Raw genomic sequence first — 114,552 nt, forward strand, 5'->3', positions numbered from 1 at the left:
CTGAAGGAGGCCTTGATCCACCATCCGGAGAAAGTCGCCATCCCCGCCAAGCTGGCCGAGATCTACGCCAAACGCCAGGACCGCGCGGCGCTGGAAGGTGCGGCGCGGCAAGTACACGCACTCACCGACGGCGCAGGACCGGATTGGGAGCGGGTGCAGGAGCTGGGGCGCGGCATCGACGCGGACAATCCGCTCTACCAAGCCGGCACGCCACTGCCCGACGTCCCGGCCTCGATCCCACCGGCGGTGGTGCCGGCCGCTGCCGCTGCCGCGTTGCCCGAAATCCCCGCCGTACCCACTGCCGAGGCGACGCAGACGGCTGCGGCCGACTCCGTACTGCCGTCGATCGACCTGGATCTGGACCTTGCAAGCCCCACGCACACGGCCGCAGACGCGGCGCACGCTGCATCGGCCAACGCCTTCACCGCGGCAGCCGTCAGCGCCGCACAGCTGGCGCTGGAAATACCGGCAGAGCCCGATAGCGGCATTGGCGGCCTGACCTTGCCCGCTGCGCTGGAAGAGACCACGCCGCCCGCGGCGCACCCACCCGAAACCATGGGCGAGCCGCTGGAGTTCCCGACCGAAGGCCTCGCGCTGGCAGATTCCGGTCCCATGCCGCTGTCGCCCAAGGAAATCGCCCCGACCGAGCCGGCACCGCTCGAGTTCGATCTCGGTGGGCTTTCCCTGGATCTGGACAAACCTTCTGCGGCTGCCTCTGCGCCCGTTGCAACGGATCTGCCTTCGCTGCCCGAACTGCCATCCGAGGCAGCCGCAGACAGCCCACTGCCCGAGGATCCGCTGTCCACCAAACTGGCACTTGCCGAGGAATTCAAGACCATCGGCGACAGTGAGGGCGCGCGCGCGCTGATCGAAGAGGTGCTCGCGGAAGCATCCGGCGAGACCAAGATCAAAGCCGAGCGCCTGCTGAAAACGCTGGGCTGAACCCCATGGACAAAGCCCGGACGCGGCCAAGGCCTCGTCCGGGCTTTGCCTTTTGACGACCCACCGTTCTGCAAGGACTCCATGCGCATCGCCCTTGGCGTGAGCTACGAAGGCCAGCCCTGGCGTGGCTGGCAAAGCCAACCCTCACGCCAGACCGTGCAGGATGCCCTGGAAGCCGCCCTGCAACGCTTCGCCACCGTGCCCATCAGTACCGTCTGCGCCGGACGCACGGATGCGGGCGTCCACGGACTGATGCAAGTCGTGCACTTTGATACCGACATCGACCGACCGGAGTTCTCCTGGGTACGCGGCCCCAACCGCTTTCTGCCGCCAGGCATCGCGGTGCAATGGGCGAGACGCGTGCCCGATGCGTTTCACTCGCGCGCCTGCGCCACGGCCAGGCGCTATGCCTACGTGCTGCTGCAATCGCCAGTGCGCCCCAGCATCGAGGCCGGGCGCGTCGGCTGGGTGTTTCAGGCCCTCGATGAGACCGCGATGCGCGAGGCTGCGGCGCATCTGGTCGGCGAGCACGACTTCACCTCGTTTCGCGCTGCCGAATGCCAGGCCAGAAGCCCCGTCAAGCATCTCGCGCAAATCACCATCACCCGCCGTGGCGCCTTTGAGCCGGCGCCCACGGGCAGCGAGGGCTGCCCCACCGGCTACTGGCGTTTCGCGTTTGAAGGCAATGCCTTCCTGCACCACATGATCCGCAACATCATGGGCTGCCTCATCGCGGTCGGACAGGGAACCAGGCCCAGCGACTGGATGCGCGAAGTGCTCCAAGCCCGCTCGCGCAGCAAGGCGGCGCCCACCTTCATGGCCGACGGCCTGTATTTCCTCGGGCCGCGTTACGACCCGGCCTGGGGCCTGCCGGACCGCACCGCCGCGTACGACTGGCTGCCGTAGTGCCCCCGTAGCCACGGCCTTGAGCCCATGTGCCGCCTGACTACGCTCAGGTACGGTTTTTGGGCGGGTACCATCGAGCAATGGCACCCCCAAGCTCCCACCAGCGCACCCGCATCAAGGTCTGCGGCCTCACGCGCGAGCAGGATGTGGACGCGGCCGTGGCCAGCGGCGCGGACGCGATCGGCTTCGTGCTCTACCCGAAAAGCCGGCGCCATGTCAGCCCCGAGCGCGCCGCGGAACTGGCCAGGCGCCTGCCACCGTTCGTTACACCCGTCCTGCTGTTTGTCAATGCAAAAACTACGGATGTGATAGCTGCTTGCGCAAGTGTGGCGGGAGCTATCGCCCAATTTCATGGGGATGAATCACCCGAAGACTGCTGGCGCGCGAGCGACAAAGGCGCCATCCCCTTCATCCGCGCCGCGCGGATTCCACTGGGTGCGGCGGGGGCGCGGTTTGACCTCGTAGAATATGCCCACGATTACTCTCACGCCCGCGCCATTCTGCTCGACGCCCATGTCGACGGCTACGGCGGGGGCGGCAAGACATTCCATTGGTCACTGCTGCCACCAAACGTCAATGCTCACCTCGTTTTGTCTGGTGGACTCACACCTGCAAACGTGGGCGATGGCATCAAGGAGGTACGGCCGCGTTGCACGACGCTGGCCGTTGATGTGAGCTCCGGCGTGGAGCTGGATGCGGCGGACGGCAGCACCGTTCACGGCATCAAGGACGCCGGCAAGATCGAACGCTTCATGGTCGCCGTGCGCGCGGCCGATGCAGTCCACACCCCTTTGATGAAACCATGATCGACTACCACCAACCCGACAGCCGCGGCCATTTCGGCCCCTATGGCGGCACCTTCGCCAGCGAGACGCTGACGCACGCGATTGCCGAACTGCGCGACGCCTACGCCCGCTACCAGCATGACCCGGAGTTCATCGCCGAATTCAGGAGCGAGCTGGCGCACTACGTCGGCCGTCCCTCCCCGGTCTACCACGCGTCGCGCATGAGCCGCGAACTGGGCGGCGCGCAGATTTACCTCAAGCGCGAAGACCTCAACCACACCGGCGCGCACAAGATCAACAACGTGATCGGCCAGGCCATGCTGGCGCGGCGCATGGGCAAGCCGCGCGTCATCGCCGAGACCGGCGCCGGCCAGCACGGCGTGGCCACGGCGACGATCTGCGCGCGCTACGGCCTCGAATGCGTGGTCTACATGGGCGCCGAGGACGTGAAGCGCCAAAGCCCCAACGTCTACCGCATGAAGCTCCTGGGCGCCACCGTGGTGCCGGTGGAGAGCGGCAGCCGCACGCTCAAGGACGCGCTCAACGAGGCCATGCGTGACTGGGTGGCCAACGTGGACAACACCTTCTACATCATCGGCACCGTCGCCGGCCCGCACCCCTACCCGATGATGGTGCGCGATTTTCAAAGCGTGATCGGCAACGAATGTCTCACGCAAATGCCCGAATTGCTGGGCAAGGAGCGCCAGCCCGACGTCGTCATTGCCTGCGTCGGCGGCGGCAGCAACGCCATGGGCATTTTTTACCCCTACATCCCGAACGAGAACGTCAAGCTCATCGGCGTCGAAGCCGCGGGCCTGGGCCTCGACAGTGGCAAGCACTCGGCGAGTCTTGAGCGCGGCAGCCCCGGCGTGCTGCACGGCAACCGAACCTACATCCTGCAGGACGAGAACGGCCAGATCACCGAGACGCACTCGATCAGCGCGGGCCTGGACTACCCCGGCGTTGGTCCCGAGCATGCCTGGCTGCAAGAAATCCACCGCGCCGAATACGTCGGCATCACCGACGACGAGGCGCTCGCCGCCTTTCACCATCTGTGCCGCACCGAAGGCATCATCCCGGCGCTCGAATCCAGCCACGCCGTGGCCTACGCGATGAAGCTCGCGCCCACGCTGCGCGCCGATCAATCCATCCTGGTGAATCTCTCGGGCCGCGGCGACAAGGACATCGGCACCGTCGCCGACCTCTCGGGCGTGGTGGTGCATGACCAGCCCAGCCAGGGCGGGCATACGGTGAAGGGAGGCAAGGCATGAGCCGCATCACCACCACCTTCGAGGCGCTCAAGGCCAAAAGCCGCAAGGCGCTGATCCCCTACGTCACGGCCGGCTTTCCGTTTGCCGACATCACGCCCGCGCTGATGCACGGCATGGTCGAGGCCGGTGCCGACGTGATCGAGCTGGGCGTGCCGTTTTCCGACCCCATGGCCGATGGCCCGGTGATCCAGAAGGCCGGTGAAAAGGCCATACAACTGGGCATCGGTCTGACCGAAGTGCTGGAGATGGTGCACGGCTTTCGCCAGCGCAACCAGACCACCCCGGTCGTGCTCATGGGCTACGCCAATCCGATCGAGCGCTACGAACAGCGCCACGGCAGCGGCAGTTTTGCGCGCGATGCACAGGCGGTCGGCGTGGATGGCATGCTGGTGGTCGACTACCCGCCCGAGGAATGCGAGCAATTCGCCGCCGACCTGCGCGCGCACGGCATCGATCTGATCTTCCTGCTGGCCCCGACCTCGACGAGCGAACGCATGCAGCAGGTGGCACGCGTGGCCAGCGGCTATGTCTACTACGTCTCGCTCAAGGGCGTGACCGGCTCGGGCGCGCTCGACACCACCGCCGTCGAGGCCATGCTACCGCGCATCCGCGAACACGTGAAGATCCCCGTCGGCGTGGGTTTTGGCATCCGGGATGCCGAGACCGCCAAAGCCATCGGCCGCGTCGCCGATGCGGTGGTGATCGGCAGCCGCATCATCACGCTGATCGAAGAGCAGCCGCACGAGCGCGTCGTCGGCGTCACCATTGACTTCCTGCGCCAGATCCGCAAGGCGCTGGACAGCTGAAAGGAGCCACCCCATGTCCTGGCTGGAAAAACTTCTCCCGTCCAAGATTCACCAGACCGACCCGGCTGAGCGCCGCCAGATGCCCGAAGGGCTCTGGGTCAAGTGCCCGAGCTGCGACACGGTGCTCTACAAGACCGATCTGGAGCACAACCAGAACGTCTGCCCGCACTGCGGCCACCACCACCGCATAGCCGCACGCGCGCGGCTCAATGCGTTTCTGGACGGCGAAGGCCGCTACGAAATCGGGCAGGAGGTCATTCCGGTCGACGCGCTCAAGTTCAAGGACAGCCGCAAATACCCCGAACGCCTGAAGGAAGCGCTGGAGAACACCGGCGAGACCGATGCGTTGGTGGTCATGGGTGGTGCCGTCAAAAGCATCAGCGTGGTCGCCGCAGCGTTTGAATTCGACTTCATGGGCGGCTCGATGGGCTCGGTCGTCGGCGAGCGCTTCGCGCGCGGCGTGGAGAACGCCATCGAGCAAAAGGTACCCTTCATCTGCTTTACCGCCACCGGCGGCGCACGCATGCAGGAAGGCCTGCTTTCCCTGATGCAGATGGCCAAGACCAACGCCGCGCTGACGCGCCTGGCCAAGAAGGGCCTGCCCTACATCAGCGTGCTGACTGATCCGACCATGGGCGGCGTCTCGGCCGGTTTTGCGTTCGTGGGCGACATCGTGATCGCCGAACCTGGCGCGCTGATCGGCTTTGCCGGCCCGCGCGTCATTGAATCGACAGTGCGCGTCACCCTGCCCGAGGGCTTTCAGCGCGCCGAATTCCTCCAGACCAAGGGTGCGGTGGACATGATCGTAGACCGGCGCGAGTTGCGCGACACCGTGGCCAAGAGTCTCGCCATGCTGCAGCGCTTGCCAGCGGATGCGATTGCTTGATTTTTAATAGCGTTCAGCGCTTGTCCAACAAGCGCTGCAATGCTATTTGGCAACAAAATCAAAACAACGCACCACGCTGCAGATTGCCCAGCACGATCAGACATACCTGCAGCAGTACCAGCACGATCAGGGGCGAAAGATCCACGCCCCCCATCGTCGGCAGCAGGCGTCGCACCGGCGCCAGCAAGGGCTCGGCCAGCAGTGCCAACAGGCCGGTAATCGGTGAGCGGCTTGGCACCCAGGAGAGCACCGCGTGCAGGATGATCAGCAGCATCAGCCCCCAGACCGCCACTCGCACCGTACCGAACACCACCAGCCAGGGCAGCAGGGCAAAGCCGCTGCCCAGCAACAGCATCAGCGCCAGGTACTGCGCCAGTTGCGCCAGCACGGCACCCACCAGGCAGGCCGTATCCCAGCCGCCGATCGCAGGCACCAGCTTGCGCAGCGGCAGCACCAGCCAATCGCTGAACACGAACAGCATCTGCCCTACGGGGTTGCCGAAGGGCGCACGCCGGCGCTGCATGTACAGACGCAACAGGCAGGCACCGGTGATCAGGCCACCCGCGACATCCAGCAGAAAAGAAGCAATTTCGTAGAGCATGCAGGCATTCGTTTGAGAATGTGTGCGCGATGATCCCAGATTTTCACGAGCGTCTGCCGGAATCTGGGATCATCGCGCCCACCATGATGACCGATCTGCCACTGTTTCCGCTCGCCACCGTGCTCTTCCCCGGGGGCTTGCTGACGCTGCAGGTCTTCGAGGTGCGCTACCTGGACATGATCGGCGCCTGCCAGGCAAGCGAGCGCCCGTTTGGTGTCGTCGCCCTGGCCAGCGGTCACGAAGTGCGTCAGGCGGGCGCCGCGCCGGAGCAGCTGTGCGACGTCGGCACGCTGGCAACGATAGAGCACTGCGAGCGCCCCCGACCGGGGCTGATGCTGCTGAGTTGCCGTGGCGTGCAGCGCTTTCGCCTGCACCAGCCGCACTGCCTGCCGCACGGCCTATGGCAGGCCGATGCCGAATTGCTGACCGACGACGCCCGCATCGCCATTCCGGCAGACCTGCAGCACACCAGCGATCGCCTGCGGCAGGTGTTGCACGAGATCCGCCAGCGCCACCCCGGCGTTGCCCAGCCCACCGAGGCACAGCTGGCCGATTGCGGCTGGGTGGCCAACCGCTGGTGCGAATTGATACCCGCCCGGCTCAGCACCAAGCAGCAGCTGATGTCACTGCAAAGCCCGCTGCTGCGGCTGGAGCTGGTGACCGATCTGCTGGACAGCCCGCGGCCTGAATCGGGCAACTCTTAAAATGCCGGGTTTCCCACGCGACGGCATGCATCCATGCACGCTCTTGCGTGCGGCCCGCAAGCAACCGCGCCACCCGCCATGTCCACTGATTCGACTTCCCCGCCCTCTGCCATCGACGAAAACCAGCTGATTGCCGAGCGCCGCGAAAAACTCAAGCTCTTGCGCGAGCGCCAGGCGCAGGGCCAGGGCGTTGCCTTTCCCAACGATTTCAAGCCTGCAGACCACGCCAGCGCGCTGCAACAGCGCTATGCCGCCGAGCAGCCCGAAGTGCTGCAGACGCAGTCGGTACAGGTCAGCATCGCGGGGCGCATGATGCTCAAGCGGGTGATGGGCAAGGCCAGCTTCGCCACGCTGCAGGACGGATCGCTGGGCGAAACCGGCGGGCGCATCCAGATCTACATCACCCGCGACGCGATTGGCGAGGATGCCTACGCCGACTTCAAGCGCTGGGACCTGGGCGACATCGTCGGCGCCGAAGGCAGCCTGATGAAAACCAAGACCGGAGAGCTTTCGGTCAAGGTCACGCAGATCCGCCTGCTCACCAAGAGCCTGCGGCCCATGCCCGACAAGTTCCACGGCATGCAAGACCAGGAGACCAAGTACCGCCAGCGCTATGTCGATCTGATGATGGACGACAGCGCCCGCCGGCGTTTCGTCGCGCGCAGTCAGGCAGTGGCCTCCATTCGCAGCTTCATGGTGGAGCACGACTTTCTCGAAGTCGAAACGCCGATGCTGCACCCGATTCCGGGCGGCGCCAATGCCAAGCCCTTCATCACGCATCACAACGCGCTGGACCAGGACATGTACCTGCGCATCGCGCCCGAGCTGTATCTGAAGCGCCTGATCGTCGGCGGCTTCGAGCGCGTGTTCGAGATCAACCGCAACTTCAGAAACGAGGGCATCAGCGTACGCCACAACCCCGAGTTCACGATGATGGAGTTCTATGCCGCCTACTGGAACTACCGCGATCTGATGGACTACACCGAGCAGCTGGTGCGTGACGCGGCGACCAAGGCCGTGGGCACGCTCACTCTGAACTACGGCGGGCGCGCGGTCGATCTGGCGCAGCCCTTCGCCCGCATGACGATACGCGAAGCCATCCTGGCGCACACCGATGCGGGTGCGCAGGTGGACGATGTCGCTTGGCTGATTGCAGCGCTCAGGAAGCTCGGCCTCAAGGAAGACAAAGACCACCTCGCGCGACGCAGCCTCGCCAGCCTGCAGGTGCTCTATTTCGAGGAGGCGGTGGAAGACAAGCTCTGGCAGCCGACCTTCATCATGGAACACCCGACGGAGATTTCCCCGCTGGCGCGCGCCAACGACGAGCGCCCCGAGGTGACCGAGCGCTTCGAGCTCTACATCACCGGGCGCGAAATGGCCAATGGCTTCTCCGAGCTCAACGACGCCGAAGACCAGGCAGCGCGCTTTGCCGCGCAGGTGGCGGCCAAGGATGCCGGCGATGACGAGGCCATGTACTTCGACCAGGACTTCGTGCGCGCGCTGGAATACGGCATGCCTCCCACCGGTGGCTGCGGCATCGGCATCGACCGCCTGATGATGCTGCTCACCGACAGCGCCAGCATCCGCGACATCATCCTGTTCCCCGCGCTGCGCCGCGAGCAGTAACGTGCTGTTGCGCCTGAAGGCCTGGCTGCCGCCCTGGATGCACGACTGGCTGGACGTCATCGTTCCGGCCCTGCAGATCCTGCTGATCGTGGCGGTGGCACTCGTGCTGCACCACCTACTGCGCCGCCTGATCTTTCGCGCCAGCGACCACTACCAGTTCCCGCATGAGCTGGTCAAACCGATCAACGCCATCGTGCGCCTGCTGGTTCTGGGCGGCGCCACGCTGCTGGTGCTGGAGCGCCTGGGCGTCTCGGCCGGCGTGCTCTGGTCGGCGTTCACCGGGTTCGCCGCGGTGGGCGCGGTCGCGTTCTTTGCCGCCTGGAGCGTGCTTTCCAACATCTTCTGCGCCTTTCTGATCTTCATGGTCGGTCCGTTTCGCGTCGGCGACCACATCGAATTGCTCGACACCAACACCGAAAAGCCCGGGCCCACCGGCCAGGTGACGGACATCAACCTGCTCTACACCACCCTGATCGATTCCAGCGACCCGGGGCAGCGGCGCCAGCTGCAAATCCCCAACGCGCTGATCTTCCAGCGCGTGCTGCGCCGCTGGCGCGCCGACGAGCCGGCACCGCCGCCGGCCCCTTTACCAGAAAATTCGCCCTGAAAATCCTTGCCTGACTCAGGTTTTCCCCGTTGCCAAATGCCACCAAACGGCTACGCTTGACCCTCTCGCAGGCGCTTACCGGCGCCGCAGAGGTTTTTCATTCCTATCCATTTGAAAAGAGACTGTATGAAATTTCGCTTGCATACCCTGGTCGCCACGCTCGGCTTGGCCGGCGCCTCGCTGCTGTTGCCCGCGCACGCACAGATCAAGATCGCGATGGTGATTCCCGCCACCGGGCCGCTCACCCAGTACGGTGACATGATCAAGGAAGGTGTGCTGACGGCCGTCGAAATGGTCAACGCCGCAGGCGGCATCAAGGGCCAGAAGGTCGAAACCGTGGTCGTCGACGATGCCTGCGAGCCCAAGCAAGGCCCGGTGGCCGCCAACCGCGTGGTCAACGACAAGATCCACTATGTCGTCGGTCCGGTCTGCTCTGGCGCCGCCATCGCCGCCGCGCCCATCTACAACAACGAAGGCGTGGTCGTCGTCACCCCCTCGGCCACCTCGCCGACGCTGACCGACGGCAAGAATTTCCACTACATCTTCCGCACCATCGGACGCGATGACCAGCAAGGTCCGTCGGCGGCCAAGTTCATCATCGAGAAGATCAAGCCCAAGAAGGTCGCGGTGCTGCACGACAAGCAGTCCTATGGTCAGGGCATCGCCTCCAACGTGCGCGACGACCTGAAGAAGGCAGGCGTGGACGTGGCGCTGTTTGAAGGCATCAACGCCGGCGACAGCGACTACTCCGCCGTCATCACCAAGCTCAAGAGCGCGGGCGTCGATTTCGTCTACTACGGCGGCTACCACCCGCTGCTGCGCCAGGCGGGCGAGCAGGGCCTGAAGGTCAAGTTCATGGGCCCTGAAGGCGTGGGCAACCCCGAGATCAACGCCATCGCCGGCCCGGCCGTCGAAGGCATGCTGCTGACGCTGCCTGCCGACTTTGCCTCCAACCCCAAGAACGCCGCCGTCGTCAAGGCCTTCAAGGACAAGAAGCGCGATCCGTCGGGCGCCTTCCAGCTCACCTCCTACGCTGCCGCCGAAGTGATCATGGAGAGCATCAAGGCCGTGGGCGACAACGCCAAGGCAGTCGCCGACCACATGCACAAGACCACCTTCCAGACCCCGCTGGGCGCCACCAGCTGGGATGCCAAGGGCGACCTGAAGGCCTTCGAGTTCCAGGTCTTCGAGTGGCACAAGGACGGTTCCAAGACCCTCGTCAAGTAAGCCTCTGACCAGGCTGGACGCCGCCTCCGCACCGCGTCGGGGGCGGCGTTGTCGTATCCGCTTCTGACCGAGGATTTCGCATGTCGGATTTCCTGCCCCAGCTGCTGCAGCAGCTCTTCAACGGCCTCTCGCTTGGCGCCATCTACGCGCTGATCGCGATCGGCTACACGATGGTGTACGGCATCATCGGCATGATCAACTTCGCCCACGGCGAGATCTACATGATCGGCGCCTACGTCGGTCTGGTCACGCTCTCGGCCATCGGCGTGCAAAGCGGATTCCCGGTTTGGCTGGTGATCACGCTGATGCTGATCGTCGCGGTGCTGGTCACGGCGGTGTACGGCTACGTGGTCGAGCAGCTCGCCTACAAGCCGCTGCGCGACAGCCCGCGCCTGGTGCCGCTGATCTCTGCCATCGGCATGTCGATCTTTTTGCAGAACTGGATGGCCCTGGGCCAGGGCGCGCGCGACATGGCGGTGCCGGCGCTGATCCCTGGCGCGATGCGCTTTGGCGGCGAGGGTGGCGGCTTCGAGATCTTCATCCCCTACGCTCGCGTGCTGGTGATTGCCGTCACGGTGGTGCTGATGGTGCTGCTCACGCTCTACATCCGCCATTCGCGCATGGGACGCGCCAGCCGCGCCTGCTCGCAGGACATGCACATGGCCAACCTGCTGGGCATAGACACCAACCGGGTGATTTCCTTCACTTTCATCCTCGGCGCAATGCTGGCGGCCGTCGGCGGCATCCTGATCGCGCTCGCCGTGGGCAAGCTCAACCCCTTCATCGGCTTCATCGCCGGCATCAAGGCCTTTACCGCCGCGGTGCTGGGCGGCATCGGCTCCATCCCCGGCGCCATGCTGGGCGGCGTAATTCTGGGCATTGCCGAGACGCTGGCTGCTGCCTACATCTCGTCGGAATACAAGGACATCGTCGCCTTCGCGCTGCTGGTGCTGATCCTCATGTTCCGCCCCACCGGCTTGCTGGGCAAACCGGAAGTGGAGAAAGTTTGATGGCAGCGACGACTCCCTTCGATCTGCGCGCCGCATTGCGCGGCGCGATCTCCGCCACGGTGCTGGCAGCCATCGTGCTGCTGCCATCGTTCACGCTGCATCTGGAGCGAGCGGGTGCCCGCACCACCATCAGCCCGCACTGGTCGACCTTGGCCTGGGGCTGCCTGGCGGTGTTTCTGGTGCAGCTGCTCAAGCCGCTGCTGGCACCACGCCTGCCTGCGGTCAAGCTGCCCAGCCTGCCCAGTTTCGCGCCGGGTCAGCACCGGCTGCTGATGCTGGCGGTGCTCGTCGCCGCCGTCGTCTGGCCCTTCTTTGGCGGACGCAACTCCGTGGACATTGCCACGCTCACGTTGATCTACGTGATGCTGGGCCTGGGCCTGAACATCGTCGTCGGCTTTGCCGGGCTGCTCGATCTGGGTTTCGTCGGCTTTTACGCTGTCGGCGCCTACACCTTCGCCATGCTCTACCACTGGGCCGGCTGGAGCTTCTGGGAGGCGCTTCCGCTCACGGGGGCCATGTCCGCGCTGTTCGGCTTTGTGCTCGGTTTTCCGGTGCTGCGCCTGCGTGGTGACTACCTTGCGATCGTCACGCTCGGATTTGGCGAAATCATTCGCCTGCTGCTGGTGAATCTGGTCGGCTTCACCGGCGGGCCCGATGGCATCGCCGGCCTGCCCAAGCCCACCATGTTCGGCCTGCCGATGACGCGCAACCCCGCCACCGAGGGCGGCACGACCTTCCATGCCTTCTTCAACATCGAATTCAGCACCATGCACATGGTGGTGTTCCTCTATCTGATGGCGCTGCTGCTGGCCTGCATTACGCTGTACATCAGCAACCGCTTGATCCGCATGCCCATAGGCCGGTCGTGGGAGGCGCTGCGCGAGGACGAGATCGCCTGCCGCTCGCTCGGCCTGAACCCGATGAAGATCAAGCTCTCGGCCTTCACGCTGGGCGCGATGTTCGCAGGTTTTGGCGGTGCGTTCTTCGCCGCGCGCCAGGGCATCGTGAACCCCGAGTCCTTCACCTTCATCGAATCGGCGCTGATCCTCGCCATCGTCGTGCTCGGCGGCATGGGCTCGCAGCTCGGCGTGATCGTCGCCGCCATCGTGCTCACCGTGCTGCCCGAGCTGGCGCGCGAGTTCTCGCAGTACCGCATGCTGATCTTCGGCTTGGTGATGATCGTGATGATGGTCTGGCGCCCGCAAGGATTGCTGCCGATGAAGCGCCATCAGGCGGAGGTGCCGCAATGAGCGCGCCATTGCTCGCCGTCAAAGACCTCAGCATGCGTTTTGGCGGCCTGCTGGCGGTCGATGGCATTGCCTTTGACGTCGCGCCGCAGGAAGTGTTTGCCATCATCGGCCCCAACGGCGCGGGCAAGACCACGGTGTTCAACTGCATCAGCGGCTTCTACAAACCGACGACGGGCGCCATCGCGCTCGCGGGCAAAAGCATTGCCGGACACAGCAGCCACCACGTGGCCAATGAAGGCGTGGTGCGCACCTTCCAGAACGTGCGTCTGTTCAAGACCATGACGGTGCTGGAAAACCTGCTGGTGGCGCAGCACCGTCACCACCAACCGCCGCCGCTGTCGGGCCTGTTCAACACCCGGCGCTACCGCGAGAGCGAGCAGCTCAAGATCTCCAACGCGCTCAAGTGGCTGGACGTGATGGAGCTGCGCCAGTACGCCAATCGCGAGGCCGGCAATCTGGCCTACGGCCACCAGCGACGGCTGGAGATCGCGCGCTGCATGATCACCGAGCCACGCCTGTTGATGCTCGACGAGCCCGCAGCCGGCCTGAACCCGCAGGAAAAGAAAGAACTGCAGCAGCTCATAGACCGGCTGCGGCGCGAGTACGGCGTGACGGTGCTGCTGATTGAACACGACATGGGACTGGTGATGGGCGTTTCCGAGCGCATTCTGGTAATGGAATACGGGCGCCCGATCGCCCTGGGCGTACCCGAGGCGATCCGCAACGATGAACGGGTCATCAAGGCCTATCTGGGAGAAGCCTGATGGTGGCATCCACCCCCATGCTCGCGGTCGAGAAGCTCTCCACCCACTACGGCGCCATCTGCGCCGTCAACGAAGTCAGCCTGCACGTCAACCAAGGCGAAATCGTCTCGCTGATCGGCGCCAACGGCGCCGGCAAGACCTCGCTCCTGATGACGATCTGCGGCACGCCGCGCGCCAGCGGCGGCAAGGTGCTGCTGGAAGGCGAAGACATCACTCAGCTGCCGACGCACGAGATCATGCGCAAGGGGCTGGCCGTCTCGCCCGAGGGGCGGCGCGTGTTCCCGCAACTGACGGTGGTCGAGAACCTCAAGATGGGCGGGTTCTTCCTTGACAAGGCCGAAATCGACAAAGGCGTGGCCCACGTTTTCGAGCTGTTTCCGCGCTTGAAGGACCGCGCCGACCAGCGCGCCGGCACCATGAGCGGCGGCGAGCAGCAAATGCTGGCCATCGGCCGCGCCCTGATGAGCGAGCCGCACCTGCTGCTGCTCGATGAGCCCACGCTGGGCCTGGCGCCGCTCATCATCGCGCAGATCTTCGAAATCATCGAAACCGTGCGCGCCGATGGCGTGACGGTATTCCTCGTCGAGCAAAACGCCAACCGCGCGCTCTCCATCGCCGACCGGGGCTACGTGCTGGAAAACGGGCGCCTGGTGATGGAAGACACCGGCAAGAATCTGTTGGCCAACCCGGACATCCGCAAGGCTTATCTGGGCGGTTGACAAGGAGCGTACCGATGAGCCTGGGCATGCGCGCTCTTTCGTGGTACCTGCGCCGCACACGCAAGCCCCTGTGGGCTGATGCCGAGCGCTTTCGCGCTCACGCCCATGGCCCCAAGGCCGACCCCCAGCCGCCACGTGCGCTGCATCAGCGCCACTCCGTGCATGAGCGCAGCATCCTGGGGTTTCGCCACTACAGCGTCACCCCGCGCCATGGAACTGACCAGGCCGTCGTGCTGTACCTGCACGGTGGCGGCTATGTGAACGAAATGGTACCCCAGCACTGGCAGTTGGTCTCACGCATGGCCGACGCGGGCCTGCGCGTGGAGGTGCCGCTTTACGGCTTGGCACCGCAGCATCACTTTGCCGAAGCCTATGCCATGCTGACCACGCTGTACGCCGAACTGCTGGAGCGCCCTGGCACACAGGTGTTGCTGGCCGGTGATTCGGCCGGTGGTGGCCTGGCATTGGGTTTTGCCCAGACCCTGGCCGCCCAAGGTCTTCGCAGCCCACACGGACTGACGCTGCTGTCCCCCTGGCTGGACATCAGCTGCACCAACCCCGCCATTGACGCGCTGGAACCTCTGGACCCCTGGCTGGCCAAGCCAGGAGCCATCCTCGCGGGCCAGCTCTGGTCCAAAGGCACAGACCTCCTCGACCCACGCCTGAGTCCGCTGCACGGCCCGTTGCACGCGCTGCCGCCCATGGATATTTACATCGGCACACACGACATCCTCTACCCCGACGTGCTGTTGCTGCAGCAGCGCGTGCACGGCCTGGGTTCCGATGTTGCCGAGCGCCTCCACGTCACCGTCTGTCCTGGTGCCTGTCATGTCTATCCCCTGCTTCCGGTGAGCGAGGGCAAACACGCTGCACGCCAGTTGGTCGAACGCATGACCGGTTCACTGCAAACCCGCACACCTCAATCGGCGACCATCGGAGCGTGAGCGACACCGCCTGATCCGCGACTGGTTTTTGCGCACCCGCAGCAACATGGAGCGGACATGAGAGCGGCCGAGGCAACCCTAACAACGAAGGCGGCGCAACCCCTCAATCCCCCAGGCACACGCCAATGTCACGCGCCATCTTCACCAGCTCATGCGCAGGGCTGACCAGGCGCTGGATATTGGCCACATCGGCGATCGGCACGCTCGCCAGGCGCGCGCCGCGCAGCGTCACCATGCGGCCGAACTTGCGCTGCAGCACGAGTTGCGCCGCGCGATGGCCAAAGCGGGTCGCGAGGATGCGATCAAACGGCGTGGGCTCGCCGCCGCGCTGCACGTGGCCGAGCACCGTCGTGCGCACCTCGCTCTTGAGGTGGGGCTGCAACTGCAAGCGCAGCACGTGGCCGACGCCGCCCAGGCGCACCGGGTCGGGGCTGCCTTCCACCCGCTCGTGCACCGTCATGCTGGCACCCTGCGCCTTCGCGCCCTCGCCCATGCAGATGATGGTGTAGCGCTGGCGCTGCTCGCGCTGGCGGCAGTGGCGCACGATGGTGTCCACGCTGTAATCGATCTCGGGCAGCAGGATGACGTCGGCCGCGCCGGCAATGCCCGATTCCAGCGCCAGCCAGCCGGCGCGCCGCCCCATGGTCTCGACGATCATCACACGGTGGTGACTGCTGGCGGTGCTCTCGATGCGGCGCAGCGCCTCGGTGGCAGTGGCCACCGCCGTGTCAAAGCCGAAGCTGTGCTCGCAGTGCGCGATGTCGTTGTCTATGGTCTTGGGCACGCCCACGCAGTGCACGCCGGTGGCTTCGGTCAGGCCATGCGCCAGGCTCATGGTGCCATCGCCGCCGATGACGACGATCACGTCCAGCGCCAGCACCGTCAGGTTGCGTGCTACCCGCGCCAGCGTGGTTTGGTTCTTGAGCGGGTTGGCACTGTTGCTGGTGCCCAGAATCGTGCCGCCAATGTGCAGGATGCCCGAGACTTCGCGCCAGTCGAGCGCTCGCACGCGCGGGGTCTCGCCCATCAGACCATCGAAGCCATCCTGTATGCCGATGACCTCGCACTGGCCGTGGTGGATGAGCGACTTCGTGACGGCGCGGATCACCGCGTTGAGGCCCGGGCAATCGCCGCCACCGGTGAGGATGCCGACGCGCAAACTCAAGGCAGCAGCTCCAGCGCATGCACATAGGCCGGGTGCAGCATCAGCTCGTCCCAGGGCAGCGGCGGGGTTTGCGGCAGCAAGGCCTGGCGGCGCGCGTCACTCGCCGCGTCGGGCTGCCAGCGGCCCAGCACCCTGGCGTTGGCAAGACCATTCAAGAGCTCGTCAATCGCCGCGCCGTCGCCCAGGCTCTGGTTGCACAGCAGCACCAGATCACAGCCCGCATTCAACGCCTCAACGGCGGCGTCGGTGTAGCTGAGCAGCGCGCCATCGATGCGGCGCGCGCCCTCCATGCTCAGGTCATCACTGAAGATGGCGCCGCCAAAGCCCAGGCGATCGCGCAGGATGCCCTGCAGCCATTGGCTGGAAAAACCCGCCGGGCGGCGATCCACGCGCGGGTAGATGACGTGCGCGGGCATCACGCTCGCAAGCGCCGTGGAAAGCCACTGATACGGCGCGGCGTCATCCTGCAGGATGGCGGACAGGCTGCGTTTGTCGATCGGCACCTCGGTATGCGAATCGGCGGCGACGAAACCGTGCCCCGGAAAGTGCTTGCCGCAGTTGGCCATGCCCGCTTGCAACAGCCCGTGCATCAGCGCGCGCGCCAGCGCTGCGACCACGCGCGGGTCACGGTGAAACGCCCGATCTCCAATCACCGTGCTCTCGCCCCAGTCCAAATCCAGCACCGGCGTGAACGACAGATCGACGCCGCAGGCGCGCAGCTCTGCCGCCAGCACGTAGCCGGTGGCCGTGGCCGCGTCGAGTGCGCGCATCGCGCCGCTGCCCTCGCCCGCCTTGCCATCGTTCATCCACAGCTCGCCCAGCGCGCGCATGGGCGGCAGGTGGGTGAAGCCGTCGCTCTTGAAGCGCTGCACGCGCCCGCCTTCGTGATCGACGCAGATCAGCAGATCACCGCGCAGCGCCTTGATCTCGGCCACGAGCTGTACGAGCTGGGCACGGTTTTCCCAATTGCGGGCAAACAGGATCAGACCGCCGACCAGCGGATGCCTGAGGCGGCGGCGGTCTGCCGCAGTGAGTTGCGCGCCTGCAATGTCGATGATCAGGGGCGAGTGCTGGTCCATGTATCAATTCCTTGTTTGATAGCTGCTAGCGCTTTATGGAAAAGCGCTGGAGGCCGATTTGACCTGTATATTTTTGGTTCACAAAGGGTTTTCCCCCTCCCCCTCTGGGGGAGGGTTGGGGTGGGGGCTTGCGGCGCCAGAAGACACCACTGCTCGCGCGCACGCCCCCATCCCTACCCTCCCCCAGAAGGGGAAGGAGTTCGAGGCATGTGCCCGATCAGGGGATCTTGTTCACATTTTTCCACCACACAAAAGCTCGCTGCGTAGTCGCTCTCATCGCTCAGGCTCAGGTGGCAGCTGAGCGCGCGCGCGGCAAACCACTCTGCCAATTCGCCATGCAGGCGCACGGTGGGCTGGCCGCTGGCGAGTTTGGCAATCTCGCACGCGCGCCAGGTCATGGGCCAGATCATGCCCAGGCCTATGGCCTTGGAAAACGCCTCCTTGGCGGAAAAGCGCGTGGCGAGGTAGCGCACGCCACGGTCGGGCCAGCGCGCGCTGCGCGCCTGCCAGGTGGCGAGCTCCGCGTCGCACAGAATCTTTTGCGCAAAGCGCTCGCCGTGGCGCGCAAGGCTCGCACGAATGCGGCGCACGTCGCAGATATCGGTGCCTATGCCGTAGATCATGGCTCGCGCTGCGCCATGCCTTCGTCCAGGCAGGCCAGATAGGCCTGCGTCGTGCGCGCATAGCCCTGCTCCAGCGCATCGGCGATGAAGGCGTGACCGATGGAGACCTCCAGCAAGCCCGGCACGCGCGCGACGAAGGCCGCCAGGTTGGCGAGGTTCAGATCGTGCCCGGCATTGATGCCCAGGTCCGCATCCAGCGCCGCTTGCGCCGCAGCGGCAAAGCGCTGGAGCTGCGCGTCTTGCCGATCAGTGCCCCAGGCAGCGGCGTAGGGTTCGGTGTAGAGCTCGACCCGGTCGGCCCCGACGGCGCGCGCCCCAGCCATCTGTTCGGGCTCGGCATCCATGAACAGGCTCACGCGCACGCCCAGGGCGCGGCATTCGGCGATCAGGGGCGCGAGCTGCTGCGCATCGTGCGGAAAGCGCCAGCCGTGGTCACTGGTGAACTGGCCCACGCTGTCGGGCACGAAGGTGGCCTGGCTCGGGCGCACGGCACGGATGAAGGCCATCAGGTTGTGCGTGGGGTTGCCCTCGATGTTGAACTCGCGCCCCGGCCAGGCGACGAGCAGCTCGGCCAGATCGCTCACGTCGTGCGCACGAATGTGGCGCTCGTCGGGGCGCGGGTGTACCGTGATGCCATGCGCGCCCGCCTCCAGACACAGGCGCGCGGCGCGCAGCACACTCGGAATGCCGAGGTGGCGCGTGTTGCGCACCAGCGCCACCTTGTTGACGTTGACCGAAAGCAGGGTACGGACTGGAACAGAAGTCATAGCGATTGCAGATCCATCAAAAGCTGGCGCGTGCGCAGCGGCGCGCCGCAATGGTATTGCAGCAGCGCGCGCAGTTGGGCTTTGAGCTCGGCGGCAACCGGGGCGCAGGCGCGCAGCGCTGCGACATAGATCTCATCGCCATCCAGGGCTTTCTGCAATGCCAGCCAATCGCGCCCGGCCAGCGCCACTCGGTCCTCGGGCGAGGCCCTGCGCAGGCCATCGGCCACGAGCACGTAGGCGGCATCCGGCGACAAGGGCATCAGTGAGGCCGTTTCAGCGTCCAGCGCGGGCAGCAGTCCGATGTGACGCAGCAGCAACAGCTCGAACGCCCGCAGCACCGGCTCCAGCGTGTCGCCATGCTCGCCACCGCCGAGCACGCGCACCACGCCCGCATACAGGTCAAACAGCGTCGGGTGCGGATCGTCGCGTGCCAGCAGCCGCATCAAAAGCTCATTGAGATAGAGGCCGGAGAGCAGCGCATCGCCCACCGGCATGACATGGCCGCCCACCCATTCCGCGCCCTTGAGGGCATGCACCTCACCCTCACCGCCGCCCACGCTCCAGGACAGGCGCAAGGGCTGCAAGGGCAGCAGCACCGGGCGGAAGTTCGAAGTCGGTTTCTTGGCTCCCTTGGCCAGCAGCACCACCCGGCCATGGCCGCGGGTGAAGACCTCCAGAATCAGGCTGGATTCACTGAAAGGGTAGTTGTGCAGAATGAAGGCCGGTTCATCGGCAATGCGGCGGACAGCCATGACGGCGTTCGATGCGGACAGTCAGACCGCCTCACTCATAGCCGAATGAGCGCACGCGCGCCTCGTCATCGGCCCAGCCGGATCGCACCTTGACCCAGATTTCAAGAAACACCTTGGCTTGCATCAGGCGCTCCAGCTCCTGACGTGCCTCGGAGCCGATGCGCTTGAGCAATTCGCCCTTGTCACCAATCACCATGGCCTTGTGGCTGTCGCGCTCAACGATGATGGTCGCGGCAATGCGCACGAAGCGCCCATGCTTGGGGCTGGGCTCTTCCTGGATTTGCTCGATGACGACCGTGGAGGTGTAGGGCAGCTCATCACCGGTGAGCCGAAACAGCTTTTCACGCACCGTTTCGCTGGCGAGGAACCGCTCGCTGCGGTCGGTCAGCTCATCCTCTTCGTGCCACCAGTCCTGCTCGGGCAGGTAGTTCTCCACGATGGTCAGCAGCCGCTCGATGTCTGCCGGCTTCTTGGCCGTCATCGGCACGAACTCGGCAAACGCGTGGCGCTCCTGCATGTCGCGCAGCCAGGGAGCGATCTCCGCACGGCGGTGCACGGTATCGAGTTTGTTGGCCACCAGCAGGGTGGGAATGCTCTCCTTGAGCAGGCTCAGCACCTTGGCATCCTGGAGCGTGAAACGCCCTGCTTCCACCACGAAAAGCACCACATCCACATCGCTGATGGCACCCATCACCGCCTTGTTGAGCGATTTGTTCAGCGCCGAGCCGTGGCGGGTCTGAAAGCCCGGGGTATCGACGAACACGAACTGCGCCGCGCCACGCGTGCGGATGCCCAGGATGCGGTGGCGCGTGGTCTGCGCCTTGCGGCTGGTGATGGAAATCTTCTGGCCCACCAGCGCATTCATGAGCGTGGACTTGCCGACATTGGGCTTGCCGACGATCGCAATCAGTCCGCAGCGCCGCTGCGCGGCGTCCGCAGCCTCAGGCAAGGTAGATTCAGGATCGGTCATCGGTACGTTTCCAGACGTTGCAACATGGCTCGGGCCGCCATCTGCTCGGCAGCGCGGCGTGAAGAGCCTTGTCCATTTTCAACCAGCTGTCGCTCCACCACCTCGCAGCGCACTTCAAAAGTCTGCTCATGCGCCTCGCCGCTCGTGCGCACGACCTCATAACGCGGCAACTGCATACGCCTGCCCTGCAGCCATTCCTGCAGCGCGGTCTTGGCATCCTTGGCCGCGGTCTGCAGGCGCGCATTCAGCTGCACGCCTTCAAACAGGTGCTCCACCAGCTGCCGCGCGGCATCGTAGCCGGCATCAAGGAAAACTGCGCCTATCAGCGCTTCGACCGCATCGGCCAGGATGGAAGGGCGCTCGCGCCCGCCCGAACGCGCCTCCCCTTCGCCCAAGCGGATCACCGAGGGCAGGCGCAAGTCCAGCGCTATGCGGTGCAGCGAATCCTGGCGCACCAGCAGCGCCCGCACGCGCGAGAGCTCGCCCTCTGGCAGATCCTGCATGTGCGTGAACAGAAGGTTGGAGACCGCCAGCTCCAGCACCGCATCGCCGAGAAACTCCAGGCGCTCGTAGTGCTCGGCGCCAAAGCTGCGGTGCGTCACGGCCTGCTGCAGCAGGCGTTGATTGGAAAAACGATGCTGCAGCCGCTGCTGCAGCGCAGCCATCGACGATGTATCCACTAATCGACAGAGTCCTGGAAGCGGTAGACCAGATAGGCCGGCCCGAACAGGGCAATCTCGCGCTCGTATTTGTAAGACACGACCACCTTGTCGTTGCGCTTGGTGATTTCAAGATCCTTGCCGCTGATGGACGTGATGTCATCGATGGTTGCGGCACGGTCGAAATCCGCGCGCACGCCGGCGACGGTGGTCTGTTCGCGCGCTGCCTTGGTTGCGGCTTTCTTGATGGCCTGGTACTCGATCAGGATAGGCACCGATTGACCACCAATCGCAAATATCGCGACAGCAAAAACACCGATGAAAACAAGCCCGAAAAACGACATGCCCCGTTGCCGGGACCGTAGTGCATTGCGCCGTGCCGCCATAGTTGCTCCCTTTGTCAATCGAATGAACCAATGCGCTTGAGGTTACCGAAATTCATCCAGACAAAAAAGGCCTTGCCGACGATGTTCTGTTCGGGCACGAACCCCCAGTAGCGCGAATCGAGCGAATTATCGCGGTTGTCACCCATCATGAAATAGTGGCCCGCCGGCACCTTGCACACCACGCCCTCGATGCTGTAGGTGCAGTGGTCGCGGTATCGGAATTCGCTCGCCCCCTGCACAAAGGCGGGCACATCCTTGTTCAGGATGATGTCGTGCGTGTGCAGGCCCAGTTGCTCCTGTCGCCGGGCAAAGTAGCGCATCGCATCCGCATCGAAGAATTCGGGCAAGTCCTTCAGCGGCACTTCCTTGCCGTTGATGGTCAGGCGCTTGTTCAGATAAGCCACTTCGTCACCCGGCACTCCCACCACCCGCTTGATGTAGTCCAGACTCGGCTGCGGCGGGTAGCGAAACACCATCACGTCGCCGCGCTGTGGTGCATTGCCCTGCGTCAGGCGCGTGTTGAACACCGGTAGGCGCAGACCGTAGGTGTATTTGTTGACCAGAATCAGGTCGCCCACCATCAAGGTCGGAATCATGGAGCCCGACGGGATCTTGAACGGCTCGAACAGAAACGAGCGCAGCAGGAACACCGCGCAAATCACCGGGAACAGCCCTGCCGTCCAGTCCAGCCACCAGGGCTGCGCCAGCAGGCGACCCTCGGCCTCTCTGGCGTTGTCATCATCCGTTTTCGCAATACCCATGCGCTCCAGCTCACTGCGACGCTGCGCCGCCGCCTGCTGCACCGCCTGCGCCGCACGCCTGCGCTGGGGCAGGAAATAAAACCGCTCGGCCAGCCAATACAGCCCCGTCACCAGGGTCGCGAGCATGAGCAGCAAGGCGAAATTGCCTTCGATCGCGCCAAAGTACCACGCACCCAGGTAGGCGACAAAGGCCGCGAGCACAACGGCTGTGATGGCTTGCATAAACATCAATCCTCTACTTGCAAGATGGCCAGGAACGCCTCTTGCGGCACCTCGACGGTGCCAATCTGCTTCATGCGTTTCTTGCCGGCCTTCTGCTTTTCCAGCAGCTTGCGCTTGCGCGTGATGTCGCCGCCATAGCACTTGGCCAGCACGTTCTTGCGCAGCGCCTTCACCGTCTCGCGCGCGATGATGTTGGCGCCGATCGCCGCCTGGATCGCCACATCAAACATCTGGCGACTGATGATCTCGCGCATCTTCGCGACCACCGCGCGGCCACGGTATTGGGCCTGGCTGCGGTGCACGATGATGGAGAGCGCATCCACTTTCTCGCCGTTGAGAAGGATGTCCACCTTGACGACGTCGGACGCGCGGTACTCCTTGAAGCTGTAGTCCATCGAGGCATAGCCGCGCGAGATGGATTTGAGCTTGTCAAAGAAGTCGAGCACGATCTCGCCCAGCGGCAGCTCGTAGGTGAGCATCACCTGGCGGCCGTGGTACTGCATGTTCATCTGCACGCCGCGCTTCTGGTTGGCCAGCGTCATCACCGGGCCGACGTAGTCCTGCGGCATGTACAGATGCACGGTGACGATGGGTTCCCGCACCTCCTCGATGTGGCCCGGCTCGGGCATCTTGGAAGGGTTTTCCACGTGAATCAGCTCACCGTCGCCCTTGAGCACCTCATACACCACGCTCGGCGCGGTGGTGATCAGGTCCTGATCGAACTCGCGCTCCAGGCGCTCCTGCACGATCTCCATGTGCAGCAGGCCGAGAAAACCGCAGCGAAAGCCGAAACCCAGCGCTTGGCTGACCTCGGGCTCGAAATGCAGCGAGGCGTCGTTGAGCTGCAGCTTTTCCAGCGCATCGCGCAACTGGTCGTACTGGTTGGCCTCGGTCGGGTACAGCCCGGCAAACACCTGCGGCTGGATTTCCTTGAAGCCGGGCAGCGCCTGCACCGCGGGCCCGGCGTTGTTGGGCAGCTTTTTCTCCAGCGTGATGGTGTCGCCCACCTTGGCTGCCTTGAGCTCCTTGATGCCGCAGATCACGTATCCCACTTCACCGGCACGCAATTGTTCGCGCGGCAGATTGGCCGGCGTGAAGACGCCAATCTGATTGATCTCGTAGGCCGAACCAGTTGCCATCAGCTTGATGCGCTCACCTTTTTTCAGCATGCCATCCACCATGCGCACCAGCATCACCACGCCGACGTAGCTGTCGAACCATGAGTCGATGATCATCGCGCGCGGCGGGCCATCGGCATCGCCCCTGGGCGGCGGCACCTTGGCTACCACGGCCTCCAGAATCTCGTCTATGCCCGTGCCGGTCTTGGCCGAGCAGGGAATCGCATTGGTCGCGTCGATGCCGATCACGTCCTCGATTTCGGCCTTGGCGGTGTCGGGGTCAGCCTGCGGCAGATCCATCTTGTTGAGCACCGGCAGCACTTCCACGCCCAGGTCGAGCGCGGTGTAGCAGTTGGCCACCGTCTGCGCCTCGACGCCCTGGCTCGCATCGACCACCAGCAGCGCACCCTCGCAGGCCGAAAGCGAACGGCTCACCTCATAGGAAAAGTCCACATGCCCGGGCGTGTCGATCAGGTTCAGGTTGTAGATCTGGCCGTCCTGCGCCTTGTATTGCAGCGCGGCGGTCTGCGCCTTGATGGTGATGCCGCGCTCTTTCTCGATCTCCATCGAATCGAGCACCTGCGCCTGCATCTCGCGCTCCTGCAAACCACCGCAGCGCTGGATGATGCGGTCGGCCAGCGTCGACTTGCCGTGGTCGATGTGCGCAATGATCGAAAAATTCCTGATGTGTTTCATCCGACAACCGTATTCATGCGGTTCAGCCTTGCGCCCGACCCATGAAAAAGGGCGCGTCAGCGATGCGACGCGCCCCGGATCAACTCGCTTGCAAGCGTAGGGGAGCCATTGTAGCGACGCGCTGGCGACCGATGGCCGCCATCCAGGTCGATTTTACCGGGCAGAACACTCAACGTTCCGGGCGAATCAGGGTGTATTGCGCCCAATCGCCGCGGCGGAACATCACGCTCAGCGGCTTCTTCCCGTCGGCCTTGGCAAGCAGTCCTTCAAACTCGCTGACCGAGCCGATATCGGTATTGGACAGCGCAAAGATCACGTCGCCGGCCTTCAGGCCCGCACGTGCCGCAGGGCCATCCGAGCTCACAACCTTGACGCCGCCCTTGATGCGCAACTCCTTGGCTTCATCCGCTGGCAACGCATGCACCACTAGACCCCAGCGCTGTGCCATCTTGGACGGCTTGTCGGCGTGCGACTGGCTGTCATCGTCTTTGGCAGCCACTTTCTCGTTCGGCTGCACCTCGGCAATCGTGATGGACAGGTCGCGCGAACTGCCACGGTGCCATACCGTGACCGTGGTCTTGGTGCCAGGCTTGGTGTTGCCGACCATGCGCGGAAGGTCGGAGAATTTCTCAACCGCCTTGCCGTCGTATTGCGTGATCACGTCACCGGCCTCGATACCGGCCTTCTGCGCGGGCGAGCCCACTTCCACCCCGCGCACCAAGGCACCCTGCGGCTTGGCAAGGCCCATGGAGTCGGCAATGTCTTTGGTCACCGGCTCGATCTGCACCCCGATGCGACCGCGGCTGACCCGTCCGGATGTGCGCAACTGGTCGCTCACGCGCATCGCCTCATCGACGGGAATGGCGAACGAGATCCCCATGAAACCACCCGAACGCGAATAAATCTGGCTGTTGATGCCTACCACCTCGCCGCGCATGTTGATCAGAGGCCCTCCGGAATTGCCGGGATTGATCGCGACATCGGTCTGGATGAACGGCAGGTAGTCGCCCGTGTCACGCTGCTTGGCGCTGACGATGCCGGCAGTGACGGTGTTGTCGAGACCGAACGGCGAGCCAATGGCCATGACCCATTCGCCCACCTTCAGCCGCGAAACGTCGCCGATCTTGACGGCAGGCAGGCCCGTGGCATCGATCTTCACCACGGCGATGTCGGAGCGCTTGTCGGCGCCGATGATCTTCGCCTTGAACTCGCGCTTGTCGGTCAGCGTCACCATCACCTCATCGGCGCCATCGACGACATGGGCGTTGGTCATCACATAGCCGTCCGCGGTCAGGATGAAGCCTGAGCCCACGCCGCGCGGCTGCTCCTGCGGTGAGCCGCCGGGGCGCTGGCCACGCCGGCGCGGCATGTTGGGGACGGGGATGCCGAAACGCCGGAAGAATTCCAGCATGTCCTCATCCGGTCCGTCAGCAGCGTTGTCGGGATCGACCTTCTCCAGCGTGCGGATGTTCACCACCGAAGGGCCGACCAGATCCACCAGCTCGGTGAAATCGGGCAGCCCGCGCACCACGGGGGCCGATTGCGCCTGCGCCTGCGTGGGCACCAGCACCGTTGCTGCTGCGGCCGCGAGCGCAAGTGCGCCCGCCAACGCCACCGACAGTACGCCATCCTTCGCCTTCATGCACCACTTCATTGCCATCCTCGCTCTCTCCGATATTCAATAACAAGAGCCGCCCCTCCAGGGCGGCCCTTGTGCAGCCTCGATGCGCCCGGCACGCTCAGCGTCGGGATTGGCCCTGCAAGCCGACATTGCGCAAAAAAGGCTCGCGCTGCTGCACGCTCATGCCGCCGTAGCGCCCCGATTGACGCATCAGCTCATCGAGCTGCGGATCACGGATCACGCCCTGCGGGTTCACCACCAACCGCACCGGGGTCGTCGCCGTGCCCGATGGCACCACGTTGCTTGCCAATTGCATGCCTGCCACCGATGGCGTACCCAGATTGGAATACGCCGTCCAGCCCAGCGCGACGGCCGCCGTCAGCGACGCGAAACCCGCTGCGAGCTTCCAGTGCCGCACCGAGCCGTTGGCGGCTTCCGTCGCATGCGCCTGAACATTCACCACGGGCTCTGCATCAGCAGCCAAGACCACGGAGGGGCGCTCCTGGGCAATCCGCGCGCGCAGCCCCTCCAGCATGGAAACATCCAGCGCAGGCATGGCGTCCACGCCACGCATCACATCGCCGATCACGTGATAGGTCTGCCACGATGCCCTGCCTTCATCGGTGCGCGCATAGGCCAGCGCCTGTGGGCACTCATGGCCGGGCAGTTCACCGTCGGCCAGCGCCGACAGGCATTCACGCATTGATACTTCATCGTTCATGGTGTCATTCCCATTGAGCCAGCTTCACCACCATCACCAGCGCTTGCCCGACTGGCGCTCCAGCAAGGGCTTGACCTTGGCCGAAATCGCCTCGCGCGCACGGAAAATCCGCGAACGCACCGTACCTATGGGACAAGCCATCACCTGCGCGATCTCCTCATAGCTCAAGCCTTCGATCTCGCGCAAGGTCACCGCCTGACGCAACTCCGCCGGAAGCGCCTCAAGCGCCAGATTGACGGCTTGCGCCACTTCCTGGGCTGCAAGCACGGTTTCAGGCGTTTCGTCGGTGGTTAGTTCACGGGTCAGCACAGAAGTTTCATCATCGTCCTCTGCGGCCCCGCGCAAGGCGCTTTCCGTGATCAAAGGGTCGCGCTTGAGGTCCATGAGCGACTTTTTCGCCGTGTTGACTGCAATCCGATAGAGCCAGGTATAGAACTGCGCATCACCACGGAACTGATGCAGGGCGCGGTACGCGCGTAGAAACGTCTCCTGTGCAATATCCTGCACCAGATCCACATCACGCACCATGCGTCCGATCAGGCGTTCGATGCGCCGCTGGTACTTGATCACCAGCAGCTCATAGGCATGCTGGTCGCCCGCGACCGTGCGCTCCACCAGTTGCAGGTCGCTGTTGGGCGGGTCGCCGGGCTCCTGTCCGGGGTTCATGCTCTACCCCTCGCGGCACGATCGGCCGCCAGGGCGCGGCGCAAGCTGGGCCAGCGCTGCGGCAGCAGGCCCTGCTCAAGCCACAACCATTCACTGGCACCGCCTTGCCGCTCTACACGCAGCAACAGGCTGGACTGAAGGTCCAGGCACACCCGGGGCGACAGGCAATGCTCCCGCGCCCGCCCTCCCGCCGTGATCCACCAGCCGTCACTGCCACCCCAGGCAAATGCACCGCTGCCGGTGCCACGCCACCAAGTCAGTGCGAGCACGGCGCTGACCAGCCAGGTTCCCAAACCAAGGATCCAGGGGCCGGGGCGCACCGGCTGAGCGGCGAGCCAGAGCAGCAGCACCCCCAGACCCAGCAACGCTACAGCCAGTGCTGCGCGCGCGAGCACCCGGGGTCTGGAAAAAGGATAGCTGACTGCAGGTGGCAGGTATGCGGTATCGCGCATCTGGAATCGCTTGGGCAGCCCTGTCCGGCTCCCTAACCGGCGCTCGTGTCACACACGCCGGAACACCAGCGTGCCATTGGTCCCGCCAAAGCCGAAGTTGTTCTTGACGGCGATCCTGAGCGCCATGTCACGCGCCGTGTTGGCACAGTAATCCAGGTCGCACTCCGGGTCCTGATGGGCCAGATTGATCGTCGGCGGCACCTTCTGTTCGCGCAGCGCCAGCACGGTGAACACGCTTTCGATGCCACCCGCGCCACCCAGCAGGTGGCCCGTCATGGATTTGGTGGAGCTCACGACCACCTTGCGCGCCGCATCGCCCAGCGCCGCCTTGATGGCGTTGGTTTCATTGATGTCACCCAACGGCGTGGAGGTGCCGTGCGCGTTCAGATAGTCAACCTCGTCGGCGTTGACACCGGCATTGCGCAAGGCCGCGACCATCGCCCGGCGCGGGCCGTCCATGTTGGGCGCCGTCATGTGGCCGGCGTCGGCGCTCATGCCATAGCCGGACAGCTCGGCGTAAATCCTTGCGCCGCGCGCCTTGGCGTGCTCGTACTCCTCGAGCACCATGACGCCGGCGCCCTCGCCGAGCACAAAACCATCGCGGTCCTTGTCCCAGGGGCGCGAGGCCGCCTGCGGATCGTCGTTGCGCGTGGACAGTGCCCGCATGGCCGCAAAGCCGCCTACGCCGAGCGGCGAGACGGTGGCCTCGGTACCGCCGGCGACGATCACATCGGCATCACCGTATTCGATCTTGCGCGCCGCCTCGCCGATGCAGTGCAGGCCCGTCGTGCAGGCCGTCACCACCGACAAATTGGGGCCCTTGAAGCCAAAACGCATGGACACATGCCCCGCCACCATATTGATGATGGATGCCGGCACAAAAAACGGCGTGATGCGCCGGGGGCCGCGGCTGGCGAGTTCGGCATGGGTGTCTTCGATCAGCGGCAGGCCGCCGATGCCCGAGCCCACGATGCAGCCTATGCGCTCGGCCAGTTCCTCGCCGAGCGCTTCGCCCGTCGGCAGCCCCGCATCAAGCACGGCCTCGTCGGCTGCGGCGACACCGTAATGGATGAAGGTATCCATCGTGCGCGCTTCCTTGGGCGTCATGTAGGCGTTGAGATCGAAACCCTTGACTTCGCCCGCGATGCGGCAGGAAAACGCCGAAGCGTCAAACCGGGTGATGGGACCAATGCCGGAGCGGCCGGCAAGGATGTTGGCCCAGGCCTCACGCACCGTGTTCCCCACGGGAGTGACACAGCCCAGACCAGTCACGACGACGCGACGTCGGCTCATGCGTTCAGCTTTCCAAAGTTGCGCCGCAGGGTCCCCGCCAGTTGCGGGGTGCGGCAAAGCGGCGTTTATGCCTTCTGGTGGGTATTGGCGTAGTCGATGGCGTTCTGCACCGTGGTGATCTTCTCTGCGTCTTCGTCAGGGATCTCGATGCCGAATTCATCTTCCAGCGCCATCACCAGCTCGACCGTGTCCAGCGAGTCGGCACCCAGATCGGCCACGAAGGCTTTTTCATTGGTGACCTGGGACTCTTCCACGCCGAGTTGCTCGGCGATGATTTTCTTGACACGTGCTTCGATATCGCTCATGGGGGGTTCCCTCTGGGGGTTGTGAACAGAGTGGCGATTCTAGCTGCAAGGGGTAACGCACCCAAAGGCACGGCAGCCAAGTCGCCGCGCATTACATGTGCATGCCGCCGTTGACGTGCAATTCCTGCCCGGTGACATAGCCCGCGCCATCGCTGGCGAGGTAAGCCACGGCCTGCGCGATGTCCTCGGGACGGCCCAGCGCACCCAACGGAATCTGCGTCAGCAGCGCCTGCTTCTGCTCCTGCGGCAGACTGGCCGTCATGTCGGTGGCAATGAATCCCGGCGCCACGCAATTGACGGTGATGCCGCGGCTGGCCAGTTCACGCGCCAGTGCGCGGGTCATGCCGGCCACGCCGGCCTTGGCAGCTGCGTAATTGGCCTGCCCCGGGTTGCCCGAGGCGCCCACCACGCTGGTGATGCTCACGATGCGCCCGAAGCGCTGCTTCATCATGGGGCGAATCACCGCGCGGCTGACGCGAAATACCGCCTTGAGATTGGTATCGATGACCGCATCCCATTCATCATCCTTCATGCGCATCGCAAGCTGATCGCGCGTGATGCCGGCGTTGTTCACCAGCACATGCAGGCCGCCATGCTCCTTGACGATGGCATCCACCAGCGCCAGCACGGCCGCGCCATCGGTCACATCCAGCGACACGCCCTTGCCGCCCTGCGGCGCCAGCGCCGCGCTGATGCGCGCCGCGCCGTCCGCCGTGGTGGCGGTGCCGATCACGGTGCAGCCACGCGCCGCCAACTCGGCTGCGACAGCGGCGCCAATGCCGCGGGTGGCGCCCGTCACCAGCGCAATACGGTTGGCATCGGGTGCGTTCATGCGAGCATCTCCTTGATTTCAGCCAGCGACGCCGGATCCTGCAAACAGGCGCTGGCCAAGGTCGCATCAATGCGCTTGACCATGCCGGAAAGCACCTTGCCCGGGCCGCACTCCACCACATGCGTCATGCCACGGGCCTTGATGGCCTGCACCGTTTCCACCCAGCGCACCGGGCCGAAGGCCTGGCGGTAGAGCGCATCGCGGATGGCGCCGGCGTCCTGCTGCACCAGCACATCGACGTTGTTGATCACGGGAATCTGCGGCGGCGCCAGATCAAGCTGCTCCAACGCCGCCTTGAGCTTTTCCGCCGCCGGCTTCATCAGACTGGAGTGAAACGGCGCCGAAACCGGCAGCGGCAGCGCCCGCTTGGCCCCTGCCGCCTTGAGCACCTCGCAGCCCTTGGCCACGCCGGCAACCGTACCGGCAATCACCGTCTGCGCCGGATCGTTGAAATTCACCGCCTCGACCACCTCGGCGGAACCGGCGCCAAAGCTCTCGCTGGCTTGCGCGCAGCCGGCCATCACCTGCCCTGCGGGCAGGCCGAGAATGGCGGCCATCGCACCGGTGCCCACCGGCACCGCGTCCTGCATCGCCTGGGCCCGCAGGCGCACCAGCGGCGCAGCTTGCGCCAGGGTGAGCACCCCGGCCGCCACCAGTGCGGAGTATTCACCCAATGAATGCCCGGCCAGCACCAGCGGCAGCGCGCCACCCTCGGCGCGCCAGACGCGCCAGGCCGCCACGCCTGCCACCAGCATCACCGGCTGGGTGTTGGTGGTGAGCGCCAAGGCTTCCTTGGGGCCAGCGTGGATCAGCGCCGCGACGTCCTCGTGCAGCGCATCGGAGGCCTCGGCCAATGCCTGCGCCACCACGGGATGATCGCCCCACGAATCGAGCATGCCAACCGACTGCGAGCCCTGGCCCGGAAAGACAAATGCAAAAGGAGATGGCATCGAAAATATCAATCAAATCGGCCGCTAGCGCCCTTTGAATGGGCGCTAATAGCTACATTTTTACAAGCAAAGAACCCCAGGTGAACCCACCGCCCACGCCTTCCAGCAGCACGTTCTGGCCGGGTTTGATCTGGCCGGCGCGCACCGCCACGTCGAGCGCCAGCGGCACCGACGCGGCCGAGGTATTGCCGTGCTCGGCCACCGTTACCACCACCTTCTCGGGCGGCAAGTGCAGGCGCCGCGCGGTGCTGAGCATGATGCGGATATTGGCCTGGTGCGGCACCAGCCAGTCGACCTCGGCCTCGGTCACGCCGGCTTTGGCCAGCGTCGCATGCGCGGTTTTCTCCAGCACGCCCACCGCCAGCTTGAACACCGCCTGACCGTCCATCTTGAGCAAGGGATCGCCCAGGATGGCGCCACCCGAGACATGGCCGGGCACGCACAGCAGGCCGACATGCTGGCCATCGGCGTGCAGATCGCTGGCGAGGATGCCGGGCGTCTCGGACGCCTTGAGCACCACCGCGCCCGCGCCGTCGCCAAACAGCACGCAGGTCGTGCGATCGGAAAAATCGAGGATGCGGCTGAAGACCTCACTGCCGACCACCAGCGCCGAGCGCGCGCTGCCCGCCTGCACCATCGCATCGGCCACGGCCAGCGCGTAGATGAAGCCGCTGCAGACCGCTTGCACGTCAAACGCCGCGCAGCCATTGGTGATGCCGAGCTTGTGTTGCAGGATCGCCGCGGTCGATGGAAACACCATGTCCGGCGTCGAAGTGGCCACGATGATGAGATCGATCTCGTCGGGCGCAGTACCCGCCGCGTCCAGGGCCTGGCGCGCCGCATGCAGCGCCAGGTCGCTGCTGGCGACATCGGGCGCCGCGAAATGCCGGGCGTGGATGCCGGTGCGCTCGACGATCCAGGTGTCGGAAGTTTCAACGCCGCGCCGCGCCAGTTCGGCCGCCAGTTCGTCGTTGCTGACTCGGCGCGGCGGCAGATAGCCGCCGGTGCCGGCGATGCGGGAATAGCGTCTCATCAAAGTCCAGGAGAGGCGTTGCTTGCGGGTTCGGGCGAAATATCCGCGGCTGCCAGCAAGGGCGCCGCACGCGCAACCTGGGTGCGCACGCGCTCCAGCAGGTCATTGCGAGCCGCATCATACGCGCGCACCAGCGCCTGTTCGAACGCCAGCGCATCGGCAGAACCGTGGCTCTTGAACACCAGGCCACGCAGACCGAGCAGCGCAGCGCCGTTGTAGCGCCGGTGATCCATGCGTTTTTTGAGCGCAGATAACACTGGATAAGCGACGATAGCGGCTAATTTTGTGAAAATATTGCGGGAAAACTCTTCCTTGAGGAAACCGCCAATCATCGAGGCCAGCCCCTCTATGGTCTTGAGCGCGACGTTGCCGACAAAGCCATCGCAGACCACGATATCGGCGCTACCCTTGAAAATATCGTTGCCCTCGACGTTGCCGACGAAGTTCAAGTCGCCCCGGGCGGCCGCGGCGCGCAGCAATTCGCCGGCGCGCTTGATCTCCTCGCTGCCCTTGATCGCTTCCTCGCCCACATTGAGCAGCCCCACCGTGGGCCGCGGGTCGTTCTTGAGCACCGACACCAGCGCCGACCCCATCACCGCGAACTGCAGCAGGTGCTCCGCGCTGCAATCCACATTCGCTCCCAGATCCAGCACCGTAGTGGCGCCGCCCTGCGCATTCGGGATCTGCGTGGCAATGGCCGGGCGATCGATGCCATCGAGCGTCTTGAGCAGATAGCGCGCCGTCGCCATCAGCGCCCCGGTATTGCCCGCCGACACGGCCGCCTGCGCCGCGCCATCCTTGACCTGCTGGATCGCCACGCGCATCGACGAATCGCGCTTGCGCCTGAGCGCCTCCTCCACGGAATCGTCCATGCCCACCACCTGGCTCGCCGCCACCGGCGTGGCACGTTCGTGCGCGAAAGCCGCCAATGCCTGCGGCTGGCCCACCAGCAGCAGCCGGGCGTCCGGATGGCCATCCAGAAAGCGGCGGCACGCAGGCAGCGTGACAGACACGCCGTGGTCACCCCCCATGCAATCGACAGCCAATGTGATCATTCTTCAATTCGTGTTCAATGCAGCCGCCTAGTGTAGGCCGCTGCCACAACGACAAAAGCCCGCGCTACCGTCACGTAGCTGCGGGCCTTGAGGCACAACCAATGCAGCAGCGCCATAGGCGCCGGGCATCAGACTTCGGCGTCGTCGCCCTTGGCCTTGATCACCTGGCGCCCACGGTAGTAGCCGTTGGGGCTGATGTGATGGCGCAAATGCACTTCGCCGGTGGTCGGCTCAAGCGCCGTGCCCGGCGCCTTGAGCGCATTGTGCGAGCGATGCATGCCCCGCTTGGAGGGCGATTTCTTGTTTTGCTGAACGGCCATGGTGGGCTCCTGGTGTCTGGGGGAATCGGGCCAAGCGCTCAGCCCGTCAAAGACACAAGCGCAATTACGCGAAACCAAGGATTGTAAATCATTCGGTGCATTTGCCCAAGCATCAGTTTTTGGGCTTGTGCATCTGCAGCCCGGCCAGCGCCGCAAACGGGTTGTTGGCGGGCGCCGGTTCGGGCGCCAGGTCTTCCTCGCCCGCACTCATTTGCACCGGCACCGGGCATTCGTCGTGGCGCGGCACCAGCGGCAAGTCCAGCAGCAGCTCATCCTCGACCAGCTCGCGCAGGTTGAATTCGCGCGACAGCACCAGCACATCTTCCTCGCTCTCGCCATCCTGCGCCTCTGCCGTTACCTCGTCGTGCACGAAGCGAAACAGCCGATCGACCTGCAGCGGCACATCCATCGGCTGCATGCAGCGCTGGCAGACCATAGGGAACGTCGCCTGCGCCTTCAGATGCAGCCACGGCTGCGGGCTGCTTCCGAGCCGGTCGCGCAATTCGCCCTCTGCAGACCAGTCGACATACAGCTCCGGGTGCAGCTTGTGCGCGCTCTGCGACAGCCGCTTGTACTTGAGCAATGAATCATGACTGGCAAGGCGCGCCTTCGCCTGCGCGAAGGCCTTGACGTCAAGCCGGTCAGCAGAGAACTCCTTGGTCATGAAAGCAGTGTAAGAGAATCAAGGCATGACGCAAGCAGTTCGCATTTCACACCCGCTGATCCTCGGTTCGACCTCGCGCTACCGGCGCGAACTGCTGCAGCGCCTGGGGCTGACGTTTGAGGTCGTCGCGCCCGAGGTGGACGAAACGCCGCTGCTCGGCGAAGCGCCGCGTGCGCTGGCACTGCGCCTGGCGAGCGCCAAGGCACAGGCGGTGGCTTCGCAGCACCCGCAGGCGCTGGTGATCGGCTCCGATCAGGTGGCGGACCTGGCCGGTGAGCCCCTGGGCAAACCGGGGAGCCACGAGCGCGCCGTGCAGCAGCTCACGCGGATGAGCGGCCAGAGCGTCGTGTTTCACACCGCTGTCACCGTGGCATGCCAGGCCAGCGGCTTTGCGCAAACCGATCTGGCACCGGTGCGCGTGCGCTTTCGCCCACTCTCGCCTGGAGAAATCGAACGCTACCTGCGCGCAGAGCAACCCTATGACTGCGCCGGCAGCGCCAAGAGCGAGGGGCTGGGCATCGCGCTGCTGGATGCGATTGAAAGCGACGACCCGACGGCCCTCGTTGGCCTGCCGCTGATCCGCGTCTGCCGCATGCTGCGCGCTGCCGGGATGGTGCTGCCATGAGCCGCCCGACGCCGCCCGGCACGCTCTGGCTGGTGCCGACGCCGCTGGACTTCGGCTGTGAGCCGCTGGCACCGCTCACCGACGTGCTGCCCGAGGCGACGCTGCAGCGCGCCGCCCAGCTCACGCACTGGATTTGCGAGAACGCAAAGAGCTGCCGCGCCTATCTGAAGCGCGTCGCGGAGCACCTGCCGCTGGCCGCGCCGCTGCAGGAGCAGCAGATCACCGAGCTGCCGCACGCGGTCCACAAGAAAGGGGACCATGCGGGCGGCTTTGACGCTCGCCCGCTGCTCGCGCCGCTGCTGCAGGGGCATGACCTGGGGCTGGTGAGTGAAGCCGGCATGCCTGCCGTGGCCGACCCGGGCAGCGCGGTGGTGCGCGCCGCGCACGACGCGGGTGCGCGCGTGGTGCCTCTCGTGGGCCCGGTCTCGCTGCTGCTGGCGCTCGCGGCCAGCGGCCTGAACGGGCAGAACTTCGCCTTCATCGGCTACCTGCCGCAGGATGCGGCCGAGCGTGTGAAGCGGATCCACCAGTTGGAAGCCCTGGCCCTGAAACACGGCCAGACCCAGGTTTTCATTGAAACACCGTACCGCAACACCGCACTCTGGAGCGCTCTGCTGCAGCACCTGCAGCCGGGCACCCGACTGGCATGCGCCAGCGGCCTGACGCTGGCACAGGCCCGGGTGCACTGCAGGCCGGTGAGCGCCTGGCGCAAGGCGCACGATGGCGCGGTGCCACGTCTGCCCACCGTGTTTGCCATCGGAGCCTGAATGCAAGACGTCCTCTTCGAAGCGCGCGGCCCGGTCGCGCTCATCACCCTGCAGCGCCCGGCGCAACGCAATGCGGTGCACCGCCCGATGGCGGACGCGCTGCGCTCGGCTTTCGAGCGCTTCGAGGCCGACGACAGCCTGCGCGTGGCGGTGCTGCATGGCGCGGGTGGGCATTTCTGCGCCGGTGCAGACCTTGCCGCGGTGGCCGACCCGCGGCTGCGCAACGAGCTCGATCCCGCTGGCGGCCCGAACGCACCCATGGGACCGACCCGCATGGCGCTGACCAAACCGCTCATCGCCGCCATCGAAGGGTATGCGGTCGCTGGCGGGCTGGAGCTGGCGTTGCTGGCCGACCTGCGCGTGGCGGCCGAGGATGCGCAACTGGGCGTGTTCTGCCGCCGTTGGGGCGTGCCGCTGATTGACGGCGGCACGGTGCGTCTGCCACGCCTGATCGGCATGGGCCACGCGCTCGATCTGATCCTCACCGGGCGCGCCGTGGGCGCCGCCGAAGCGCTGTCCATGGGCCTGGTGAACCGCGTCGTTGCGCACGGCGGCGCCTTGGCCGCTGCCGAAATGCTGGCACGCGAGCTGGCCGCCTTCCCGCAGCGCTGCATGCTGGCCGACCGTGCGTCGGCCTATGCACAGTGGAATCTGTCAGCGCCCGAGGCGCTGTGCCAGGAAGGGCGCCTGGGCGTGCCCATCGTGGCGGCCGAAGGTGCCGCTGGCGCGGCGCGTTTCACGCAGGGGCATGGCCGGCACGGAGCGGCGGACAGCGGGCGCTGAACGCCGCCCGGCTCGCGCGCCCGGGCAGTTCAGCGCAGCAGTGGTGCGCTGCGCAGCGCCTGAATCGCCCCTGCGCCCAGCGCCGCACCAAAGCGGCGCGCCAGGCGCTCGGCGAAGTTGTCGCGCTGGGTGTAGTCCACGATGTCCTCGGCCTTCACCACCTCGCGCGCGACATAGTCCAGGCTGCCAAGCTGGTCCGCCAGGCCCATGGTCACCGCCTGCTGGCCGGTCCAGAACAGCCCGCTGAAGGTCTCGGGCGTGATTTTCAGGCGGTCGCCCCGACCCTTTTTCACGACATCGATGAACTGCTGGTGGATCTGCTCCAGCATCTTCAGCGCATAGGCGCGCTGCTCCTCGGACATCGGGCTGAACGGATCAAGGAAGCCCTTGTTGGCGCCAGCGGTGAGCAAGCGCCGCTCCACCCCCAGCTTGTCCATAGTGCCGGTAAAACCAAAGCCGTCCATCAGCACGCCGATGGAGCCGACGATGCTCGCCTTGTCCACATAGATGGCATCGGCGGCCGAGGCGATGTAATAGGCTGCCGAGGCGGCGCTTTCCTCGACCACGGCGTACACCGGCTTGTCGTGCTGCTTCTTCAGACGGAAAATTTCGTCGTTGATGATGCCCGCCTGCACCGGGCTGCCACCGGGCGAATTCACCAGCAGCACCACCGCCTGTGCGCCTGCATCGTCAAACGCGCTGCGCAACGAAGCCACCACGCCGTCGGCACTGGTCGGCCCGTCCGCGGCGATCTCGCCCTTGATGTCTATCACCGCGGTATGGGGTGTGCTTTTGGCAACGCCGGTGAGGTCGCGCGTGGAGCTGGAGATGCCCCACACGATGGCCCCCAGGATCGCCAGCCACAGCAGACGCCAGAAGATGCGCCAGCGCCGCGCGGCGCGCTGCTCGGCCACGGTGGCGAGCACGAGCTTTTCCAGCACCTCGCGCTCCCAGGGGTCTGCGCGGCCAGCGTTGTCCGTCTTTTCTGCTTTGTTTTCAGTAGCTGACTGCGCCCACAGGTCGGGCGCTACAGGCGGTTTTTGCTCCAAATCCTGGGATTCGGGGCGATGGGCATCGGTCATGGAATCACGCGCTTTGCGGTTGCAGCAGCGCGGCAGTATGCCAGTACACCCTGCCCGCTTCCTCGGTGGTGGTGATCCTGGTCAGCGGCCCGCGCCCCGGGCCTCCGACGCAGCAACCGGTATCGGGCTCGAACACCGCGCCATGCGTGGCGCAAACCAGCAGCTGGCCGGTGATGTCGAAAAAATGCCCTTCGCGGTAGTCCAGCTCCGTCCAGACATGGGTGCAGCGGTTCAGGTAGGCCTGCACCTGACCCCGCCAGCGCACGGCGAAGGCGCGCAGCTTCTCGCCGCGGTAGACCACCTCAAACGCGACACCGGTGCCGCCGTCCACCAGTTCGCTGCTGGCGCACAGAAAAATGCGTTCACTCGGGGCGGCTTCAGGCATCACGCATGCTCCGCCAGCCAAGCATCGAGCCGCGCCACCGTGGGGGCGACGAACAGCGGCGAGAGCGCGGCGAAGCCTTCGCTGTCGTGCGCGCCGTAGGCCACGCCCACGCTGGCACAGGCGGCGTTGCGCGCCATCTCCAGGTCGTGCGTGGTGTCACCCACCATCAATACGCGCTCGGGCGGCAGGTCAAATTCGGCCATCAGCTCCTGCAGCATCAGCGGGTCGGGCTTGCCCGCGGTTTCATCGGCGGTGCGCGAGGCGTCGAACACGCCCTTGAGCTGCGCGCTGGCCAGTGCCTGATCGAGCCCGCGGCGGCTCTTGCCGGTGGCCACGGCCAGCAGGTGGCCGCTGGCTTTCAGGTGCTCCAGCATCGGCAGCACGCCGTCAAACAGGCTCAGGTCGTCCTGGTGCTGCACGTAATGCACGCGGTAGCGGTTGGCAAGCTCCGGGTAGTGGCTCGGTGGCACATCGGGCGCGGCGCGCGCCAGCGCCTGCGGCAGCGCCATGCCTATGACCCAGGCAGCGGCCTCGGGACTGGGCACGGCGCCGCCCACGTCGCGTACGGCCTCCTGGATGCAGCGCACGATGAGCTGGGTGGAATCAAACAGCGTGCCGTCCCAATCGAAGGCGATCAGGTCAAAGCGGCGGGAAAGGGTAGTGGTCATGGAGGTGGGAATGCCGCAAAGGCGGCCAATTCAGCCGGAAGTTCGGCCTGCAGTTGCACGCGCTCGCCAGTGACCGGGTGGTCAAACTGCAGCCGCCAGGCGTGCAGGAACATGCGCGGCAGGCCGAGCTTTTTCAACCGCTTGTTGAGGTCGAAGTCGCCGTATTTTTCATCGCCCGCGATCGCGTGGCCCTGGCTTGCGAGGTGCACGCGGATCTGGTGCGTGCGCCCGGTCTTGATCGTAACCTGCAGCAGGCTCATCGCGGGCAGCCCCTGGGCATGGCACGCGTCCATCACCCTGGCGCGCTTGACCAGCGTCACCGCGCGCATGCCATCGGGGTCTTCAGCCGTGGTGGTGCGCACGCGCCGCTCGCCATCGGGCTGCAGGTACTTGTGCAGCGGGGTGTCGATTACCTTGAGCTTTTCCGGCCAGGTGCCGATCACCAGCGCAAGATAGGTCTTGCCCGTCGCCCGGTCTCGAAACTGCTCCTGCAGGGCCGTCAGCGCCGAGCGCCGCTTGGCCACCAGCAAAATGCCGGAGGTCTCCCGATCCAGCCGGTGCACGAGCTCCAGGAATTTCGCCTCGGGCCGCGCGCGGCGCAGCTGCTCGATCACGCCAAAACTCACGCCGCTGCCGCCATGCACCGCCACGCCGGCGGGTTTGTTCAACGCGATGAGCCAGTCGTCTTCCATCAGGATGGGGAATTCACGCGCCGGAGCAAGCGGCGCCCCGACAGGTTTTTCGACCACGCGCACCGGCGGCAGACGCACCTGATCGCCCTCGGCCACGCGCGCATCGGCGCTGGTGCGGCCCTTGTTCAGGCGTACCTCGCCGCTGCGGATGATGCGGTAGACATGGGTCTTGGGCACTCCCTTCAGATGACGCAGCAGGAAATTGTCCAGCCGCTGCCCGCTGGACTCGGCGTCCACCTGCAGCAGCCGGGCGGGCGCGGCGCCGGATGGTTTGCCCTCTATAATTGCCGTCACCTGTGTGGAGAGTGTGTAAGTGGTTGAAGTGGCTGAAGTTTAGTGGCCACCCGCCCAACCCGTCGCACAGGCTGGTGATGCCACCGGGAGTTGACGCCTTTGCAGGCGCCCGTCCGGCGGGCTGTCGCATCGACATACAGCATACGGAATTCAAGGCTGGCCAGCGCTCTACCCGAGCGCGGCGCCAGCGGATCAAAGCGAAATCATGTGGGTGGTTCTGACGTGGATCTGGTCGCACTGGCACGGGCGCGAGCCTGTGTTTTTTGTGCCAAAAACGCCTGAACCGCTTGCCTGGCGGGCGCGAGCAGCTTCTGAAATCATAGTGAAGCCCCTGCCTCTGCCTTTCGCCCACCTCCACGCCCCACCCTTGCGCCCGCGCAGCTGATTGCTCTGCGTGGGCCGCGGCGAGTGCGCGGCTTCCGTTCCTGTCTCGATCGCCAGCCCCGGCATTTGCGGGTTTGCGCGCGGCGTGGTGCCGCCTGCGACCCATACAACGGAACAAGGGACACGCATCATGAAACGGATGCTCATCAACGCCACGCAGCCCGAAGAGCGGCGCCTGGCGATCGTCGACGGCCAGAAGCTGCTGGACTACGAAATCGAGATCGAGGGGCGCGAGCAGCGCAAGAGCAACATCTACAAGGCGGTGGTCACGCGCGTGGAGCCGTCGCTCGAAGCCTGTTTCGTCGATTACGGCGAAGACCGCCACGGCTTCCTGCCGTTCAAGGAAATCTCCAAGCAGTATTTCACCGAGGGTGTCTCGCCATCGCAGGCGCGCATCCAGGACGTGATCAAGGAAGGCCAGGAGCTCATCGTCCAGGTCGAGAAGGAAGAGCGCGGCAACAAGGGGGCGGCGCTCACCACCTTCATCAGCCTGGCTGGTCGCTACGTAGTCTTGATGCCCAACAACCCGCGCGGCGGCGGCGTCAGCCGCCGCATCGAGGGCGAGGACCGCGCCGAGCTCAAGGAGGCGATGGACCAGCTCGAGTACCCCAAGGGCATGTCCATCATCGCGCGCACCGCCGGCATCGGCCGCAGCGCCCCCGAGCTGCAGTGGGACCTGAACTACCTGCTGAAGCTGTGGAGCGCCATCGACGGCGCGGCCAAGGCGGGCAAGGGCGCCTTCCTGATCTACCAGGAATCGAGTCTGGTGATCCGCGCGATCCGCGACTATTTCAGCGCCGACATCGGTGACATCCTGATCGACACCGACGATATCTACGACCAGGCGCAGCAGTTCATGGCGCACGTGATGCCCGAGCATGCGGCCAGGGTCAAGCGCTATCGCGACGATGCGCCGCTGTTCAGCCGCTTTCAGATCGAGCACCAGATCGAATCGGCCTATGCGCGCATGGTGACATTGCCCTCGGGTGGCTCGATCGTCATTGACCACACCGAGGCGCTGGTCAGCGTGGACGTGAACTCGGCGCGCGCCATCAAGGGCAGCGACATCGAGGAGACCGCCACCCGCACCAACCTGGAGGCGGCCGACGAAGTCGCGCGCCAGATGCGGCTGCGCGACCTGGGCGGCCTGATCGTGATCGACTTCATCGACATGGAGGAGTCCCGCAACCGCCGCGACGTGGAAACCCGCTTGCGCGACGCGCTGCGCCAGGACCGCGCACGTGTGCAGTTCGGCACCATCAGCAAATTCGGCCTCATGGAGATGAGCCGCCAGCGCCTGAAGCCCGCCCTCTCGGAAGGCGCGCACATTCGCTGCCCGCTGTGCGACGGCACCGGCCACATCCGCGACACCGAAGGTTTCGCGCTGCAAATGCTGCGCATGATCCAGGAAGAGTCAATGAAGGACAGCACCGCCGCCGTGCACTGCCAGGTGCCGGTGGAGGTGGCGAGCTTCCTGCTCAATGAAAAGCGCGCCGAGATCGCCAAGATCGAGCTGCGCCAGCGCATCTCCGTGGTGCTGATCCCCAACAAGTCGCTGGAGACGCCGCACTACAAATTGGAGCGTCTCAAGCACGACGATCCGCGCCTGGACGACATGGATGCCAGCTACAAGATGGCCGAGGTCGAGGAAGAACAGACGCAGATCACGCGCCGCTCGCAAGAGCCGACCAACAAGCAGACGCCGGTGATCAAGGGCGTGCTGCCCGATGCCCCGGCCCCGGTGGTGGTGCCCAAGCCCGCGCCGGTGCCGGTGGCCCCGGTCGCGCCAGTGGCTGCACCCCAGCTGGCGCCGCAACCGGGCTTTCTGGCATGGCTCAAGAATCTGCTCGGCTTTGGCACACCACCGGCCAGCGCGCCGGTCGCTGCGCCTGTAGCCACGCCCGCCGCCGAACCCGCCGCGCGCGAAGACCGGGGCGGCAATCGCCGCGGTGGCAACCGCCGCGGTGGCAGCCGTGGCGAGCGCGCAGAGCGCGGCGAACGCGGTGAGCGCAGCGAAGCACGCGAGGGCAACGGCCAGGAGCGCCCGCGCCGCGAACCGCGTGAGAGCGGCCGCGGCAACCGCGAGCGCGCGAGCACGCGCCCCGCGGATGACGCAACGGCCGCCAGCGCCGGCGTGGGCGCCAGCACTGCCGGCACCAGCAACGACAACGGCCAGGAACGCAGCGCACGCGACGGCGAGCGCACCAACGGCGAACGCAGCCGCCGCCGCGAACCGCGAGAGCCACGCCGCGAACGCGACAGCGCCGACCTGCCGCAGCCACCGGCAGCAACGGGCTCGATCGACGCAGCCGAGCCGGCCAACGCCAGCGAGCAGCCGCTCATCCAGGATGAGAACCGCGACACGGAAACGGGCAGCACCACCAATGGCGAACGCCGCTCACGCGACCGCTACGGCCGCGACCGCCGCCCGCGCACGCCGCGCGCCAAGCGACCGGCCGACGATGCCACCGCGGTCGAAGCCGACACCGCCGCGCCCGCCGATTTCGCGCCGACACAGCTCCTGCCCGAGGGCGAGCCCGCGTTCACACCGGCACGCAAGAGCTACTTCGCCACACCGGACGCAGCGAGCGAACCGGCCACGGCGGCTGCCAACGAAGCCGCTGCGGCCCCAGCCGCCCCGGCAGCGGAGCTGGCACCAGTGATCGACGTCACGGCAGCGCCAGAACCGGCGACGACGGCAGCGCCTGCACCGCTGCAAGCCCCGGCAGCAGCGCCGGATCATGCCGAGCCCGTTGCCGAGCCCGCTGCCGCGCCAGCCGAACCAGCGTTTGCCCTGCAAGTGCAGGCCTTGGCCGAAACGGCGCTGGCGTCCGGCCTGATCTGGGTGCAATCGGATGCCGACAAGGTGTCCGCCGTACAGGCGGCGATCGCCGCCGAACCCCGGCCCATCCATGTCCCGCGCGAACGCCCGGCCCCGGTTGCCATCGACGAAGCCCCGTTGGTGCTGGTGGAAACGCGTCGTGACCTGCGTCAGGTGCAATTGCCGTTCGATCCACCGGCAACGCATTGATACGCTTCAAATTCAGTAGCTGGCATCGCTTGACTGCCAAGCGCCAAAACTGTTTTTGATGCATGTAGTGCAACAGGCCCGCACTGGCTTCAGTGCGGGCTCTTTTTTCGTTCTGTTTCCACGGCGACAATCAAGGCTGACGCTACCGCTTGCCACACGCCATGCTGTTTCTGCTCTCTCCCGCCAAATCACTGGACTACGAAAGCCCGCTGCCCGCCAGCCTGCCGCACACGCTGCCGCAGTTCATGCCGCAGACCCGGGCACTGATCGCCACGCTGCGCGAGAAATCGCCGCAACAGGTGGCCAAGCTCATGCAGCTGAGCGACGCGCTGGCGGCGCTCAACGTCGCACGCTACGCGGCCTTCAGCCCGCGCTTCACCAAGGCCAACGCGCGCCAGGCGGTGCTCGCCTTCAATGGCGACGTTTACGAAGGCCTGCAGGCAGGCACGCTCAGCCAGGAGGATCTGCAGTGGGCGCAGGCGCATGTCGCTATCCTGAGCGGCCTGTACGGCGTGCTGCGCCCGCTGGACTGGATGCAGCCCTACCGCCTCGAAATGGGCACGCGCCTGGCCACGGACCAGGGCGACAACCTCTACCAGTTCTGGGGCGCGCGCATCGCCCAATACCTGAACCAGCAACTCGCGGGCAAGTCGGAGCCCGTCATCGTCAACCTCGCGTCGCAAGAGTATTTCAAGTCCGTCGACCGCAAGGTGCTGGCGGCGCGCGTCGTTGAATGCGTGTTCGAGGACCGCAAGGGCGCGGACTACAAGATCATCAGCTTCTACGCCAAGCGCGCCCGCGGGCTGATGGCGCGCTGGGCGATAGCGCAGCGGGCCGAAACGCCGCGGCAACTGCAGGGTTTTGACAGCGCGGGCTACGCCTTCAGCGCCAAGGCGTCAACGCCCGATCGGCTCGTCTTCCGCCGGGAGCATGCCGCATGAGACAAACGATCACCAACGAATTGCGCCAGTGGATCGTCTCGCAAGCAGCGGCGGGCGTGACCGCGCCCTCCCTCGTCGAAGCCATGCGCAAGGTCGGCTGGACCGAGGACGTGGCGGTGGATGCGATCGAACAGGTGCTGCGCGGCCATGTGGACAAGGTGGCCCGGGAGCAGGGCTGGCCCGCGGCCACGCCGGTGCCCGAACCGGCGCTGGACGATGCCCCGCTCTTCATCGACGTGGGCGACCGCCGGGTAGAGGTACTGGTGACGCTGGCTTCGCCGCGCGTGGTGCTGTTCGGCAACCTGCTCTCCAGCGAGGAATCCGAGCAATTGATCGCGCAGGCCCGCCCCCAGCTCAAACGCTCGCTCACCGTGCAAGTCGCCACCGGCGGCAGCGAGGTGAACGCGCAGCGCACCAGCGACGGCATGTTCTTCGAACGCGGCCAGACGCCGCTGGTCCAGCGCCTGGAAGAGCGCATCGCACGCCTGGTCAACTGGCCGATTGAAAACGGTGAAGGTCTGCAGATCCTGCACTACCAGCCCGGCGCCGAATACAAGCCGCACTACGACTACTTCGACCCCCAGCATGCCGGCAGCGCCAAGATCCTCGCACGCGGCGGCCAGCGCGTGGGCACGCTGGTGATCTACCTGAACAACCCCGTCAAAGGCGGCGGCACCATCTTCCCGGATGTGCATCTGGAGGTCTCCCCGCGCCAGGGCAACGCGGTGTTCTTCAGCTACGAACGCCCCCACCCCAGCACGCGCAGCCTGCACGGCGGCTCGCCCGTGATCGAGGGCGAGAAATGGATCGCCACCAAGTGGCTGCGCGAGCGCGAATTCCGCTGAACCCCAGCGCCACACTCCATCGATAAATTTTAGAAAAATATGGCTCCAGCGCTTGCCCCACAAGCGCAAGCAGCTATCACTATGGAAACATCCTCTCTCGGCCATTCGCCCCTGGGCCAAGCCAGCACCTACCCCGCGCACTACGACCCCGCACTGCTCTTTCCCATCGCCCGCAGCCAAGGCCGCTTGGCCATCGGCATCGATGGGGCGCCGCCCTTCTTCGGCGCCGACCTGTGGAACGCCTACGAAGTCTCGTGGCTCGATCCGCGCGGCAAGCCGCAAGTCGCCATCGCCCGCTTCACCATCGGCTGCGAAACGCCGAATCTGATCGAGAGCAAATCGCTCAAGCTCTACCTCAACAGCCTGAACGCGACACGCTTTGACAGCGCCGAGGCGGTGCGCGAGCGCATCCGCACCGACCTGAGCGAGGCCGCTTGGCGCGGCGCCGAGCACCCGGGAACCATAGGCGTGCAACTGCTCGCGCCCGAGCAGTTTGGCGATGAGCGTATCGAAGAAATGGATGGCCTGCTGCTCGATCGCCTGCACGTCGAATGCACGCACGACCAGCCCGCGCCCGAGCTGCTGACTGCCGCGTTTGACGAGGCGCCGGTGGAGGAAGTACTCATGAGCCATCTGCTCAAGAGCAACTGCCCGGTCACCGGCCAGCCGGATTGGGGCAGCCTCCAGATCAGCTACAGCGGTCCGCAGATCGACCAGGCGGCGCTGCTGCGCTACATCGTCAGCTTCCGCAACCATCAGGGGTTTCACGAGCAGTGCGTGGAGCGCATCTACATGGATATCCTGCAGCGCTGCGAACCGATCAAGCTGACGGTCTTTGCCCGCTACACGCGCCGCGGCGGGCTGGACATCAACCCGCTGCGCACCAGCCACCCGATGCCGCTGCCGCACGCCATGCGCACGGCGCGGCAATAGCGCCTGGGAGCCTGTCGGAATTGGAGCGCCGATAGCGAAAATCGGCCCCAGCGAAACCAGTTTTTGCCGGGTTTGCAGCCCAATAGCCGAGCTATTGGGCAAAAAAGCGGTGAAAAATGGGCCGCTGCGGTCGATTTGCAGCCGACGATTTCCAAGTCCGACAGGCTCCTACAGCCGAAACACCCCCACGCTGCGCTCCAGCGACACCGAACCGTCGCGCAGCACGGTGGCCGATGCGGCAGATTCCTCCGCCAGCGCGGCGTTTTGCTGCGTGACGGTATCGAGCTGCGCGATCGCCAGGTTCACCTGGCCAATGCCTTGCGACTGCTCGCGTGCCGCGGCGGTAATCTCATTGACCTGGGTACTCACATGCTGCACCGAGCGCACCATGTCGTTGATGGTGTCGCCCGCCTGCACCATGCGCTCGGTGCCGTCCTCGATGCCCGAGACCATGGTGTGAATGAGCCCGCCGATCTCCTTGGCCGCACCCGCGCTGCGCTGGGCCAGGGCACGCACCTCACCCGCGACCACGGCAAAGCCGCGCCCCTGCTCCCCGGCACGCGCCGCCTCCACCGCGGCATTGAGCGCCAGCAGATTGGTCTGGAAGGCAATGCTCTCTATGGTGCTGACGATTTCGCCCATGCGGTGCGAGGACTTGCGCAGGTTTTCCATCGAAGTGCGCACCTCGGCAATCGCCGTACTGCCCTTGTTCGCCACTTGCGAACTGCGTTCGCTCTCGGCCGCCATCGCCGTCGTCGCATCGGCGGTGTGCGCAATAGTGCCCGAGAGCTGCTCCATCGCGGCAGCCGTCTCCTCCAGGCTGCTGGACTGGGACTCGGTGCGGTCCGACAGCGCCGTGCTGCCCTGGGCAATTTCTCCCGCGGCGCGGGTGAAGCCGCGCACCTCGGTGCGCACGTCGCCCACGACAGCCTTGAGGTTGACCTGGATCTGGCGCAGCCCGCGCATCACCGCGCCCAGCGTGCCCGGGTAGTTCACGTTCGCTTCGGAGGTCAGATTGCAGCCGGCAATATCGCCCGCAAAGCTCTCGGCCTCCAGCAAGGCCTTGGCCACATGCCTGTGGAAATAGGCCAGCAGGGCGCCGCCGCCCAGCACCAGCGCCGCTGCGCGCCATGCCAGAGCCGCCGGGCCCTGCATGCCCAGGGCATCGGGCAACAGCGCCAGCACCGCCATGATGCCCAGCAGCCAGGCCATGCGCGCGGTGAAATCCATCTCACCCACGCGCTCGAACCAGCCGCGCAGCCCGGTATGAAACACCTTGCCGCCGCGCAGCACAACGGTGGTCTTGCCCGACTCGGCCTCGGCGCGCATCGTGGCGTACAAGGCCTCGGCTTCAGCGATTTGTGCCTGCGTCGGCTTGATGCGCACCGACATATAGCCTGTGGGCTTGCGCCCCTGCAGCACGGGTGTGAAATTGGCCAGCACCCAGTAGTGATCGCCATTCTTGCGCCGGTTCTTCACCATGCCGGTCCAGGGTTTGCCTCGGCCTATGGTCTGCCACAGGTCCTTGAAGGCGGCCGCCGGCATGTCGGGGTGGCGGATGATGTTGTGCGGCTGGCCTATGAGCTCGTCGTACTCGAAGCCGGCCACCCGGGCAAAGGCCGGGTTGCAGTGCGTGAGCTCACCCTTGGTGTTGGTGCTGGAGACCAGCATCTCGTCGCTCGGATAGTCGTAGTTGTTCTGAGTAACCGGTAAATTGATCCTCATGAGCCGCCCCTTTGAATTGAATATTTCACGGTTCAAACAATGTCACATGCGCGTCACTATCGTACCGGTAGGGCGCGGGTTTGCGGTGCAACCGGGTGCCATTGCGGCAACGGCGCAACACATGACGGCAGCAAGTCCCCGGCGGATCAGAACAAGGCGTCAACCGGCGCGCTCGGCGCGCCTGGCGCTGCAGCCAGCCGTTCCAGACCCGTCACGCGCACGCCCAGCAAACGCAGGCGCTGCTGCAGCGGCGCGCGCTTGAGGCACAGCCCGGCCACACGGCGAATCAGCAGCGCATCTTGCGTCGGCTGCGCTATGCTCTGGTCACGCGTGGCAATCCTGAAATCGTCATAGCGCAGCTTGATGCCTATGGTGCGCCCGGCATAGCCCTTGCGCTGCAAATCCTGCGCCACCTGTTGGCACAGCTCGGTGAAGATCTGCCCCAGCAGCTGCCGGTCGTGCACCGCATGCAGGTCACGCTCGAAGGTCGTCTCGCGGCTCAGCGATACGGGCTCGCTGCGGGTCTCGACCGCCCGCTCGTCGCGCCCCCAGGCGGCATCGCGCAGCCAGGCACCATGCGACTTGCCAAAGGCTTGCACCAAGCTCTCGCGCGATCGCGCCGCGAGCTCCCCAATGGTGTGAATGCCCAGCGCCTGCAGGCGGGCATCGGTCTTGGGGCCGACGCCATTGATCTTGCGGCACGCCAGCGGCCAGATACGCGCTTGCACATCCTCGGGCATCACGACCGCGATGCCGTTGGGCTTGTTGAATTCGCTGGCCATTTTGGCGATCAGCTTGTTGGGCGCCACACCGACCGAGCAGGTCAGGCCGGTGGCGTCAAAGATGCTTTTCTGGATCAGCCGCGCCAGCACCCGCCCGCCCTCGCGCTGTCCGCCCGGCACCTCGGTGAAGTCGATGTAGACCTCATCGACACCGCGATCCTCCATCACCGGCGCGATGCCCAGAATCACCTGCTTGAAGCGGCGCGAATAGCGCCGGTACTCGGCGAAATCCACCGGCAGCAAAATGGCCTGCGGGCACAGGCGCGCCGCCTTCATCAGGCCCATCGCCGAGCCCACGCCGAACGCGCGCGCCGGATAGGTCGCGGTGGTGATCACGCCCCGGCCGACATAGCTGGCAAGGCGCGCAAAGGAAGCTACGGGAATTTCATGCAGACACCCGGCAAACGCCTGGCTGCGCGCCACCTCCTCTTGCGTTGGCGCGCCGCCTATCACCACCGGCAGGCCCTTGAGTTGCGGGTAACGCAGCAGCTCCACCGACGCAAAGAACGCGTCCATGTCCAGATGGGCGATGCGACGCAAGGAAGGCAAAGACATCAAACAGGTTGAGCGTTGAGCGTGCGAAGAGGCGAGGCGTTTCCAGGAATTTCACGCTGAACGCCAAACGCTGAACCTCTTTTCCACGCTGAACGCCAAACGCTCAACGCTGAACCTCTTTTCCACGCTGAACGCCAAACGCTCAACGCTCAACCGGATACGTTCCCGGCACCAGAATCGAGCGATCCACCGTCTCGATCCGGGTATGACCACAGAAGGCCATGCTGGTATCGAGCTCCTTGTGCAGGATCTGCAACGCCTTGCTCACACCCTCTTCACCAAACGCACCCAGACCGTAGAGCATGGCGCGCCCGGAAAGCACGCCGCGCGCCCCCAGTGCCCAAGCGCGCAGCACATCCTGACCGGTGCGGATGCCGCTGTCCATCCAGACCTCGACCTGGTCGCCCACGGCCGCGACGATCGCCGGCAGCGCCTGGATGGCCGAAGGCGCACCATCGAGCTGGCGCCCGCCGTGATTGGAGACGATGATGGCGTCCGCGCCATGCTGTGCGGCCAGCTGCGCGTCTTCGACTTCCATGACGCCCTTGAGGATCAGCTTGCCGCCCCATTGCTCCTTGACCCAGTCGACATCGGCCCAGGAGAGCGTCGGGTCGAACTGCTCATTGGTCCAGGAGGCCAGCGACGACATGTTCTCCACGCCTTGCACATGGCCCACGATGTTGCCGAAGCTGCGCCGGCGGGTGCCCAGCAGCCCCAAGCACCAGCGCGGCTTGGTCATCAGGTTGAGGATATTGGCGAGGGTCGGCCTGGGGGGTGCCGACAGGCCGTTCTTGATGTCCTTGTGGCGCTGGCCTATCACCTGCAAGTCCAGCGTGAGCATGAGCGCGCTGCAGCCCGCAGCCTTGGCGCGCCCGATCATGCGTTTCATCGATTCGCGGTCGCGCATCAGATAAAGCTGAAACCAGAACGGCCCGCCGACCTGCTCGGCGATGTCTTCCATCGAGCAAATGCTCATGGTCGAGAGCGTGAACGGAATGCCGAATTTTTTCGCGGCGCGCGCCGCATGGATTTCCCCATCGGCATGCTGCATGCCCAGCATGCCCACGGGCGCAATCGCCAGCGGCATCGCCACCTTCTCGCCCACCATCGTCGTGGCGGTGCTGCGGTTTTCCATGTTCACCGCCACGCGCTGGCGAAACAGGATGCGCTGCAGATCGGCGCTGTTGGCGCGATAGGTGCTTTCCGTCCAGGAGCCGGTATCGGCATAGTCGTAGAACATGCGCGGCACGCGGCATTCGGCCACCTGGCGCAGGTCTTCGATGCAGGTCATCTTGTCAATCGACGGCATGGTGCTAACCCTGATACTGAACCGCTCATCATCCGCGCACGGACACCACGACACGCCCGCGCACCTTGCCTTCAAGCAACTGGGGGGCGAGGCTGAGGGCGTCAGCCAGCGTGGCATCCTGCGTCAGGCTCTCAAGCAAGGCAAGATCCAGGTCTTGCGCCAGCCGCTGCCAGGCCAGCAGCCGCTCGGCTCGCGGTGCCATCACGCTGTCCACCCCCGCCAGCGTCACGCCGCGCAGGATGAAAGGCGCTACCGTCGCCGGAAAATCCATGCCCGAGGCGAGACCGCAGGCCGCCACCACGCCGCGATAACGCATCGCCGCGCAGACATTGGCCAGCACATGACCACCCGCCACGTCGATGGCGCCAGCCCATTGCTCCTTGGTCAGCGGCTTGCCCGGCGCGCTCAGGCTGGCACGCTCGACGATGTGCTGGGCACCGAGGTGTTTCAGGAAATCTGCCTGCTCGGACCGCCCGGTGACGGCGCTCACCTCATAGCCCAGTTTGGCCAGCACCGCCACCGCCACGCTGCCCACGCCACCCGCCGCCCCGGTCACCACCACCGGGCCGGATGCGGGCGTGAGGCCGTGGCGCTCCAGCGCCAGCACGCACAGCATCGCCGTGTAGCCCGCCGTACCTATGGCCATCGCCTGGCGCAGCGTGAAGGGCGGCTGCAGCGGTACCAGCCAATCACCGCTGACGCGGGCATATTCCGCCAACCCGCCCCAATGCTTCTCGCCCACGCCCCAGCCGTTGAGCACCACCGAATCGCCGCTTTTGTATCGGGGATCAGCGGAGGTCTCGACCACGCCGGCAAAATCAATACCCGGCACCAGGGGAAACTGGCGCACCACGGGCGATGCGCCGGTGATCGCGAGCGCGTCCTTGTAATTGAGCGTGGAGTGGCTCACGCGCACCAGCACGTCGCCTTCGGGCAACTGCTCCTTGTTGATGCCGCGCAGCTCGGCACGGTACTGCCCGTCTTCCTTGTTGACCCAGATGCCTTGGAACATTGGCTACCTCCTGTTGCAATGGCAAAAGCTTACACCGATGCCAGAGCCTCGTTCTCCTGCACGGCCGGCGCCTTCTCGCGCCGCGCCGCCACGGCATCGGCCAGGGTTTGCAGGCAACCCAGCGAATCTTCCCAGCCGAGGCAGGCGTCGGTGATGCTCTGGCCGTAGACGAGCTGGTGCGGATCGTCCTTGCCCGGGTTGAATTTTTGCGCCCCCGGCACCAGCGCGCTTTCGATCATCACGCCAAAGATGCCCTGCGTGCCGCCTGTCACCTGCGCACTGATGTCTGCCACCACCTCCATCTGCCGCTCGTGCTGCTTGCGGCTGTTGGCGTGGCTGGCATCGATCATCAGCGAAGGCGTGAGGCCAGACTCCTGCAACTGTTGGCAGGCCGCTGCCACGTTGGCGGCGTCGTAGTTGGGCTCCTTGCCGCCGCGCAAAATCACGTGGCAATCCTGGTTGCCAGCGGTGTGTACGATGGCAACCAGGCCATTTTTCTGGATCGACAGGAAGTGGTGGCCACGACTCGCGGACTGGATCGCGTCGGTGGCGATGCGGATATTGCCATCGGTGCCGTTCTTGAAGCCTATTGGCGCCGACATGCCCGAGGCCAGCTCGCGGTGCACCTGGCTTTCCGTGGTGCGCGCGCCGATCGCACCCCAGCTGATCAGATCGCCGATGTACTGCGGGCTGATGGTGTCAAGCAGCTCACTGGCCGCCGGCACGCCCAGGCGGTTGATGTCGATGAGCAGCTGGCGCGCGATGCGCAGGCCCTCGTCGATGCGGTAGCTGCCATCGAGATAGGGATCGTTGATCAGGCCCTTCCAGCCCACGGTGGTGCGCGGCTTCTCGAAGTACACCCGCATCACGATCTCCAGCCTGTCCTGGTATTGCTCGCGCACGGCCTTGAGCTTGCGCGCATATTCGATCGCCGCATCCGGGTTGTGAATGGAGCACGGGCCGATGATGACCAGCAGGCGATCGTCCTCCCCGCGCATGATGCGGTGGATGCGCCGGCGTGTGTCGGCGATCAGGGTCTCGACGGCGGTGCCGCGGATCGGGAAGAAGCGGATGAGGTGTTCCGGAGGGGGCAGCACGGTAATGTCCTGGATGCGTTGGTCGTCGGTGGCACTCGTCGTCGGTGTGCTGCCGTACTGCCAGTTTTCGTTCTTGCTGCTGGGGGGAGTCATGGGTGTCTTCCTTGCTGTGGAGGGTTTGAAAGCCATAAAAAAACCGCCGGGCTGTTCGCTGCGGCGGTCTTTTGTAGAGAAGGGGCTCAATGCATGTGCGCGTACCTCTCAACCGCCTTGGGTCGAGAACCAAAAGTAAAAGTAGAAAGCGCTGTTCGAAGCCATGCGTTCAATGTAGCACGATTTGCGGCAGTGCAACATGGGGCGTTGCCGCAGCGCTACAGCCATCATGCGGTGCCGCCCACAGTCAGCCCGTCAATGCGCAGCGTCGGCATGCCCACGCCCACCGGGACGCTCTGGCCTTCCTTGCCACAGGTGCCTACGCCGCTGTCGAGCCCCAGGTCGTTGCCTATCATGCGGATCTTCTTCAGCGCATCGGGCCCGTTGCCCACCAGCGTGGCGCCCTTGACCGGATACTGCAGCTTGCCGTTTTCCACCCACCAGGCCTGGCTGGCGGAGAAGACGAATTTGCCGCTGGTGATATCCACCTGCCCGCCGCCGAAGTTGGTGGCGAACAGGCCTTTCTTGATGCTGGTGACGATCTCCTGCGGGTCTTTGTCGCCGCTGAGCATGTAGGTATTGGTCATGCGCGGCATGGGCACATGGGCATAGCTCTCGCGCCGGCCGTTGCCGGTGCGTGGCACGCCCATCAGCCTGGCGTTGAGCGCATCCTGCATGTAGCCCTTCAGGATGCCGTCTTCGATCAGCACGTTTTTCTGTGTGGCGTGACCCTCGTCGTCGATATTGAGCGAGCCGCGCCGCTCGGCCATCGTGCCGTCGTCCAGCACCGTCACCCCCTTGGCCGCGACACGCTCGCCGATGCGGCCAGAGAACGCCGATGATCCCTTGCGATTGAAATCACCCTCCAGACCATGGCCCACCGCCTCGTGCAGCAGCACGCCGGGCCAGCCGGGGCCCAGCACCACCGTCATCTCGCCCGCGGGCGCGGGGCGCGACTCCAGGTTCACGAGGGCAGCATTCACGGCCTCATCCACGTACTGGCCGATCTGCTCGTCGCTGAAGTACGCCAGGCCAAAGCGCCCGCCGCCACCGGCCGAGCCGACTTCGCGCCGACCTTTTTGCTCGGCAATCACCGTGATCGACAGGCGCACCAGCGGGCGCACGTCAGCGGCCAGCGTGCCATCGGCACGCGCCACCAGCACCACGTCGTATTCACTAGCCAGGCCCGCCATCACCTGCACGACGCGCGGATCGCGTGCCCGCGCGGCACATTCGGCGCGCTCCAGCAATTGCACCTTCTCGGTGCTGCCCAGGGACGCGATCGGGTCCAGTTGCGGGTACAGCGCGCGGCTTTTGCTGATTTTTTTGAGAGCTACCCGCGCCCGCCCCGCCTTGCCTGCGGCCGAAATTGACCGCACAGTGCGCGCCGCATCGAGCAGCGAGGCCTCGGAAATGTCATCGGCATAGGCGAACGCCGTCTTCTCGCCGCTCACCGCGCGCACGCCCACACCCTGGTCGATGGAGAACGAGCCGGTCTTGACGATGCCCTCCTCCAGGCTCCAGCCCTCGCTGCGCGTGTACTGGAAGTACAGGTCGGCGTCATCCACGCGGTGCGCGCGGATTTCGTCGAGCGCGCAGCCCAGGTGGGTTTCATCCAGGCCAAAGGGTTCAAGCAGCAGCGCGCGGGCCGTGGCCAGGCGCTCGATCGTGGGTTCGCGTGAAATCATGGCGAAGATTGTCCTACACCGGCTACAACGGCGCCGGCAGCCCCTCGGGTTCCTGGCGCTGCGCCCGGGCGATCGACATCAGTACGCCAAGTGCAAATCCGAGCGTCACCGCGGCCGTCCCGCCGTAGCTCACGAACGGCAGCGGCACACCCACGACGGGCAGCAGGCCGCTGACCATGCCCATGTTGACGAAGGCGTAGGCGAAGAAAATCATCGCCACCGCCCCCGCCACCAGGCGCGAGAACAGCGAGGTGGCGCGCAGCGCGATGGCGAGCCCGCGCCAGACCAGCAGCAGAAAGCAGGTGATCAGCACCAGGTTACCCACCAGCCCGAACTCCTCGGAAAACGCGGCGAAGATGAAGTCCGTCGTGCGTTCGGGGATGAACTCCAGGTGCGTTTGCGTGCCGGACATGAAGCCCTTGCCCCAGAAGCCGCCCGAGCCGATGGCGATCATGCCTTGGATGATGTGAAAGCCCTTGCCCAGCGGGTCGCGCGAGGGGTCGAGCAAGGTGCACACGCGCTGCTGCTGGTAGTCGTGCAGCAACGGCCAGTTCACGCCCTGCGCGCACAGTTGCGGCTCGAAGGCGACGAGCAACGCTATCCCGATGGCGCCCAGCACCACCGGCGGCAGCACCAGCTTCCACGGCAGGCCGGCAAAAAAGATCACCGACAGGCCCGCCGCCAGCACCAGCAGCGACGTGCCCAGATCGGGCTGCTTCATGATGAGGCCTACCGGCAGCACCAGCAGCAGAGCGGCGACGCCGAAATCCAGCGCCCGCAACTGCCCTTCGCGGTGCTGGAACCACCAGGCGAGCATCAACGGCATGGCAATCTTCATCAGCTCGCTGGGCTGCACCACCACGCCGACATTGATCCAGCGCTGCGCCCCCTTCTTGGTGATGCCGAACAGCGCCACCGCAATCAGCAGCGCCACGCCGATGGCGTACAGCGGTGCGGAGATCGCCATGAGTTTTTGCGGCGGCACCTGCGCCACGACAAACAGAATGCCCAGCGCCAGCAGCAGGTTGCGCAGATGATCGCTGAAGCGGTGGGCAAAGTCGTAGCCCGACGAGTACATGGCCACCAACCCTATGCCCATCAACGCAGCGATCAGCAGCAGCAAGAGCATGTCAAAGCCGCGCAGCAGCGGCACGATGCGCTGCAGCAGCGTGGGTTTGTCAAAGGTATCCAGCGGCATGGGCGCGCAATTATGGCAACGCCGCACCCTGCCTCAGGCACCCGTCGCCCTCCAGGGTCCACAATCGCCCCATGCCCACCACCCACCTGCTCTACCTGCACGGTTTTCGCTCCTCGCCGCAGTCCACCAAGGCGCGACTGGTGGCGCAGGCGGTGGCGCAGCGACACCCGCAGGTGCTGTTCTGGTGCCCGCAGCTGCCGCCCTCACCGCGCGAAGCGATGGCGCGGGTGGCCGCTGGCATCGCCGGCTGGCCCGGCAGCCGGATGGCGGTGATCGGCTCCTCGCTGGGCGGCTACTACGCCAGCTGGATCGCCGCGCGCAAGCGCTGCGCCAGCGTGCTGCTCAACCCGGCTGTCCATCCGGCGCGCGATCTGGTGCAGTACATCGGAGAGCAAAGCAGCTGGCACCAGCCTGAAGACCATTTCTGGTTTCGCGAGGAATACATCGCCGAATTGCAGGCGCTGGACCTGCGCGCCAGGGCACCCGCAGGGCCCGAACTGCTGGTGGCGGCCCGGGGCGACGAAGTATTGGACTGGCGCGAGATGCTGGCACGCTACCCGCAGGCCGAGCAGATCGTGCTGGAGGGTGGCGACCATGCGCTTTCCGGCTTTGACGCGCTGCTCGATCGCGTTCTGGGGTTCTGTGCACTCGCGTAGCAGGGCTGCGCAGGCTGCCGTATCCTTGGCGGCAGTTCCGTGTTCCAGCTTGTTCGACACGCCATGAAGATCGCCCTGCTCTCCGACCTGCACCTGTCCGTTCAAACGATGGAGCCACCGCCCACCGAGGCCGATGTGGTGGTGCTCGCCGGCGACCTGCACCGGCCCGAGCAGGCCATGGCTTGGGCGCGCCAGTACCGCCAGCCCACGCTGTTCGTTGCCGGCAACCACGAATTTTTTGGCAGCGACCTGGTGGGCACCGACCGGGCCTTGCGCCAGCACGCCGCCGGCAGCACGGTGCGCATCCTGGAGCAGGACGAATGGCGCCATCAGGGCGTGCGCTTTCTGGGCTGCACGCTGTGGTCCGACTTTCGCCTGCTCGCCTCGCGCGAGGAACGCGACGCAGCGATCCAGAAGATCACGCAATTTGCCCGCGACTACACGCGCATCACTGTGGCGCCGGAATTTGCCGACTGCTTCAGCCCGGCGGTGTCGCAGCTGCTGTTCGACCAATCCGTCGCCTGGCTGGAAAAGCGCTTTGCCGAGCCGTTTGACGGCCCTACCGTCGTCATCACGCACTTTGCGCCCGCGCGCGGCAGCATTGCCGCCAAGTTTGCCGGCTCGCCCATCAACGCCGCCTTCATCTCGGATCTGGAACCACAAATTCAGCGCTGGCAGCCCGCGCTGTGGCTGCACGGCCATGTGCACGACAGCTTCGACTACCACATCGGCCGCACGCGCGTGGTGGCCAACCCGCGCGGCTATGCGCGCGATGGCGTGAATGAAAACGTGAATTTCGACCCGCAGCTGGTGCTGCAGGTCTGAGGCGGCACAGCGCATGGGAAAATTCGCCCCATGCATGCATTGTTTGAAGACGCTGGCAAGTTCCACGCCGGGCGCATCCTCTCCGAGACCGACAGCTCCGCGCAGGTGGAGCTCAGCAGCGGCAAGCGCGTCAAGGTCAAGGGCGCGGCCCTGTTGCTGAAGTTCGAGCAGCCCGCGCCCGACGAACTGCTGGCGCAGGCGCAGCAGCTGGCCACCACGGTGGAGCTGCCGCTGGCCTGGGAGTTTGCGCCTGACGGTGAATTCGGCTTTGCCGAGCTGGCGCACGAGTATTTTTCCGACAAGGCACCGGCGCCGGAGCTGGCCGGCATGCTGCTCGCCTTGTTTGAGGCGCCGCATTACTTTCGCCGTGCGGGCAAGGGGCGGTTCAAGAAGGCGCCGCCCGAAATCCTGCAACAGGCGCTGGCCGCGATCGAGAAGAAAAAGCAGGTCCAGGCCCAGATCGACGCCTGGGCGGGCGAACTCGCTGCCCAGGCATGCCCGGCGCCCATCCGCGAGCAGCTCTACAAAATTCTCTTCAAGCCGGACAAGAATGCGCCCGAGTACAAGGCGGTGGTGGAGGCCAGCCGCAGCGCGCACAAGGCGCCGCTGGCGCTGCTGCAGGAGGCAGGGGCGATTGCCTCGGCTTACGACTTTCACTGGCAGCGCTTTCTGTTTGAATGGTTCCCCAAGGGCACGTGCTTTGCGCCCATGGCCGCACCCGAGCCGCCGCAGGATCTACCGCTGGCGCCCGTCACGGCGTATTCAATCGACGACTCGGAGACCACCGAGATCGACGACGCGCTCTCGGTGCAGGGCCTGGGCAGCGGGCGCGTCACCGTGGGTATCCATATCGCCGCACCCGGGCTTGCCATCCAGCCGGGCGACGCGCTGGACGCGATCGCACGCCAGCGCCTGTCCACCGTCTACCTGCCGGGTCACAAGATCACCATGCTGCCGCCCGAGGTGGTGCAGCTCTACACCCTGGACGCCGAACGCGCCAACCCTGCAGTCTCGCTGTACGTCACCTGGGACGAGGCGACTCTGGAAGTGCTGGCCAAGGAAACCCGGCTGGAGCGCGTGCAGGTGGCGATCAACTTCCGCCACGACCAGCTCGACGCCATCGTCACCGAGGACTGGATCACACAGCCGGAAATTTCAATCGAAAACACGCCCCAACCCTTGCTGGACAAGCGCGAAGAGCTCACTTTTTTATACAAGCTGGCACGCCACCTGAAGGCCGGGCGCGAAGAGGTACGCGGCAAGCCCGAGCACTTCAACCGGCCGGACTACACCTTCCGCCTCACGGGCGGCGGTGGCGAGGAGCCCGACGGCAGCGAGACGGTAGCCATCACCACCCGCAAGCGCGGCGCGCCGCTGGACCTCATCGTCGCCGAGGCGGCCATCGTCGCCAACAGCAGCTGGGGCCGCATGCTGGCCGAGCACGGCGTGCCCGGCATCTACCGCAGCCAGGCCAGCCTGGCGCCGGGCGTGAAGGTGCGCATGGGCCTGAAGGCGCTGCCGCATGCCGGCATAGGCGTGCCCTGCTACGCCTGGGCCACCTCGCCGCTGCGCCGCTATGTCGACTTGCTCAACCAGTGGCAGATCATCGCCTGCGTGCGCCACGGCACCACGGCGGCCCTGGCCGCGCCCTTCAAGCCCAAGGACGCCAACCTGTTCGCCATCATCAGCAGTTTTGACGCCACCTACGGCGCCTACAACGCCTACCAATCCAGCATGGAGCGCTGGTGGACGCTGCGCTACCTCAGGCAGCAAGGCATCACCGAACTCGATTGCGCCGTCATCCGCGATGGCATGAACGGCGATTGCCTGGTGCGCGCCGATGCGCTGCCGCTGGTGTTGCCGGTGCTCGGTGCGCAGGGCCTGCCGCGCGGTGCGCGCGTGCGCGTGCATCTGGGCACGGCGGACGAAATCACGCTGGAGATCAACGGCACGCTGGCCGGGCGCCTGGATGATCCGCTGGACGCGAGCGACGATGCGGTGATCGACGATGAAGACGCCGAAGCCCCGCAAGCCACGCTGTCGATTGCGGTGGACGTGAACGAAGGCGCGGATGCCGCCGCGGAGGCTCCCGCGCCGTGAACTGGCAGCAGCCTCTGCGCCAGCTCGGCACGCTGCAGATCGCGCTGGGCATCTCGATTGCAGTGCATGCGGCACTGCTGACGGTGCGCTTCGTCGCGCCGGCGGCGTTTGACCGCATCTTTGAAGACACGCCGCTGGAGGTGATCCTCGTCAACGCCAAGGGCAAGGAGGCGCCGGAAAAAGCGCAGGCCGTGGCGCAGACCGCTCTGGCCGGCGGCGGCGATGCTGACAAGGGCCGCGCCACCAGCCCGCTGCCCTACTCGGCATTGACCGCCGTGGGCGACGACAGCGAAGACGCCCGCAAGCAGATGGACCAGATGCTGCAGCAGCAGAACCAGCTGCTGACGCAGGTGCGGCGCCAGCTGGCCATGCTGCCCGAGCCCGATCCGCACCAGGCCAACCCAAGCCCCGAAGGCCGCGCGCAGGAAGAAAAGCGCCGCCAGCTGATCCGCCTGCTGGCCGAAATTGAAAAGCGCGTGAACGAGGAAAACGCCCGCCCGAGGAAGCGCTACATCAGCCCCGCCACGCGCGAGGCGGTGTATGCGCTGTACTACGACCAGCTGCGGCGCAAGGTGGAAGACAAGGGCACGCGCAACTTCCCCGAAGCCGGTGGCAAAAAGCTCTATGGCAACCTGGTGATGATTCTCACGGTGAACTTTGACGGCAGCGTGCTTTCGACGGAAATCGTGCAAGGCTCGGGCAACAAGCTGCTGGACAGCCGCGCCGAAGCCATCGCGCGCGCCGCCGGTCCGTTTGGCCCGTTCAACGCCGAGATGCGCGCCAAGACCGATCAGCTCGCCGTCGTCGCGCGCTTCAAGTTCACGCGTGAACAGGTCCTGCAAACCAAAGTCATGGAGCCGCAATGACAGGCACCGACCGCTACTGCGTGATGGGCCACCCGATCGCCCACAGCCGCTCGCCCTGGATCCATGCGCGCTTTGCCGCGCTCACGGGCGAGCTGCTTGGCTACGACGCGCAGCTCGTGGCGCTCGATGGTTTCGCCGCTGCCGTGCGCCAGTTTGCCAACGCCGGCGGGCGCGGCTGCAACATCACCATCCCCTTCAAGCATGAGGCCGCGCAGCTGGCCGATACGCGCAGCGAACGCGTGGCGCAGGCGGGCGCCGCCAACACCCTGGTGCTTGCCGGTGGGCGCATCCATGCCGACAACACCGACGGCCTGGGCCTGGTGGCCGACATCGAGCAGGGCGCAGGCGTGCCGCTGGCCGGGCGCGACGTGCTGCTGATCGGCGCGGGCGGCGCAGCCGCCGGGGCGCTGGCGCCGCTGCTGGCGCGCGCTCCCCGACGCCTGGCGGTGTGCAATCGCACCCAGGCGCGCGCCGAGGCGCTGGTGGCACGCCACCTCGACCTTGCAAAGCTATCAAATACAGAGCTATTTGCGCTTGATCAGAAAGCGCCAGAGGCCGATTTCGATGTAATCATCAACGCCACCAGCAGCAGCCTTGCCGGTGGCGGCATCCCAGTGCCTGCATCGGTGCTGCGCCCCGGCAGCCTGGCCTGCGACATGATGTACGGCGCCGCTGCCCAAGGCTTTCTGGACTGGGCCACGCAGCATGGCGCGCGCGCCCGCGATGGCCTGGGCATGCTGGTGCAGCAGGCGGCCGAATCCTTTCTGCTATGGCGCGGCGTGCGCCCGCCCGCAGGCCAGGTGCTCGGCGAGCTGCGCGCGTTGCTGGCCTCATGAAAGGCCTTCTGCGCTGGCTGGCGCTGGTGCTGCTGGCCTTTGTGGCGCTGCAGCTGTTTTTCGTAATGCGCATCGCGCTCATGGCGCGCCTGGACCCGGCATCGACCAGCTTTGAGCGCAGCGCGCTTTGGCAGCAGTGGCGCTCCCCCGAAGCGCTGCACTGGCAGCAGCAATGGGTGCCCTACGCGCGGATTTCCACCCAGCTCAAGCGCGCCGTCATCGCCTCCGAGGACGATGGCTTTACCCAGCACGACGGCGTCGAATGGACGGCGATCGAAAAGGCCTGGGAACGCAATGCCGCCGCACGCGAGCAAGCCGCGCAGGCACAGCAGCGCCCGGGCCGCCGGCGCGTGCGCGCGCTGCGGCTGCACGGCGGTTCCACCATCACCCAGCAGCTGGCCAAGAACCTGCTGCTGTCGGGCGAGCGCACGCTGCTGCGCAAGGGCCAGGAGCTGCTGCTGGCCTACACTCTGGAGGCTTTCCTCAGCAAGCAGCGCATCCTCGAGCTCTACCTGAATCACGTCGAATGGGGCAACGGCATCTGGGGCGCCGAAGCCGCAGCGCAGCACTACTACCGCAAGCACGCCAGCCAACTCAGCGCCGCCGAAGCCGCGCGCCTGGCCGTTATGCTGCCCGCGCCGCGCCGGTTCGAGAAAACGCCCCAATCGGCCTACCTTGCCGGGCGCACACGCACCATCCTGGCGCGCATGCCGGCGGCGCAATTGCCGTAAGCTTGTGCACGCCATCCCGCATGTCACCCTCGCCCCTTTGGGGCTGAGGGCTGCGGCTCTCGTTGCGCATGTGCGCAACGGGACAGCCCGAAGAGCGCAGCGTCCCGCTGCTGCCCCCGGGAGGAGTGAAGGGCTTGCGCAAACCGTGCATATTCGGCCCAATCGACAGTCCATCAAGCGCCAGCCGCTCTCATTTCAAAAGCAATGAAAATCCTCGGCATTGACCCCGGCCTGCAAACCACCGGCTTCGGCGTGATCGAAGCCCACGGCGCGCGCCTGGCCTATGTCGCCAGCGGCACCATACGCACCACGCGCCGCGGCGGCTCGGATCTGGCACTGGGTGATCTGCCCGGGCGGCTCAAGCTGCTGTTTGACGGCATCAGCGAGGTGGCCGAGCGCTACGCGCCCGACTGCGCGGCGGTGGAGATCGTCTTCGTCAACGTCAACCCGCAGTCCACGCTGCTGCTGGGTCAGGCGCGCGGCGCGGCGCTCACCGCGCTGGTGCACGCCAGCCTGCCGGTGGCCGAGTACACCGCATTACAGATGAAGAAAGCCGTCGTCGGCCACGGGCGCGCGGCCAAATCGCAGGTGCAGGAGATGGTGCGTCGGCTCCTCAACCTGCCCGGTCTGCCCGGTACCGACGCGGCCGACGCGCTGGGCCTGGCGATCACGCACGCGCATGCGGGCGCCGCGATGGCCCGCGTGGGCGAGGTGGCCACGCTGCACCGGCGCCAGCACGCGATGTACAAGGGCGGGCGCAGTTACTGAGCTTGCGCCGCAACCTGGCGCAAGGCCTGCTCGAAGACTTCCACCGGCTGCCCGCCCGAGATCAGGTGACGGTCGTTGAGGATGATGGACGGCACCGAGCGGATACCCAGGCGCTGGTAATGCGCCTCCTCGGCGCGCACGGCATCGGCGTATTCATCACTCGCCAGAATGGCTGCCGCACGCGCTTGATCCAGCCCCAAGCGAGCGACGATGGCCAGCAGCACGGCGTGATCGGACGGATTCCTGCCCTCGGTGAAATACGCCGCCAGCAGCGCATGCTTGAGCGCGCGCTGCTGCCCATCCTGACCCTCTTCGCCCAGCCAGTGCAGCAGGCGGTGCGCGTCGAACGTGTTCCAGGTGCGCGAGCGCTGATCCAGGTGAAAGGTGAAGCCCACCTCGGCGCCGCGCGCGGTGATGAGCTCGCGCATCTGAGCCTGCTGCCCGGGCGTGGAGCCGTATTTTTCATGCAGGTGCTCGGCCATGTCCTGCCCCTCGGGCGCCATGCCGGGGTTGAGCTCGAAGGGCCGAAAGTGCCATTCCAGCACCACCTCATCCTTGAGCGCCTCGGCCGCGCGTTCAAGTGCGTGCAGGCCCACGGCGCACCAGGGGCAGACCACGTCGGAGACGAAATCGATTTTCAGGGTGACGGGCGTGGCGGGCATGGTTTCCTTTCAAGCAATGCAAAGCGTGCACAGATACGATGACCACAGGCCACCAGAGTTCGCGGATGAAATAGCTCATCCGCCTCGAACTCACCATCGACCTGCGGCAACGCCAGCTTGACCTTGCCCATCTACCCTATCCGTGCCCGCAACTCCGTCTTGAGCACTTTGCCGTAGGCATTCTTGGGCAGCGCAGGCAGCCAGCGGTAGTGCTTCGGCCGCTTGAACCGCGCGATGTGCGCGAGGCACAGCGCGTCCAGCTCGGCATCGGGCACGGGCTCGCCGTCGGCGACGAGGAAGGCAACGACGATCTCGCCCCAGTCCGCATCGCGCTCGCCGACCACCGCGACCTCGCTCACGCGCGGGTGCAGCAGCAAGATTTCTTCCACCTCGCGCGGGTAGATGTTGGAGCCGCCGGAGATGATCATGTCCTTGCTGCGGTCGCGCAGCGTGAGGAAACCCTGGGCATCCAAGCTGCCGATGTCGCCCGTGTGCAGCCAGCCGCCGCGCAGCGTCTGCTTCGTGGCCCCGGGGTTGTTCCAGTAGCCGGCCATCACCGTCTCGCCGCGCACCAGCACCTCGCCGAGCTCGCCCGTGGGCAGGTCGCGGTCTTCACTGTTCGCCACGCGCACCTGCACGCAGGCATGCGCGACGCCGACCGAGGCGATGCGCTCAGCCCAGCGCGGGTGATTGGTGGCGGCCAGGTGCTCGCGCGAGAGTGCGGTGATGGTCATCGGGCTCTCGCCCTGGCCATAAATCTGAACGAATTTCTGGCCCATCACAGCCAGCGCCTGGCGCAGGTCTTCGACATACATCGGCCCGCCACCATAGACGATGGTCTTGAAGCCCTCACCCCCTTGTCCGGTCTGCTTCAGGTGCGCCACCAGCCGGTGCACCATGGTCGGCGCGGCGAACATCGAAAGATGACCTACCTCTTTCGCCAAACTGGCCAGTTCCGCCGGATCAAACCCGCCGGACTCAGGCACCACGTGGCGCGCGCCGCGCAGGATGTGCGCGTAGTTGTACAGCCCCGCGCCGTGCGACATCGGCGCGGCGTAGACCATCGCATCGTTTGCCGCGACATCATCCACGTCGGTGAAATAGGCCATGGTCATCGCCAGCAGGTTGCGCTGGGTCAGCATCACGCCCTTGGGCCGCCCGGTGGTGCCCGAGGTGTAGAACAGCCAGGCCACGTCCTCGGGCGCACTGTCGTGCAGCGCCATGGCCGCGCCGCTGGCCGCGCGCTCCCATTCGGGGCTGGCCAGAACCCGCAGGCAATCGGGCGCGGTGCCCGCCTCAAGCGCCGCTTCGCGCAGCTCGGGCGAGGCGAGAACCACGCGCGCGCCGCTGTCTTGCAGCACGTAGGCCAGCTCCTTGGCGTGCAGCTTGTAGTTGACCGGCACCGTCACCGCGCCGCACCAGTGGATCGCCTGCTGCGCTTCCAGATACGCGGGCGCGTTGGCGCTGTAGATCGCCACGCGCTCGCCCGGCGCGACCGCGCATGCATCGCGCAGGTGGGCGGCGAGCGCGGCCACCCGCGCGCCCAGTTCGCCATAGGTGTGGCGCACGCGCGCGCCGTGCAGCAGCGCCGGGCGTTCGGGGTAGAGCTTGGCGGCACGTTCAAGCAGGCTGGCAATGTTCATGGCGTGTGATTCCCGAATGGCTCGCGGATCACGTCACTATAGGAGCGTGCCGCACGATCTGCTGCACACGGCAAACCGCAGCCCGGTTTCATTGGGTGGGAGGGGCTTGAGCCGCTCCCACAGTCCATGCAGGATTCCTCAGCGCGACGGCAGCACGGCTGCTTTCGAACCCGCGCCGCGCACCTCCAGCCGCACCCTGTCGAGCACCACCCCGCCCGCGTCGACGAGCTGCACCTCATGGCGCCCCGGCCACGGCAGCCAGGCCACACGCGGGCCGCGCCCCACCGGCTTGCCATCGATGTGCCAGGCCGCGGCCGCGGCGCCCGCGGCCTCGAACCAGACGCGCTGGTGGCTGGGCGGAATGTCGGGATCGAGCGCCAGGATGGTGCCCGACGCCGGCGCCAGAATGCGCCCGCGTGCGAGCGGGTTCACGCCAATGGATTCAGGATGATTTACAGCTGTAGCGCTTGCTGTACCCGCGCTTCCAGCTCCTGTTTTGATGGAGAAAAGTGCCTGCTGCGTCCCCCGCACAAACCACTCGTCGCGCGGCGCCTCCGCGCTCGGTGCGGCAAAGCGCACGGCGGCGCGCACCACACCCGCAGGTGGCTCGGGGGCGTGGCTGGGCACACCACGGTGCAGCCAGCCCATGAGCTCGGCCCAGATCGGCGCCGCGCCGCTCACCCCGCTGACATCGTGCATGGCGCCGCCCGCCGCATTGCCCACCCACACGCCGACGGTGTAGCGCGCCGACCAGCCGGCGGTCCAGTTGTCGCGCATGTCCTTGCTGGTGCCGGTTTTCACCGCGGTCCAAAAGCGAGTGTTCAGCACGCTGTCCGGCCCGAAGGTCGGCACGCGGGCATTGGCGTCGGCAAGCATGTCAGCGACGATGAAGGCGGCAGCCGCTGGCACCACCTGCACCGGCCGCGTTGCGGCCTGCCCCAGGCGCAGTGCGGGCGGCGTGTAGCGCCCGCCATTGGCCAGCGTGCGGTAGGCATTGGTCAGCTGCAGCAGTGGCACCTCGGCCGCGCCCAGCGCCAGGCTGTAGCCGTAATAGCCGCCCGATTCGCGCAGCGGCAAGCCGAGCGCGCGCAGCTGCGCAAAGAAGGCATCGGGCGAGACCATCACCAGCGTGCGCACCGCCGGCACGTTGAGCGACGAGGCCAGCGCCGTGCGCACGGAGACCCAGCCCTTGAAGTGCCGGTCGTAGTTCTGCGGGATGTAAAGCCCACCCGCGGTGGGGATCTGGGTCGGCGCATCGTGCACCAGCGAGGCGGCGGCAAGGCGCTGCTCGGCGATCGCCTGCGCGTACAGAAACGGCTTGAGCGTGGAGCCGGGCTGGCGCAGCGCCAGCACGCCATCGACTTCGGGCGCCGCGCTCAGACTGCCAGAGGAGCCGACCCAGGCCAGCACCTCGCCGCTGGCGTTGTCCAGCACCACGATGGCGCCATCGTGCACATTGCGCCCGCGCAGCTCGCGCAGATGACGCTGCAGCAACTCCCCTGCAAAGCGCTGCAGCGGCGCGCTCAGCGGCGTGCGTTCGCCTTTGGCGTGGGCGGTCTTGAGCCACTGGCGCGCAAAGTGCGGCGCAATGCCTTCGGCTGTGTCAAACGCCCGGCGCTTGAGCGCTGCCTCGGTGAAGAAATCCAGCGCCTCGCAATCCGCCGCCGTCTGCATCAGGCGCAGCACGCCGCAGGCCCGGCGCGCCACCGCCTGCGCCTTGGCATTGGGTGCGCGCACCAGCGCCACGGCCACCGCCCCCTCGCGCGCATCCAGCCCATGCGCCGCCTTGCCAAACAGCGTGCGGCTCAGCGCATCGATGCCCACCAGCTCGCCGCGAAACGGCACCAGGTTGAGATAGGCCTCCAGGATCTGGTCCTTGCGCCAGCCCTGCTCCAGATCGCGCGCAGCCAGCGCCTGCCCGGCCTTGGCGGTCAGGCTGCGCCCGCCGCTGCTGGCACGCAGATCCTCATCGAGCAGGCCCGCAAGCTGCATGGTGATGGTGCTCGCACCGCGCGTCTTGCGGTTGAGCAGATTGGCCCAGGCTGCCGCCGAAACCGCCGCCCAATCGACGCCGCTATGCTCGTAAAAGCGCTTGTCCTCGCTGAGGATCAGCGCCTGGCGCAGCGCGGCGGACATCTCGGCCAAGGCCACCCACTGGCCCCGGCGCACCGTGGCATCGGTGCGCATGCGCTGCAGCACCGCGCCCTCGCGCGAGAGCAGCAGGGTCTCGGACGAATGGAAACCGTCACGCACCGCGTCGAAGCCGGGCGAGGCCAGCGCCGGCGCCGCCGCCAGCGCAAGAGCGGCGCCGAACAGGCCGGCCAGCCACCGGCACCCGCGCAGCACCGCCTCGCGGCCCGAACGCACACCGCCCGTTCGCGCCACCAACCCGCTACCCGATACACCGCACCGCATGCGCGCAAGTATGCCCGCCGGCCCGCGCCGAGCGCGATGGGTGAGGCAGATAATCGGCCCGCCATGCCCCCTGCGTTCCCCGATTTTTTGCTCGACGGCTCGTTCAAGAGCTTTCCACAGACCGCCGCGCCCTGCGCCGCCAGCGCCATCGCCGAGCGTGGCTGGAACCTGCTCGCGGGCGACCTGCCGCTGCCGCTGGCGGTGCTCAAACGATCGGCGCTGACGCACAACCTCGCGTGGATGCAGGATTTCGCGCGGCGCAAGGGCGTCTCACTCGCGCCCCACGGCAAGACGACGATGGCGCCCGCGCTGTTCGCCCTGCAGCTGCAAGCGGGCGCCTGGGGCCTGACCTTCGCCACCGCGTTCCAGGCGGCGGTGGGCGTGGCCGCCGGCGCGCGCCGCATCGTGATCGCCAACCAGGTGGTCTGCGACGCCGATTTCGATGTGCTGGACGCGCTGCTCACGCGCCACCCCGATCTGTGGCTGTGCTTTCTCGTCGATGCCCCGGCGCAGCTCGCGCTGCTCGAAGACTGGCAGCGCCGGCGCGCCAGCGCCCGCGTGTTCGATGTGCTGCTCGAAATCGGCGAGCCCGGCGCGCGCACCGGCTGCCGCAGCGCAGAGCAGGCGCTGACGCTGGCGCGCGCCATCGCGGCCAGCGGCGCCGCGCGCCTGGCGGGCCTGGAGTGCTACGAAGGCGTGGCGGCGCACTGCGACAGCGCGCACGATGCCGACGCCGTCGGCGACCTGGTGCGCCGCGCGCTCGCCGTCGCGCACGCCATCGACGCCGAGCGGTTGTGGGCCGCATCGGCGCCGGAGATCGTGCTCAGCGCCGGCGGCTCGGCGGTGTTCGACCTCGTCGTGCCGCTGCTGCAGGCGCGCGGCCTGTCGTGCCCGGTGCGCGGCGTGCTGCGCTCAGGCTGCTACCTCACGCACGACCACGGCAACTACCGGCGCTATCTGCACCTGGTGGAGCAGCGCGAGGGACTGCAGGATTCACTGCTGCCCGCGCTCAGCGTCTGGGCCATGGTGCAGTCGCTGCCCGAGCCCGGCCTGGCGCTGCTCGGCTGCGGCAAGCGCGACATTTCCCATGATCTGGAAATGCCGATCCCCATCGGCCTGGCGCGGCGCGGCGCGCTCGAAAGCGTGGCGGCGCCGCCCGACTGGCGCATCAGCGCACTCAACGACCAGCATGCCTATCTGCGCTTTCCCCCCGGCGCGCACGCCAGCGCCTTGCCGCGCATCGGCGACCGCGTCGAGCTCGGCATCTCCCACCCCTGCACCACCTTCGACAAATGGCGCTGGATGCCCATCGTCGAGGACGACGGGCGCGTGAGCGGCGCGATCCAGACGTTTTTCTGATGCCGCGCTACGGCGCCGGCGAGCGGCGCACCAGCGCGGTGAATGCGTCCACCGGCAGCGGCTTGCTGAACAGATAGCCTTGCCAGGTATCGCAGCCGTGGCGCTGCAGAAAGGCGCGCTGCGCCTCGGTCTCCACGCCCTCGGCGATCACGCGCAAATTCAGGCTGGTGCCCAGTGCGACGATGGTGCGGGCAATCGCCGCGTCGTTGGGATCGACCAGCACGTCGCGCACAAAGCTCTGGTCGATCTTGAGCTGATCCAGAGGCAAGCGCTTCAAGTACGCAAGCGAGGAATAGCCGGTACCGAAATCGTCCAGTGAAAAATCCAGCCCGTAGGCCTTGAGCTGCGTCATCTTGGCGATCGTGCCCTCCAGGTCCTGCAGCAGCAGCCCCTCGGTCAGCTCCAGTTCCAGCCGCCGCGGATCGGCCCCGCTGCTGGCCACCGCCGCCAGCGTCAACGCGACAAAATCGCTTTGTGAAAATTGGCGCGGGCTGATGTTCACCGCCAGTTTCAGCGCCGCAAACAGCGGCTCGCCCGCCCAGGCCGCCAGCTGGGCGCAGGCGGTCTCAAGCACCCACTGGCCAATGGCCAGAATCAGCCCGGTGTCTTCCGCCAGCGGGATGAATTCGGCGGGCGAGATGAAGCCGCGCACCGGGTGGCGCCAGCGCAGCAGCGCCTCCGCGCCGGTGATGGCGCCGCCCTGCACCTGCGCCTGGTAGTGCAGCTCGAACTGCCGCTGTTCCAGCGCCGCGCGCAGATCGCGTTCGAGCTGGACGCGCGCCTGCACGCGCTGCTGGATCTGCGGGTCGTAAAAGCACAGCGTATCGCGCCCTGCGGCCTTGGCCTGGTACATCGCCATGTCGGCCCGCTGCAGCAACTCATCCACCTTCTCGTCGCTGCCGCGAAAGACGGCGGCGCCGACGCTGGCGGTGCTGTGGTAGTGCTCGCCATCCAGCGCAAACGGTGCGCGCAGCGCTGCCAGAATGCGTTCGGAGACCGCACGCGCATGGGTTGCCGCATCCTGCAGCGAGGTCTGCGCGCCCGCCAGCACCACCACGAATTCATCATCGCCGTGGCGCGCCAGCATGTCGTCGGCGCCGACGCAGCCGCGCAAGCGCACAGCCACCTGGCGCAGCAGCGCATCGCCGCAGTCGTGGCCGCGCGTCTCGTTGAGCGTCTTGAAGTGATCCAGGTCCAGCATCAGCACCGCGCCGCACTGGCCATTGGCGGCACTGGCTGCCAGCACATGGTCCAGGCGCTCCGTCAACAAACGCCGGTTGGCCAGGCCGGTGAGCCGATCGTATGAGGCAAGGTAGTTGATCTCATCCTCGGCCGCACGGTGCAGGCTCAGATCCTCGACGATCAACAGCAGCGATTCCTGAAAGCGCACGCCGGAAATGCCCAGCGGCTTGGTTTCGCCATCCGCGCAGCGCACCTCATGCTCGGACCACTCGACGCTGCCACCGGATGACTGCGCCAGCATGCGTTCGCGTACGACTTGATCCGGGTAGACCAGGCGCCACCACTGGTCGACATGGCTGAGCCTGGCCTCGTCGTAGCCTGTGATCTCCACGAACTGGCGGTTGCGATAGACCACGCCGCCGCTGCGCTGCCACACCACGATGCCCACCGGCAGGTGATTCAGAATCGCGCGCAGGCGCTGTTCGTTCTCACGCAGCGCCTCTCTCATTGCGCGCCGCTCGGTGATGTCCTGGATCACGCCGATGTTGTAGCGGATGGTCTCGTCCTGCTGCACCACCGGCGAGACGGTCAGATCGACCCACACCTGCGAACCGTCCTTGCGCAGCAGGCGCTTTTCCAGGTGAAAGGCCGTGATCTCGCCGCGGCCCAGGCTGGCCCGCAGGGCGAGGTTCTCCGCCTGGTCCTCGGGCGCGGAGATGCTCTCGACGGTGCGGCCGAGCAATTCTTGCTGCGTGTAGCCCAGGATGTCGCAGTACTTCTGGTTCACGCGCTCGAAAGTCGCGCTCGTCATGTTCACGAGCACCATGCCCACCGCGGCTTGCTCGAACACCGCGTGCAGCCGCTCTTCACTGGCGCGGCGCACGCGTTCAGCCGCCTCGCCGCGCGCTATCGCTTGAGATCGCTGACGCAACAGCAGTCCTGCCGCCAGCGCCAGCACCAGCGAAAACAGCAGGCCCGCACCAGCGATCCAGCTCGGCAGGGTGCGCTCGGCCTGCGACAGCAGCGCAAGCGTGGGCGCATAGCTCAGGCGCCAGCGCCTGCCGTGCACCTCCAGCGTACGCACCACCTCGCCCGCAGCAAAGCGCTGGCGCAGCGCCGCCACATCCGCCGTCTGGCCCATGAACGCAGGCGCAGCGCCGGCAACTGTCCCCACGTCTTCCAGCCGCAGCGCCAGGCCGTCGAGCACGCCGGCGCGTTGCAGTGCATCGAGCATGTCGCTGACGCGGATGGTGGCGGTCACGGTGCCGACGAAAGGGCGCTGGCCCGGCGCATCGGCATCGCCCCAGACCGGATAGCGCAGGGTGTAGCCCTCGGGATGCACCGGCAAATCGCGCAGTGTGATGGGCGGCGACGCCACCGCTGCACCGCCCTCACCTGCCGCTCGTGCCGCGGCCAGTAACAGGGGGCGATCGGCGAGATCGAGACCCCAGATGGAGTCCTGCTCATCCCATGGCCACAGGTATTCGACGATGAAGTGCTCGGGGGCATCGACGTGCGGATGGATGATGGCGCCCGCCACCTCGCGCCCGGCCTCGCGCGCCTGCGCCGCGAGGCGTCGCTCGAACGCGGGCAGATCAGCCTGCGGCACCCGGCGCGCGAAGGACAGCCTGCGCATCTCGGGGTAGGCGCGCTGGAAATCGCGCTCATCCGCCACCCGATTGAAGCGCTGCCAGCCCAGATCCGGCGCGGCGGTGAACAGATCACGCATGCCGGCGACGATGTTGGCATGGCCCTTCAGACGCGCCGCCAGAATGTCGGTGGCCGCGTTCACCTCGTTGGCAAAACGCTCCTGCGCAGCGTGCTCATTGGTGCTGCGCTGCTGCAGCACCAGCAGCCACGTCACGGCCGCGCCAGCGATCAGGATCGCGGCGGCCGTCAGCCAATGGGCTGCAGGACGTGGCAAGGGCACAACAAGCTCCCGCTGGTGGATACACGGCACATGGGCGAAGACACCACCGCTGCCGCGACGGTGATGTCCGGTTTATAACAAAAAACGGCTTCTGCGCTTGCCATTGCAGCGCAACAAGCTATTGTTTTTGACTATCGACCGATTGCACCCGCACCCGCGCATTCGGCACTTCACCAAACATCTCGGGCGCATACAGCGCCTCGATGCGCGTGGGCGGCAACGCAAAGCTGCCAACGTTGTTCAGGCGCAGCGTGTACTGCAGCCGCGTCTTGCCCTTGGGCAGGTATTGGTAGTACGCGCGGTACGCCTCGAAGCTGCGCTCCTCGAACGCCAGCCAGCCATTGCCCTGCGCCTCTTCACCGCGTGCAGCGATCTCCGAATCACGCCCCAGGCCGCCGCCCAGGATGGTCGCGCCGCCGGGTACCGGGTCGCTCAAGACCACCCAGGTCATGTCGGTTTGTGCATCCACTTCCAGCGTGACGCGCAACACGTCGCCGCGCGCATGCTGCCCGTCAGGCAGGTTTTTGTCGGCCTGCTCCACCGGCGTGACGCTGCGCGTGACGGTGTAGCCCGCACTGAACGGCGCCTTGAGCGCCACGGCCGCTACCGACTGCAGCGTGAGCCAGGGCTTGCCGCTGCCTTCGTGCGTGACCAGCAGATCGCCGCCCGTCGCCGTCTTGCCCCAGGGCATGAACATGGTGTTGTTCAGGTAGTTGCCCGCGGCCGTGGGCGCGCCGAACCAGGTGGTCTGGTGCATTGCACCGCCTTCATCCGCGGCCTTGGCGCTCACCACCCTGGACCAGTCCACGCTGGCCCTTGCATCCCCCATGACAGCGCGCGTCACTCCGGTCACGGGTGCGGATTCGAACTTGGCACTGAAGGCCTCCAGCGCCAGCAAGCCCCAGAGATTGGCCGTGGTGGTGTGCCAGGCGCCGCGCTGCTGGCGCGCGATGAAGCCATTGGCCAGGCGCCCCATGTCGTCCTTCCAGGCGGGGTCGTCCATCACCGTCAGGATCAGGCGCGCCAGGTTCACGTCGCCGTTTTGCATCAGCCACCACCAGTAGTCGCTCTGCTCGGTGCTGAAGGCGGCGCGCGTACCCTGCCAGGACAGGCGCGCGCGCAGGATTTGCATCGCCTCGTGCAGGCGCTGCTCGCGCTGCGGCACGGCGCGTCCGCGCTGCAGGATGCTGACCCAGTCGATCACCGCGTGCGTGGGCCACTGGTTGGGAGCGATGGTGATGGACTGCAGCCAGCGCGCATCGGCCTTGCCATAGCGGGCGAGTGCCTCGATCGCCGCCAGCTTGCGCAGCTCGAGGTCTTTGCGCGGGCTCCAGAACCGGCGCTCTATCCGGCCTTCGACAAACGCCGTCAAGCCCTGCTGCATGGCCTTGAGAGCATCGGCAGGCAGCGTGAACTCCGGGTGCAGGCGCGCGGTCTCATGGCTGGAAGCCAGCAGGTAGGCGGTCAGCGTGTCGCTGCCGCGGTGCGCATCGCCCGCGCGCGGCGGAAAGTAGGTGGCTAGGCCATCTTCGTCCAGGTAGGTCGGCAGTTGCGCCGCCAGTATCTTCCACGCCGCGGCATCGTTCATGCCTATCGCCTTGCCGACCTTCTGCTCCAGGCAGGCAAACGGGTAATTGGCCCACCAATCGCGCACGCCGGGCAGACCTTCGGCCAGCCTGGGCTGCAGCGCCAGCCTGAGGCCGCCGCGGCCGGGCAGCGCATCCGCGGGCGCCGCGACCGGCAGGTTGAAGAAGCCATCGAGCTGCACCAGCGTGGCCTGCTGCACCGTGAGCGGCACGGCAGGCAGGATGCGCTGGCTCACCTTGAGCGCATCGCGCGCCTTGCCCTGCGTATCGCGTGCGGCGATCTCCCAGAGCAGCTCCTGCAAACGCGTCTGCCCCAGCTGTTCAGGCGCGGTCACGTTCCATGCCAGCTCGCGCGCCCCGCCTGCGGGAATGTCCACGCTCTGCTGCTCCAGCGTCAACAGCGTGGCGCGTGGCGCCACCTCCACCTTCATGGCCTTGTCGGTGGTGTTGCGCAGCGTGATCTGGGCGCGGAAGGCATCGCCCTCGCGCACCAGCGGCGGCAGGCCGCTGATGATCTGCAGATCCTGGGTGCTGCGGATGCTGGCCTTGCCGGTGCCGAAAAAACCCACGCCGGCATCGGCAACGGCGACGATCTCGAAGGTGGTGAGCGCGTCGTTGAGCGGCACTTCGACCTGCGCGCGCCCGTTGGCATCGAGCTCCACGACCGGTTTCCACAAGAGCAGCGTATCGAGCAGTTCGCGCGTGGGCGCGTGGCCGCCGCCGCCGCCGGCGGGCACGGCCTTCCTGCCGTAGTGGCGCCGCCCGACGATGTCCATCTGCGCCGTGGAGGTACTGACACCCCAGGCCCGCGTGCCCAGCATGCGTTGCAGCAGATCCCAGGTGCCGTTGGGCGCCAGCTCCAGCAAGGCCTTGTCCACCGCAGCGACCGCCACCTCGGCATGTGCGGCGGGCTGGCCGTCGGGCAGCTTCGCTTCTATGCTTACCCTGGCCTTGCCGCGCACCTCATAGGTGGGCTGATCGGCCTTCACCTGCACATCCATCTGGTGCGCCTTCAGGCCGACGTCGATCATGGCCGCGCCAAAGCGAAAGCTGGGTTTGGAGAGATCCACCATCGCCGTCGGCGCGATGTATTCCTTGCTGTCGACGCGAAACGCGCGCCACCACTGCCTCGGCTCCCGGAAGCCCCAGGTGAAGAAGCTGTACCACGGCACCTCGCTCAGCCGCCCGCGCAGCACCAGAGCACTCACATAGACATTGGGCGCCCAACCGCCATCGACCGTGAGCGCTATCGTCGGGTCCTTGCCATCGAGCTCCATCACCTGGCTGCGGATGATGCCCTCGCGCTCCACGCTCACCAGCGCCGTGGCGTGGCGATACGGCATGCGCACCTGCAGCCTGGCCGTCTCGCCGGGCTCGTAACGCTTTTTCTCGGGCAAGAGATCAATGCGGTCGTGGTTCTCGCCGCCAAACCAGAGTTCGCCCTCCTGCGTGATCCAGATCGAGGTCGCGGCTTTCGCCTCGTTGCCGCTCTTGTCTCGCGCGGTGGCGACCAGCTGCACCTCGCCGGCCTGCTCCAGCCTGGCATCGCACAGCACCAGGCCGCGGCTGTCACTCACACCCGTGCAGACGGTGCCCAGATCCTTGGTCTGGGTCTGGTTGTCGTAGCTGTAAAAGCCTCCTACCAGGCGCTTGCGGCTGGTCGTCGTGGTGCGTGCAATCGCCTGCACCGAGAGCGGCACACCCTTTTGCGCCGTGCCGTCGGTGGACAGCGCCAGTGCCTGGAAACGCAGCTTGCTGCCGCTCGATGCCCAGCCTTCGGTCTTGATGCCGGCCACCACCGCCGCCGGCCAGAGCGTACGCGTGCTGCGCAGCGACTGCACCTCGCCGTTGGGATCGGCGTAGCTGGCTTCCAGCACCAGTTCCATGGGCTCGCGCACGGCCGGCAAATCGGTCAACGTGACCTGACCCTGGCCATTCTTGTCCAGCGTGAGCGCCAGCTTGTCGGCCACCACGCGGGCCGACGATGCGGCAGGCGGCGCGTCCTCATCGCCCTGCACCTGCGCGTCCGCCGCCGGCACGCCAAAGCTGAATTCACCGTAACCGTCAAACATCAGTCCCTTGTCCCGCACCATCGCCGAGACACGCACCGGCAGCTGCGCCGCCGGCGCACCTGCACCAGCGGCCCGGCTTCGGCCGGCGCAACGCTGCCGGTGAACACCGGCAGGCGGAATTCCTCCACGCGAAAGCTCGCGCCGTAAAAGCTCTGCTGGCCCTTGGGGGTTTCCAGCCGCACGTCGTATTCGCCCAGCTTGGCGGCCGCCGGCACCTGGAAGCTGCTGACCGCCGACAGCCCTCCCGTGGGGGTCTTGCGCCAGGTGAGCAGCTGCTTGAACTGCTGGCCGCTGCCCACGTGCGTGATGGTCAGCTGGGTGGGGCGCTTTTCCGGCAGCGCAAAGCCGCCCAGGGTTTCGCTGCGCAACAGGTGCTTCATCGACACCGTCTCGCCCGCGCGCACCAGGGTGCGGTCCAGCACACTGCGCGCCAGCTCATCGGGCTGGGCCTGGGTGCTGGTGGAAAAGCCAAACCGCCAGGGCTCTATCCCGGTCTGTGAATCGCTCCAGACAAAGGCCATGTCGTCCTGCGCGCGGGCGCTGACGAAGTAGGCCCGGCGCCAGTTCGGCTCCTCGCACAGCAGGGGCTCGGGCGAGAGATCCTTGAACTCGGCGATGCCGCTCTGGTCCGTCGTGCTGCTGGCCAGTTCCTGCCCCTTGCAGGTGGAAACGCGCACCGTCGCGCCCACCACCGGCTGGCCCTTGTCCAGCGTGGTCACCCAGGCCTGAGCGTTCTCGCGCCCCAGCTTGAAATGCACCGCCAGATTGGTCACCAGCGCCGTGGTGCGCACATACATGGTGCGCGTCGAGCCATAGCCCGGGTCCAGCAGCGCCTGCCCCAGCAAGGGCGACGCGATTTCCACCACATTGAAGCCCGCAGGCAGCGGGATGCCGACCACCTCGAACGGACGCAAATCGCCGCGCTTGGCCGCTGGCAGCTCCAGTGTCGTCACGCCATCACGGCCCGCCAGCAGCGAGACGCGGCGTGCCTGCACGTACTCGTTCTCGTCAATGCCTCTGGGCTGCTCCTGGTCGCCCCCCGCCGCAGCCCGCGGTTTGATCGGGGGAGGCAGAGGGTCCCTGACCTCTTTCCCGGCCTTGCTGCGCGCAAGCCAGGTGTTTTCAAACATCTCGACGCGGTTGAGCCACCGTATCACCTGGGCATCCGTATCCGGCCGCAAGGTGCTGACCCTGGCTCCCGGCTGCGCCACCGGCTGCAGGTTCTGCACCTGAAGGCTTTGCTCCACGCGGCGCAGCGTCACCGGCAGCAGCGCCGGCCCGTCCGGGCCCTCCGCATACCGCTCGATGATGCCGAAGGGCGCGGCAGCAAACTTGGCCAGCGGCGGCAGTGGTCCGGTGGCCAGCTTGAGCGGAAAACTCTGCGCATTGGCCAGCTCCCGGCCGGAGGCATCGGCAAACTGCGCAGGCAACTCCAGCTGGTACGCCGTTTCCGGCGGGAACGGGCCGGCGAACGCGATGGCATCGACCAGATCGTCGCCCGCCTGGCCCTGCTGCGCATCCTGCAGCGGCGAGAGCGCCTGCCCGCTCGCGCCCTTGAGCCGAATCGCCAACGCCAGCTTGCGCGGCACCGGCGCGGAAAAAGACAGTGACATCGGCCGTATCGGCAGGCAGGCGGACTGGGCGTTCTCGCGCTCGCAGGAAAAATCGGCCGTGAAGGCCTCGCGCACCCGGTAGTCGATGCGCTGCGCCTGGTGCGTCGCAACACCGTTTGGCGTCGCCAGCCCCGCATCCAGCACCAGCTGCAGCTTGCCCCCGGCACTGGCGCGGCGCGCACAGGCCAGCGTCAGGTAGCGCTGCGGCTCCTTGGCGGCGGCTTCCTGCAGGCGCTTGGCCTTGAGCAGCATCTCGCGCTCGGCGCCCTCGACGGCGCGCACCGGCACGCGCTCACCCAGCCCTTCGATGTCACACCACACATGTTCGCTCACGCTCTGCGGGCTGGCCTCGCCGCTCAGCTGCACGATGAAGGCCTGCGCCTCTTCGATGGTGTTGTAACTGCCGGGCCAGACGCGCTGCAACTGCGGACCGCCAGTACTGAAATGATAGCTTTTAGCGCTTTTCAGATCTTCGCCAGAGGCCGATTTGAATGATTTTTCCGGCACCACTTCGCAGCGTACGCCGGGCGGCAGGTCGGCAGCAAAGTCAAACACCCACTGCCGGTCACTGAGCCAACGGCCCTGCCCGCGCGAGGCATCCGCATCGCTGCAACGCACGGCAAACGGCGCGGTGGCCTTGGCATCGCCAAACCGCACGGCAGCGGCATCCAACTTGACCACCACCTGCCGCACCCGTGACACCTCGCCCTGGGGCGATACCGCGCTCACGCCCAAGGCGCTGGCCGCAACGCTCCACAGGCCTGCTACCACCGCCAGCACAGACCATGCAACCGATTGTTTCCGTCGCATAAAACCTCCCTCGACGCCTTTTTGTGAACATAAACTGTACTGCCTGAGAGCAGCATTCCCGCCACCCATTGGAAATGCGCCACCCCAGACCTCGAAGACCTGCACCATGCCACCACGCTTTAACGTCCAGTTCGGTCAGAGCCTGTGCGACATGCTTCAGGCAGAACTGGCGCTGGTCTGCAATTTCATGGACCACGAGGGGCGCATCCTCGCCTCGGGCGATCCGGCACGCATAGGGCGCATACACCCGGTGGCCGCCCGCATCATGCGCGGCGAGATGGATGAATGCAGCGTAAGCCGCGAAGAAGCCGCCAGCTCCGGCGTGGTGCGCGAAGGGGTGCTCACCGCCATCGACCTCGATGGCCAGCGCCTCACCTGCTTCACCATCGCCGGGCCATTGCCCGTGGTGCGGCCGCTGGCGCACGTCGTGCGCTTTTGCGTCACCTCGCTTCTGCAGATCGTCGGCGGTGAGGCATCCTCGCTGCACGCACCCCTGGCGCCCGTCGCCAACTTCAATGAATTGCTGCAGCACGCCAGCACGGCGGTGCGCTTCAGCGTCGCACGGCTGCACCAGACGCTGGAGCACATCACCGAGGGCGTGACGCTGTTTGACGAGCAGCTGCGCCTGGTGGTCTGGAACCGGCGCTTTCTCGAAGTGATGGACTGGCTGCAGGAGCCCGAACCCCGCGGGCAGACGCTGGAAGCCATGATCACGCGCTACCTGGTGCTGCAAGGCATGCAGGACGTGCCGCAGCTCGCCGAGCATGTGCATGAACGCATGCAGCGTCTGCGCGCCGGCCGAAGCAACGACTTCCAGTTCCGCACGCTCCAGGGCAAGTGCATCGCGATCGCCGACCGCGCGCTGCCCGGCGGCGGCGTGGTCTCCACCTACACCGACGTAACCGAGCGCCAGCAGCTGCTGGATGCGCTGCGCAATGCACGCGACGACGCCGAGCTGCTGGTGCAGGAACGCACGCGCACCCTCGATACGCTGGTGCAGCTCTCCACCGACTGGTTCTGGGAGCAGGATGCCGAGCACCGCTTCACGCGCACCTTTGGCAACGTGCTCGACAAGCTGCATGTCCCGCCCGAGTATTTCGTTGGCAAGCGCCGCTGGGACAGCCCCATGCTGGGCGTGAGCGACGCGCAGCGCGCCGAGCACATCGCGCTGCACGAGCGGCGCGAGCCCTTTCGCCAGTTCGAGTACGGCCTGGCCATGCGCAATGGCGAGGTGCGCTACCTGTCGGTCAGCGGCGCGCCGCGCTTTGATGTCCACGGCGTCTTTCTGGGCTACCACGGCACGGGCAACGACATCACCGAGCGCATGCACAACCAGCGCCTGCTGCAGGAGCACAGCCACGCGCTGCAGCAGGCCAATGCCGAGATGGAGCGGCAGGTAGCCGAACGCACGGCGCAGCTGCGCCAGCAGCTGAGCTTCATGCACCAGCTGCTAGACGCCATCCCCACACCCATCTTCTACAAGGACACCGCGGAGCGTTACCTGGGCGGCAACCGCGCCTTCGAGCAGGTGCTGGGCAAGCCGGTGCAGGATTTCGTTGGCAAGACGCTGCGCCAGGTCCGGCCCGACTTCCTCATCCGCCATACCGAAGAGGCCGGCCGTCAGCTGCTGCGCGAGATCGGGCAGACAAGCTTCGAAGAGCCGGTGGAGTATGGCGACGGCTCGGTGCACGAGATGCAGCTTCACAAGGCCAGCTTCATCGATCTCTCGGGCCGTATCGGAGGCGTCGTCGGCGTGATGTTCGACATCACCGCGCGCAAACGCATGGAAGAAGACCTGCGCCAGGCAGCCGCCTTTTTTGACAACAGCATCGAAGGCATCATGGTCACCGGACTGGACGGCCGAGTGCTCAACGTCAACCCGATGTTCACGCGCATCACCGGCTACACGCGCGCGCAGGCGATCGGTCAGCACGTGCGCATTTTCAAGTCCGGGCGCCATGCCGACAGCTACTTCAAGGCGGTGCGCGAGGCCGTCGCACGCGAAGGCAACTGGCAGGGTGAGGTCTGGAACAAGCGCAAGAACGGCGAAATCTATCCGCAATGGCTGTCGGTCTCTGAAGTGCGTGATGCGCAGGGCGCGGTGGTGCACCACGTGGCCTCGTTCTCCGACATGAGCCAGCAAAAGGACGCCGAGGAACGGCTCGAGCAACTCGCCTACACCGATCTGCTCACGCGCCTGCCCAACCGCCGCCGACTGCTCGATCGCTTGGGTCATGCGCTGGCGCTGGGCGAGCGCAACCCCCAGCACGGCGCGCTCCTGATCATCGACATCGACGAATTCAAGAGTCTGAATGACACCCGTGGGCACGAAGCTGGCGACCGCCTGCTGCAGCAGGCGGCGCATCGGCTGACCTCGCTCATCAGCGAGGGCGACACCCTGGCGCGCCTGGGCGGCGACGAATTTGCAGTGCTGATGGAAGGCCTGGGCACCGACGCGTCGGTGGCCGTGGCGCAGGTGCAAACCCAGGCCGAGAGGCTGCTGCAGGCCCTCGATGCCCCCTATGCGCTGAGCACAGGCGAGCACCACCACAGTGCCAGCATTGGCATCGCGGTGTTCGATCAGGGCCATTGCGACCGCGCGCAACTGCTGCAGCAGGCAGAGATGGCGATGTACCGCGCCAAGGCGTCGGGGCGCAACACGCTGAGCTTCTTCGACCCCGAGATGCAAGCGGCGCTGGGACGACGCATCGCACTGGAGCAGGCGCTGCGCAGCGCCTTGCAGGCACGACAGTTCGAGCTGCACTATCAGCCGCAGGTGAACGACGCAGGCGCGGTCATTGGCGCCGAGGCCCTGGTGCGCTGGCGCACCAGCGATGGCACCATGGTGCCACCGGGCGAATTCATCGGCCTGGCTGAAAGAACCGGCCTGATCCTGCCGCTGGGCCGCTGGGTGCTTGACACCGCCTGCCACCAGCTCGTTGCCTGGGCGCTTGATCCCGCGCGCGCGCACCTGAGCATCGCGGTCAACGTGAGCGCGCGCCAGTTCCACCACCCGGATTTTGTTGAGCAGGTGCTGCAGGCGCTGTCGGACAGCGGTGCCCCGGCGCAGCGCCTCAAACTGGAGCTGACCGAGAGCCTGCTGATCGAAGACATCGAGTCCGTCATCACCAAGATGCAGACGCTCAAGGAGCACGGCGTCGGTTTTTCGCTCGACGATTTCGGCACCGGCTATTCGTCGCTCTCCTACCTGAAGCGCCTGCCGCTCGATCAGCTCAAGATCGACCAAAGCTTCGTGCGCGACGTGCTGCTGGATGCCAACGACGCGGCGATCGCCCGCACGGTCGTGGCACTGGCCGACAGCCTGGGCCTGCAGGTGATCGCCGAAGGCGTGGAAACGGCCGAGCAGCGCGATTTTCTGCGCGCCAGCGGCTGCCATGCCTACCAAGGCTACTTTTTCAGTCGGCCGGTGTCGATCGATGCCTTCGAAGCCTGGATGACGGCACGCTCCACGCGCTGAACCTGCGTTGCGGCAGTGCCCCTGGGGCATCCAGACGCTACTGGTTAACCCGGTTGTTTGTAACAGCGCGCCCGCGTAGCATGGCCACAGGCGGTCGAGTTACCAGATGTACCCAAGCGCCATGCTGCCGTGGCCTGCCGCACGGCCTTCGTTGTAAACCCTGTTTCTTACGAGAGGTATTGCACATGGCCCCATCCGAATCCCGCGTTGCACCCGAGATCCGCAGCGACAACCTGCCGGCCGTCACATACAAGGACTTGCCCGAGCCGCTGCCGATGAAGAAGGTGATAGGCGCGAGCGTCATCCTGCTGGCCGGCTCGGTCGGATCGGGCGAATTCGTGCTCTGGCCCTACATGGCAACGCAGACCGGTTTGGCGCTGGTCTGGCTCGCCACGATCGGCGTGCTGACGCAGTATTTCCTCAACATGGAGATAGAGCGCTACACCATGGCCACGGGCGAGACCGCGGTCACGGGTTTCACCCGCCTGTGGAAGCACTGGAGCTGGCTGTTCATCATCATGGCCGTCGTGCCGTGGATGTGGCCAGGCTGGGCATCGGGCAGTTCAACCGCGCTGACCTATGCCTTCGGGCTGTCGGCCGACAAGGTGCTGCCCATCACCATCGCCTCGCTGGTGCTGATCGCGATCGTGCTCACGGTCTCGCCCGTGGTCTACAAGACGGTCGAGAAGATCCAGACGCTGCTGGTGGCGCTGATCGTGCTCTTCATGCTCTACATGCTGTTCGGCCTGCTGAACGGGCAATCATGGTCGGCACTGTTTGGCGGCTTCACCGCCGAGGTGCCCAAGATCCCCGAGGCCGTAGGCAAGATCCCGGTGGCGCTGCTGCTGGGCGCGATCGCATTTGCCGGCGCCGGCGGCGTGATGAATCTGGCGCAGTCGAACTGGATCCGCGACAAGGGCATGGGCATGGGCGCACACCTGCCCAAGATCGTCTCGCCGATCACGGGCGAGGAAACCACCTCGGGCGCGATCGGCTATTTTTTCCCGCAGAACGAAGAGAACCTGCGCCGCTGGCGCGGCTGGTGGCGTGTGGCCGACCGCGAACAATTCATCACTTTTTTTGTCCTCGGGCTGCTGGCCATCCTGCTCTTCATGGCGCTGGCCTACACCTATGTCGGCGTGGGCAGCAGTGCCAAGAATTTCGACTTCGTGCGCCTGCTGGGTGAAAACCTCAATGCCAAGGCAGGTGGCTGGGCCGGCCACGCCTACTGGTTCACCGGGGTGGTGGTGTTGCTCTCGACCAACCTGGCGGTGATCGACATGATCGGGCGCATCGTTGCCGACATCTGCAAGACCAACTGGCTGCGCGACAGCAAGACCTGGAGCGAGAGCCGGCTGTACTTCCTGGTGGTGTGGCTGATGGTCATCTTCGGCTCGACCATCCTGCTCTCGGGCGTGAGCCAGCCGCTGCTGCTGCTCGTGATCGCCTCTTCGCTCAACGGCCTGGTGATGTTCGTCTACTCGGTGCTGCTGATTCAGCTCAACCGCGGCATGCTGCCGCGCGCGATCGGTCTCAAGGGCGTGCGCTACGCCGCGATCTGGTGGGCCGTGGTGTTCTACGGCGGTTTCTCGATCTACCTGCTGATCGACCAGTTCGGCAAATTGTTCTAATGAAATGTGGCTCCAGCGCTTGATGGGCATGCGCTGGCAGCTATCAAATCAGATTTTCAACCGGTCAAGGTGGCGTGCGATCTGCACGCGCACCTGCACCGGCGCCGTACCACCCAGCGTGGCGCGCGCGTTCAGCGATCCTTCCAGGCTCAGCACCTCGAACACGTCGGCCGCAATCGCCGGATGAAAGCCCTGCAAGGTCGCGAGCGGCAATTCGGAGAGATCCACGCCCGCCGACTGCGCCGCCTTGACGGCATGTGCCACGGTCTCGTGCGCGTCGCGAAACGGCAGACCCTTCTTCACCAGGTAGTCGGCCAGGTCGGTGGCCGTGGCGTAACCCTTCATCGCGGCGGCACGCATGACCTCGGCATTCACGCTGATGCCACCTTCCTTGGCGCCGGTGGCGGGGTTCACCTGTCCGCCGATCATTTCGGCAAAGATGCGCAGCGTGTCCTTCAAGGTGTCGACGGTATCAAACAGCGGCTCCTTGTCTTCCTGATTGTCCTTGTTGTAGGCCAGCGGCTGGCCCTTCATCAGCGTGATCAGGCCCATCAGATGACCGACCACACGCCCGCTCTTGCCGCGCGCCAGCTCCGGCACGTCGGGGTTCTTCTTCTGCGGCATGATCGACGAGCCGGTGGTGAAGCGATCGGCGATGCGGATGAAGCCCACGCTCTGGTTCATCCACAGCACCAGCTCCTCGGACAGGCGCGAGATGTGCAGCATCACCAGGCTGGCGGCGGCGGCAAATTCGATGGCGAAATCGCGGTCGGAGACGCCATCCAGGCTGTTCTGGCACACACCTTCCATGTCCAGGGTTTTCGCCACGCGTTCGCGGTCCAGCGGGTAGGTGGTACCCGCGAGCGCCGCCGAGCCCAGCGGCAGCACGTTCACGCGCCGACGCACGTCCTGCATGCGCGCCTCGTCGCGCGCGAACATCTCCACGTAGGCCAGCAGGTGGTGGGCAAAGCTCACCGGCTGCGCCACCTGCAAATGGGTAAAACCCGGCAGGATGGTGTCCACATTCCTTTCTGCCACCTCGACGAGCGCCCATTGCAGCGCGCGCAGCAGGCCGTGGATCAGGTCGATCTCGCCGCGCAGCCACAGGCGCACGTCGGTCGCCACCTGGTCGTTCCTGCTGCGCCCGGTGTGAAGGCGCTTGCCGGCATCGCCCACGAGCTGCGTCAGGCGCGCCTCGATGTTCAGGTGCACGTCTTCCAGATCGAGCTTCCAGTCGAACCGGCCGGCCTCGATCTCGGCCGTGATGCTGGCCATGCCCTTGACGATCGCCGCATGATCTTCTTGGGCAATGATGCCCTGCGCCGCCAGCATCTCGGCATGCGCCAGGCTGCCGGCGATGTCGGCCCGCCACAGGCGCTGGTCGAAAAACACGCTGGCGGTGTAGCGCTTGACCAGATCGCTCATGGGCTCGGAGAACAGCGCCGACCAAGCCTCGCCCTTGCTTGCAAGTTGATCGTGAGAGGGAGAAGAAGAAGCGGCAGGCATGGCAGCAATAATCGGCACCGGGAGAGCCACGGCGCCAGCAATGACAAAGCCGCAAATTCTATCGACCAGGGCCGGCAAGCCCGCAGATGCGGGCATGCTGATCTTTGACGCCTGCCGCGCGGGCGTGGTGCTGCGCGCCGTGTTGTGCGTGGAGCTGGTGCTGGCGGTGGCGGCGATGTTTGTTGCGGGGGACCTGTTCGGCTGGCTTGGGATCCTGTCCTTGTTGACCGGTGCCGCGCTGCCCGCCACGCTGGCCTGGCTGCTCGCCGCCTGCAGCCTCAAGCGCATCCTGCAGGGTGCCCGGGTGCCGCTGCAAGTGGGCGCCGGCGTGGCGCTGGGCGTGCTCGCTGGTCTGTTGGCCTGTGCGCTGCTCGCCCAGGTGGCGCCAGTGGGCGGTGAGCCGCACTGGATCGCCAGCGGCGCCACCGGCGCGCTGCTGTCCGCGCTGCTGGTGGCCGCCTTGCTGCTGCGCGCACGCGGGCGCACCCCCGCGGCTACCACGGCCCGCCTGACCGAACTGCAGGCACGCATCCGCCCGCACTTTCTCTTCAACAGCCTCAACAGCGCCATCGCGCTGGTGCGCGAAGATCCGGCAAAGGCGGAAACCCTGCTTGAAGACCTGAGCGAGCTGTTTCGCCATGCCCTGCTCGACCAGGGCGACATCACCACCCTGGGAGCGGAAATCGAGCTCGCGCGCCATTACCTGGCGATCGAGCAGATCCGTTTCGGCGAGCGCCTGCAGCTGGCCTGGCAGCTCGATGAACGCGCCAACACCGCGCGTGTGCCTCCGCTGCTGCTGCAGCCGCTGGTGGAAAACGCCGTCAAGCACGGTGTCGAACCGTCGCCGCTGACCGCCCGCATCGAGGTGCGCACCGAGCGCCGCGGTGCGCGCGTGGTGCTCACCATCACCAATTCGCTGCCGCCCAAATCGGTCGCGCTGGCACCCGGCCAAGGCAACGGCATTGCATTGAAGAACGTGCGCGCACGCCTCAAGCTGCTGCACGACGTGGACGGAGAGTTCAGCGCCGGTCTGCACGAAGGGCGCTGGCGCGTGCGCATCACCCTCCCGGCCACCTGAAAGGCCTGCCCATGCGCATCCTGATCGTGGACGACGAACTGCTGGCACGCAAGCGCCTGCGCACGCTGCTGGCCGAATGCGACCCGCGCCACCAGGTCGTGGACGCGGGCCACGCCGGTGAGGCACTCGCGCTGCTGCACCAGCCGCCGGCGTTTGACGTGGTGCTGCTGGACATCCACATGCCCGGGCAGGACGGCATGGCACTGGCGCACCTGATCCAGCGCCTGCCCGAGCCGCCTGCGATCGTGTTCGTCACCGCACATGCAGAGCACGCGCTCGCCGCCTTTGAGATCGACGCCGCCGACTACCTGACCAAGCCGGTACGCCTGCAGCGGCTGCAGCAGGCGCTGGCCAAGGCCGGGCGCACCATCCATCCGCCCACCCCGGCAGCGGCTGCCAGGCCGGACGGCCCGACGCTGCTCGTGAGCGACCAGGGGCGCACCGAGCGCATCCCCCTGGCCGAAGTGCTCTACATCCGCGCCGAGCAGAAATATCTGACGCTCAAGACCACCGCGCGCAGCTATGTGATCGACGGCGCGCTGACCGAGCTGGAGGCGCGCCATCCGCAGGAACTGGTGCGCATCCACCGCAGCCTGCTGGTCGTGCGCCAGGCGCTGCGCGCGCTCGAACGCCATCCGGAACTGGACGAGGGTGACGGCTGGGCAGTACGGCTGCGCGGCAGCACCGAACTGCTGCCGGTCTCGCGTCGCCAGGTCGCAGCGGTGCGCGAGCTTCTCATGCAGGAGCGCTGACCGCAGTGGGCTGAAAAAGCGGCGCCGCCACGGTCAGCAATACCTTCACGCAGAGGCTTCTTCAGCTACTTCGCGCTCGCGCCGGACGCCCCCGTTTGCGCGTGCCTTGCACGTCGGCAAGCGCCGATGCGGGCACCTCCGACGCTGCATCGGCATCCCACGCGGCAACCAGGGCCATCATGGATTGCACGAACTGCGTTCTCTGCCCTGCAGGCAAGGGGGCAAGAATGCGCTGCTGCACACGCAGTACGGCCGGCTCGGCTTTCCGGAGCAAGGCAAGACCTTCTGGCGTGGCGTGCAACAGGCGCACGCGCCGGTCCTGCGGACTCAGACGCCGCTCCAGCCAAGCTCGCGCTTCCAACCGGTCAATCACGCTGCCTATCGTCGACGTATCAAAGTGGATCTGCTGCGCCAGCGTGCGCTGATCCATCCCCGGGTGGCGCGACACCGCAGACAAGGCCGCGTATTGGACTGGCGTTATGCCCCAGTCCTGCACTTCATCCGCGAACAACGCCACTGCCATCTGCTGCAGACGGCGGATGAAGTAACCAGGATAGTTCTCGATTTCGGCGGGGCTGATCTTCATGGTTCATGCGGCAAACGGGCTTGATGATAGTCGGCGCATCTCCGGTTGCGGTGAAGGCGCGCGAACCCAGTCAGGCCACACCGTCAAGGGATTGAATGCATGCAGGGAAAATCCGTTTTATCGTCAGTGTACTTGTAATCAGTTTACTTTTGATTTACGATCTACCCAACGTGCTCACCTGACAGCGCAAAGGAAAGCTTCATGAACACCCTGCAACCCGGGTCCAGCGATTGGAAAAACGTCGCTGCGCAAAACCAGCCAGACTCCTCACCTGCGCTCGATGCGCTCTATCAGGGCATGAAGGATGAATTGCTGGTACCGCTGTGGACGCAAATCGGAGACCTGATGCCGGCACACCCGCAGAGCAAGGCCAGCGCACATCTGTGGCGCTGGAAGCGGCTGGTCGAGCTCGCCGAGCGTTCGGGTCACCTGGTGCCCGTGGGTCGTGGCGGTGAGCGCCGCGCCATCGCGCTGGCCAACCCGGGCCTGGGCGGCCGGCCCTACGCCACGCCCACGCTCTGGGCAGCGATCCAGTATCTGATGCCGGGCGAGAACGCCCCCGAGCATCGCCACACGCAGCACGCCTTTCGCTTCGTCGTCGAAGGTGAAGGCGTCTGGACCGTGGTCAACGGCGACGCAATCCGCATGTCGCGCGGCGACTTTCTGCCGCAAGGCGGCTGGAACTGGCACGCGCACCACAACGCCGCCACCGCGCCCATGGCCTGGATCGACGGCCTGGACATCCCGTTTTCCTACTACACCGAATCGCAGTTTTTCGAGCTCGGACGCGAGTCCCTCTCCAAGGCCGAGATGGGCACGCCCGCGTTCTCGCGCTCCGAGCGCCTGTGGGCCCATCCCGGTCTGCGGCCGGTCTCGCAAATGCAGGACAGCGCCACTTCGCCACTGCTCGCCTACCGCTGGGTGGACACCGACCGTGCCCTCACCGAGCAACTCAAGCTCGAGGCCGAAGGTCACGCCGTGACGCTCAGCCCGGGCCACGCCGCGGTGCGCTACAGCAACCCGACCAACGGGTGCGACGTGATGCCCACCATCCGCTGCGAAATGCACCGCCTGGCAAGCGGCACGACCACCCAGCCGCGCCGCGAGGTCGGCTCCTCGGTTTACCAGGTGTTCGACGGCCAGGGCAGCGTGCAGGTGGGCAAGGAGCGTTGGCAGGTCGAGCGCGGCGACATGTTCGTCGTGCCCTCCTGGCGGACCTTCACGGCCGGGTGCAACAAGGATGCGCCACAACTCGACCTGTTTCGCTTCAGCGACACCCCGATCTTCGAAGCCTTGCACGCACACCGCGCGGGCAATCCCTGACCTCTTGCCACCCACCCGACCATGACTCAAGATACCTACCTCTGGACCCCTGCACCCACCCCTTGCGTTGCGGTACGCGGCAGCGCGCAGCGTCTGCCCGTCAGGCGCCTGTTCTTCGTCGGCCGCAACTACCACGCCCACGCCGCCGAAATGGGCAAGCCGGTGGACAAGAGCGTCGAGCGACCGTTTTACTTCACCAAGTCACCGCTCACGCTCACCGCCTCGGGCAGCACCACACCCTACCCGAGCGAAACGAAAAACTACCAGTTCGAGATGGAATTGGTACTGGCCGTAGGCAAAGCCGGCTTTCGCATCCCCGCCGAGCAGACGCACGAGCACATCTACGGCTATGCCTGCGGCCTGGACATGACGCGCCGCGACCTCCAGCTGGCGGCGCGCGACAAGGGTCGCCCCTGGGACCTGGGCAAGGACGTGGAGCATTCCTCCGTCTGCAGCGAGATCGTCCCCATGCCGGGCAAGGTGATGGAGTCCGGTGCCATTGCGCTCAGCGTCAATGGTCAGGTGAAACAGCATTCAGACGTGAGCAAGCTGATCTGGAACATCCGCGAGATCATCGCCGACCTCTCGCTCTTCTACCACCTGCAGCCCGGCGATCTCATCTACACCGGCACACCCGAGGGCGTGGGGCCGGTGGTCAGTGGCGACCAGTTGCATGGCCACATCGACGGCGTGGGAGAAATCCTGCTCACCATCGGGCCGGCAGCGGCCTGAATCCACCCGCACACTAGGAGACACACGATGCTGCAGGGATGCACCTTCTGGCCGCAGGATCAGGCGCAACGCTTTCGCGATGCCGGTTTGTGGAGCGGGCAGACACTCTGGGACATGATGGCCGCGACCATCGCGAGATCTCCAGCCAAAACAGCTGTCGTCGCCGGTGACACGCGCCTGAGCTACCGCGATCTGGACGAGCAGACGGCGGTGCTGGGCGTGGCGCTGCTGGAGCATGGCCTCAAGCCTCTTGATCGCGTGGTGCTGCACCTGCCCAACACCATCGAATTCGTCCTCTACTACCTGGCGCTGGTGCGCATCGGAGCCATCCCGGTGATGGCGCTGCGCGCCCACCGCGAGACGGAAATCCGCCACTTCACGCGCGCATCGCAGGCCACGACCTATATCGCACCCGATGCCATCCGCGGCTTTGACTACCGCGCACTGGGCGAGCAGCTGAAACAGGAATTCGCGCATCTCAAAACCGTCGTCATCGTTGGCGAAGCCGGCAGCGGGCAGCTCAGCCACGCGCAATTGATGGCCGAGGGCACAGCGATCAACGACCGCAGCGCACGCCTGGCTGCGCTGCACATCACCCCCGAGGAAGTCGGCACCATCCTGCTCAGCGGCGGCACCACGTCCCTGCCCAAGCTCATCCCGCGCACCCATCAGGACTACGTGCTCAACGCTCGTCTGTGCGGCGCGGCGACGCAATTCAACGCCGAGACGGTGTTCATGCCCATCCTGCCGCTGGCGCACAACTACAACCTGTGCTCGCCCGGTATCCTGGCGACGTTTTATTACGGCGGCACCGTCGCACTGTGTCCGTCGACCGAAACCACCGACATCTTCTCGACGGTGCAAAGGGAAGGCGTCACCGTCGTCGCTTCGGTACGCCCGCTCGTGGCGCGCTGGCTCGACGACACCAGCATCGGCCAGTACGACCTGTCCTCGCTCAAGGTGGTGCAAAACGGCGGCACGCGCATGCCGCCGGAATTTCGCCGGCGCATGATGCAGGAGCTGCACGTCACGCCGCAGGAGGTCTACGGCACCGCCGAAGGCCTGATCAACATGACAGCGCTCGACGCCAGCGAAGACCTGCTTTTGAACAGCTCGGGCGAACCGGTGAGCGAATTCGACGAGATAAGGATCATCGACGAAGACGGCAACGAAGTACCTGACGGTACAGCCGGCGAGCTCGTCACGCGCGGCCCCTACACCATCTGCGGCTACTACAACGCACCCGAGGTCAACGCCAGAGCCTTCACGCCCGATGGTTTCTACAAGATGGGCGATGTGGTGCGCAAGCAGGGGCGCACGCTCTACGTCGAGGGGCGCAAAAAGGATGTGATCAACCGCGGCGGCGAGAAGATCGACTGCGAAGACATCGAGAACATCCTGGTGCAGCACCCCGCAGTGCAGACAGCCAGCCTGGTGGCCATGCCCGACAAGGAGTTTGGCGAAAAGGCCTGTGCCTTCGTCGTGCTCAAGGCCGGCCAGCAGTTCAGCTTTGGCGAGATGCTCGCCTACATGAAGCGCATCAAGGTGGCCTCGTTCAACATCCCCGAGCGGCTGGAAATTGTGGACAGCCTGCCCACCAGCCCCGTAGGCAAGGTACTCAAGCGCGAGCTGCGCCAGATCATCACCGACCGCCTGGCGCAGGAAGCCGCGACGCGTTGATCCCGAAGGAGACACCATGAAGATTGACATCATCGGCGCCGGCCCGGCCGGCCTGCACTTCGCCTCGCTCATGAAGCGGCTTGACCCGCGCCATGACATCACCATCCACGAGCGCGGCCCGCGCAACGCCACCTGGGGCTTCGGCGTGGTGTTTTCCGACCAGGCGCTGGACTTTCTGCGCATCGACGACAAGGAACTGTTCGAGTACCTGCGCCCGCACATGGAAAGCTGGAGCGACCTGACGATCAACCACAACGGCACCAGCGTGCCGATCGCCGGCAATGGCTACGCCGCCATCGGGCGCCTGGAGATGCTCTCGCTGCTGTACCGCCACGTCGAAAGTCTGGGCGTGACCATCCGGTTCGATACCGAAATCACCGTACTCTCGCAGCTTGCGGGGGCCGACCTGATACTGGCGGCCAACGGCGCCGCCTCCTGGGTGCGTGAGGAAAACCGCGGCAAATTCGGCACCACCACCGACCTGCGGCCCAACAAGTTCATGTGGTGCGGCTCAACCAAGCCATTCGACACGCTGAGCCTGAGCTTTCACGACAGCGACACAGGCGTGTTCTGTGCCCACCACTACCGCTATACGCCGTCGATGAGCACCTTCCTGATCGAAGTCACCGACGCAACCTGGAAGCGCACCGGGTTCGACCGCATGAGCAACGATGAAGCCATGCGCTACTGCGAAAAAATCTTCGCGCAGGAGCTCGATGAGCACCCCATCGTCTCGAACAACTCCTACTGGCGCAATTTCCCGGTGATCTGGAACGAGCGCTGGCACTTCGACAACGTGGTGCTGATGGGCGACGCGCTGCGGCCCGCGCATTTTTCCATCGGTTCAGGCACGCGCATGGCCATGCTTGACGCCGTGGCGCTGTGCAACGCCTTCAAGGAAACCGGCGACGACGTGCCAGCGGCGCTCGAGCGCTTTCACGAGTTGCGCATGCCGACGATGAAGAAGATCTGGGACGCAGCCAACCGCAGCATGCGCTGGTACGAGGAAATGGACGCGCTCGTGCCGGCCAAGAACGCCATCGAATTCGCCTACGACTACATGACACGCACCGGCCGCATCAGCCACGAGAAGGTGCGCCAACTCGACCCCGGCTTGGCGGCAGCGTATGAAAAATTGCACCCTGAAGTGCTGACACAGTAGGTGCGTCAGACCCTCTTGCCGAATTGCAAATCCTGCTCCCGACGATCGAAGTTTCCTCGGAAGCTGGCCACTGGCTGGGGCGTGCTCAGCGACGTTTGGCTACCGTTTCGCGAGGGGATTGGTCAAACGCCGACCGGTAAGCCCGGGAAAACTCCCCGAGATGGGTCCAGCCGTATTGCATCGCCGTCTGCGCGATCGACGGGCGCAGCGCCGTACTGGTCATCAGGCTTGTGCGCACCGCGTCCAGGCGCTGGCGGCGCAGCCATTGCATCGGCCCCATGCCACGCGTACGCTGGAAACTCGCCTGCAACGTACGGACGGCCACACCGCACGAACGGGCCACGCCGGCCACGGTGATCGGCTGGTCGATACGCTCCAGCATCCACTCCTCAGCGCGTCGCTGCAGCAGCAAATCCGGCTGCGCATCTGCAACCGCCTTTCCCGCCTGATTGTGAGGATGGAGCAATAGCAGCGTTGTGCATACCTGCTCCTCCAGGCAGACGTGCAGGTGTCTGAGCGCCATGTCATCGCACTCTCCGCGCAGTCCTGCAGCCACGGTGTGCAACAAGGGGGCCAGTGCGCTCCACGCGGGTGTATCCAGCGCCATGGAGCCGGCAAAATCGATCGGGATCGTGGCTGGGCGCCCACTCAACGCCAGCCAGGCCGCGTCGATGGCTGAGCGCTGCAGTCGCAAAGTCAGCTGCTCGAAATCCGAGGAGGCAGAAAATCTGAACCGCGGTGCGGCACTGACCAGTCCAGCGTGATTTTTCGTGACGTCCACACGCTCACGTCCGACTTCAAACGAGGCGGAGCCGCTGAGGCAGACACTGAACACGTAGTAGTTGCCCAAGCGCTGCGGATCCACATCCACTGCCGCTCCATAGGCGAGACGACTGAGGGACATGGAACCAAAAGGCAGGCTGTCCATGCTGGCGCGCAGTTGCTGCCGGGGGCGCGCGATATGTAGCTGGTGGGAACTCAATACCCGACCACACAGTTCGCGCGCCTCGTCCACGTCATGGGTCTCGAAAACCCGAGCGCGCTCCCAGTCGATACCGTGAATCAGGAGTGATGGGGAGATCGAGGACATGGGGCAGCGCGAAGCAGTACTCGAATGGTCGTTCGAGGCTGGACCCCGTCAATAGGGAAAAACCTGATCCCGAGGCTGCGTTTTCGCGGATAGGGCGACGTACTTCCGATAGTCAGCGCCCGATGCTGTTCCTACCATCGGTGCTTTCAACACGAAAAGAGCATTTCATGCGGTACATACTGGTTCACGGGAGCTGGCACACGGGCGAACTCTGGGGGCCTGTCGCGGCGCTGCTGCGCAACGTCGGCCACGAGGTGCATACCCCGACCGTAGCGGGACATGGGCACGGCGCGGACAAAAGCGTGAACCATGCGCAGTGCACACAGTCGATCGTGGATTACATCGTGCAGAACGACCTCAGGGATGCCGTGCTTCTGGGTCACAGCTATGGCGGCACGATTGTTTCCAAGGTGGCCGAGGCGGTGCCCGAGCGGCTGCGCCGCTTGATCTACTGGAATGCCTTCGTGCTCCAGGATGGCGAATCACTGCTGGACAATGTGCCGCCGCATTACCGGGCGCTGTTTGGCGATCTGGCCCGTGCCAGCGGTGACAACAGCGTCACCTTGCCCTTTCCCATCTGGCGCGAGGCCTTCATCAATGACGCAGACCTGGAGACCGCCCAGCGCACCTATGCCTTGTTTTCATCCGAGCCTTACCAACCTTTCGTGGACAAGCTCGATCTGAAGCGATTTGCCACGCTGCAGATTCCGCGCAGCTATATCTCATGCACGGAAGATACGGCCCTGCCCCAGGGACCGGAATGGGGCTGGCACCCGCGCATGTCCAGCCGGCTGGGGCTGTACCGGCTGGTGCAGCTGGCTGGCAGCCATGAGGTGATGTTCACACACCCTGACCGGCTTGCAGCCGCCATTGATGCCGCGGGGCGAGACTGACTGGTACTGCGATGCACTGTGCGGATGTCCTGTCCACAGGCGTCAATGCGCATGGTGCGCCAGGCTCCTTACCAGCATCACCGCACCCATGCCGCCCAGCAACCAGAGGATCTGCACCACGGCCTGTGCCGCCGACATGCGCCGCTGCAGCTGCGGGATCAGATCGGCCAGCGCGACATAGATGAAACTGCTGGCGGCAATGACCAGGAAATACGGCAAGGCGGCCTCCCAGCGGCCGACGATGTAGTAGCCCGCCACGCCGCCCAGGGTCGTAACCGCGCCGGCCAGCGAGACCTTGAGCAAGGCCGCGCGGCGCTTGCCCTGGCGCAGCACGACAAGGTCGCCCACATGGTGCGGCACCTCATGCGCCAGCACCGAGAGCGCCGCCACCAGCCCCAGACGCCAGTCGGCAACGAAAGTCGAGGCGATCATCACGCCGTCGCCAAAGCAATGCAGGCTGTCGCCCGCAATCAGTGCCCAGTCATGGTCATGGTCATGGTCATGGTCGTGTCCATGGTCATGCGGCGCATCGCCATGCGCCCCATGCTCATGGCCGTGGTGCCAGAGCTCGGCCTTCTCCAGAATGAAAAACAGCACCAGGCCGAGCAGCAGCGTGGCAAACAGCGGCTGCGCAGCATGGTCTTCAAACGCCTCGGGCAGCACCGCCATGAACGCGGTGGAAAGCAGCGCACCCGCCGCCAGGCTCAGCAGGTGCTGCGGACCAATGCGCCAGCGTCCATCCATGCCCAGAAGCAGCAGCATGGCTGCCAGCCACACGCTGCCGATACCGGCAGCCAAGGTGGCGCCGATGATTGCTATCAATAACATTGCTGCTTGCGCTTGTGCTGTATGCCAAAGCACCTTATTTTGATACTCAATTGAGCCCGTGCTGCTTGAACCAGGCCAGCGCCCGCTTCCAGCCATCTTCTGCCGCATCCTTGCGGTAGCTGGCGCGGTAGTCAGCGTGAAAGGCGTGGGGAGCATCAGGATAAACCACGAATTGTGCCTCGTTGGCCGGCGCACCCGCCTTGGCCAGGGCTGCCTTCATCTGCTCGATGGTCGCCACGGGAATGCCCTCGTCCTTGCCGCCATACAGCCCCAGCACCGGCGCCTTGACCTGGCCCGCCAATTCCAGCGCCTGCTTGGGTTGCAGAGGGTTGTCCTGCCCCACCAGACGACCGTACCAGGCAACGCCTGCCTTGACCGATGCATGCGCCGCATAGAGCCAGGTGATGCGCCCGCCCCAGCAAAAGCCGGTGATTCCGACCTTCTTTGCGTCGCCGCCATGGGCGCCCGCCCAGGCCACGGTGGCATCCAGGTCGCCCATGACTTGCGCATCCGGCACTTTGGCGATCACCTCGCTCATCAGCTTGGCCATCTCGCCGTAGGACATGGGATCGCCCTGGCGTTCAAAGAGGTCGGGCGCGATCGCGAAATACCCCGCATGTGCCAGGCGACGGCAGACATCGGCGATGTATTCGTGCACGCCAAAAATCTCCGAAACCACCAGGATCACCGGCAGATTCGTCTTGCCCTTGGGCGCGGCGCGGTAGGCGTGTACCTGGAAATTACCCGACGGGTAGCTGACCTCGCCTACCTCCAGCCCATCGGAAGGGGTTTCTATGGCAGTCTGTGCCATCACCGGCAGGGCGGCCGCGGCATAGCCGGCACCCAGCATCAGACCCAGTGCCTTGCGGCGGGATGCCGCGCCGGTACCGGGCAGCAACGCAGCGGCATCGCTGCGCAGATCTTCGTGCAACATGGAAATTTCCCCGGGATCAAAGGAATGAGAGCAGGCCACAACAACAGCAGCCCCTTGAGCCGCGCAGTGTTGCACAAACGCGGACTGATCGCTCCGGCACCGGGCTACATCCCCCAGCGCACCAGCGCAGAAACCACTGCGCCCAACAGCACTACCAGCAGAAAGGGCGCGCGCGCCCAAAGTGCCAGCGCTGCCGCCGCCAGGGCCGCAAGGCGGGCATCCACACTGAGTGCCGTGCCTGCTGCAAAGGTATTCATCACCGTGAGCGAGGCCAGCAGCGCCACCGTGAGCGCACCCGCCACGCGGTGCATGCGCGGGTTTTGCAGCCAGCGCGCGGGCACCGCATAGCCTGCGAGTTTGGTCACGAAGGCAATCAGCCCTGCCACAAGCACCGCCTGCCACAGCGTCATCGTGCATGCCCCCACCAGCCCCAGATCGCGCCTGCGGCAGCCGCCAGCAAGATCGGGATGCCCGGCGCCACCCAGGGGATGGCCGCCGCCGTGACCAGCCCGGCAACCAGTGCCAGCGCCACCGGCTCACGCCCCTTCAGGCGCGGCCACAGCAACCCGAGAAAGGCCGCCACCGCCGCACCATCCAGCCCCCAGGTGCGTGCGTCGCCCAGCGCATCACCCAGCAGCGCGCCCGCCAGGGTAAACAGATTCCATAGCACGAACACGCCCAAGCCCGCCGTCCAGAAGCCCCGTCGCTGCTCAGCCGGTTCGTCCTGGCTCAAAGTCGTCGCCGCCGATTCATCGATCGTGATCTGCGCCATCAGCCACTTGCGCGCGCCGCGTGGCGCAAACAGATGGTTCATTTGCACGCCATAGACGGCGTTGCGCACGCCCAGCAGGCTGGCCGCGCCCACGGCCGCCGCGGCGCTGCCGCCGCCCGCCACCACGCCGATGAAGGCGAACTGCGAGCCACCGGTGAACATCAAGAGGCTGAGCGCCATCGCCTGCCACGTCGTGAGACCCGCCGCCACCGCCAGCGCGCCAAACGAAATGCCGTACAAGCCCGTGGCCACGGCAATGGACAGGCCCATGCGTACGGCGGGCGTGAAGCTGGCAAACCTCACGCCCGACCGAGTAATTTGGGATTTTGAGTTCAATATTTCCGCTCAATGCAGCACATTGCAACCCCCGTGCTCCGCACAAGAGCTCCCAATCAAGCGCATATTGCGGACTCCTTCCCCCTTTGGGGGAAGGCCGGGATGGGGGCCCGCACGCGAACAGCGTGAACCTGCAGGCGCTGCAGGCCCCCTCCCCAGCCCCCCCAAGTGGAGAGGGGGAAACAGCCCTTCGAGACATACAAAAAACAGATCAGGGCTTGACGATCAGGTTGTTGTGCACCGAGCTCACGCCCTTGACGCTGCGTGCGATCTGGGTGGCCACATCCTTTTCCTGCTGTGACTTGGCAAAACCGGAAAGCTGCACCACCCCCGCATCTATCGTTTTGACGTTGATATTGAGCGCCGAGGTACGCTTGTCCTCGGCCAGCTTGGCCTTGACCTGCGCGGTGACGGCGCTGCCGTCCACGTATTGACCGACGGTTTCCTGGTTGCGCGCCACCGAGCAACCGGCAACGAAAGCCAGCGTGGCCACCGAAAAAATCGCGATCGAAACCGTACGCAGCATGTTCATGATTCACCTCTGTTGGTTGTTTGATGATGGAGCGCATCCTGCGGGCGAAAACCCGGCTATCGCCACTCCAGCCAAATATTTTGCCCTTGCCGGCCGTTGTTTGCCAGGCATCGGCACATGTGCCGCGTCAATGCGCCTCTTCCCAGTTCGCCCCCACGCCGACTTCGGCTGTCAAGGGCACCGCCAGCTCGGCCACGCCCGCCATGATGGCCGGCACCTCCTGGCGCACCCAGTCGGCATCGGCCTCGGGCAGCTCGAAGACCAGTTCGTCGTGCACCTGCAAGATCATCAGCACCTCGGGCTTTTCGGCGTCCAGCCGTGCCTGCACCGCCACCATCGCCTTCTTGATCAGATCGGCCGCCGTGCCCTGCATCGGCGCGTTGATCGCGGCGCGCTCGGCCGCCTTCTTGCGCGGGCCGCTGCCGCCATTGATCTCGGGCAGAACCAAGCGCCTGCCGAACACCGTCTCGACATAGCCCTGGCGGTGTGCGAGCGCCACGGTTTCATCCATGTAGCGGCGCACGCCGGGGTAGCGCTCGAAGTAGCGTTCGATGTAGTTCTTTGCCGCCTGTGCCTCTATGCCCAGGTTCTTCGCCAGACCATAGCTGCTCATGCCGTAGATCAGGCCGAAGTTGATCACCTTGGCGTAGCGCCGCTGCTCACTCGTCACCTGATCGACCGCGACGCCGAAGACTTCCGCGGCGGTGGCGCGGTGCACGTCCACGCCATCGTGAAACGCCTTGAGCAGCGCCGCGTCGCCGCTGAGGTGCGCCATGATGCGCAGCTCGATCTGGCTGTAGTCGCAACTGGCGATCACGCGCCCGGGCGGGGCGATGAAGGCCTCGCGGATGCGCCTGCCCTCGGCGGTGCGCACGGGGATGTTTTGCAGATTCGGGTCGTTGCTGGCCAGGCGCCCGGTGACGGCCACCGCCTGCGCATAGTGCGTGTGCACGCGCCCGGTCGCCGGGTTGATCAGCGTCGGCAGCTTGTCGGTATAGGTACTCTTGAGCTTGGCCAGGCTCCGGTGCTCCAGCAGCTTGGCGGGCAGCGGCCAGTCTTCGGCGAGTTTTTCCAGCACTTCCTCATCGGTCGAGCGCGCGCCGGTGGCGGTTTTCTTGATGACCGGCATGCCGAGCTTGTCGAAGAAGATTTCGCCAAGCTGCTTGGGGCTGCCGAGGTTGAAGGGTTGGCCCGCGAGCGCGTAGGCCTCCTGCTCCAGCTCGGTGATGCGCAGGCCGAGCGCATGGCTTTGAGCCGCGAGCTTTTTCGCGTCGATCAGCACGCCGTTTCTCTCGATGCGAAACAGCGTCTCGCTGCTGGCGATCTCGAGCTCGTAGATCGCGCGCAGCTTGTCGCTTTTCTGGATTTGCGGCCAGAGCACGCGGTGCACATCCAGCGTCTGGTCCGAGTCCTCGCACGAATACGCCGCCGCCTTGTCCACCGGCACCTGCGCAAACGGAATCTGTTTGGCACCCTTGCCGCACAGGTCTTCATAGCTGATGCCCGTGCGCCCAACGTGGCGCTCGGCCAGACTCGTGAGGTTGTGCGGCTTGGTCACTTCCAGCACATAGCTTTGTAGCATGGTGTCGTGCGCGTAGCCCCGCACCGTGATGCCGTGGTTGGCCAGCACGTGCCGGTCGTACTTGATGTGCTGGCCGAGCTTGGCGTGCGCAGCGCTCTCCAGCCAGGGCTTGAGGCGCGCAAGCACCTCAGCCAACGGCAATTGGGTCGGCACCTCCAGCCCCTCGTGCGCCAGCGGCACGTAGGCGGCGCTGCCGGGCTCGACGCTGAAGCTGATGCCGACGATGCGTGCCTGCTGCTCATCGAGCGAGGTGGTCTCGGTATCGAGCGCGGCCAGCGGCGCGGCCATCAATTTCGCGATCCAGGCATCGAGCTCTTCCCAGGTCAGCACCACGTCGTAATCGACCTCGCGGCGCTGCGCCTGCACCGCCGTGTGGGTAGCCTGCGCGTCGGCCAACAGATCGGCCTCCGGTAGCGGCGTGCTGGTGCTGGCCTCCTGCTGCACCTGACGCATCAGGCTCTTGAAGCCGAATTTTGAATAAAAATGGGCCAAATCGCCCGTCTGTTCAGCGCGGACAGCTATCGAATCGAAAGCGGGCAGACTGGGTATCTCGGCGCTCAGATCGCAATCGGTGCGCATCGTCACGAGCTGGCGTCCGGTGGGCAGCCAGGCGAGCGCCGCGCGCAGGTTCTCCCCCGCCGCGCCCTTGACCTCGCCCGCGCGCGCCACCAGCGCGTCCAGCGAGCCGTATTCGAGCAGCCACTTGGCGGCGGTCTTGGGACCGACCTTGGTGACGCCCGGCACGTTGTCCACCGCATCGCCCACCAGGGTCTGAAAGTCGATCATCAACGCGGGCGGCACGCCAAACTCGGCCGTGACACCCGCCACGTCACGGCGTTTGCCGTTCATGGTGTCGATGATGGTCACGCGCTCGTTCACGAGCTGACTCAGGTCCTTGTCGCCGCTGGAGATCACCACCTGCATGCCCTGCTCGGCACCGCGCGTGGCCAGCGTGGCGATCACGTCATCCGCCTCCACGCCCGGCACGGCCAGCACCGGCCAGCCGAGCAGTTGCACCACCTCGTGGATGGGCGCTATCTGCGCACGCAAGTCGTCGGGCATGGGCGAGCGATTGGCCTTGTACTCGGGGTAGATCGCATCGCGAAAGGTCGGGCCGTGCGCATCGAACACGCAGGCGGCCCAGGTGGCCGCATGCTCCTTTTTCAGCGCGTGCAGCATATTGATCATCCCGCGGATCGCGCCCGTGGGCTGGCTCGCCGGGTCGCCCGGCACCGCGCGCAGATCGGGCATCGCGTGGTAAGCGCGGTAGAGGTAGCTGGAACCGTCGACCAGCAGCAGAGTGGGAGGGGTGTCGCTCATGTACGCGATTGTGAGGGCGGCAGGGATTTACGATTGCGCCCCCACGGAGATTCCATGAAAACGCTCAAACGCATTCTTCTGTCCCTCATCGCCATCATCCTGGTTGCGGGCGCCATCGGCTGGTTCAGCCTGGACAAGGAAACCCGCGGCCTGCTCGCCACCTTCCCGACCAACCGCAATCTGCTGTTCTGGAGCCAGACGCAGCGCGACGCGGCCTTCCGGGCGATGGACCGCATCCCGCTGCTGGCCAAGTGGCACACCGCCCAGCCCTCCACCCAGCCGCGGCCGCTGCCGCAAGGCAAGCCGCTCACGCTCGGCATGGACCTGGATGCCTTCATGCAGGGCCAGCGCAGCGCCGCGGTGATCGTGCTGCAAGACGGCAAGATCCGGCTTGAGCGCTACGGCCTGGGCTTTGACAAGGATGGACGCTGGACGAGTTTTTCCGTCGCCAAATCCTTCACCTCCACCCTCGTGGGAGCGGCGCTCAAGGACGGCCTCATCAAAAGCATGGACGACAAGGTGAGCGACTACCTCACCGACATGAAGAGCTCGGCCTACGACGATGTCACGGTCAAGCAATTGCTGACCATGACCTCGGGCGTGCAGTGGAACGAGGACTATGGCGACCCCAACTCGGACGTCGCGCGCTTCAACAACCACGTGCCCGAGCTGGGCGTGGATGCACTGGTGAGCTACATGCGCAAGCTGCCGCGCGCCGCACCCGCCGGCACGCACTGGAACTACAGCACCGGCGAGACCAACCTCGTCGGCCTGATGCTGATGGCTGCCATCCACAAGCCCCTGACCGAATACCTGCAGGAAAAAATCTGGCAGCCCGCCGGCGTGGAGCAGCAGGCCACCTGGCTGCTCTCCAAGAGCGGCAAGGAAATCAGCGGCTGCTGCCTGCAGGCGGCGCCCCGCGACTTCGCGCGCATGGGCCAATTCATTCTGGAGGGCGCGCGCGTCAAGGGCCAGAGCATCATGCCCGACGGCTGGCTGAAGGCTGCCACCACCCGGCAAGCCGATATCAACCAGCCCGGGCGCGGCTATGGCTACCAGTGGTGGACCTACGACGACGGCACGTTTGCCGCGCGCGGGATTTTTGGCCAGGGCATCTTCATCGACCCGGCGCGCCAACTCGTCATCGCCGTCAACGCCGACTGGGACAAGGCCGGCGCGGCCAACAACCCGGCGTTCGATGCCCGCGAGGCCTTCTACCAGGCGGTGCGCAAAGCCGTCGATGACGAAGCCGCCGCGCGCTGATACCAGCGGCGCCGCCTACAATCGGCGCCATCATGCGCGCACTCTTTCTTCTTGCCCTGTCGGCGCTGGCCACAGCGGCAGCACTGGCACAAAATCCCAAAGAAAACACCAGCCAGCCCGCCCCAGACAAGGGTGAGCAGCTATCACAACAGGAAGCTGCCGACAGCGACAAGGGCCAGCGCATCGAGCGCATCGTGGTCGAAGACGCGGGCAGCCGCATCGACGAGTTGCGCGTGGGCGGGGAAACCCGCTCGATTACCGTGCAGCCCAAGGTCGGCGGCAAGCTGCCCGCCTACGAGGTACGCCCGAACAACGGCACCCGGGTCTGGAACCTGGGCCGTTTCTGACCCCCTTTTTCTTGCGCTTCGGCTGCGCCGCCCCCGCTCCATGGCCGTCTTCACCCCCGTGTCCGAATCCGAAGCCAGCGCGCTGCTGCGGCGCCTGCGCCTGGGCGAGCTGACCGAGTTGCGCGGCATCGAAGGCGGCATCGAGAACACCAACTATTTCGTCACCAGCACGGGGGGGCGCTACGTCCTCACGCTGTTCGAGCGCCTGAACCACGCGCAGCTGCCGTTCTATCTGCACCTGATGAAGCACCTGGCGCACCAGGGCATTCCAGTACCCGACCCGCAAGGCGATGCGGATGGCGAAATCCTTTTCACCGTCGCCGGCAAACCGGCAGCGCTGGCCACGCGGCTGGCGGGCAGCAGCCAGCTTGCCCCCACGCCAGCGCACTGCCGCGCGCTGGGCGCGATGCTGGCGCGCATGCACCAGGCAGCGCGCAGCTACGAGCGCGAGCAGCCCAATCTGCGCGGCCTGGCGTGGTGGAACGCCACCGTGCCCGAGGTACTGCCACACATTGGCGCCACAGCCGCCGCGCTGCTGCAGGCCGAGCTGGCCTACCAGAACCACATCGCCGAAAGCCCGGAGTACGCCGCGCTGCCGCGCGGGCCGGTGCACGCCGATCTGTTTCGCGACAACGTGATGTTCGAGGGCGATCGGCTCACCGGCATCTTCGACTTCTACTTCGCCGGGGTTGACAGCTGGCTGTTCGATCTGGCGGTCGCGCTCAACGACTGGTGCGTCGCTCTGCCCACGGGCAGGCACGACGCGGCGCGCTTTGACGCCTTGCTCGCCGCCTACCAGGGCGTGCGCCCGCTGACGGCGCAGGAGCGCCGCCTGCTGCGCGCGATGCTGCGCGCCGGTGCGCTGCGATTCTGGATTTCGCGGCTGTGGGATTTCTACCTGCCACGCGACGCGCACATGCTCAAACCGCATGATCCGACGCACTTTGAGCGCGTGCTGCGTGAGCGCGTGATGCATCCGCTCACCCTCTGACACCGCTGCGGCCCCGGCCGCTGGGTTACAGTCGCTCGCGCCTTCACCACCTTCCCGCATGAAACTCAATATCGTCCCGCCTCGCACGGGCTTTCTCTGGGTACGCTTGGGCGTGCGCGTATTCCTGCGCCAGCCGCTGGCGCTCAGCGTCCTGTTCTTCCTGTGCATGGCCTGCATGACGCTGGCCACGCTGATCCCGCTGATCGGCACCGTGCTGGCACTGGCCATGCTGCCGACGGTGACGCTGGTGATGATGGCTGGCGCCGCGCAGGCCCACCTGGGCGAGCGCCCGCTGCCCGCGCTGCTGCTGACGGCGTTTCGCACCGGTCGCGAGCGCATGCGCGCCATGGTCGTGCTGGGGCTGCTCTACGCCGCGGCCTTTCTGCTGGTGATCGCGCTCTCGGCCTTGGTAGACGGCGGCGAGTTCGCCAGCGTCTACCTCGGCACCAAGGCGCCGACGCAGGAGATGGTCGAATCGGCGTCGTTCCAGGGCGCGATGTGGCTGTCGATCGTGCTCTACATGCCGCTGTCGCTGCTGTTCTGGCACGCGCCCGGCCTGGTGCACTGGCACGCGGTGCCGCCGGTGAAGGCACTGTTCTTCAGCATCGTGGCCTGCTGGCGCAATCTCGGCGCATTCATGCTGTATGAGATCGGCTGGCTGGGCGTCTTCATGGCCCTGGGCATCGTCGTCAGCCTCGTCATCACCATGCTCAGCATAGCCGGCCTGGGGCTGGCCGCGGCCACCAGCCTGATGCTCGTCGCAGCCATCGCGCTCGCCGCGATGTTCTTCAGCTCGGTGGTCTTCACCTTCCGCGACTGCTTCGGCGCTCCTGCGGCCGAGCCCGCGGCCTGAACCACCTGCCCCTTTCACACCGCGCAAGCCCGGCTTGCCGGCACTGGTTTTCATCCCTCCCCCTCGCAAGGACGACCTGCCATGCCCCTGAAGCTTCACACCATCATCTGCAGCACCCGCCCCGGCCGCGTCGGCCCGTCGGTCGCGCGCTGGTTCAACGACCATGCGCGCCAGCACGGCGGCTTTGACGCCGAGTTGGTGGACCTGGCGGATTTCCAGCTGCCGCTGTACGACGAACCCGTGCACCCGCGGATGCAGCAGTACCAGCACGAACACACCCGCCGCTGGGCCGGCAGCGTCGCCGCGGCCGATGCCTATGTCTTCGTCACGCCCGAATACAACTACATGCCGCCGCCCACGCTCAGCAACGCGATGGACTTCGTCTACAAGGAGTGGAACTACAAGCCCTGCGGCTTCGTCGGCTACGGCGGCGTCTCGGGCGGTTTGCGCTCGGTGCAGATCGCCAAGCTGCATGCCACCACGCTCAAGCTCATGCCGCTGCCCGAGGGCGTGGCGGTGCCCATGGTGGGCAGCTTGATTCAGGACGGCGTTTTTGCCGCCAACGAGCTGATCGATGCCTCGGCCAAGACCATGCTGGATGAGCTGCTGCGCTGGGCCGGGGCGCTCAAGCCGCTGCACGGCTGAGACTGCTCATGGCCCGCTGGCCCGCATCCCGCGCCACGCCAGCAGAAACACCCAGGTGGTGAGCACGAACGGTGCGGTGAACATCGGCACCCCCAACGGCCCCAGCACGCTGAACGCCGCACCCTGCACCACCGTGGTGCAGACCGCGCCCAGCAGCGCCCAGACCAGCGAAGCGGGCGTCGGCCGCAGAAAGATGCAGCCCAGCGCCGGCGCGGTGAGCGCTGCCGAATAACCCCAGAGACCGTGCAACACCTGCGATGGCTCCGCGCCCCACAGCACGGCCGTGGCGGCGCCCGCCAGCGAACCCAGCAGCGCCAGCAGGGCGCACCAGCGCGAATGCACCGCCAGCGCGAGCACGAAGATCGCACCCGCGGCGGCGTTGTCGACGACAAAGATTTGCGCCACGCCGGCCAGCGCGGCCTGCAGCCATTCGTGGGCCTGCAGCGTTGCTACCGGCGTTTGCGCCTGCACGGCCAGCGCCTCCGGCGCCAGCCCCTGCAACTGCAGCGCCGGCCACTGGTACGCCGCCAGCACCACCATCCAGCCCGTGAGCACAAACGGCGCCGTCAGCACCGCCAGGCGCGCCGGCGCCAACCATTGTTGCAATGCCAGGGTCAGCACCACGGAACACAGTGCTGACAGCGCCAGCATCAGCCACATCAACGGTGATGGCTGTACAAACACCGCAACCGCCGCACCCACCAGCAGGCCGTTGAAGCCATAGAGCCCGGCCTCGCCACCGCCCAGGCGAATGCGGTGGCCACCAGCAGCCCGAGGACAGCGCCGATCAGCACCGTCCAGCCAGCGCCGGTGGCCCACGCCGCCCAGGCGAAGGCCAGCAAATTCAGCGCCCCGCTGAGCGCGTTCTCCATGAACACCACCTGCCCGCTGCCACACAACAGGGCGAGACAGAAGACGCGCAGCGAAAAAGAGGCAAGAGGCATCGTTGGGTGAGGGGTTGACAAGGAGAGTCACGGCCCGCGGCGGCGCTGGCGGCGCGCGCGCCATGGCGCCAACACCACCTCGCGCCACCAGCGCAGCAGGGGCTCGTCGGGCGCGGCGACGATCCAGGCTGACTTGGCATACGCCAGGTGCTGCGCGGGATAGACGCTGCGGTGGCCAATCATCAGATAGGCCGCGACGCAGGCCCCGGCCACATACCAGATCGAGCCGGCGCCAAACAGCTCCACGCCCATGATGAGCGCGGCCACCGGTGTGTTGGACGCCGCCGCCACCACCGCCACCATGCCCACGGCAGCGCCCTGCGCCGGTGCCAGGCCCAGCCAGGGCGCGGCCGCGCTGCCGGCTACCGCGCCGATCACGAACTGCGGCGTGACGATGCCGCCGTAAAACCCCGAACCCAGCGTGAGCGCGACCAGCAGCGCCTTCCACAAGAAACCCAGCGTCGGCACCGCCTCGCCCGCCAGCGCCCTGTCCATCACCGGCAGCGACAGGCCGAGAAAATCCACCGGCGCGACGAGTGCCAGCGCCGCGACCAGCACACCGCCCAGCACCGGCGAGAGCGGCGGCCACAGCCCCGTGCGCCTGTGCAGCCAGGCAAAGGCGGCGCGCACCGCACGCAGCAGCTCGACAAAGAGCAGCGCCGCCAGGCCGCACAGCACGCCAACCAGCACGGTCTTGAGGAACAGCAGCAGCGTGAAGCGGGCCTCGAAGGCGATCTGGAACTCCGGGTAGGGCACGCCCCACCAGCGGCTCACGACAAAGGCGGTGACGCCCGCGACGATGCCTGGAAAGAGAAAGTCATGCCGGATGCGGCCGATCGCGAGCATCTCCACGCCATAGATCGCGCCGGCGATCGGCGTGCCGAAGACGCTGGCAAAGCCCGCGCTCACGCCGCAGGCCACCAGGCGCTTGCGCAGTTCGGCATTCAGCCGCAGCACCTGCCCGACGCCGGCCGCCACACTGGCGCCAATGTGCGAGCACGGCCCCTCCTTGCCTGCCGAACCGCCGCAGCCCAGCGTGACGAGCGCCGCCACCGGCTTGACCCAGAGCGTGCTGAAGGGCATGCGCCCGGCCTGCTCGTTGACCGCGACGATGGGCTCGTCGTGCAAGCTGCCACGACGCTTTTCCCAAGCGTAGTAAAGCAGCAGGCCGTTGGCGAGCCCGCCCAGCGGCAGCAGCACGGCAATCACCCACCAGGGTGCGTCGTACAAATGGCCCTCGGTCTTGAACAACGCGCCCAGAAACACGCTGCACCCGGTGCCCACCAGCGCGCCGGTGGCCATCGCCAGGATCAGCCACTGCACCACGGTGCCCAGCATCACCAGCGGTTCCAGTGGCGAGAGGCGGCGCATGCGGCGGCTCTAGTCGATGAGCGTGAGCTTGGCGATCGCCAGCGCCAGCCACTTGGTGCCGTGGCGGCCAAACGCCACCTGGGCGCGCGCATCGGCGCCGCTGCCTTCCAGCGCCAGCACCTTGCCCTCGCCGAATTTGCCGTGAAACACCTGGGCGCCGGGCGTGATGCCGTGGGCCGGCACCTCCTTGCGCGCGGGCAGCGGGCCGGCGCCGAAATCCAGGTCAAATCGGCCTTTGGCGCTTGTCTGGCGTGCGCTACCAGCTCCCATATTGGAAGTACCAAACATGTTGCGCCGAGGCGTGAGGTGCTTGAGCGCCTGCTCGGGCAGCTCGTCGAAGAAGCGGCTGGCGACGTTGTAGCGCGTCTGCCCATGCAGCATGCGCACCTGCGCGTGGCTCAGGTACAGGCGTTTTCGCGCGCGGGTGATGGCCACATACATCAGGCGGCGCTCCTCCTCCAGGCCATCGCGGTCGGCCATTGCGTTCTCGTGCGGGAACAGGCCTTCTTCCAGGCCGCAGATGAACACCGCGTCGAACTCCAGGCCCTTGCTGGCGTGCACCGTCATCAGTTGCACCGCGTCCTGCCCGGCCTGCGCCTGGTTGTCGCCCGCCTCCAGCGCGGCGTGGGTAAGGAAAGCGACCAGCGGCGAGAGCGTTTCGCCCGTCGGCTCATCGATGGCATCGCCGATGACAGGCGCATCCGGGTCCAGCCCCTGGCTCACCGGGCTTTGCGTCAGCGTGGCGGCGGTTTCATCCACCGGCAGCGCCACCGCATCGCGGCCAAAGCCCTCCTGCATCACGAAGCTCTCGGCGGCGCTCACCAGTTCCTGGAGGTTGGCCAGGCGATCCTCGCCCTCCTTGTCCTGCCGGTAGTGGGCACTGAGGCCACTGTCCTCGATCACCTGCGTGATGATGGCGGCAAGGCTCTGCCCCTGGCTGCGCTCGCGCAGCACATCGATCAACGCGACAAAGCTGCCCAGCTTGGTTCCCGCGCTGCCCGGCACGCTGCTGACCGCATCCCAGAGCGAGCAACCGCTGGCGCGGGCGCTGTCTTGCAGCACCTCCAGCGTGCGCGCGCCTATGCCGCGCGGCGGGAAGTTCAGCACGCGGGCAAAGCTGGTGTCGTCGTGCGGGTTCTCCAGCAGGCGCAGGTAGGCGAGCGCGTGCTTGATCTCGGCGCGCTCGAAAAAGCGCAGGCCGCCATAGACGCGATAAGGCACCCCGGCGTTGAACAGCTGCGTCTCCAGCACCCGGCTTTGCGCGTTGCTGCGGTAGAGCACGGCAATCTGCTGGCGGCTCATGCCCTCGCGCACCAGCTGCTGCACCTCATCGACCAGCCAGCGCGCCTCCATCAAATCGCTTTCGGCCTCGTAAATGCGCACCGGCTCGCCCGGCCCCTGCCCCGTGCGCAGCGTCTTGCCCAAGCGCCGGCTGTTGTGGGCAATTAGCGCGTTGGCGCTATCCAGGATGTTGGAATATGAGCGGTAGTTTTCTTCCAGCTTGATCTGCTGGCCGACCGCGAACTCGCGCACGAAATCCTGCATGTTGCCCACGCGCGCGCCGCGAAAGGCATAGATGCTCTGGTCGTCGTCGCCTACCGCCATCACGCTGCCGTGCGTCACGAGGCGCCCCTCCACCACATCGCCGGCGAGCTGCTTGAGCCAGAGGTATTGCAGGCGGTTGGTGTCCTGAAACTCATCGACCAGGATGTGCATGAAGCGGTGCTGGTAGTGCATGCGGATCGGTTCGTGGTCACGCAGCAGCTCATACGAGCGCAGCAGCAGTTCGGCAAAATCCACCACGCCCTCACGCGCGCACTGCGCCTCATACAGTGCGTAGAGCTCCACGCGCTTGCGCGTCTCGTCATTGGGCGCAGGTACCTGAGCCGGGCGCAGGCCCTCTTCCTTGCAGCCGTTGATGAACCAGGCCACCTGCTTGGGCGGATGGCGTTCTTCATCGACATTGAACTGCTTGAGCAGACGCTTAACGGCCGAAAGCTGGTCCTGCGCATCCAGAATCTGAAACGTCTGCGGCAGGCCGACCAGCTTGTGGTGCGCACGCAGCATGCGATTGCACAAGCCGTGGAACGTGCCTATCCACATGCCGCGCACGCTGATCGGCAGCATGGCGGACAGGCGCGTGAGCATTTCCTTGGCCGCCTTGTTGGTGAAGGTGACGGCCAGGATGCCGCCGGGCGCTGCCTGGCCACTGGTGAGAAGCCAGGCGATGCGCGTGGTCAGCACCCGGGTTTTGCCCGAGCCGGCCCCTGCCAGGATGAGCGAATGCCCCGCAGGCAGCGTGACGGCGGCGAGCTGTTCGGGGTTCAGGTGCGCGAGCAGCGGCGAGGAGGTGGAGGCAGCGCCCAAGGCGCCGTGGTGGGCAAGCATGCGGCATTGTAAAAACCGCACGGGCGCCGCAACCAAGACCCCAGGCGCCCCGGCGGCGCAGTAGACTCGCGCGCCGCGTCGAGGTTTTTGTGCATTCACACACTGCTCTGCCCCCCGTTTCCCCTTCTCGTCGCCAGGTGCTGGCGCTCGCCGCCTCGGGTGGCTGGATGGCCGCCGTGCCCGGCGCCCATGCCGCAGCGCGAGCGCCGGTCCTGGTGCTCAATTCGCAAAGCGGCTCGGTCAGCGTGATCGATGCCAACCGCTGGGCCGAGGAGCGGCGCATCGCCACCGGCAAGGAGCCGCACCATCTGTACATGACGCCCGACGAAAAATCGGTCATCGTGGCCAACGCCGGCAGCGATTCGCTCACTTTCATCGACCCGCGCACGGCAGAGGTACAGCGCACCTTGCGCGGCATCATCGACCCCTACCACCTGCGCTTCTCGCCAGACATGCGCTGGCTCATCACCGCCGCCAACCGGCTCAACCATATCGACTTCTACCACTGGGACGGCACCAACCCGGAGCTGGTCAAGCGCATCCCCACCGGGCGCACCCCCAGCCACCTGTGGGTAGACGCGGGCAGCACCACCGTGTGGTCCAGCATGCAGGACAGCGACGAGCTGGTGGCCATAGACTTGGCGACGCAACAGCTGATGCACCGCGTCAAGACCGGGCCGATGCCCGCCGACGTGTTCGGCACGCCCGACGGCAAGCATCTGCTGGTCGGCTTGACCGGTGGCACCGGCGTGCAGGTGTTTGACATTGCGCCCGGCCAGGCACCCCGGGCCAGCGGCCTGATCCCCACCGGCAAGGGCGCGCATGCGTTTCGGGCGCTGGGCGACGGGCGCCACGTACTGGTGAGCAATCGCGTGGCCAACACCATCAGCCAGATCGACTACACCGCGCTCAAGGTGGTGGCCGAGTTTCCCGCCCCCTCGGGGCCGGATTGCATGGACGTCTCGGCCGACAGCTCGCTCATCATGGTCGGCTCGCGCTGGGCCGGCAAGCTCACCTTGATCGACGTCGCCAAACGCCAGGTCATCACCCAGATCAAAGTGGGCAAATCGCCGCACGGGGTCTGGACGCTGGACCACGCGACGCGCATCTGACGCCCGGCCATGCTGCGCAGAAATGCTCTATTTTCAATAGCTTTTGGCGCTTGTTGGACAAGCGCTAGAGCCGAAAAACACCAAAAATCCAGCGATAACGCCGTCTACCTGAGCTTTGACACCGGGCACATGGGCATCGCCCCCCTGGTGGCCCGGGTGCTGCAACGCCAGCAGGTGCAAGTCACTTTCTTTGCGGCCCACGAACGCACCCGGGAAGGCGATGGCTGCCTGGGCGACTACTGGGCGCCGTGGTGGCGCGAGCGTGCCAGGGAAGGCCATGCGTTTGGCTCACACACCTGGCAGCATGCCGTCTGGCGCGGCGATCTGCCTGCCGCGGGCGGCGAAGCACGCTTTCGCATCCAGCCCACCGCCGGGCCGGATGCCGGCCAACGCCTGGTCTGGACGGCGAGCCAGTACTGCGCCGATATCCGCCATGCCGCGGTGCGCCTGGCAGAGGTCACCGGCGTGCCAACCCTGCCGCTGTACCGCGCGCCCGGTGGCAAAACCTCGGCCGCGCTACTGGCCACGGCCGAGCGCTGCGGCTGGAAGCAGGTGGGCTGGTCACCGGCCGGCTTTCTGGGCGACGAGCTGCCCAGCGAGCGCTATCCGAATCAAGCCCTGCTGCAGCAGGCGCTGAAGACCATCCGGCCTGGCGATGTTCTGCTCGCCCACCTGGGCATCTGGTCGCGCCACGATCCATGGGCACCGGCGGTGCTGGAGCCACTGATCGAAGGCCTGAAAGCACGCGGCCTGACCTTTCACACCCTGCGCGAGCACCCCGCCTGCAAGGACTGGATCGCGCAGCACCGCACCATCGGCCGCACATGATCGATCCGTCCGCCCTCTTCTCGCATGCGCAGGAATGGCTGTTTGAAACGCTGATCGAACCCGTGGCGTTTCAATTCGGCATGGGCAATCTGCTCGAAGACGGTTACACCGCCACTGGCTGGCTCATCGCCGGTCTGTTGCAGATCGCCACGCTGGTGCTCCTTATCGGCCCGGCGCAACGACTCTGGCCCGCGGAACAGGTCAAGGACCGCGCGGCGGTGCGCGTGGACATTCTCTACACCCTGCTGCACCGCCTGGGCCTGTTCAAGCTGGTGATGTTCTTCACGGTGGAGAGCTGGCTCACCGACGGCATAGGCCTGCTGCGCGCCCGCGGCATGCCGACGCTGCACCTGGACGAGCTCTGGCCCGGCGTCACCGATCAGGCCCTGGTCAGTTTTTGCATTTATCTGGTGATCTTCGACTTCATCGGATACCTGGTGCACCGCGCACAGCACCAATGGAACTGGTGGTGGCAGCTGCACGCCGTGCACCACAGCCAGCGCCAGATGACGATGTGGAGCGACGACCGCAACCACCTGCTCGACAGCGCCCTCACCGACGCCATCTTCGTGCTGCTGGCGATCCTGATCGGCGTCGCGTCCTCGCAGTTCGTGCTGCTGGTGGCCATCAGCCAGCTCATGCAGAGCCTGCAGCATGCCAACCTGCGCTGGGGTTTCGGCCGCGTGGGCGAGCGCCTGGTCATCAGTCCGCGCTTTCACCGGCGCCACCACGCCATCGGCATCGGCCACGAGGCGGGTACGCGCGGGCCGCTGAAAGGCGTGAATTTCGGCGTGCTCTTTCCGTGGTGGGACAGCCTGCTGGGCTCGGCCGACTACGCCGGGCAGTTCGAAGCCACCGGCATCCGCGACCAGGTGCAAGCCGGGCGCGACTACGGCCGCGGCTTCTGGGACCAGCAGTGGCTGGCGCTCAAACGCCTGGCGCGCCGGGGCTGAGCGCGCCGGCGCGGCTCAGCCGGCGGCGTAGCGCACGCCCGAATGCGCGGCCAGGTCCAGCACCGAATCGATGCGGACGTCGCCCGACAACAGGTCCAGGCTGGCACCGCTGCCGACATGGGCGTCTTCGGCGCTGCTCGGGTAGCTGGCGCCCGCATGGGCGTCCTGCCACAGCGCCCACAGGCGGTCCACGTTGGCATGGTGCAGGAAGAACACCGGATCGTTGGGCGAGGTGCCCGTCGCCATCTGCCCGCCGATCATCGCGTGCACCGGGTTGTGCAGCGCCAGCTCCAGGTATTTGCGCATGCTCTGCTCTATCCAGCTCTGACGGTTTTCCAGATGCTCCAGGGGCGTCAGCATGCTCTCCATGTAGGGCGCGGCGTCGTAGTCGGCGTAGGCCAGCAGACGGCTGCGCGGCTCGCGCGCCATGTAGTCGTCGATGACTTGCATGCTGTCGGCGTCCAGCCCCTCGAAGGAAAAGCGCCGCGTCAGGCCGCGCCGGCTCAGCGGCGCGGGGTTGATGTCGGCAATACCGTCGCCCTCCGAATCGGCAAACTCGTCGGGCGTCTCGTCAAAGTACGCGCCCATGGGCCACAGCCCTTCGCGGAACATGCCGCTCTTGACGATGAACCTGTCGCCCGCGTCGCCGTTGCCCCCGAGGAAGTCGTCCGTGAAGATGGCGCGCCAGCTGCCCTGCTGCTGCCAGTCCCAATAAGGCAGGGCCATCTGCGCATCGCCCGACACGCGCTGCAGCTCGCGCTCGAAGCGCAGCAGAAACTCACGGTGCCAAGGCAGGAAGGACGCGCTCATGTGCGCGTTGTAGTGCGTGGGGTCCTGCGCAGAGGGAAACGCCCGCCCGTGCAGCTGCACGAAGTAGTCGTAGGCGTTGACCGCCGGGTCGTACGCCGAAGGCCGGCGCTTCATCGCATGCAGCGTCTGCACGTAGCGCTCGCGCTCGGCGTTCGAGAGCTGCAGCACGTCGGGGCGCACGCGCAGCAGCGCCTCGCTGCCCCCGCCGCATCCGGCCAAGGTGCTTGCCAGCAGGCCGGCGCCTGCATACAAAAAGTGTCGTCGCTGCATCGGCGGCTTTCCAGGAAAAAGTGGGATGAAAGATGGGGTGCCGCGCAAATGTAAGCGCACAAGGCTTTGCAAGACCGGCCCAGATTCGTCGCCAGCCCCGTGACGGCCAGACACCGGCCTGACCCCTCCACTGCACCAGACCATTGCCGAGCCGGCCGAAAAGATCGACGCCCACACGAAGCGCCTGCCCGGCCAGGACTCCTTTCCCCTTTGGGGGAGGGAGCAAGACACCCCACCCTCGCCGGCCTGGTGCGCTGGCTGCGCCCCCTGGTTTCAAAATCCGCAGAAATTGCTTCAATCCGAGGAGCTGCTTGCGCAGTCAGAGAAAGCACCAAATGCTGATTTGCATGCTGATAAATAGCTATAACAACAAGAGCGCAAACCCGCACAGCCCTGGGCCGCGCCCGGCCCGTGGCGCTGGCGCCGGGGCTGCGGGCCTGGGGCGCCTGAGGCGGCGGCCAGCAGGCCTCTTGCACGCAAGCCGGTACAATCAGCCACCGGGCCCAAGTTTCTTGACGCCCGGTTTTTTTGCGCCATGCGCACGCAAAAACCGGAACCAAGCCAAGCGCCCAGCCGCCGCGAACCTGCGCGCCGGCCACCCCCTCAACGGAGCTTGGAACCATGGAAATCTTCGACTACGACAACATCCTGCTGCTGCCGCGCAAGTGCCGCGTGGGCAGCCGCGCCGAATGCGACGCCGGCACCGAGCTGGGCGGGCGGCGCTTTCGCCTGCCGGTCGTCCCGGCCAACATGAAAACCGTGGTGGACGAGAACATCTGCATCTGGCTGGCACAGCACGACTATTTTTACGTGATGCACCGCTTTGACCTGGACAACGTCCAGTTTGTGAAAGACATGCGGGCAAAGGGCTGCTACGCCTCGATCTCGCTGGGTGTCAAGCAGGCCGATCGCGACACCGTGGACCGCCTCAAGGCCGAGGGCCTGGCGCCCGAGTACGTGACGATCGACATTGCCCACGGCCACGCCGACAGCGTGCGCGACATGATCGGCTACCTGAAGCAACACCTGCCGCAGACCTTCGTGATCGCCGGCAACGTCGGCACGCCCGAGGCGGTGATCGACCTGGAGAACTGGGGCGCGGACGCCACCAAGGTCGGCATCGGCCCGGGCAAGGTCTGCATCACCAAGCTCAAGACTGGTTTTGGCACCGGCGGCTGGCAGCTCTCGGCGCTCAAGTGGTGCGCGCGCGTCGCCACCAAGCCCATCATTGCTGACGGCGGCATCCGCAGCCACGGCGACATCGCCAAGAGTATTCGCTTTGGCGCCACCATGGTCATGGTCGGCTCGCTCTTCGCCGGGCACGAGGAATCACCCGGCAAGACGGTGGAAGTGGACGGGCAGATGTACAAGGAGTACTACGGCTCGGCCAGCGACTTCAACAAGGGTGAATACCGCCACGTCGAGGGCAAGCGCATCCTGGAGCCGATCAAGGGCAAGTTCGCCGATACGCTCACCGAGATGGAGCAGGATATCCAGAGCTCGATCAGCTATTCGGGCGGCAAGAAGCTGCTCGATATCCGCAAGGTGAACTATGTGATCCTGGGCGGGGACAACGCAGGCGAACACCTGCTCATGTAGGCGCTCAGTAACGCAGCAGGTTCAGGGCGATGCGGTGCACATCGCTCTTCGGGTCGGCCAGCGCGTTCAGGATGGTGAAGTGGTTCAGGCCCTGCAGCACCTGCGCCCGCGGCACATAGTGCGTGCCCCAGGCCTGCTGCACCAGCATGCACTGGCGCTGAAATTCCTCGGATTCATCATCGCCGGCAATGCAATGCAGGTGCGCCTGCGGCGGCGCCGGCAGCAGCGCCGGGCTGCAGCGCATCACCTGCTGCTCGGTCAGGCGCAAGTCCTGCTGCAGCGAGGGCGTATGCATGATGGGCGCCAGATCGTGCAGGCCGGAGATCGACAGCGCCTTGCGCACCAGCACATCGGGCAAGCGGCTCAAAAGCAGCGGCCAGGCGCTTGCCAGCAGCAGCGCGGCGAGATGCCCGCCGGCTGAATGCCCCACCAGCGTGATATTGCCCGGATCACCGCCGTGCTTGTTGATGTTGGACCACAGCCAGGCCAGCGCCTGCTCCAGCTGGCGCACGATGAAGGGAATGCTCACCGGCTGCTCCGGCGTGCCCGGGCACAGCGCGTAGTTGACCACCACGACACAGGCACCGCTGGCGACGAACCCCGGCGCGATGAAGGAATGGTCCGCTTTGTCCAGGGCGCGCCAATAGCCGCCGTGCACGAACACCAGCACGGGCGCGCGCTGCGGCTCACCCGGGAAAATGTCCAGTGTCTCGCCTTCGCGCCGACCATAGGCCACATCCAGGTGGCAAGGCAGCGCTTTGCGCACCGCCGCCGAATCCCGCGCCCAAGCCTGCATGTGCTCCATGTGGTCGGGCACGGCAGCGCGCGTGTTGTACATGAGCTCAAGCCACGCCGGGTCGGC

General features: G+C 66.0%; 99 protein-coding genes and 2 pseudogenes (2 of these 101 cut by a window edge). 48 read left to right on the forward strand and 53 right to left on the reverse strand.

Annotated features, from left to right (window positions below):
• The 6 genes from ABS45_RS05835 to accD form a co-directional block, all read left to right on the forward strand.
• Positions 1–942, forward strand: partial view of a FimV/HubP family polar landmark protein gene (locus ABS45_RS05835; protein WP_291554022.1) — the end only. Its footprint begins 1,692 nt before the window's first position; only the last 942 of its 2,634 coding nucleotides appear in the window; the start codon falls outside the window, past its left edge; its stop codon occupies positions 940–942.
• Positions 943–1,023: 81 nt separating this feature from the next.
• Positions 1,024–1,848 carry a tRNA pseudouridine(38-40) synthase TruA gene (gene truA, locus ABS45_RS05840; RefSeq protein WP_291554026.1) on the forward strand — a complete coding sequence of 275 codons (825 nt, stop codon included), beginning with the start codon at positions 1,024–1,026 and terminating at the stop codon, positions 1,846–1,848.
• An 80-nt stretch (positions 1,849–1,928) separates the two neighbouring features.
• A complete protein-coding gene (locus ABS45_RS05845; protein ID WP_291554029.1) occupies positions 1,929–2,654 on the forward strand; it encodes a phosphoribosylanthranilate isomerase in 726 nt (241 codons plus the stop codon).
• Positions 2,651–3,904 carry a tryptophan synthase subunit beta gene (gene trpB, locus ABS45_RS05850; RefSeq protein WP_291554032.1) on the forward strand — a complete coding sequence of 418 codons (1,254 nt, stop codon included), beginning with the start codon at positions 2,651–2,653 and terminating at the stop codon, positions 3,902–3,904. The genes ABS45_RS05845 and trpB overlap by 4 nt, the downstream gene beginning before the upstream one ends.
• Entirely contained in the window at positions 3,901–4,710 is an 810-nt protein-coding gene (trpA, locus tag ABS45_RS05855; protein ID WP_291554034.1) for a tryptophan synthase subunit alpha, read from the forward strand. The genes trpB and trpA overlap by 4 nt, the downstream gene beginning before the upstream one ends.
• A 13-nt stretch (positions 4,711–4,723) precedes the next feature.
• On the forward strand, positions 4,724–5,596 hold the full coding sequence (accD, locus tag ABS45_RS05860; protein WP_291554036.1) for an acetyl-CoA carboxylase, carboxyltransferase subunit beta: 873 nt from the start codon (positions 4,724–4,726) through the stop codon (positions 5,594–5,596).
• 58 nt (positions 5,597–5,654) lie between these two features.
• On the opposite strand, the gene ABS45_RS05865 is transcribed toward accD, so the two are convergent.
• Positions 5,655–6,197 (reverse strand): YggT family protein, encoded by a 543-nt coding sequence (locus ABS45_RS05865; protein WP_291554039.1) that lies wholly within the window; start codon positions 6,195–6,197, stop codon positions 5,655–5,657.
• Between the two features lie 29 nt (positions 6,198–6,226).
• Between ABS45_RS05865 and ABS45_RS05870 the strand changes: the two genes are divergently transcribed.
• From ABS45_RS05870 to ABS45_RS05910, 9 genes are all read left to right on the forward strand, one after another.
• On the forward strand, positions 6,227–6,901 hold the full coding sequence (locus tag ABS45_RS05870) for an LON peptidase substrate-binding domain-containing protein (RefSeq protein WP_291554042.1): 675 nt from the start codon (positions 6,227–6,229) through the stop codon (positions 6,899–6,901).
• A 78-nt stretch (positions 6,902–6,979) separates the two neighbouring features.
• The gene (lysS, locus tag ABS45_RS05875) at positions 6,980–8,527 is read left to right on the forward strand and encodes a lysine--tRNA ligase (RefSeq protein ID WP_291554044.1); all 1,548 of its coding nucleotides are present in this window, start codon (positions 6,980–6,982) and stop codon (positions 8,525–8,527) included.
• A gap of 1 nt (position 8,528) precedes the next feature.
• The gene (locus tag ABS45_RS05880; RefSeq protein ID WP_291554047.1) at positions 8,529–9,134 is read left to right on the forward strand and encodes a mechanosensitive ion channel domain-containing protein; all 606 of its coding nucleotides are present in this window, start codon (positions 8,529–8,531) and stop codon (positions 9,132–9,134) included.
• Positions 9,135–9,260: 126 nt separating this feature from the next.
• Positions 9,261–10,361 (forward strand): high-affinity branched-chain amino acid ABC transporter substrate-binding protein, encoded by a 1,101-nt coding sequence (locus ABS45_RS05885; RefSeq protein WP_291554050.1) that lies wholly within the window; start codon positions 9,261–9,263, stop codon positions 10,359–10,361.
• 80 nt (positions 10,362–10,441) lie between these two features.
• Complete coding sequence (livH, locus tag ABS45_RS05890) at positions 10,442–11,371, forward strand: high-affinity branched-chain amino acid ABC transporter permease LivH (RefSeq protein ID WP_291554054.1); 930 nt, start codon at positions 10,442–10,444, stop codon at positions 11,369–11,371.
• Positions 11,371–12,621 (forward strand): high-affinity branched-chain amino acid ABC transporter permease LivM, encoded by a 1,251-nt coding sequence (locus ABS45_RS05895; RefSeq protein ID WP_291554057.1) that lies wholly within the window; start codon positions 11,371–11,373, stop codon positions 12,619–12,621. Before livH ends, ABS45_RS05895 begins: the two co-directional genes overlap by 1 nt.
• Entirely contained in the window at positions 12,618–13,385 is a 768-nt protein-coding gene (livG, locus tag ABS45_RS05900; RefSeq protein WP_291554060.1) for a high-affinity branched-chain amino acid ABC transporter ATP-binding protein LivG, read from the forward strand. Before ABS45_RS05895 ends, livG begins: the two co-directional genes overlap by 4 nt.
• A gap of 17 nt (positions 13,386–13,402) precedes the next feature.
• Positions 13,403–14,104 carry an ABC transporter ATP-binding protein gene (locus ABS45_RS05905; RefSeq protein WP_291554320.1) on the forward strand — a complete coding sequence of 234 codons (702 nt, stop codon included), beginning with the start codon at positions 13,403–13,405 and terminating at the stop codon, positions 14,102–14,104.
• Between the two features lie 14 nt (positions 14,105–14,118).
• Positions 14,119–15,048, forward strand: a complete 930-nt coding sequence (locus ABS45_RS05910; RefSeq protein ID WP_291554062.1) for an alpha/beta hydrolase — start codon at positions 14,119–14,121, stop codon at positions 15,046–15,048.
• A 103-nt stretch (positions 15,049–15,151) separates the two neighbouring features.
• Here ABS45_RS05910 and ABS45_RS05915 read toward each other — a convergent pair whose 3' ends face one another.
• The 22 genes from ABS45_RS05915 to ABS45_RS06020 all read right to left on the reverse strand — a co-directional run bounded on the left by ABS45_RS05915 (position 15,152) and on the right by ABS45_RS06020 (position 34,158).
• Positions 15,152–16,207, reverse strand: a complete 1,056-nt coding sequence (locus tag ABS45_RS05915) for an ATP-dependent 6-phosphofructokinase (RefSeq protein ID WP_291554321.1) — start codon at positions 16,205–16,207, stop codon at positions 15,152–15,154.
• Between the two features lie 2 nt (positions 16,208–16,209).
• A complete protein-coding gene (gene nagZ / locus ABS45_RS05920; RefSeq protein WP_291554064.1) occupies positions 16,210–17,292 on the reverse strand; it encodes a beta-N-acetylhexosaminidase in 1,083 nt (360 codons plus the stop codon).
• Positions 17,293–17,465: 173 nt separating this feature from the next.
• Complete coding sequence (acpS, locus tag ABS45_RS05925) at positions 17,466–17,915, reverse strand: holo-ACP synthase (RefSeq protein WP_291554065.1); 450 nt, start codon at positions 17,913–17,915, stop codon at positions 17,466–17,468.
• Positions 17,912–18,682: a pyridoxine 5'-phosphate synthase gene (locus ABS45_RS05930; RefSeq protein ID WP_291554067.1), complete on the reverse strand. Its 771-nt coding sequence runs from the start codon at positions 18,680–18,682 to the stop codon at positions 17,912–17,914. Before ABS45_RS05930 ends, acpS begins: the two co-directional genes overlap by 4 nt.
• Positions 18,679–19,434 (reverse strand): DNA repair protein RecO, encoded by a 756-nt coding sequence (gene recO / locus ABS45_RS05935; protein ID WP_291554069.1) that lies wholly within the window; start codon positions 19,432–19,434, stop codon positions 18,679–18,681. The genes ABS45_RS05930 and recO overlap by 4 nt, the downstream gene beginning before the upstream one ends.
• 31 nt (positions 19,435–19,465) lie before the next feature.
• A complete protein-coding gene (era, locus tag ABS45_RS05940) occupies positions 19,466–20,404 on the reverse strand; it encodes a GTPase Era (RefSeq protein ID WP_291554071.1) in 939 nt (312 codons plus the stop codon).
• Positions 20,401–21,069, reverse strand: coding sequence for a ribonuclease III (gene rnc / locus ABS45_RS05945; protein WP_291554073.1), 669 nt, complete (start codon positions 21,067–21,069; stop codon positions 20,401–20,403). The genes era and rnc overlap by 4 nt, the downstream gene beginning before the upstream one ends.
• 14 nt (positions 21,070–21,083) lie before the next feature.
• Entirely contained in the window at positions 21,084–21,449 is a 366-nt protein-coding gene (locus tag ABS45_RS05950; protein ID WP_291554075.1) for a DUF4845 domain-containing protein, read from the reverse strand.
• Between the two features lie 14 nt (positions 21,450–21,463).
• Complete coding sequence (gene lepB, locus ABS45_RS05955; RefSeq protein WP_291554077.1) at positions 21,464–22,441, reverse strand: signal peptidase I; 978 nt, start codon at positions 22,439–22,441, stop codon at positions 21,464–21,466.
• Positions 22,438–24,246, reverse strand: coding sequence for a translation elongation factor 4 (lepA, locus tag ABS45_RS05960; RefSeq protein WP_291554079.1), 1,809 nt, complete (start codon positions 24,244–24,246; stop codon positions 22,438–22,440). The genes lepB and lepA overlap by 4 nt, the downstream gene beginning before the upstream one ends.
• A gap of 169 nt (positions 24,247–24,415) precedes the next feature.
• Positions 24,416–25,888, reverse strand: a complete 1,473-nt coding sequence (locus tag ABS45_RS05965) for a DegQ family serine endoprotease (protein WP_291554081.1) — start codon at positions 25,886–25,888, stop codon at positions 24,416–24,418.
• A gap of 97 nt (positions 25,889–25,985) precedes the next feature.
• On the reverse strand, positions 25,986–26,588 hold the full coding sequence (locus ABS45_RS05970) for a sigma-E factor negative regulatory protein (protein ID WP_291554083.1): 603 nt from the start codon (positions 26,586–26,588) through the stop codon (positions 25,986–25,988).
• A gap of 33 nt (positions 26,589–26,621) precedes the next feature.
• The gene (gene rpoE / locus ABS45_RS05975; protein WP_291554084.1) at positions 26,622–27,254 is read right to left on the reverse strand and encodes an RNA polymerase sigma factor RpoE; all 633 of its coding nucleotides are present in this window, start codon (positions 27,252–27,254) and stop codon (positions 26,622–26,624) included.
• Positions 27,251–27,706 (reverse strand): hypothetical protein, encoded by a 456-nt coding sequence (locus tag ABS45_RS05980; RefSeq protein WP_291554086.1) that lies wholly within the window; start codon positions 27,704–27,706, stop codon positions 27,251–27,253. The genes rpoE and ABS45_RS05980 overlap by 4 nt, the downstream gene beginning before the upstream one ends.
• 48 nt (positions 27,707–27,754) lie before the next feature.
• Positions 27,755–28,999 carry a beta-ketoacyl-ACP synthase II gene (fabF, locus tag ABS45_RS05985; protein WP_291554088.1) on the reverse strand — a complete coding sequence of 415 codons (1,245 nt, stop codon included), beginning with the start codon at positions 28,997–28,999 and terminating at the stop codon, positions 27,755–27,757.
• A gap of 65 nt (positions 29,000–29,064) precedes the next feature.
• A complete protein-coding gene (gene acpP, locus ABS45_RS05990) occupies positions 29,065–29,304 on the reverse strand; it encodes an acyl carrier protein (RefSeq protein WP_003058049.1) in 240 nt (79 codons plus the stop codon).
• Between the two features lie 91 nt (positions 29,305–29,395).
• Entirely contained in the window at positions 29,396–30,136 is a 741-nt protein-coding gene (gene fabG / locus ABS45_RS05995) for a 3-oxoacyl-ACP reductase FabG (RefSeq protein ID WP_291554090.1), read from the reverse strand.
• Positions 30,133–31,086: an ACP S-malonyltransferase gene (gene fabD, locus ABS45_RS06000; protein ID WP_291554092.1), complete on the reverse strand. Its 954-nt coding sequence runs from the start codon at positions 31,084–31,086 to the stop codon at positions 30,133–30,135. The genes fabG and fabD overlap by 4 nt, the downstream gene beginning before the upstream one ends.
• Before the next feature lie 52 nt (positions 31,087–31,138).
• Positions 31,139–32,119 (reverse strand): beta-ketoacyl-ACP synthase III, encoded by a 981-nt coding sequence (locus ABS45_RS06005; protein ID WP_291554094.1) that lies wholly within the window; start codon positions 32,117–32,119, stop codon positions 31,139–31,141.
• Positions 32,119–33,174 (reverse strand): phosphate acyltransferase PlsX, encoded by a 1,056-nt coding sequence (gene plsX / locus ABS45_RS06010; protein ID WP_291554096.1) that lies wholly within the window; start codon positions 33,172–33,174, stop codon positions 32,119–32,121. The genes ABS45_RS06005 and plsX overlap by 1 nt, the downstream gene beginning before the upstream one ends.
• Before the next feature lie 128 nt (positions 33,175–33,302).
• A complete protein-coding gene (gene rpmF / locus ABS45_RS06015; RefSeq protein WP_291554098.1) occupies positions 33,303–33,494 on the reverse strand; it encodes a 50S ribosomal protein L32 in 192 nt (63 codons plus the stop codon).
• Between the two features lie 112 nt (positions 33,495–33,606).
• Complete coding sequence (locus ABS45_RS06020) at positions 33,607–34,158, reverse strand: YceD family protein (RefSeq protein ID WP_291554100.1); 552 nt, start codon at positions 34,156–34,158, stop codon at positions 33,607–33,609.
• 25 nt (positions 34,159–34,183) lie between these two features.
• Between ABS45_RS06020 and ABS45_RS06025 the strand changes: the two genes are divergently transcribed.
• The 3 genes from ABS45_RS06025 to ABS45_RS06035 are packed head-to-tail and all read left to right on the forward strand — an operon-like array spanning position 34,184 to position 36,333.
• On the forward strand, positions 34,184–34,783 hold the full coding sequence (locus ABS45_RS06025) for a Maf family nucleotide pyrophosphatase (RefSeq protein WP_291554101.1): 600 nt from the start codon (positions 34,184–34,186) through the stop codon (positions 34,781–34,783).
• Positions 34,780–35,550 carry an SAM-dependent methyltransferase gene (locus ABS45_RS06030; RefSeq protein ID WP_291554103.1) on the forward strand — a complete coding sequence of 257 codons (771 nt, stop codon included), beginning with the start codon at positions 34,780–34,782 and terminating at the stop codon, positions 35,548–35,550. The genes ABS45_RS06025 and ABS45_RS06030 overlap by 4 nt, the downstream gene beginning before the upstream one ends.
• Positions 35,551–36,333 (forward strand): crotonase/enoyl-CoA hydratase family protein, encoded by a 783-nt coding sequence (locus tag ABS45_RS06035; RefSeq protein ID WP_291554105.1) that lies wholly within the window; start codon positions 35,551–35,553, stop codon positions 36,331–36,333. It begins immediately after the preceding gene.
• Between the two features lie 29 nt (positions 36,334–36,362).
• On the opposite strand, the gene ABS45_RS06040 is transcribed toward ABS45_RS06035, so the two are convergent.
• Genes ABS45_RS06040 through ABS45_RS06055 form a run of 4 tightly spaced genes read right to left on the reverse strand, consistent with a single transcriptional unit; the run spans position 36,363 to position 39,454 of the window.
• Positions 36,363–37,415, reverse strand: coding sequence for a S49 family peptidase (locus ABS45_RS06040; RefSeq protein ID WP_291554107.1), 1,053 nt, complete (start codon positions 37,413–37,415; stop codon positions 36,363–36,365).
• A gap of 4 nt (positions 37,416–37,419) precedes the next feature.
• Positions 37,420–37,800, reverse strand: a complete 381-nt coding sequence (locus ABS45_RS06045) for a Rieske 2Fe-2S domain-containing protein (protein WP_291554110.1) — start codon at positions 37,798–37,800, stop codon at positions 37,420–37,422.
• Positions 37,800–38,468: an HAD-IIIA family hydrolase gene (locus ABS45_RS06050; RefSeq protein ID WP_291554112.1), complete on the reverse strand. Its 669-nt coding sequence runs from the start codon at positions 38,466–38,468 to the stop codon at positions 37,800–37,802. Before ABS45_RS06050 ends, ABS45_RS06045 begins: the two co-directional genes overlap by 1 nt.
• Positions 38,465–39,454: an RluA family pseudouridine synthase gene (locus tag ABS45_RS06055; protein ID WP_291554114.1), complete on the reverse strand. Its 990-nt coding sequence runs from the start codon at positions 39,452–39,454 to the stop codon at positions 38,465–38,467. Before ABS45_RS06055 ends, ABS45_RS06050 begins: the two co-directional genes overlap by 4 nt.
• Positions 39,455–39,968: 514 nt before the next feature.
• Between ABS45_RS06055 and ABS45_RS06060 the strand changes: the two genes are divergently transcribed.
• The 4 genes from ABS45_RS06060 (at position 39,969) to queF (ending at position 45,588) form a co-directional block, all read left to right on the forward strand.
• Positions 39,969–42,869 (forward strand): Rne/Rng family ribonuclease, encoded by a 2,901-nt coding sequence (locus ABS45_RS06060; RefSeq protein WP_291554116.1) that lies wholly within the window; start codon positions 39,969–39,971, stop codon positions 42,867–42,869.
• A gap of 161 nt (positions 42,870–43,030) precedes the next feature.
• Positions 43,031–43,810 (forward strand): peroxide stress protein YaaA, encoded by a 780-nt coding sequence (gene yaaA, locus ABS45_RS06065; RefSeq protein WP_291554118.1) that lies wholly within the window; start codon positions 43,031–43,033, stop codon positions 43,808–43,810.
• Positions 43,807–44,655, forward strand: a complete 849-nt coding sequence (locus ABS45_RS06070; protein ID WP_291554120.1) for a 2OG-Fe(II) oxygenase — start codon at positions 43,807–43,809, stop codon at positions 44,653–44,655. The genes yaaA and ABS45_RS06070 overlap by 4 nt, the downstream gene beginning before the upstream one ends.
• An 81-nt stretch (positions 44,656–44,736) precedes the next feature.
• On the forward strand, positions 44,737–45,588 hold the full coding sequence (queF, locus tag ABS45_RS06075) for an NADPH-dependent 7-cyano-7-deazaguanine reductase QueF (protein ID WP_291554121.1): 852 nt from the start codon (positions 44,737–44,739) through the stop codon (positions 45,586–45,588).
• Between the two features lie 168 nt (positions 45,589–45,756).
• On the opposite strand, the gene ABS45_RS06080 is transcribed toward queF, so the two are convergent.
• The 7 genes from ABS45_RS06080 to rodA form a co-directional block, all read right to left on the reverse strand.
• Positions 45,757–47,313, reverse strand: a complete 1,557-nt coding sequence (locus ABS45_RS06080; RefSeq protein ID WP_291554123.1) for a PAS domain-containing methyl-accepting chemotaxis protein — start codon at positions 47,311–47,313, stop codon at positions 45,757–45,759.
• A gap of 146 nt (positions 47,314–47,459) precedes the next feature.
• Positions 47,460–48,650, reverse strand: coding sequence for a DNA polymerase IV (gene dinB / locus ABS45_RS06085; RefSeq protein WP_291554125.1), 1,191 nt, complete (start codon positions 48,648–48,650; stop codon positions 47,460–47,462).
• Positions 48,651–48,792: 142 nt separating this feature from the next.
• Entirely contained in the window at positions 48,793–49,959 is a 1,167-nt protein-coding gene (locus ABS45_RS06090; protein ID WP_291554126.1) for an alpha-hydroxy acid oxidase, read from the reverse strand.
• Positions 49,960–49,987: 28 nt separating this feature from the next.
• Positions 49,988–50,971 carry an MDR family oxidoreductase gene (locus tag ABS45_RS06095; protein WP_291554127.1) on the reverse strand — a complete coding sequence of 328 codons (984 nt, stop codon included), beginning with the start codon at positions 50,969–50,971 and terminating at the stop codon, positions 49,988–49,990.
• A 29-nt stretch (positions 50,972–51,000) separates the two neighbouring features.
• On the reverse strand, positions 51,001–52,161 hold the full coding sequence (locus tag ABS45_RS06100) for a 3-deoxy-7-phosphoheptulonate synthase (protein WP_291554129.1): 1,161 nt from the start codon (positions 52,159–52,161) through the stop codon (positions 51,001–51,003).
• 227 nt (positions 52,162–52,388) lie between these two features.
• A complete protein-coding gene (tldD, locus tag ABS45_RS06105; RefSeq protein WP_291554131.1) occupies positions 52,389–53,849 on the reverse strand; it encodes a metalloprotease TldD in 1,461 nt (486 codons plus the stop codon).
• A gap of 22 nt (positions 53,850–53,871) precedes the next feature.
• The gene (gene rodA / locus ABS45_RS06110; protein ID WP_291554133.1) at positions 53,872–55,047 is read right to left on the reverse strand and encodes a rod shape-determining protein RodA; all 1,176 of its coding nucleotides are present in this window, start codon (positions 55,045–55,047) and stop codon (positions 53,872–53,874) included.
• Positions 55,048–55,118: 71 nt separating this feature from the next.
• Here rodA and ABS45_RS06115 point away from each other — a divergent pair, with 71 nt between their 5' ends.
• The 7 genes from ABS45_RS06115 (at position 55,119) to ruvC (ending at position 61,829) form a co-directional block, all read left to right on the forward strand.
• On the forward strand, positions 55,119–55,703 hold the full coding sequence (locus ABS45_RS06115; RefSeq protein ID WP_291554134.1) for a YqiA/YcfP family alpha/beta fold hydrolase: 585 nt from the start codon (positions 55,119–55,121) through the stop codon (positions 55,701–55,703).
• Between the two features lie 63 nt (positions 55,704–55,766).
• Positions 55,767–56,528 (forward strand): metallophosphoesterase, encoded by a 762-nt coding sequence (locus tag ABS45_RS06120; RefSeq protein WP_291554135.1) that lies wholly within the window; start codon positions 55,767–55,769, stop codon positions 56,526–56,528.
• A 30-nt stretch (positions 56,529–56,558) separates the two neighbouring features.
• Positions 56,559–58,628, forward strand: a complete 2,070-nt coding sequence (locus tag ABS45_RS06125) for an RNB domain-containing ribonuclease (protein ID WP_291554137.1) — start codon at positions 56,559–56,561, stop codon at positions 58,626–58,628.
• Complete coding sequence (locus ABS45_RS06130; RefSeq protein ID WP_291554139.1) at positions 58,625–59,494, forward strand: TonB family protein; 870 nt, start codon at positions 58,625–58,627, stop codon at positions 59,492–59,494. Before ABS45_RS06125 ends, ABS45_RS06130 begins: the two co-directional genes overlap by 4 nt.
• Complete coding sequence (aroE, locus tag ABS45_RS06135) at positions 59,491–60,330, forward strand: shikimate dehydrogenase (RefSeq protein ID WP_291554141.1); 840 nt, start codon at positions 59,491–59,493, stop codon at positions 60,328–60,330. Before ABS45_RS06130 ends, aroE begins: the two co-directional genes overlap by 4 nt.
• Positions 60,327–61,061 carry a monofunctional biosynthetic peptidoglycan transglycosylase gene (gene mtgA / locus ABS45_RS06140; RefSeq protein WP_291554143.1) on the forward strand — a complete coding sequence of 245 codons (735 nt, stop codon included), beginning with the start codon at positions 60,327–60,329 and terminating at the stop codon, positions 61,059–61,061. The genes aroE and mtgA overlap by 4 nt, the downstream gene beginning before the upstream one ends.
• Before the next feature lie 204 nt (positions 61,062–61,265).
• The gene (gene ruvC, locus ABS45_RS06145; protein WP_291554145.1) at positions 61,266–61,829 is read left to right on the forward strand and encodes a crossover junction endodeoxyribonuclease RuvC; all 564 of its coding nucleotides are present in this window, start codon (positions 61,266–61,268) and stop codon (positions 61,827–61,829) included.
• Here ruvC and ABS45_RS06150 read toward each other — a convergent pair.
• The 3 genes from ABS45_RS06150 to pbpC form a co-directional block, all read right to left on the reverse strand.
• The gene (locus ABS45_RS06150) at positions 61,823–62,491 is read right to left on the reverse strand and encodes a DsbA family oxidoreductase (protein ID WP_291554146.1); all 669 of its coding nucleotides are present in this window, start codon (positions 62,489–62,491) and stop codon (positions 61,823–61,825) included. The genes ruvC and ABS45_RS06150 overlap by 7 nt on opposite strands.
• Positions 62,492–62,622: 131 nt before the next feature.
• Complete coding sequence (locus tag ABS45_RS06155) at positions 62,623–64,134, reverse strand: AMP-binding protein (RefSeq protein WP_291554147.1); 1,512 nt, start codon at positions 64,132–64,134, stop codon at positions 62,623–62,625.
• A gap of 138 nt (positions 64,135–64,272) precedes the next feature.
• Entirely contained in the window at positions 64,273–66,549 is a 2,277-nt protein-coding gene (pbpC, locus tag ABS45_RS06160) for a penicillin-binding protein 1C (RefSeq protein ID WP_291554148.1), read from the reverse strand.
• A 63-nt stretch (positions 66,550–66,612) separates the two neighbouring features.
• Here pbpC and ABS45_RS06165 point away from each other — a divergent pair, with 63 nt between their 5' ends.
• A complete protein-coding gene (locus ABS45_RS06165; protein ID WP_291554150.1) occupies positions 66,613–67,908 on the forward strand; it encodes an amino acid deaminase in 1,296 nt (431 codons plus the stop codon).
• A gap of 7 nt (positions 67,909–67,915) precedes the next feature.
• On the opposite strand, the gene ABS45_RS06170 is transcribed toward ABS45_RS06165, so the two are convergent.
• A complete protein-coding gene (locus tag ABS45_RS06170; RefSeq protein WP_291554152.1) occupies positions 67,916–71,014 on the reverse strand; it encodes an EAL domain-containing protein in 3,099 nt (1,032 codons plus the stop codon).
• Between the two features lie 124 nt (positions 71,015–71,138).
• A pseudogene (locus ABS45_RS06175) lies at positions 71,139–77,101 on the reverse strand (MG2 domain-containing protein).
• Between the two features lie 106 nt (positions 77,102–77,207).
• On the opposite strand from ABS45_RS06175, the gene ABS45_RS06180 reads away from it, so the two are divergent.
• Positions 77,208–80,579 carry an EAL domain-containing protein gene (locus tag ABS45_RS06180; RefSeq protein WP_291554154.1) on the forward strand — a complete coding sequence of 1,124 codons (3,372 nt, stop codon included), beginning with the start codon at positions 77,208–77,210 and terminating at the stop codon, positions 80,577–80,579.
• Between the two features lie 185 nt (positions 80,580–80,764).
• Positions 80,765–82,210 (forward strand): Nramp family divalent metal transporter, encoded by a 1,446-nt coding sequence (locus ABS45_RS06185; protein ID WP_291554155.1) that lies wholly within the window; start codon positions 80,765–80,767, stop codon positions 82,208–82,210.
• Between the two features lie 48 nt (positions 82,211–82,258).
• Here ABS45_RS06185 and argH read toward each other — a convergent pair whose 3' ends face one another.
• Positions 82,259–83,716 carry an argininosuccinate lyase gene (gene argH / locus ABS45_RS06190; protein WP_291554157.1) on the reverse strand — a complete coding sequence of 486 codons (1,458 nt, stop codon included), beginning with the start codon at positions 83,714–83,716 and terminating at the stop codon, positions 82,259–82,261.
• Positions 83,717–83,756: 40 nt separating this feature from the next.
• On the opposite strand from argH, the gene ABS45_RS06195 reads away from it, so the two are divergent.
• Together ABS45_RS06195 and ABS45_RS06200 are read left to right on the forward strand one after the other, a co-directional pair.
• Positions 83,757–84,794 carry a histidine kinase gene (locus tag ABS45_RS06195; protein WP_291554159.1) on the forward strand — a complete coding sequence of 346 codons (1,038 nt, stop codon included), beginning with the start codon at positions 83,757–83,759 and terminating at the stop codon, positions 84,792–84,794.
• A gap of 11 nt (positions 84,795–84,805) precedes the next feature.
• Complete coding sequence (locus ABS45_RS06200) at positions 84,806–85,546, forward strand: LytTR family DNA-binding domain-containing protein (protein ID WP_291554161.1); 741 nt, start codon at positions 84,806–84,808, stop codon at positions 85,544–85,546.
• A gap of 61 nt (positions 85,547–85,607) precedes the next feature.
• Here the strand turns inward: ABS45_RS06200 and ABS45_RS06205 are convergent, their stop codons facing one another.
• Positions 85,608–86,132 carry a MarR family transcriptional regulator gene (locus ABS45_RS06205; RefSeq protein WP_291554163.1) on the reverse strand — a complete coding sequence of 175 codons (525 nt, stop codon included), beginning with the start codon at positions 86,130–86,132 and terminating at the stop codon, positions 85,608–85,610.
• A gap of 201 nt (positions 86,133–86,333) precedes the next feature.
• On the opposite strand from ABS45_RS06205, the gene ABS45_RS06210 reads away from it, so the two are divergent.
• From ABS45_RS06210 to ABS45_RS06225, 4 genes are read left to right on the forward strand one after another with little or no spacing between them, the layout of a single operon-like run.
• The gene (locus ABS45_RS06210) at positions 86,334–87,455 is read left to right on the forward strand and encodes a cupin domain-containing protein (RefSeq protein ID WP_291554166.1); all 1,122 of its coding nucleotides are present in this window, start codon (positions 86,334–86,336) and stop codon (positions 87,453–87,455) included.
• 21 nt (positions 87,456–87,476) lie between these two features.
• Positions 87,477–88,187, forward strand: a complete 711-nt coding sequence (locus ABS45_RS06215; RefSeq protein WP_291554167.1) for a fumarylacetoacetate hydrolase family protein — start codon at positions 87,477–87,479, stop codon at positions 88,185–88,187.
• 27 nt (positions 88,188–88,214) lie between these two features.
• A complete protein-coding gene (locus ABS45_RS06220) occupies positions 88,215–89,867 on the forward strand; it encodes an AMP-binding protein (RefSeq protein WP_291554170.1) in 1,653 nt (550 codons plus the stop codon).
• Between the two features lie 16 nt (positions 89,868–89,883).
• Entirely contained in the window at positions 89,884–91,029 is a 1,146-nt protein-coding gene (locus ABS45_RS06225; protein WP_291554172.1) for an FAD-dependent monooxygenase, read from the forward strand.
• Positions 91,030–91,114: 85 nt separating this feature from the next.
• Here ABS45_RS06225 and ABS45_RS06230 read toward each other — a convergent pair whose 3' ends face one another.
• The gene (locus tag ABS45_RS06230) at positions 91,115–92,119 is read right to left on the reverse strand and encodes an AraC family transcriptional regulator (protein ID WP_291554174.1); all 1,005 of its coding nucleotides are present in this window, start codon (positions 92,117–92,119) and stop codon (positions 91,115–91,117) included.
• A gap of 167 nt (positions 92,120–92,286) precedes the next feature.
• On the opposite strand from ABS45_RS06230, the gene ABS45_RS06235 reads away from it, so the two are divergent.
• Positions 92,287–93,012 carry an alpha/beta hydrolase gene (locus tag ABS45_RS06235; protein WP_291554177.1) on the forward strand — a complete coding sequence of 242 codons (726 nt, stop codon included), beginning with the start codon at positions 92,287–92,289 and terminating at the stop codon, positions 93,010–93,012.
• Positions 93,013–93,054: 42 nt separating this feature from the next.
• On the opposite strand, the gene ABS45_RS06240 is transcribed toward ABS45_RS06235, so the two are convergent.
• The 6 genes from ABS45_RS06240 to polA form a co-directional block, all read right to left on the reverse strand.
• Positions 93,055–93,840: a ZIP family metal transporter gene (locus ABS45_RS06240; protein ID WP_291554179.1), complete on the reverse strand. Its 786-nt coding sequence runs from the start codon at positions 93,838–93,840 to the stop codon at positions 93,055–93,057.
• 46 nt (positions 93,841–93,886) lie between these two features.
• Complete coding sequence (locus ABS45_RS06245) at positions 93,887–94,774, reverse strand: dienelactone hydrolase family protein (RefSeq protein ID WP_291554181.1); 888 nt, start codon at positions 94,772–94,774, stop codon at positions 93,887–93,889.
• Positions 94,775–94,878: 104 nt separating this feature from the next.
• Complete coding sequence (locus tag ABS45_RS06250; protein ID WP_291554183.1) at positions 94,879–95,184, reverse strand: AzlD domain-containing protein; 306 nt, start codon at positions 95,182–95,184, stop codon at positions 94,879–94,881.
• On the reverse strand, positions 95,181–95,849 hold the full coding sequence (locus ABS45_RS06255; protein ID WP_291554185.1) for an AzlC family ABC transporter permease: 669 nt from the start codon (positions 95,847–95,849) through the stop codon (positions 95,181–95,183). Before ABS45_RS06255 ends, ABS45_RS06250 begins: the two co-directional genes overlap by 4 nt.
• A 244-nt stretch (positions 95,850–96,093) precedes the next feature.
• On the reverse strand, positions 96,094–96,414 hold the full coding sequence (locus ABS45_RS06260) for a BON domain-containing protein (protein ID WP_291554187.1): 321 nt from the start codon (positions 96,412–96,414) through the stop codon (positions 96,094–96,096).
• A gap of 127 nt (positions 96,415–96,541) precedes the next feature.
• Positions 96,542–99,316 (reverse strand): DNA polymerase I, encoded by a 2,775-nt coding sequence (gene polA / locus ABS45_RS06265; protein ID WP_291554189.1) that lies wholly within the window; start codon positions 99,314–99,316, stop codon positions 96,542–96,544.
• A 54-nt stretch (positions 99,317–99,370) separates the two neighbouring features.
• On the opposite strand from polA, the gene ABS45_RS06270 reads away from it, so the two are divergent.
• The 5 genes from ABS45_RS06270 to ABS45_RS06290 all read left to right on the forward strand — a co-directional run bounded on the left by ABS45_RS06270 (position 99,371) and on the right by ABS45_RS06290 (position 103,415).
• A complete protein-coding gene (locus ABS45_RS06270) occupies positions 99,371–100,579 on the forward strand; it encodes a serine hydrolase (protein ID WP_291554191.1) in 1,209 nt (402 codons plus the stop codon).
• A 32-nt stretch (positions 100,580–100,611) separates the two neighbouring features.
• Positions 100,612–100,926 (forward strand): hypothetical protein, encoded by a 315-nt coding sequence (locus ABS45_RS06275; protein ID WP_291554193.1) that lies wholly within the window; start codon positions 100,612–100,614, stop codon positions 100,924–100,926.
• 40 nt (positions 100,927–100,966) lie between these two features.
• Positions 100,967–101,917, forward strand: coding sequence for a homoserine kinase (locus ABS45_RS06280; RefSeq protein WP_291554195.1), 951 nt, complete (start codon positions 100,967–100,969; stop codon positions 101,915–101,917).
• Positions 101,918–101,975: 58 nt separating this feature from the next.
• Positions 101,976–102,770: a BPSS1780 family membrane protein gene (locus ABS45_RS06285; protein WP_291554197.1), complete on the forward strand. Its 795-nt coding sequence runs from the start codon at positions 101,976–101,978 to the stop codon at positions 102,768–102,770.
• Positions 102,771–102,851: 81 nt separating this feature from the next.
• Positions 102,852–103,415 (forward strand): NAD(P)H-dependent oxidoreductase, encoded by a 564-nt coding sequence (locus tag ABS45_RS06290; RefSeq protein ID WP_291554199.1) that lies wholly within the window; start codon positions 102,852–102,854, stop codon positions 103,413–103,415.
• A 6-nt stretch (positions 103,416–103,421) separates the two neighbouring features.
• Here ABS45_RS06290 and ABS45_RS06295 read toward each other — a convergent pair.
• The 3 genes and pseudogenes from ABS45_RS06295 to ABS45_RS06305 all read right to left on the reverse strand — a co-directional run bounded on the left by ABS45_RS06295 (position 103,422) and on the right by ABS45_RS06305 (position 108,118).
• A pseudogene (locus ABS45_RS06295) lies at positions 103,422–104,359 on the reverse strand (urea transporter).
• 27 nt (positions 104,360–104,386) lie between these two features.
• Positions 104,387–105,730: a chloride channel protein gene (locus tag ABS45_RS06300; RefSeq protein WP_291554203.1), complete on the reverse strand. Its 1,344-nt coding sequence runs from the start codon at positions 105,728–105,730 to the stop codon at positions 104,387–104,389.
• Positions 105,731–105,739: 9 nt separating this feature from the next.
• On the reverse strand, positions 105,740–108,118 hold the full coding sequence (locus tag ABS45_RS06305) for a UvrD-helicase domain-containing protein (protein WP_291554205.1): 2,379 nt from the start codon (positions 108,116–108,118) through the stop codon (positions 105,740–105,742).
• 167 nt (positions 108,119–108,285) lie between these two features.
• On the opposite strand from ABS45_RS06305, the gene ABS45_RS06310 reads away from it, so the two are divergent.
• From ABS45_RS06310 to ABS45_RS06320, 3 genes are read left to right on the forward strand one after another with little or no spacing between them, the layout of a single operon-like run.
• Positions 108,286–109,230, forward strand: a complete 945-nt coding sequence (locus tag ABS45_RS06310; RefSeq protein WP_291554322.1) for a YncE family protein — start codon at positions 108,286–108,288, stop codon at positions 109,228–109,230.
• A gap of 9 nt (positions 109,231–109,239) precedes the next feature.
• The gene (locus ABS45_RS06315) at positions 109,240–110,058 is read left to right on the forward strand and encodes a polysaccharide deacetylase family protein (RefSeq protein ID WP_291554207.1); all 819 of its coding nucleotides are present in this window, start codon (positions 109,240–109,242) and stop codon (positions 110,056–110,058) included.
• On the forward strand, positions 110,055–111,011 hold the full coding sequence (locus ABS45_RS06320) for a sterol desaturase family protein (protein WP_291554208.1): 957 nt from the start codon (positions 110,055–110,057) through the stop codon (positions 111,009–111,011). Before ABS45_RS06315 ends, ABS45_RS06320 begins: the two co-directional genes overlap by 4 nt.
• 15 nt (positions 111,012–111,026) lie before the next feature.
• Here ABS45_RS06320 and ABS45_RS06325 read toward each other — a convergent pair whose 3' ends face one another.
• The gene (locus tag ABS45_RS06325) at positions 111,027–112,091 is read right to left on the reverse strand and encodes a tyrosinase family protein (RefSeq protein WP_291554209.1); all 1,065 of its coding nucleotides are present in this window, start codon (positions 112,089–112,091) and stop codon (positions 111,027–111,029) included.
• A gap of 621 nt (positions 112,092–112,712) precedes the next feature.
• On the opposite strand from ABS45_RS06325, the gene ABS45_RS06330 reads away from it, so the two are divergent.
• Positions 112,713–113,690: a GMP reductase gene (locus ABS45_RS06330; RefSeq protein ID WP_291554210.1), complete on the forward strand. Its 978-nt coding sequence runs from the start codon at positions 112,713–112,715 to the stop codon at positions 113,688–113,690.
• Between the two features lie 4 nt (positions 113,691–113,694).
• On the opposite strand, the gene ABS45_RS06335 is transcribed toward ABS45_RS06330, so the two are convergent.
• On the reverse strand, positions 113,695–114,552 hold the 3' portion of the coding sequence (locus ABS45_RS06335) for an alpha/beta hydrolase (protein WP_291554212.1). The gene runs 18 nt beyond the window's last position; only the last 858 of its 876 coding nucleotides appear in the window; its start codon lies beyond the right edge, outside the window — the gene reads right to left on this strand; its stop codon occupies positions 113,695–113,697.

The organism is Comamonas sp. SCN 65-56, from assembly GCF_001724135.1.
Classification (GTDB): domain Bacteria; phylum Pseudomonadota; class Gammaproteobacteria; order Burkholderiales; family Burkholderiaceae_C; genus Comamonas_C.

What these genes read in the sequence shown, in the direction of transcription:
- ABS45_RS06245 (WP_291554181.1), bottom strand. Translation starts at nt 94,774, where the DNA reads ATGTTGCACGAAGATCTGCGCAGCGATGCCGCTGCGTTGCTGCCCGGT.
- ABS45_RS06180 (WP_291554154.1), top strand. Translation starts at nt 77,208, where the DNA reads ATGCCACCACGCTTTAACGTCCAGTTCGGTCAGAGCCTGTGCGACATG.
- ABS45_RS06310 (WP_291554322.1), top strand. Translation starts at nt 108,286, where the DNA reads ATGGCCGCCGTGCCCGGCGCCCATGCCGCAGCGCGAGCGCCGGTCCTG.
- ABS45_RS06080 (WP_291554123.1), bottom strand. Translation starts at nt 47,313, where the DNA reads ATGAGGATCAATTTACCGGTTACTCAGAACAACTACGACTATCCGAGC.
- ABS45_RS06325 (WP_291554209.1), bottom strand. Translation starts at nt 112,091, where the DNA reads ATGCAGCGACGACACTTTTTGTATGCAGGCGCCGGCCTGCTGGCAAGC.
- fabG (WP_291554090.1), bottom strand. Translation starts at nt 30,136, where the DNA reads ATGAACGCACCCGATGCCAACCGTATTGCGCTGGTGACGGGCGCCACC.
- ABS45_RS06315 (WP_291554207.1), top strand. Translation starts at nt 109,240, where the DNA reads ATGCTGCGCAGAAATGCTCTATTTTCAATAGCTTTTGGCGCTTGTTGG.
- ABS45_RS06235 (WP_291554177.1), top strand. Translation starts at nt 92,287, where the DNA reads ATGCGGTACATACTGGTTCACGGGAGCTGGCACACGGGCGAACTCTGG.
- ABS45_RS06225 (WP_291554172.1), top strand. Translation starts at nt 89,884, where the DNA reads ATGAAGATTGACATCATCGGCGCCGGCCCGGCCGGCCTGCACTTCGCC.
- ABS45_RS06155 (WP_291554147.1), bottom strand. Translation starts at nt 64,134, where the DNA reads ATGAACATTGCCAGCCTGCTTGAACGTGCCGCCAAGCTCTACCCCGAA.
- plsX (WP_291554096.1), bottom strand. Translation starts at nt 33,174, where the DNA reads ATGATCACATTGGCTGTCGATTGCATGGGGGGTGACCACGGCGTGTCT.
- ABS45_RS05970 (WP_291554083.1), bottom strand. Translation starts at nt 26,588, where the DNA reads ATGAACGATGAAGTATCAATGCGTGAATGCCTGTCGGCGCTGGCCGAC.
- ABS45_RS06030 (WP_291554103.1), top strand. Translation starts at nt 34,780, where the DNA reads ATGAGCCGCCCGACGCCGCCCGGCACGCTCTGGCTGGTGCCGACGCCG.
- acpS (WP_291554065.1), bottom strand. Translation starts at nt 17,915, where the DNA reads ATGATCTACGGCATAGGCACCGATATCTGCGACGTGCGCCGCATTCGT.
- ABS45_RS05930 (WP_291554067.1), bottom strand. Translation starts at nt 18,682, where the DNA reads ATGACTTCTGTTCCAGTCCGTACCCTGCTTTCGGTCAACGTCAACAAG.
- ABS45_RS06195 (WP_291554159.1), top strand. Translation starts at nt 83,757, where the DNA reads ATGACAAAGCCGCAAATTCTATCGACCAGGGCCGGCAAGCCCGCAGAT.
- ABS45_RS06320 (WP_291554208.1), top strand. Translation starts at nt 110,055, where the DNA reads ATGATCGATCCGTCCGCCCTCTTCTCGCATGCGCAGGAATGGCTGTTT.
- trpA (WP_291554034.1), top strand. Translation starts at nt 3,901, where the DNA reads ATGAGCCGCATCACCACCACCTTCGAGGCGCTCAAGGCCAAAAGCCGC.
- ABS45_RS06040 (WP_291554107.1), bottom strand. Translation starts at nt 37,415, where the DNA reads ATGACCGATGCCCATCGCCCCGAATCCCAGGATTTGGAGCAAAAACCG.
- ABS45_RS06200 (WP_291554161.1), top strand. Translation starts at nt 84,806, where the DNA reads ATGCGCATCCTGATCGTGGACGACGAACTGCTGGCACGCAAGCGCCTG.
- ABS45_RS06060 (WP_291554116.1), top strand. Translation starts at nt 39,969, where the DNA reads ATGAAACGGATGCTCATCAACGCCACGCAGCCCGAAGAGCGGCGCCTG.
- ABS45_RS06035 (WP_291554105.1), top strand. Translation starts at nt 35,551, where the DNA reads ATGCAAGACGTCCTCTTCGAAGCGCGCGGCCCGGTCGCGCTCATCACC.
- fabF (WP_291554088.1), bottom strand. Translation starts at nt 28,999, where the DNA reads ATGAGCCGACGTCGCGTCGTCGTGACTGGTCTGGGCTGTGTCACTCCC.
- ABS45_RS05885 (WP_291554050.1), top strand. Translation starts at nt 9,261, where the DNA reads ATGAAATTTCGCTTGCATACCCTGGTCGCCACGCTCGGCTTGGCCGGC.
- trpB (WP_291554032.1), top strand. Translation starts at nt 2,651, where the DNA reads ATGATCGACTACCACCAACCCGACAGCCGCGGCCATTTCGGCCCCTAT.
- dinB (WP_291554125.1), bottom strand. Translation starts at nt 48,650, where the DNA reads ATGTCTTTGCCTTCCTTGCGTCGCATCGCCCATCTGGACATGGACGCG.
- ABS45_RS06240 (WP_291554179.1), bottom strand. Translation starts at nt 93,840, where the DNA reads ATGTTATTGATAGCAATCATCGGCGCCACCTTGGCTGCCGGTATCGGC.
- pbpC (WP_291554148.1), bottom strand. Translation starts at nt 66,549, where the DNA reads ATGCGGTGCGGTGTATCGGGTAGCGGGTTGGTGGCGCGAACGGGCGGT.
- ABS45_RS06285 (WP_291554197.1), top strand. Translation starts at nt 101,976, where the DNA reads ATGAAACTCAATATCGTCCCGCCTCGCACGGGCTTTCTCTGGGTACGC.
- ABS45_RS06090 (WP_291554126.1), bottom strand. Translation starts at nt 49,959, where the DNA reads ATGCCGTCGATTGACAAGATGACCTGCATCGAAGACCTGCGCCAGGTG.
- livG (WP_291554060.1), top strand. Translation starts at nt 12,618, where the DNA reads ATGAGCGCGCCATTGCTCGCCGTCAAAGACCTCAGCATGCGTTTTGGC.
- ABS45_RS06305 (WP_291554205.1), bottom strand. Translation starts at nt 108,118, where the DNA reads ATGCTTGCCCACCACGGCGCCTTGGGCGCTGCCTCCACCTCCTCGCCG.
- ABS45_RS05910 (WP_291554062.1), top strand. Translation starts at nt 14,119, where the DNA reads ATGAGCCTGGGCATGCGCGCTCTTTCGTGGTACCTGCGCCGCACACGC.
- lepA (WP_291554079.1), bottom strand. Translation starts at nt 24,246, where the DNA reads ATGAAACACATCAGGAATTTTTCGATCATTGCGCACATCGACCACGGC.
- ABS45_RS06250 (WP_291554183.1), bottom strand. Translation starts at nt 95,184, where the DNA reads ATGACGCTGTGGCAGGCGGTGCTTGTGGCAGGGCTGATTGCCTTCGTG.
- lysS (WP_291554044.1), top strand. Translation starts at nt 6,980, where the DNA reads ATGTCCACTGATTCGACTTCCCCGCCCTCTGCCATCGACGAAAACCAG.
- aroE (WP_291554141.1), top strand. Translation starts at nt 59,491, where the DNA reads ATGACAGGCACCGACCGCTACTGCGTGATGGGCCACCCGATCGCCCAC.
- ABS45_RS05965 (WP_291554081.1), bottom strand. Translation starts at nt 25,888, where the DNA reads ATGAAGGCGAAGGATGGCGTACTGTCGGTGGCGTTGGCGGGCGCACTT.
- ABS45_RS06260 (WP_291554187.1), bottom strand. Translation starts at nt 96,414, where the DNA reads ATGAACATGCTGCGTACGGTTTCGATCGCGATTTTTTCGGTGGCCACG.
- queF (WP_291554121.1), top strand. Translation starts at nt 44,737, where the DNA reads ATGGAAACATCCTCTCTCGGCCATTCGCCCCTGGGCCAAGCCAGCACC.
- rpmF (WP_291554098.1), bottom strand. Translation starts at nt 33,494, where the DNA reads ATGGCCGTTCAGCAAAACAAGAAATCGCCCTCCAAGCGGGGCATGCAT.
- ABS45_RS06125 (WP_291554137.1), top strand. Translation starts at nt 56,559, where the DNA reads ATGCATGCATTGTTTGAAGACGCTGGCAAGTTCCACGCCGGGCGCATC.
- ABS45_RS05895 (WP_291554057.1), top strand. Translation starts at nt 11,371, where the DNA reads ATGGCAGCGACGACTCCCTTCGATCTGCGCGCCGCATTGCGCGGCGCG.
- ABS45_RS05865 (WP_291554039.1), bottom strand. Translation starts at nt 6,197, where the DNA reads ATGCTCTACGAAATTGCTTCTTTTCTGCTGGATGTCGCGGGTGGCCTG.
- ABS45_RS06165 (WP_291554150.1), top strand. Translation starts at nt 66,613, where the DNA reads ATGCCCCCTGCGTTCCCCGATTTTTTGCTCGACGGCTCGTTCAAGAGC.
- ABS45_RS06095 (WP_291554127.1), bottom strand. Translation starts at nt 50,971, where the DNA reads ATGTTCCAAGGCATCTGGGTCAACAAGGAAGACGGGCAGTACCGTGCC.
- ABS45_RS06220 (WP_291554170.1), top strand. Translation starts at nt 88,215, where the DNA reads ATGCTGCAGGGATGCACCTTCTGGCCGCAGGATCAGGCGCAACGCTTT.
- ABS45_RS06215 (WP_291554167.1), top strand. Translation starts at nt 87,477, where the DNA reads ATGACTCAAGATACCTACCTCTGGACCCCTGCACCCACCCCTTGCGTT.
- ABS45_RS06150 (WP_291554146.1), bottom strand. Translation starts at nt 62,491, where the DNA reads ATGCCCGCCACGCCCGTCACCCTGAAAATCGATTTCGTCTCCGACGTG.
- ABS45_RS06300 (WP_291554203.1), bottom strand. Translation starts at nt 105,730, where the DNA reads ATGCGCCGCCTCTCGCCACTGGAACCGCTGGTGATGCTGGGCACCGTG.
- ABS45_RS05845 (WP_291554029.1), top strand. Translation starts at nt 1,929, where the DNA reads ATGGCACCCCCAAGCTCCCACCAGCGCACCCGCATCAAGGTCTGCGGC.
- ABS45_RS05905 (WP_291554320.1), top strand. Translation starts at nt 13,403, where the DNA reads ATGCTCGCGGTCGAGAAGCTCTCCACCCACTACGGCGCCATCTGCGCC.
- ABS45_RS06185 (WP_291554155.1), top strand. Translation starts at nt 80,765, where the DNA reads ATGGCCCCATCCGAATCCCGCGTTGCACCCGAGATCCGCAGCGACAAC.
- ABS45_RS05870 (WP_291554042.1), top strand. Translation starts at nt 6,227, where the DNA reads ATGATCCCAGATTTTCACGAGCGTCTGCCGGAATCTGGGATCATCGCG.
- tldD (WP_291554131.1), bottom strand. Translation starts at nt 53,849, where the DNA reads ATGATTTCACGCGAACCCACGATCGAGCGCCTGGCCACGGCCCGCGCG.
- ABS45_RS06270 (WP_291554191.1), top strand. Translation starts at nt 99,371, where the DNA reads ATGAAAACGCTCAAACGCATTCTTCTGTCCCTCATCGCCATCATCCTG.
- ABS45_RS06290 (WP_291554199.1), top strand. Translation starts at nt 102,852, where the DNA reads ATGCCCCTGAAGCTTCACACCATCATCTGCAGCACCCGCCCCGGCCGC.
- ABS45_RS06115 (WP_291554134.1), top strand. Translation starts at nt 55,119, where the DNA reads ATGCCCACCACCCACCTGCTCTACCTGCACGGTTTTCGCTCCTCGCCG.
- ABS45_RS05950 (WP_291554075.1), bottom strand. Translation starts at nt 21,449, where the DNA reads ATGGCGGCACGGCGCAATGCACTACGGTCCCGGCAACGGGGCATGTCG.
- acpP (WP_003058049.1), bottom strand. Translation starts at nt 29,304, where the DNA reads ATGAGCGATATCGAAGCACGTGTCAAGAAAATCATCGCCGAGCAACTC.
- nagZ (WP_291554064.1), bottom strand. Translation starts at nt 17,292, where the DNA reads ATGGACCAGCACTCGCCCCTGATCATCGACATTGCAGGCGCGCAACTC.
- recO (WP_291554069.1), bottom strand. Translation starts at nt 19,434, where the DNA reads ATGGCTGTCCGCCGCATTGCCGATGAACCGGCCTTCATTCTGCACAAC.
- ABS45_RS06330 (WP_291554210.1), top strand. Translation starts at nt 112,713, where the DNA reads ATGGAAATCTTCGACTACGACAACATCCTGCTGCTGCCGCGCAAGTGC.
- rpoE (WP_291554084.1), bottom strand. Translation starts at nt 27,254, where the DNA reads ATGAACCCCGGACAGGAGCCCGGCGACCCGCCCAACAGCGACCTGCAA.
- ABS45_RS06275 (WP_291554193.1), top strand. Translation starts at nt 100,612, where the DNA reads ATGCGCGCACTCTTTCTTCTTGCCCTGTCGGCGCTGGCCACAGCGGCA.
- ABS45_RS06005 (WP_291554094.1), bottom strand. Translation starts at nt 32,119, where the DNA reads ATGAGACGCTATTCCCGCATCGCCGGCACCGGCGGCTATCTGCCGCCG.
- polA (WP_291554189.1), bottom strand. Translation starts at nt 99,316, where the DNA reads ATGAGCGACACCCCTCCCACTCTGCTGCTGGTCGACGGTTCCAGCTAC.
- ABS45_RS06230 (WP_291554174.1), bottom strand. Translation starts at nt 92,119, where the DNA reads ATGTCCTCGATCTCCCCATCACTCCTGATTCACGGTATCGACTGGGAG.
- yaaA (WP_291554118.1), top strand. Translation starts at nt 43,031, where the DNA reads ATGCTGTTTCTGCTCTCTCCCGCCAAATCACTGGACTACGAAAGCCCG.
- ABS45_RS06100 (WP_291554129.1), bottom strand. Translation starts at nt 52,161, where the DNA reads ATGACTCCCCCCAGCAGCAAGAACGAAAACTGGCAGTACGGCAGCACA.
- rnc (WP_291554073.1), bottom strand. Translation starts at nt 21,069, where the DNA reads ATGGCTGCGCTGCAGCAGCGGCTGCAGCATCGTTTTTCCAATCAACGC.
- ABS45_RS06280 (WP_291554195.1), top strand. Translation starts at nt 100,967, where the DNA reads ATGGCCGTCTTCACCCCCGTGTCCGAATCCGAAGCCAGCGCGCTGCTG.
- livH (WP_291554054.1), top strand. Translation starts at nt 10,442, where the DNA reads ATGTCGGATTTCCTGCCCCAGCTGCTGCAGCAGCTCTTCAACGGCCTC.
- accD (WP_291554036.1), top strand. Translation starts at nt 4,724, where the DNA reads ATGTCCTGGCTGGAAAAACTTCTCCCGTCCAAGATTCACCAGACCGAC.
- argH (WP_291554157.1), bottom strand. Translation starts at nt 83,716, where the DNA reads ATGCCTGCCGCTTCTTCTTCTCCCTCTCACGATCAACTTGCAAGCAAG.
- ABS45_RS06070 (WP_291554120.1), top strand. Translation starts at nt 43,807, where the DNA reads ATGAGACAAACGATCACCAACGAATTGCGCCAGTGGATCGTCTCGCAA.
- ABS45_RS05980 (WP_291554086.1), bottom strand. Translation starts at nt 27,706, where the DNA reads ATGCGCGATACCGCATACCTGCCACCTGCAGTCAGCTATCCTTTTTCC.
- truA (WP_291554026.1), top strand. Translation starts at nt 1,024, where the DNA reads ATGCGCATCGCCCTTGGCGTGAGCTACGAAGGCCAGCCCTGGCGTGGC.
- rodA (WP_291554133.1), bottom strand. Translation starts at nt 55,047, where the DNA reads ATGCCGCTGGATACCTTTGACAAACCCACGCTGCTGCAGCGCATCGTG.
- ABS45_RS06210 (WP_291554166.1), top strand. Translation starts at nt 86,334, where the DNA reads ATGAACACCCTGCAACCCGGGTCCAGCGATTGGAAAAACGTCGCTGCG.
- ABS45_RS06045 (WP_291554110.1), bottom strand. Translation starts at nt 37,800, where the DNA reads ATGCCTGAAGCCGCCCCGAGTGAACGCATTTTTCTGTGCGCCAGCAGC.
- ABS45_RS06020 (WP_291554100.1), bottom strand. Translation starts at nt 34,158, where the DNA reads ATGACCAAGGAGTTCTCTGCTGACCGGCTTGACGTCAAGGCCTTCGCG.
- era (WP_291554071.1), bottom strand. Translation starts at nt 20,404, where the DNA reads ATGACCGATCCTGAATCTACCTTGCCTGAGGCTGCGGACGCCGCGCAG.
- fabD (WP_291554092.1), bottom strand. Translation starts at nt 31,086, where the DNA reads ATGCCATCTCCTTTTGCATTTGTCTTTCCGGGCCAGGGCTCGCAGTCG.
- ruvC (WP_291554145.1), top strand. Translation starts at nt 61,266, where the DNA reads ATGAAAATCCTCGGCATTGACCCCGGCCTGCAAACCACCGGCTTCGGC.
- ABS45_RS06120 (WP_291554135.1), top strand. Translation starts at nt 55,767, where the DNA reads ATGAAGATCGCCCTGCTCTCCGACCTGCACCTGTCCGTTCAAACGATG.
- ABS45_RS06205 (WP_291554163.1), bottom strand. Translation starts at nt 86,132, where the DNA reads ATGAAGATCAGCCCCGCCGAAATCGAGAACTATCCTGGTTACTTCATC.
- mtgA (WP_291554143.1), top strand. Translation starts at nt 60,327, where the DNA reads ATGAAAGGCCTTCTGCGCTGGCTGGCGCTGGTGCTGCTGGCCTTTGTG.
- ABS45_RS06050 (WP_291554112.1), bottom strand. Translation starts at nt 38,468, where the DNA reads ATGACCACTACCCTTTCCCGCCGCTTTGACCTGATCGCCTTCGATTGG.
- ABS45_RS06025 (WP_291554101.1), top strand. Translation starts at nt 34,184, where the DNA reads ATGACGCAAGCAGTTCGCATTTCACACCCGCTGATCCTCGGTTCGACC.